Below are 110,950 nucleotides of genomic sequence, written 5' to 3' on the forward strand. Positions count from 1 at the left end.
GGAGCAGGATTGAGGGGGTGCTCCGCCTCGTCGGCGTAGTGTTGTAGCGGGTCTTTGCACTCTCACGTGCGATGACCTGGAAGGGACGGCCCCGGTGTGAATGCGCCGGGGTCGTTTCACGTCGGACTTCAGTCCGGTTCGGCGCGTTCCCCGTCGGTGTTCCGCTCCGCCGGGCGACTCGTACGCGCGGGATTGATGCTGGTGTCGATCAGGATCTGCTCGGCCTGTGTGACGTTGTCGGCCTGTACGGCCCTGGACATCGCCTCCCGTGCCGCCGACGGGGTTGCCTCCGGCGGGACCACGAGCAGCAGGAAATAGTCTTGATCGCCACGGGTGATGAGCACCGTGTCGTCGCCGACCGGGTACCAGTCGATGTGTACGACCCGGTCATCGATGATCAGGCGCACCGGGACCTCATCCCAGGCACTCGCGTCCAGGCCCACGCGGGTGATGGGACCCAAGTGCTCGGTCAGGGCACTGATCAAGCCGGGCAGCTGATCGCCGACGTCACGGGAGCGCGGCCACCAGGCGCCATCGAGAATTCCTTCACGGGTCCGCCTCGTCTCCAGCCTCAACAGAAGCGCGCCGGGCTCCGCGTGCTGGTGGACGGCATCCGGCAGCAGTCTGGGGCGGGATGGGTTCGTGGAGTCTTCGAAGCCGGCCATCATGGTGCGCCGCCCGTCCGCGGAGCCCGGCAGGGCCCGCTCACTGCCGGGAAACGACGTCGGCACGGTTGCCGACATGCATGCGTCCTCGGCACTGCCTCCACGGTACCCGGGGTGAGACCGTCCCGTCCCTGGGCAGATCCGCGAAACAGCAGGCCAATCAGGGCCTGGCCGGGTCTCCGCCGGAGTAGGCTCGAACCACCGGGAGCACTTCGTGCCGCGACTTTCATGTCGGGGTCGTTCGCGGCGAACAACTATGCCGGGCAGACGGAAACGCTCCCGGAGGCAGGTCCGCGCCATGACCGCGACCACCGACCACACTCCTACCACTGGCGAGCGCGTGTCCTCGCCACCGGCCCGCCTGTCCCTGGCCCCGGACGATGCCGGCCCAGCACTTCTGGACGGCGCCTGGTGGCCCTACTCGCGCGATCTCGCACGTGAACTCCCCGCCATGATCGACGTACTGGATCGCCGCTGGGGGCGGATCACCCGGATCGCGGTGAATCCCACCCTCTGGCCCGTGATCCCGCGGAAGGTGCCCGTCGCCGGGCATGTGGTGCACGTGGGATGGTTCGCGGCTGCGCAGGACCCGCACAAGCTGCTGCTGCTCTCCTCCACCGCAGGCCGCTGGGACCTGCTGGTGATCCCGCCGGTGACCGGAGAGGCCGCCGCCGCCCGGCTGATGGCAGCCGCAACCGAGCCACAGGGCCACCTCACCGCCACCGCTCTGATGGCGAACGAGGAGGCCCTCAGCGCCACGGAGGCCGACCGTGGCGGGGAGGCGGAGTGGGAGTCGGAAGGCGGCACCGTGCCCGGTCCCGGGAATCCGGCCAGGCTTCCCGGCTCCGCCCAAGGGATGTGAGAACGATGACGACCGCCATCACCGTGGCCGTGATCCTCGTGATGATCGCTGCAGGAGTACTTCTGATCCACGCTCTGAACGGCCAGCACAACCAGCGGATCGCAGCCTTCCGGTACGGCGACCTCCTGCCGTACCGCCGCCGGGCCACCGAGCCGCTGGAGAAGACCGGCGACACCGCCGGTCCGCCCGCCGGAAGGGCTCGCGCTCGCCAGAAGCAACCGGTCAGCAGCCGTCGGCGACCGCGGTCGGCGAAGGAGCCGGCGGGAGGCATGACGCGCTCGCGACGGCTGCTCGCTTCCCCAGGACGCAGCCGGGTCACCGCTTCGGACCGAGAGGCCGGCGCCATGAGCTCGGACGAGTCGGCGTCTGCGCCCGGGCTCGCCGAGGTCCGCATCGTCGCCGCGTCGCCCGAAGCGGCCCGGAAAGTAGCCGAAGTGCTCCGTCACCGCTTCGCCGGCACCGAACAGCGCAGCTACCCGGCAGGCCACGACGGCAGCACGCGGCTCCACCTCACCGTGGACACCATGCAGCGCCCCCAGGCCCTGCAGACATTCCAGTCCGGGGTGCTCACCCACCACTCGACCGGCACCGAGCAGCCGCACGCCGACGAGGCCTGAAACAGACGTTGCCAGTCTTCTTGAGCACTCCGACTTCTTGAGCACTCCGACGGTGACCATCATCCCGAGGAGCAGGAAGACGATGTTCCAGTCGATGCCGCTGTGCTCGGGGCGGTTCCTCCGCATTCGGCAAGTGCTCGGGGCGGTTCCCCCGCATTCGGCAAGGGAACCGCCCGCTACTGTGCTGGACGGGCGTCAGACGCCGGCGAGCTCCGGCTCGGCCTTGGTCCCAGGGTGTCCGCCCTCGTCCGCCGTGAGGTCGGCGTGCGGCCGCACGTGCTTGGGGAGCGCGAACATCAGCAGGAACACCGCACCCAGGACCGCGACGACCCACCCCATCGCGTTGCTGAACGCGCCCACGAACTCCGCCCCACCCGCTCGCGGTGCGCGGGACTCGTCCATGGCGCCGAAGAACACCACCGAGGTGAGCCCGAGGCCGAGCGCCATGCCCAGCTGATTGGTGGTGTTGATGAGCCCTGATGCCGAGCCCGCGTGCTGCTGCGGCACCCCGGAGAGCACCGCGTCCGTCAGCGGTGCGAAGACCAGGCCCATGCCGCCGCCCATCGCGATCAGCGGCAGCGCCATCTGCCAAGAGGCGATGGCCGTGCCGTACCGGTCGGCCTCCCACAGGTAGAGCAGCGCACCCAGGGCGAGGAGCACCGCGCCGGTCTGCAGCACCCGGCGACTGCCGAAGCGCGGGGTGAACAGCTGCACGGACACCCCGGCGGCGGCGGAGCATGCCACGGTGAACGGCAGGCCCGTCAGCCCGGCGTGCAGCGGGCTCCAGCCCAGGCCGATCTGCATGTAGAGGGTCCAGACGAGGAAGAAGATGCCCAGCGTGGTGCTGAACGCCACCTGCACGCCGATACCCGCGGCGAAGCTCTTCACCTTGAACAGCGACAGCTCGACCAGCGGCGCCCCGTCCTTGCGCTTCTTGTGCCGCTCGTACGCCACGAACACCGCCAGCATCGGCACGCTCGCCGCCATCGAAACGAAGCCCCACACCGGCCAGTCGTTCTCGTGGCCCATGGTGATCGGGTAGAGCAGCATCAGCAGTCCCGCAGTGGCAAGGACAACGCCGCCCAGGTCGAGTCGCAGCGCGTCCGGGGCGGTGGACTCGGTGATGAACCGGCGGCCGAGGATGAGTCCGGCGATGCCGACCGGGAGGTTGATGAGGAAGATCGGCCGCCACTCCAGGCCGAGGAGGTTCCACTGCGTGAGCAGCGCGCCCAGCAGGGGGCCGGAGACCGCGCCGAGCCCGACGACGGCGCCGAACATCCCGAAGACCTTGCCGCGCTCGTGCGCGGGGAAGGTGACGTGGATGATGCTCAGGACCTGCGGCACCATCAATGCCGCCATCGCGCCCTGCAGCACACGAGAGGCGACCAGCATCCCGGGGTCGGCCGCGATTCCGCACAGCAGCGAGGCGAGGGTGAAGCCTCCGATGCCGAGCAGGAAGACCCGCTTCCGCCCGAAGATGTCGCCAAGCCGCCCGCCGGTGATCAGCCCGACGGCGAAGGCGAGGGCGTACCCAGCGGTGATCCACTGGACGGCGCTGAACGAGGCGCCTATGCCGCGCTGGATGCCGGGGATCGCGATGTTGACGATCGTGGCGTCGACGAGGTCCATGAACGAGGCGGTGAGGAGGACGGCAAGCGCGATCCAGCGGCGCCGGTCGGTGGCGGCGGAAGTGCCGCTGGGCAGGGGATTGTCCTGCGTCTTCGTTTCCATGCGCGCTAAGCTAGAGCCCGTATAGGACAGATCCTGTCCTAAATGTTGAGCAATCTGGGACTCATGACGACAGACACCCCGGCACGACTGCTGAACCTCCTCTCCCTGCTGCAGACACCGCGCGAATGGCCCGGCAGCGAGCTCGCCGAGCGACTCGGCGTCACCACCCGCACCATCCGCCGCGACATCGACCGGCTGCGCGACCTCGGCTATCCCGTGGAGGCCGCCCGGGGCGCAGTCGGGGGCTACCGACTCGTCGCCGGCAAGGCCATGCCCCCGCTGCTGCTCGAGGACGACGAGGCCGTCGCCATCGCCGTCGGACTGCGCAGCGCCGCGGGACACACAGTCGCGGGTCTTCCCGAGGCATCCGTACGCGCCCTCGCCAAGCTCGAGCAGGTGCTGCCCTCACGGCTTCGCCGCCGTGTGACCACCCTCTCCAACGCCACCACCCCGCTCACCCGGTGGCAGGGCCCTCAGGTCGACCCCGACGTACTGACCGTGCTCGCCACCGGAGTCGCCGGCGGCGAAAAGCTGCGCTTCGGCTACCGCGCCGCGGACGGCACCGAGACCAAGCGACTCGTCGAGCCCGCCGGACTCGTCTCGGCGGGCCGCCGCTGGTACTTCGTCGCCTACGACAACGACCGCGACGACTGGCGCATCTTCCGCGTGGACCGCATCACCAAGCCGTTCCTGACCGGCGTCCGTCCAACGCCGCGCAAACTCCCGGCCAAGGACGCCGCGGCCTATCTCGCCGCCCGGATGACCGGGGACCGCTCCACCTACGAGGCGGTGGCCACACTCCACGCCCCGTACAAGGAACTCGCCCCTCGCCTCGGCGACGCCGCCACCGGACTCGAGGCGGCCGGCGAGAACGCCTGCGTGCTGCGCACCGAGGCCGACTCCCTGGAATGGCTGGCCCTCCGACTGGCCGCGCTGGGCTGCGAGTTCGAGGTGCATGAGCCGCCCCAGCTCGCTGACTATCTCCGCGAGCTGGGCGGCCGCGTCACCCGCGCCGCAGGAGGCCGGAGCAGCGCCCCCTCCTGCTGAAGAGGGCCGACTCTCGGTCGAAATCCCAGCTGCTCGCCGAGGCAGCGACCGCGCCGACGAAGGCGGCTTCGGCAGGCACCTGAAAGGCTCCGGCCCCGGCTATCGGAGAGCTGTTCGTCGCGGAAACGTGCCACCCGCCCATCGACTCCGCTCGAACCGCCCGCAGAGCGCGCGGCGGCACTCTACGGAATAGCGCGCCATAGCGCGCCGCGGAATGACGCCTCCCACCAGATCATTCGTCGTGGCACGGGATCGATGGTGACCTGGCGACGACGAGCCCGGGTCTTCCCGGCGTGGACGCAGTGGGTGGACAGGCCTGCTGGCGGGGGTGGTGGCGTTGTCGTCGAGGTGGACCGGTCCACCTTGCAGCCCGGGGTGTGCATGCCGTGCGGGGTTCATGCGGCGTTCCCGATGGCTACGGGCAGGTCGGCGAGGCGCCATTCCAGCATGCCGTCGTTCAGCCGGACGGCGCGGCGGCCATGGGCGTTCAGCAGCCGTACGGCGTCGTGGGCCAGGACGCAGTACGCGCCGCGGCAGTACGCGACCACCTCGGGGCCGTCAGGCAGCTCCGCCAGCCGGTCCGCGAGTTCGTCGACCGGGATGGAGACCGCGCCGGGGATGTGCCCGGCGGCGTACTCCTCGGCCGGGCGCACGTCGAGGACGACGACGTCGCCCGCCTGTGCGCGAGCGAGCAGCTCCTCGCGCCCGACCTCGTCCGGCTGCTCGTCGCCGAGGTAGGCGGTGCGGGCGGCTTCGACGCCGACCTGGTGGGTTTGAGCAACCTGCCGCAGCAATGCGTACAGGGCGACGACATCGTCTCCGGCCAGCCGGTAGTGGATGCGTACGCCGTCCCTGCGGGTGGCGACCAGGCCGGCCTGCTTGAGGGTCTGCAGGTGGGCCGAGGCGGTGGTCAGATTCAGTCCCGCCGCCTTGGCGAGCGCGTCGACACTGCGCTCGCCCTGGGCGAGCAGCTCGAGCAGCTCCAGCCGCTGGCCGAGGTGCGCACGCTGCTCGGCCAGGGCGCGCAGATCGTCGACGTGCGTCCCGTCGCCGATTTCGCCGCTGGGCACATCCCCGGCGCAGTCTCCATCCCGCTCCGCGATCAGTTCGCCACCTGGCTGGGCTGGCTGCTGCCCGACGACACCCCGATCGTCTTCGTCGCCGCCCCAGGCCAGGACCTCGCCGAGATCACGTGGCAGGCCCTGAAGGTCGGATACGAGCGACTGGCCGGGCGCCTCGACGGCGGCATGGCCGCCTGGACCGCCGACGGCGGACAGCAGCAGACCATCGAGCTGCTCACCGCCGACCGCATCGCCGGTCGCCCGGTCCTCGACGTCCGGCAGCGGGCCGAACACACCGCGGGGCACATCGCGGACGCGGTCCATGTCGAACTCGGCGACCTCGCGGCACGTACCGATGAAGCACCTGATGGCGCCGTGGTCCACTGCGGTCACGGCGAGCGCGCCATGACCGCGGCGAGCCTGCTGCAGCGCGCCGGGCACCACGGCCTCTCCGTGCTCGACGGCGGCCCTGCCGACTGGGCGAAGGCCACGGGCCGCACCCTCCAGGAAAGCGTGTGACCACCCGGGCCACGATGCGTACCACCGACGGCATACGGCTCGGACTGCGCGCCAACCTCGCCCAGTTCAGCCTGCTCGTCGCCGTCAACGCCCTGGTCGGCGGAATGCTCGGCCAGGAACGCACCGTCCTGCCGCTGTTGGCCGACGACGTCTTCCACCTGTCCGCCTACACCTCCGCGCTGACCTACATCCTCGCCTTCGGCGCCACCAAGGCCGTCACCAACTTCTTCGCCGGCACCTGGTCCGACCGCTTCGGCCGCAAACCCGTACTGATCGCCGGATGGCTGATCGCGCTGCCCGTGCCCGTCATGCTGGCGTGGGGCCCGTCCTGGGGCTGGATCATCGCCGCCAACATCCTGCTCGGCATCAACCAGGGCCTGACGTGGTCCACCACCGTCATCATGAAGATCGACCTGGTCGGCCCGGAACGCCGCGGGCTGGCGATGGGCTTCAACGAGGCCGCCGGATACGGTGCCGTGGCCGTCACCGCCATGGCCACCGGCGCCATCGCCGAGCACGTCGGCCTGCGCCCCGAGCCGTTCCTGCTCGGCGCCGCCTACGTCGTCCTGGCCCTCGGTCTGTCTACCGTGGCGGTACGCGAGACCCGCGACCACGCCCGCTTCGAAGCCGCCCGGCACGGCGCGCCCACGGGCAGTGAGCCCCATGGGGAACTGACCACTGGCCAGATCGCACGCCTCACCAGCTTCCGTGACAGAGCGCTGTCCGCGGCCAGTCAGGCGGGCATGGTCAACAACCTCAACGACGCCCTCGCCTGGGGCATCTTCCCTCTGCTCTTCGCCGAACACGGCTTGCCCATCGCCCAGATCGGCGTCCTCGCTGCTCTCTACCCGGCCGTGTGGGGCGCCGGGCAGATGCTCACCGGCTGGTGGTCCGACCGCATGGGGCGCAAACACCTGATCACCGCGGGCATGTTGCTCCAGGCCGCCGCCATCGCCCTCGTCGCCGAAGGCTCCGCCTCCGCCGTCTGGGCCACAGCCCAGGTCCTTCTCGGCATCGGCACGGCCCTCGTCTACCCCGCCCTGCTCGCCGTTATCGGCGACGTCGCCCACCCCGCCTGGCGCGCCCGCGCCGTCGGCGTCTACCGGCTGTGGCGTGACGGCGGCTTCGCCGTCGGCGCCCTCCTCGCCGGAGCCCTCGCCGACGCCTACGGCCTGACCACCGCCATCTGGGCGATCGCCGCTCTCACCGCTGCCTCCGGTCTCCTCGTCGCGGTACGGATGTACGAAACCCATCCACGCACCTGACAGGCGACCGCCGCGCCAGGTCCAGCTGATGCGCTGCTCGAGCACGGCGCGCTCAGCGGGGTCGGCGGTCAGGTCAGTACCAAAAAACTGACGATACAGAGCCTGAATTCAGGAAACGGTGTCTCCCGGAGGGTGTCCGCGCGCGGAGGAGAGTCATGCGTCCTCGGGCGCGATGGGGGTGGATTCGATGATCGGGCAGATCACGCCCGGCTCGCCGCGTCCGGCGGCCTGGTCGGCGACGTGGCGTGCGTCCTGGAGGGTCTTCTTCAGGGCTTGGAGGTCGGCGATGCGCTGGTCGACCTGGGCGAGGTGTTCGTCGAGCAGGCCGATGACGAGGTCACAGGGCTGCTGGCCATGGCGTTGCAGGTCGAGGATGCGCTTGATCTCCTTCAGGCTCAGGCCGAGGGCCTGGGCCCGGCGGATGAAGCCGAGGACGGCCACGGCGTCGTCGGTGTAGGTGCGGTAGCCGGCGGCGGTGCGCTCGGGAGGAGCGATCAGGCCATTGGCCTCGTAGAGGCGGACGGCCTTGGGGCTGAGTCCGGTCTGGGCGGCAATGCGGCCGACGGTGAGCATGACGGGGCTCCGTTCGTGGGGCGTCTCTCCAGTGTCGGCTTGACCTTGCCCTAAGGGCAAGGTTCTACCGTGCGGGCATGAGGACGGATCAAGGGGACGGCCGACCGGTGATGACCGTGGAGCCGTTGAGTACCGCATGCGCGGCCGTGGTGGAGCGGGGAGAGGACGCCTGCTTCGGGGCCGGCCCGTTCAACAGTTACTTCTCTGCGACCGGAACCGACCACCAGCCGCCACACGTGCTGCGCCGCCCGTTCATCGGTGAACTGGGCCGGTGGCCCGCCGCCGGACAGGTCTTCGCCGTGGTCACACAGACGGGCCGGAAATGAATCGAGAGGGAACCACCACGATGTCGACGACGACCGGCACCGGCACGGACCGCCCCATAGAGCTGGCGATCACCGGGATGACCTGCGCCTCGTGCGTGGCGAGAGTCGAGCGGAAGCTGGACAAGCTGCCCGGGGTGAGCGCCACGGTGAACCTGGCGACCGCGACCGCGCACGTCACCCGCGAGGACCCGGCAGTCGAGGTGGCGGAGCTGATCGCCGCCGTCGAGGCCATCGGCTACGGCGCCGAGTTGGCCGGGACCGCCGCGCCGGAGACGGAGGAAGGCGAGGCCATCGATGCCGAGCAGGCGCATGTCGCCGGGCTGCGGCGCCGCCTGATCGTCTCGGCGCTGCTCGCACTGCCCGTGGTGGTCATATCGATGATTGCCGCGGTGCATTTCGCCGGGTGGGAATGGGTCGCGCTGGCGCTGGCCACGCCGGTGGTGGCGTGGGGCGCGTGGCCGTTCCACCGGGCGGCGGCGCTGAATCTGCGGCACGGCTCGGCGACCATGGACACCCTGGTCTCGCTGGGCGTACTGGCCGCGTATCTGTGGAGCGCGGGCGCCCTGGCCGTCGGTGGGAAGCACCTGTATCTGGAGGTCGCCGTCGTCCTGACGGCGTTCCTGCTGGCCGGGCGGTTCTTCGAGGCGCGGGCCAAGCGGCGGGCCGGGGAGGCGATCCGGGCGCTGATGGACCTGGGCGCCAAGGACGTCGCGGTGCTGCGTGACGGAGCCGAAGTTCGTATCCCTGTTGAGGAGTTGGTAGTCGGGGATGTGTTCGTCGTGCGGCCCGGGGAGAAGATCGCCACGGACGGGGAGGTCGTCGAGGGCGCCTCGGCGGTCGATGAGTCGCTGCTGACCGGGGAGAGCGTGCCGGTGGAGGTCGAGCCCGACTCGCCAGTCACCGGCGCCACTGTCAACAGCCACGGCCGCCTGGTCGTTCGTGCCACCCGGGTCGGGGCGGACACCAAGCTGGCGCAGATCGCCGCGCTGGTGGAGCGGGCGCAGACCGGCAAGGCCGAGGTGCAGCGCCTGGCGGACCGGATCTCGGCGGTGTTCGTCCCGGTCGTCATCGCCCTCGCCGTAGGCACGTTCGGTGTGTGGCTGCTGACCGGAGCCGCGGCGGCGACCGCGCTTACGGCGGCCATCGCCGTGGTGATCATTGCCTGCCCGTGCGCGCTCGGGCTGGCCACGCCGACCGCGCTGATGGTCGGCACCGGGCGTGGCGCGCAGCTCGGGCTCCTGATCCGCGGGCCGGAAGTCCTTGAGTCGACCCGGCGGATCGACACCGTCGTCCTGGACAAGACCGGCACGGTCACCGAGGGCAAGATGCGCCTGGTCGACGTCGTAACGGCCGACGGTGAGGACGCGGCCGAGGTGTTGCGACTGGCCGGTGCCTTGGAGAACGCCAGCGAGCACCCGATCGCCGTCGCCGTCACGACCACGGCGCGGGAGCGGCTGGGCGCGCTGCCTGGGGCGACCGGCTTCGCCAATACGCAGGGGCGGGGCGTGACCGGGCACGTCCAAGGCCGTACGGTCCGCGCAGGTCGGGCCCGTTGGCTGGAGGAGCAGGAAGGGCTGTCGCTGCCCGAGGAGCTTCGGCGCGCGCAGAAGGAGGCCGAAGCCGAAGGCCGTACGGTCGTCTTCGCCGCCTGGGACGCGCAGGTGCGCGGCGCGCTGGTGGTCGCCGACACCGTCAAGGCGACCAGCACCGAGGCGGTGGCCGACCTCAAGCGGCTCGGCCTCACGCCAGTCCTGCTCACCGGCGACAACACGGCCGCAGCCGGCGCGGTGGCGGCCGAGGTCGGCATCGACCAAGTGATCGCCGAAGTCCATCCAGAAGACAAAGTCGCCGAGGTCGAACGCCTCCAGCAGCAGGGCCGGGTGGTGGCGATGGTCGGCGACGGCGTCAACGACGCGGCCGCCCTCGCCCAGGCCGACCTGGGCCTGGCGATGGGCACCGGGACCGACGCGGCGATCGCCGCCTCCGATCTCACCCTCGTACGCGGGGACCTGCGGGCGGCGGCGGACGCGATCCGGCTGGCCCGGCGCACCCTCCGTACGATCAAGGCCAACCTGTTCTGGGCCTTCGCCTACAACGTCGCGGCGCTGCCGCTGGCCGCTCTCGGCATGCTCAACCCGATGATCGCCGGCGGCGCGATGGCGTTCTCCTCGGTCTTCGTGGTCTCCAACAGCCTGCGGCTCCGCCGCTTCCAGCCCTTGGACCGCTGACGGGCGCTATGGCCCGGTTCCTCCCTCCTTCGGTTTTGCAACACACCCGTCTGTGATCTGCTGGAGGAGTCGGGCCGACTTCTCACCCCGTCGTGGGCTGCGGTCGACATTGCCGGGCACCCGGTGGTGAGGCGCCTGGTGATCACGGCAGGACGGGCCCCTGGGAGGAGTGCCATGCTGCACGTCCGCATCGCCGCCCCAGCACCGACACAGCCCGGATTCCTCCTGCCGCGGCGTGATCTGGCCATGGCGTGGATCTTGATGGCTCTGCTCGCCGCGCTGGCATGGGTGCTCACCGTCGCCCAGTCCCGCGACATGGGCATGGAGCCGGGAACGATGGGTCTGGCGCTGCCGCTCTTCCTGCTGCTGTGGGTGACCATGATGGTGGCGATGATGTTCCCGTCGGTCGCACCGGTGGCCATTACCTGGGCGCGTGCGATCGGCCGTCAGTCGGCCGGTGCGGTCCGCGCCGCTCGGATCGCCGAGTTCGCCGGGGGTTACCTGCTCGCCTGGACGGTATTCGGTCTGCTCGCCTACGGAGTCCTGGCAGCGGCCGCGCGTCTGGTGGACGACGACCCCGAGGCAGGCCGCTGGCTGGGCGCGGCTGCGTTCCTGCTCGCGGGGCTGTACCAATTCGGGCCCCTGAAGCGCGTCTGTCTCCTGCACTGCCGCAATCCGATGTCGCACCTGATGCGGTACGCGCAATTCCGGCCGTGGGCCCGCGACCTGCGTGTGGGCGCGCACCACGGGCTCTACTGCGTGGGCTGCTGCTGGGGCCTGATGATCGTCCTCGTTCCACTCGGGGTGATGAATGTGGCAGCCATGGCCGGCCTGGCAGCGGTGATCTTCCTGGAGAAGCTGTGGCGGCGCGGCCCATGGCTCACCTGGGCGGTTGGTCTGGCCTTTCTCGCCCTGGGCGCCCTGGCCCCGTTCCACGACTGGCTGCTGCCAGGACTGCAGATGTCGGAGCCGTCGATGGACCCAACGATGGTCCGACCGCACTGAGCGTCCGCCGTACGTCAGTCGGGGCCGCTCCAGTCGAAGGGGAAGTGCTTGCTGGACTTGCCGCTGCGGCTCCAGCTGAAGCCGAAGGCGTCGGCTTCGTCCGTGGTGGCCCGGCCCCAGGTGGCGATCTGGCCGGGGCCGACCTCGGCACCTGGGGCGTTGTGAACCTGGACCCGCGCGCCTTCGGGAGTCGTGGGACCGGTGAGGGCCTCGGCGCGGGCGGTAACACGCCCGGGGATCTCGGCGCTCCAAGCCCCCAGTTCGTCGTCGATCTCGACGGTGATGGGAGCGACGTCCATGCCGCGCATCTCGGCGCCCAAGATTTCACTGAACTGCAGCGGCCAGCCGCCGGCCTCACCGCCGAAGATCGCTCCGAGCGCGGCGCGCTGCGGATCGTCGGCGCGTTCGTCGACGAAGACGGCGGCGTACGCGTCCGTGTGGGTTCCCTCCCATGGGTTGCCGGTGAAGGACCCGAGCATCAGGACATTCAGACCGTCGAGTGGGACATCCCCGTATCGGCCCTCGCGTATGTGCCAGGCGAGCACACCCTCGCAATCACCCTCGGTCGGAGGCTGAGCGAACGTGCAGGGGCACGGTATGGCGCACTTGCAGGTGTCGAACCAGTCCCCGACCACATGCCAGGGCGGGCTGCTGGTGGTCTGCTCGGTCATCTCGCTCCTCCTCTCCCACGACCGCCGAAGTCCATGAGAGTGGCGAGGCTGCCCCGACCGAGCCCGCCGGCCGGGATGGCGGAGCGGCCTCACCTCCAGCGTGCGCCTTGCCTTCGCGGAAGCGGAAGGCCGGGTGATGGAGAGCGGTCACCTCCCGCTCCCGGCCAGGCTCGGCCTGCCCCTCACTCGCCGGTCGATGCCAGGTCCGCCGCCTGGACCTGCCGAACGGGCCGGCGAGGGGTTGCTGTGAGCGGGGGATCGCGGCGACACCGGGCCGCCGTCATGCCTCCAGCATCAGTTGCAGCAGCTCGCGCAAAGACTCGCGCTGCTTCGTGCTGAGTCGGCCCAGCGGGGCGCCGGCGAAGGGCATGCGGGCGCGGAGGTCGGCGGTGACGGCGCGACCTGCCGCGGTGGCGGCGACGAGTTTGACGCGGCGGTCGCCGGGGTCGGGGTGGCGCTCGACCAGGCCACGGTGCTCCAGGCGGTCGATGATCGCGGTGACGTTGGAGGGCTCCGCGTGCAGGTGGTCGGCGATGCGGCGCATCGGGGCCGGGTCCTCGGTGGCGAGCAGTGCCTTGGCCTGGAGTGGAGTCAGCTCGTGGGCGGTGGCGGCGGCCTCGGACTCCTGTGCGTAGCGGCGGTTGATGGCCGCGAAGAGGGCGACGATCTCCCGGGTCAGCTCGTCCGATGGCTTGGGCATGAGATCAGTCTACCGATGTGCTTGACAACCTGAAATATCCCGGCCCATAGTTATAGGAGATAGTAGTTATGATTCGTAAGTAAAGGATTGCCGAAAGATGAGCATCAAGACCGTCCTGATCACCGGCACCTCCTCCGGCATCGGCCTCGCCACCGCCGTCGCCGCCGCACAGAGCGGCTGGCGCGTCGTCGCCACCATGCGCGATACCACCAAGGCGGGCGCGCTGCTGGCGGCGGCCGAGGCGGCCGGGGTGAGCGTTGAAGTCCGCGCGCTGGATGTGACCGACCCGGCCTCCGTCACAGCCTGCCTGGCCGGCCTCGACCGTCTGGACGCGCTGGTCAACAACGCCGGCGCCGGCCACCTCGGCACGCTCGAGCAGGAGAGTGTCGAGGACGTGCGCGCCGTCATGGAGGTCAACTTCTTCGGCGTCCTGCACGTCACCAAGGCGGCCTTGCCCATGCTGCGTGCGAGCAAGGGCCGCATGGTGACCGTGACCAGCGTCGGCGGCGTGGTCGGCCAGCCGTTCAACGAGGCGTACTGCGCGGCGAAGTTCGCCGTCGAGGGCTTCATGGAGTCGCTCGCCCCGGTCGCGGCGACGGTCGGCGTGGCGGTCAGCGTGGTCGAGCCGGGTGCGGTGGCCAGCGAGTTCGTCAGCAACGTGGGCGGCCGCGACACCGTGGTGGAGCAGGCCGGCCCGTATGCGCCCGCGCTGGCCGCCTACCTGGCCCGCACCCGCGACGCCTTCGCCGCCGCGCAGACGCCGCAGGGCGCGGCGGCACCGATCGTCGAGCTGCTGGAGGCCGAGCAGCCCGCCTTCCGGGTGCAGACCTCGGATACCGCGCGAGCGTTCACCGCCGTGAAGCTCACGGACGGCGACGGCTCGGCCGTGCAGGCCCTGACGAGCACGTGGATCGCCTAGCCTCGCCCAGCCTTCGTCTGGCCTGGGTGAACCTCCGGCAGTAACCGCCGGGTTACTTGCTCCCGGGTGTCCGAGCGAGGAGCCCGAAGCTGTACCGGTGCCGGAGGCGTCGACGCGCACCGGCGCGCCGGGCGTTGACGTTTGTCCATTCCCGGAACCGGTCTCCGACTCGCCTTGAGAGCCGCCCTCGACGGTGAACGCTTCACTCGCTGCGCTCAGGCTGCGGACCGTCCCGCTGCCGGAAGCTCGTAGTGGCTGGGGAACGGGAAGTAGGACTCCAGGAAGGCGTGGACTTCACCGGTGACGCGGTCCCGCTGGGCGGCCGGGGTGTTGACGTCGTTGAGGCAGAAGAAGTCGAAGCGGCGCGTGGCCAGCAGGCCGGCCATGCGGTCAGCTGCGTCGGGCTGGGCGACGTCGACGTAGCGCAGCTTGTACGTCCCGGGCACGGCGCGGCCGGTCAGGTAGGCGTGGTGGTGGTGCAGCGAAGCGCCCATGGCGATGTCGGTGGTGGCGCGGAAACGGGAGCAGCTGGTGCGCTCGACGTCCTCGGCGAACCGCTCCTCGATATCCCGCATGACGGATCGGATCTGCGGATGCGGGGTGTGCATGAACTTGTTGACGGTGAACCGGCCGTGCTCGTCCAGAAGGAGGCGGCGCATGTTCTTGCCCGCGGCGTTGGGTGCGGGCTCCTCCGGGTGCGGGGCGCCGAGCCCCAACTGGAAGGGAGAGGCTGGTGGAAGAACTCCCGGATCGCCCAGAGATTCCGCGGTTCGTGCAACAGCTTCGTGCCGGGGACCCGTGTGCTGATGGCTGACGGGTCGACCAAGGCCATCGAAGACGTCGACATCGGTGACAAGGTCGTGGCCACCGACCCCGAGACCGGCGAGACCAAGACCGAGACGGTCACCGCAGAGATCAAGGGCAAGGGCCTCAAGCACTTCGTCAAGGTCACCGTCGACATCGACGGGGACGAGGGCTCGAAGACGGCTGCGGTCACCGCGACCGACGGCCACCCCCTTCTGGGTCCCCGAGCTCGGAGAGTGGATCGACGCCACCGATCTGGAGTCGGGCGAGTGGCTCCGCACGAGCGCCGGCACCCACGTCCAGATCACCGCGATCAAGCGCTGGACTTCCCCGTCGGCCGCGGTCCACAACCTGACCGTCAGCGAGCTGCATACGTACTATGTGCTGGCGGGCGCCACGCCGGTCCTCGTCCATAACGCCAATGAGAAGTGCGAACTTCTCGAGATCGGACCGAATGCCCGTGAGGGGGTTGCCCTCGTTGATGGAGACATCGATGCCCCTGGTGTTCGCGAGTTGGTAAATGAAGCCGGAAAGGATTCCTGATCACCAGCCTCCAACGAAGCTAGTGAACAGGGGAACGCCGCAGACTGCCTATCCCCATTGCAAGGTATGTGCAAGAAAACAAGGCGGGGCAGTTAACTCTGTCAAACAGGAATGGGTGAAGTGATGGCTCAGCTGATCCGGTCCTTCATAGCGCCACTGGACCACGGCTGCCTGGTCCTGCGGAGTGTCAACGCGCGACATGATCACAGTAACTGGGATCCTGAGGTAAGCCCTGTCGACGTCGGGGATGAGTCCGTGATGTTTGCGGCGAGATTCATGGTCGAGGGCCCAGTCTGTGTGCAAGTCTGGAAAGGCGAGCCCGATTCCAGGCTGCCGCACACAATCCATGGTGGAAATCTCTCGCGATCTCGTGAAGTGCTAGTACTTCACGATCCAAATGAAGAAGTTCGTATGGAGTTCAGAGGGGAGGGGGCGGTAAGGATCGATGTAGACGATGTTGACTCGGCGGAAAGAGTGGACATTGTGCTGACGAACCCGACGCCCGAACCCTGATGCCGCTCTATGGGTAATTGTCGCTTCCTCGGGCGAAGATGCTGCCGGATCGTTTGACGACAACGCTGACAGCAATGTCAGCGGACGGGTAGAGCTGTGGCGGCGGCCCGTCGGTCGGAACTTCTGGCGGGCTGCCACGTCCTCGCGGCGGTGCGCTTGCGCGCTACGGCGGAGTGGAGTGCATCGGTCCAGCTCGCTCCGCGAATTGGTCGTTAATCCTGACGCCTTGTCGCGGGTCTTGGAGATCGTTAGCTGCCCCGGCCAACCGCGACGGGGGACCGGACAGCCGAGCCGAATGCCGTCCCGCGGCGGGTGGCACGGTTGCGACCGAACTGGGACGGGGGGTTTACCACTTCGGGCCGCTGCCGTTGGGTCCGTACAGGTCCAGCAGCCGCGTACGGGACGCCATCAGGCGCTGCGCGATGGCGTCGGCGACCTCGATGGCGAGTGCCATGCCGAGCACCGGGTCCTTCTCGCACAGGGCCCGCACCGCGGGCCCGTCGAACTCGTAGGCCCACACCTCGCTCTCCGCCTCCGCGCCCAGGTGCCAGTGGCGGGGCGGGAGGAGCCAGGACCAGCCGAGGAGTTCGCCCGCGCCGATCTCCTCCACCGTGGCCGCGCGCCGCCCCGGCACGCGGATGTCGAGGGCGACGCTTCCGGAGCGGATGACCCAGAAGCGGTCGGCCCGGCTGCCTTCCTCGATGATGCGGACACCGGCCGGGAACGAGACCTCCCGGGCGAGGTTCATGAGCGGATCCAGATGGTCCGCGGGCAGAGCGGCCAGCACCCCGCCTCTGGTGATCACGCCGGTCATCTCGCGCTCCCTTCCGGCGTACGTCTCACCCTTCTCGGCTCCGTACGAGCTGTCCACCGCCCGTACGTCTCCAGCGTCCCCCTCGCCTCCGCCTCCGCCGAGGGGCTGACCGGGCACCCTGCCGGGCCGACCGGCCCTGCCCGGCCGCCGCGGGGTGGGCCGGTCGGCCCCTGAGAGGGCCGTGTGCCCCATCGCCGCGGCGCGCCCGCAGCCCGAGGCTGATAGGGGAAGGGACAGAACCCGGAGGTGGCGCGTTGGCCGGACCCATCGCTGCAGGCGTGGACGGTTCTCTGGAGAGCCTGGCCGCGGCGGACTGGGCTGCCCAGGAAGCGCTGCTGCGCGGTACGTCCCTCCGGCTCGTGCAGGCATGGGAGTGGAAGGTCCACCCCGGAGCCGTCGTCCCGTCCGATGAGACCCAACGGGACTGGGCGGCTCGCCTCCTGCACGAGGCGGAAGAGCGCATCACCGGCCTGCACCCGGACCTGGCCGTCACGGCCGAACTGGTTCCCGGTACCCCCGTCGAGGCGCTTCTCTCCGCCGCCGCGCACGCCGAGTTGCTCGCGCTCGGCTCCCGCGGGCTCGGCGGCCTCATCGGCTTCCTGCTCGGTTCGACCGGTCTCGAGATCCTCGCCGGGGCCGAGCGGCCCGTGGTGCTGGTCCGCCCCGGCGAGCAGGGCGAGAGCGAACCGGAGCGTGCCCGAGGGGCGGGAGAGGCGGGCCGTGAGGTGGTGCTCGGGCTGGATGCGCTCCGCCCCTCCGATGAGGTGATCGAGTTCGCCTTCGAAGCCGCCGACCGCCGGCGGGTGCCGCTGCGAGCCTCGTACACCTGGGACGTCCCGCCCGTGCACCGGTACGCGGCGGGCCTTCCCGGCCCCACGATCGACCCTCGGCTCGAGGCGGAGCAGCGCAGCGTGCTGACCGAGGTGCTGAAACCGTGGCGGAGCAAATTCCCCGACGTCGAGGTCGGGGAAGAGGCGGTAACGGGGCGGGCGGGCCATCGCCTGGTGGAAGCGGCGGCCCGGTCCGGCCTTGTGGTCGTCGGCCGCCGGGTGCACGGCCCCGGCCGTCGCGGTACGCACCTCGGGCCCATCGCCCATGCGGTGATCCATCACGCCCGGTGCCCGGTGGCGGTGGTTCCGCACCCATGACCTCGACTCGACCGACAACGACGCATAGATACGTGATGAAGTGCGGTGATGGCCATGCTTGAGGACGGGCGGCAGGACAAGCACGCCGAGTTCGTGGGCCAGCGGATCATGGGCAAGCAGGCCGTCGTGGAACTCCGCGGGGAGCTCGACATCCTGGACACCCCGGGGGTCTCGGACTATCTGGACGTGCTGACGGAGGGTGCGGAACCGCGCCTCGTGCTGGACATGCGCAGGGTGAGCTTCATCGACGCCAGCGGTCTCTCGATGCTGGTACGAGTCCGGCGCCGGACCGCGGAGCGCGACGGGCGCCTCTCGCTCGTGATCGGTGATCCGTCCGTGCCGCGGGTGCTGCGGCTCGCACGGCTGTCCCGCTACTTCGACCTGCACGACACCGTCGAGGGCGCTCTCGCCAAGCTGTGAAGCCACGTGACGGGCGGGGCCTGCGAGGGTGAATCCTGCGATGGGTGAACCTTGCGACGGGTGGACCCTGCCACGGGCGAAGCCCTCCGACGGGCGCCATGGTCCGTCGGACGCGGGCTACTCGGGGCCGTCCCGCTCCTGGAACGCCCGCTCCTGGAACGCCCGCTCCTGGAACTCCCGGCGGTCCTGCGCCTGTGTGGCGATGACCGCCGCCTGGACGCGCCGCTCCACCCCCAGCTTGGCCAGCAGCCGTGAGACGTGGTTCTTGACTGTCTTCTCGGCGAGGTGGAGCCGCAGCCCGATCTCCCGGTTGGTGAGCCCTTCGCCGATCAGGCCGAGGATCTCCCGCTCGCGCTCGGTCAGTTGCGGCATCTCCGCCGGAGCGGGCTCCTCCTCATCCGCTCCGCGCAGCCGCGCCAGGACTTTCGCCGTGGCGCTCGGATCCAGCATCGACTTGCCGGAGGCGACTGTACGGACCGCGGTGATCAGGTCCGACCCCTGGATCTGCTTGAGCACATAGCCGGCGGCACCCGCCATGATCGCGTCGAGCAGCGCCTCCTCGTCGTCGAACGAGGTGAGCATCAGGCAGGCGAGCTCCGGCATCCGCGAGCGCAGCTCCCGGCACACGCTGACCCCGTCCCCGTCCGGCAGCCGCACGTCCAGGATCGCGACATCCGGGCGCAGGGCCTGGATGCGTACCAGCGCGTGCGCGACGGTGCCCGCCTCGCCGATCACCGTGATATCCGGCTCGTCGTCGAGCAGGTCGCGCACCCCGCGCCGTACGACCTCGTGGTCGTCGAGGAGGAAGACCTTCGTGCCCACGTGAACAGCGTGCGCCACCCCGTGCGGGATGGCCAGGCAGCGAAGGACAGGCCGGACCGACGCCGGCTTCGCGAGCCATGCTCCGACGCCGGCTTCGCGAGCCACGCTGCGATACGCCCGGCTTCGCGAGCCATGCTTCCGGCTCCGGCTCCGCAAGCCGTGCTCGGCCGTTGGCGGGAGAATGGAGAGTGGGGTTGCTTTGGCCCCGGTCCGAAGGGCGGTCGTCCACCCGGAGGGATCACTTTGGGCAGCGCGGGACGTTCCGGGGACGCGCACGGCGGGGCGGCGCACGGCCGGGAAGAGTACGGCCGGGAGCCGTTCGGCGGGGAGGAACGCGCGCGTGAGGACCGCGAGAAGCTGCCGCAGCTGAGGCTCGACGAGCTGCTGGACGAGGTGCAGACCCGGCTGGACGTGGTGCGGGGCACGCGCGACCGGATCCACCGGCTGATGGAGGCCGTGCTGTCGGTCGGCCGCGGGCTGGAGCTGGAGCAGGTGCTGCGCCGGATCACCGAGGCCGCGGCGGTGCTGGTCGACGCCGAGTACGCGGCGCTCGGGGTCATCGGCCCCGACGGGCGGAAGCTGTCGCAGTTCCTGACCGTCGGGGTGACCCAGGAGGAGATCAGGGCGATCGGGCCCTACCCGTCCGGGCACGGCATCCTGGGCGAGCTCATCCGTCACCCCGAGCCGCTGCGGCTGCCCCGGATCGCCGACCACCCCGCCTCGTACGGCTTCCCGCCCAACCACCCGCCGATGAGCAGCTTCCTCGGCGTCCCGATCCGCGTCCGCGACCAGGTCTTCGGCAACCTCTACCTGACCGAGAAGCGGGGCGATGCCGAGTTCGACGCCGAGGACGAGGCCGTTCTGTCGACGCTGGCCGTGGCGGCCGGTGTGGCGATCGACAACGCCCGGCTGTACGAGGAGGCCAAGCGCCGTGAGCGCTGGGTGCGCGCCAGCGGGAAGATCACCAGCAGTCTGCTGTCCGGGCGGCCGCGCGACGAGGTGATCGGCCTGGTCGCGGAGCAGGCGAAGGAGATCACCGGTGCCGCTCTCGCGGTGGTGGCCGTGCCGGTCAAGGACACCGGCACCATGGCGGTGGAGCTGGCGATCGGTGAGCATGCGGAGACCCACCGCGGTCTGGTGCTGTCGGTCGAGGGCACGCTCAGGGGCGAGGCGCTCTCCGCCGGCAAGCCGGTGACGAGCACCGATGTCCGCAATGACCCGCGGGTCACACAGGGGCCCGAGCGCTTCGCGGGGCTCGGTCCCGCCGTGGCGGTGCCGATCGGCACGGGCGATGAGATGCGCGGCGTCGTGATGCTGGTGCGCGTGGCCGGAGGGCCGGTGTTCACGGGGGAGGAGATCCAGCCGCTGCTCGGGTTCGCAGGGCAGGCCGCCGTGGCCATGGAGCTGGCCGACCGGCGCAGCGACGCCGAGCAGATCACGCTGCTCGAGGACCGTGACCGCATCGCCCGCGACCTCCACGACCTGGCCATTCAGCGGCTCTTCTCCACGGGCATGACACTGCAGAGCGCCGAGCGGATCATTCAGCACCCCGAGGCTTCGGAGCGGGTGCTGCGCGCGGTCGGCGACCTGGACGAGACCATCAAGATCATCCGCTCGACGATCTTCGGCCTGCGGTCCCGGGAGACGGGCTCGGGCCAGAACCTCCGGGCGCGTGCGGTGCGCACCGTGGGGGAGGCGGTTTCCGTCCTGGGGTTCGCGCCGAGCCTGCGGATGGAGGGCCTGCTGGACACCCAGGTGCCGAGGGAGATCGCCGACCACGCCGTCGCGGTGCTCTCGGAGGCGCTGACCAATGCGGCCAGGCACGCGCACGCCCGCCACGTGGATGTGGCCCTCGAGGCCGGTGCCTCGTACCTCACGATCACGGTCAGCGACGACGGCGCGGGCATCCCCGCCGACGCCCCGCGCAGCGGTCTGCGCAACCTCGCGGAGCGGGCCGAGCAGCTCGGCGGAAAGCTGGAGCTGTCCTCTCCGCCCGGCGGCGGCACGACTCTGGTCTGGCGCGTCCCCACGACGTAACCTTGATTACATGATTACGGCAGAGCAGAGAGACGCACTGCGTGGCTGGTTCGCCGGGCGGCTGCCGGACGGGCTCTTCCTCGAACTGCTGGATGTGACAGTCGACCGGGAAGAGATCACCGTCATCGGCCGGATCCCGGAGCCGGAGCTGCCCGCGGATGCGCCGGAAGCGGAGCGCGAGGCGGCGCTCGACGGGCGGATCGCGGAGTTCCGCGAGCGCACGCGCGACGACCGCATCGCCGTGGCCCGGGAGGCCGAGCGGCGCTACGGGCGCAAGGTGTCGTGGGGTGTGGAATGCGGTGGCCGCCGGGCCGTCTACACCAACGTCTCGGCACCGGTCATGACCCGGCTTCGCCAGCCGGAGCGCCAGGTGCTCGACACGCTGATCGCGGGCGGGGTCGCCCGCAGCCGCAGCGACGCCCTGTCCTGGTGCGTACGGCTGGTCCAGCGCAACGCGGACAGCTGGCTGAAGGATCTGCGCGACTCGCTCGAGCACGTTCATCAGGTCCGTGCGCAAGGGCCGGACGCGCAGGGGCCGGACAGAGAGGAGTGAGTTCCGGGGGCGGGCCGTAGGAGATGGCAGGGTAAGGGTTTTGCTTCGCGCTGCGTGGTCATCCACTGCGTGAGAGTGTCAGGAGGAGCCACGGCCGTCGTGCGTGAGGAGTAGTCCCGTGAAGATCACCGAGCCGGTGCTCGGCGCCCCCTGCTGGGCCGAGTTGGGGACCTCGGACCCCGAAGGCGCTGCCGCCTTCTACAGCCGTCTCTTCGGCTGGCGGGCCGAGACCGACCCCCGCCCCGAGGCCGGTGGCTACACCATGCTGCTGCTGGACGACGAACCCGTGGCCGGGCTCTCGCCGATCCAGCAGGAGGGGCAGCCGGTCGCCTGGACGATGTCCGTCGCCGTGGCGGACGCGGACGAGACGGCCGGGGACATCCGGAAGGCCGGCGGCTCGGTCCTGATGGATCCGGGGGACGTGTTCGATCTGGGGCGGTTCGCGGTGGCCGCCGATCCGGGCGGTGCGGTGTTCACGCTGTGGCAGGCCCGTACGTTCCGGGGGGCGGCGCGGCTGAACGAGCCGGGGACGCTGTGCTGGGTGGAGCTCGCCACGCGGGACACGGCCGCGGCCGAGGCGTTCTACTCGTCCGTCTTCGGCTGGAGCACCGAGGGCGAGGAGTACGTCCACTGGGGCGTGGGCGGGGAGAACTTCGGCGGCATGGTGAAGATGGACGAGCGCTACCCCGAGGGCCTGCCGCCGCACTGGACGCTCTACTTCGCGGTGCTGAACGTCGACGCGGCCGTCAACACGGCTGCGAAGCTCGGCGGGCGCGTGGGCTACCCGGCGATGGACATCCCGGGCACGGGGCGGGTGGCGGGGATCTTCGACCCGCAGGGCGGGGCGTTCGCGGTCTACACGCCGGAGCCGTGACGGCTGCGCCTGGGCGGGCGTGGGCGGTGCGCCGGGTGTGTGCGCGGTCGGGGCCGGGGCGGGGGTGGCCCTCTGGGGCTGCATGATTTACGGGCCGGCACGGTCGCGTGTCGTGTGCGGGCCGCCGGAAAGCCGGCCCACAAATCACGCTTTACGCCCCTGCCGGGACCACCCCCGCCCCGGCCCCTCACGCCGTCGGGCGTCCGCGGCCCTGTCGCCCGACCGCGTGAACAACCGCCAACGCCTCGGCGGCGCCCGGACCCGCGAAACTCAGTCCTTACAGCCGCGGTTCCGTAGCGCCCAGCCCGCGAGGACGGCAGCCGCTGCCACCCCGTACGCCCACGTTCCGACGGCATCGCTGTCCGGGACCGCCCGGTCCGCCACGTACTCGGCCGCCCCCGCCAGCGCGATGCCGAGCCACTCCCACCTGCCGTCGAGCGCGACGAGCGCCACGACCAGCAGCGCGTACCAGGAATAGCCGGGCGTCAGCAGCAGGAAGGCCGCGCCGGTCACCACCAGGGCGCCCTGCCAGGGGCGTTCGGGGTCTCCGCGGCGCAGCACGCCCAGGACGACGATCAGCAGGACGGCGGCGGCCGCGGCCTGCGCCCATGAGTCGGGGAGGACGAGCCGGAGGAGCGCGAAGCGGTTCTTGACGGACGGGTCCTCGTAGCCCTCCTCCTGTGCGTAGCCCGGGAGATAGCCGAGGACGGAGGAGCTGGAGGCCAGGACGTACGGGAGGTAGCCGAGCGCGAGGACGGCGGCCGCGGGCAGCAGGACGGCGGCTGCGGTCCGGAGCCGTTCCCGCACTGACGCCGGGCCTCTGCCGAGGACGCCGGACAGGGCGCCGGGGAGGACGACGACGGGCAGCAGCTTCACGGCCGTCGCCGCGCCGAGCAGCGCGCCGCCGACGGCCTCTGCTCTGTAGCGGGGAGTGGCTCGCGCTCCAAGACCGGCGACCCCGAGACCGGCGACCGCGAGGAAGGCGCCCAGGACATCGGCGTGCGCGTTGTTCACCGCCTCCAGGGGGACGGCCGGACACCACGCCCAGTACGCCGCGAGCTGCGGGCTCCGGCCGCGGCGCCGCAGGATGATCAACAGGGCGGCGGTCGTCCCGGTCGACAGCAGTGCGCCCCCTGCCTGGAGCGGCTTCAACCGGGCGTCCGCGGGCGAGACTTCGTGGACGAGGAGGAAGTAGCCCTCGGCCACCGGCGGGTAAATGGTGTGCGCGGTCGGGCGGTTGAGGCGTGTGCAGCGGATCTCGCCCTGGGAGGCCGGGATGCGGGCGCGGTCCGGGCCGCTGCACGCGTCGCCCGCCGGGAACAGCCAGCCGTCCCGCAGCCGCGCGAGCGCCGGGTCGGCGGGCGCGTGGTCGTACGGCGAGATGCCGGCGGCCTGCACCCGGCCGTCCCAGGCGTAGCGGTACGCGTCCGTGCTCGTGCGCGGCGGCGCGAGCAGGCCCGTGGCGGCGACGGCCACGCCCCCGGCCAGTACCAGCAGCGCCGCGCGCCGCGCGGGCACCTTCCATACGGCCCAGGCGGCCGCGGCGAACAGCGCCCAGGCCGCCGCGTACCACGCCGTCAGCTTCGCCGGGTCGCTGTGGAAGGTGTCGCTGCGGGCGGTCAGAGCCAGGACGGTGGTGAGGGCCGCGAGCAGGGTGGCGCTGAGCACGGTGCGGAGGGTGGTGGCGGGGTGGGGTGGGGCGGCGGTGGCAGGGGGCGGGACGGCGCTGGTGATCACGTGGTTCAGCGTCGCACCGGGACGGTGCCGGGTCGCTCGTCGCGGCTCCGATGTCCGCATTCCGTAAGGTGCCGGGCCGACCTGCAGGGCCCCGTCCCGGGTTCTGATGGAGGGCATGACCCTCCACGTCCGGCCCACCCATGGGCTCCGCCCGCTGCTGCGCCGTCCGCCGCTGCCGTCCTTCCGCGGGAAGCTGCACGACGCCCGTACGGCGACGGTCATCGGTCGCCTGCTTGCCGTCGCGGTCGCCGTGTGCTTTGCGACGGGCCTGATCAGCCACTATCTGCAGCAGCCGCCCGAGTGGCTGAAGGACGCGCTGCCGAGCCGCCCGGTGTGGGGCTACCGGGTCACCCAGGGCCTGCATGCCGCTGCCGGCACCGCCGCCGTCCCGCTGCTCCTCGCGAAGCTGTGGACGGTCTACCCGCGGCTCTTCGTATGGCCCGCGCTGCGGTCCGTACGGCATGCGCTGGAGCGCCTTTCGGTGGCGGTGCTCGTCGCGGCGGCGGTCTTCGAGCTCTTCAGCGGACTGCTGAATGTCGCGCAGTGGTATCCCTGGCCGTTCTCCTTCGTGCCGGTGCACTTCGCCGTGGGCTGGGTGCTGATCGGCGCGCTGTTGCTGCACGTGGCCGTCAAGGCGCCGGAGATCGCGGCCCATTGGCGCCGCCGCTCGGCCGGAACCCTCGCGCCGGCGGAGGCGGATGGGCTGGAGGTGGGTGGGCCGGAGGCGGATGCGCTGGAGGGGACGGACCGCCGTTCGCTGCTGGCGGCCGTGGGCGCGGCGGTCGGCGCGGTGACGGTCGTGACGGTGGGCCAGTCGTTCACCCCGCTCAGGCACCTGGACCTGCTCGCCCCGCGCCACCCGGACCACGCGCCGCAGGGCCTGCCGGTCAACCGTACGGCCGCGGCGGCGGGGATCGGCACGCGCGCGGTGGTGGACGGGCAGTGGCGGCTGAGGGTGGCGGGCCCGCTGCCGTACGAACTGACGCTGGAGCAGCTGAGGGCGATGCCGCAGCGGGAGGTGACGCTGCCCATCGCGTGCGTGGAGGGGTGGAGCAAGTCGGCGCGCTGGACGGGCGTACGCGTGCGGGATCTGCTGATGCGGGCGGGCGCGCCGCCGGGCGCGCGGATCCGCGTGACCTCGCTGGAGCGGCGCGGCGCGTACCGCGTGATGGAGATGGGCCGCGGCTACGCCCGCGACCCGCTCACCCTCCTCGCCCTCCGGCTGAACGGCGAGGAACTCTCCCTCGACCACGGCTACCCGGCCCGGATCATCGCGCCGAACCGGCCGGGCGTGCTGCAGACCAAGTGGGTCGCGCGGCTGGAGGTTCTGTGATGGGGGCGGTGCGGGCGACGCGGGCTTTGCGGTGGGTGGTGGGGGCGCTTGGGCTCGGCCTGATGGGGGCCGGGGGATGGTTCCTGTTCGCGAGCGGCCGGGTCAGGGATCCGGGGGATGTGGTCGTGTGGCTGGGCGGGGCGATCCTGCTCCACGACGCGGTGATCGCTCCGCTGGTGCTGGGTGTCTGGCTGCTGGTCGCGACGACCGGCAGGGCGCTGATGGCGAGGGGGAGGGGCGGGGCCGCCTCCGGCGGGGTGCGGGGCGGCCGGGTGCGGGGTGCCGTACGGGGCCCGCTCCGGGGCGCGCTGATCGTCGGCGGCTGCCTGACCCTGATCGCGCTCCCGCCGCTCCTCCGGCCGGGCCGCCCGTCGAACGCGACGGCGCTGCCGCTGGACTATCCGCGCAACTGGCTGATCGCGCTGGGTGTCACGGCCGCGTGCGGGCTGGCGGTGGCGGCACTCCGCCTGATACGCGGCCGCCGAGGGGGCGGTCCCTCGCACAAGCCCTGAGGTTGGCGGTCCGCCCGGCCAACTCACGGCTTTCCAGGTGTCTTGGGCTGCCCGACGAATCGAGACGCCTGCGGCGGACCTCTCCCCCAACCCGCGCCTCCCCGAAAACGGGGCTCCGCCCCAGACTCCAGAAGCCCGACCCCGGAGACCCGGAGGGCTCCGGCCCCCGGGTGGTGGATGGGGTCCCGTCAATGGGTGGTCGGGGGAGGCGGGCCAGGGGGGCGGGAGCCGCGAGGCTCGCTGGGGCGTTCCGCCCGGCGGTGGTTGAGGGACGGCCGGGCAGAGACGGAACCCTCGGCCCTCGGGCCTGTTTCGGGGAGGGCGGGGGGCGCGGGGGCCCGCCACGACACCGGCATCCGCTGGGCGGCTGTCGCCGCCGTTGAGGCCCGTGGTCGGCGGCGGTCGCGTTGTCGTACCCCGGTGCGAGACTCCACCCCATGCGGTGTGCCGTGGCCGGGACGGAGGACGGTGGCGCCCGGCTCGTGGGCCTCGACAGCGAGGGCCGGCCGGACGGGCCGGTCGTCGACGTGCCCGCCGACGGCCTCGGCGAGGCCGTCCGCGCGCGGCTGCCGGACGTCGAGCGGTGGGTGTGGCGGTCGACCGCCGCGATCCATCCGCAGCTGCTGGCCGCGGGCGTCCGCGTCGAGCGGTGCTACGACGTGGAGACCGCCGAGGCGCTGCTGACCGGCCACGAGGGCCACTGGGGCCGGCCGCGTTCGCTCGCCGCCGCCTGGGCCCGCCTGCACCGGCTGCCCGTACCCGACGACCTGCCCCCGCGGACAGCGGATTCCCAGCCCTCCCTCTTCGAGCCTGGCCCCGTACCGCTGCCGCCCGGCACCGACCCGCTGACCGCCCTGCTGGAGGTGTACGCCGACCAGCTGCGAAGACACCGGGCGGCCGAGCACCCGGACCGGATGCGGCTGCTCACCGCGGCCGAGTCGGCGGGCATGCTCGTCGCCGCCGAGATGAACCGCGCCGGCGTCCCCTGGCGGGCGGATGTGCACCGCGAGCTGCTCGCCGAGCTGCTCGGCGAGCGCTACCCGGGCGTCCAGGAGCCGCAGCGGCTGGCCGAGCTGGCCGACGAGGTGTCACGGGCCTTCGGTGGCGTACGCGTACGGCCCGACCTGCCCGCCGACATCATCCGCGCCTTCGCCCGCGAGGGCATCAAGCTCACCTCGACCCGGGCCTGGGAGCTGAAGGCGGTCGACCACCCCGCGGTGCCGCACCTGCTCGCGTACAAGAAGCTCTACCGCGTGCACACCGCGCACGGCTGGGCGTGGCTCCAGGCCTGGGTGCGGGAGGGCCGGTTCCGGCCGGAGTACGTGCCGGGCGGCACCGTCTCGGGCCGCTGGACCACCAACGGCGGCGGGGCGCTCCAGATCCCCAAGGTGGTGCGCCGGGCCGTCGTCGCCGACCCCGGCCGGCGGCTCGTCGTCGCCGACGCCGACCAGATGGAGCCGCGCGTGCTGGCCGCGGTCTCCCGTGACCCGGGTCTTATGGAGGTGGCGGGCCACCGCGGCGACCTGTACGCCGCGCTGTCCGACCGTGCCTTCGCGGGCAACCGGGACCAGGCGAAGCTCGCCCTGCTCAGCGCGGTGTACGGGCAGACGTCCGGGGACGCCCTGAAGTTCCTCGCCGATCTGCGACGCCGCTTCCCGGCCGCCGTGGCGTACGTGGACGACGCCGCCCGCGCGGGCGAGGAGGGCCGCCTCGTCAGGACCTGGCTCGGCCGGACCTGCCCGCCCGCGGCCGCTGCCGAGGACGGCGACCCGGAGGAGGCGGGCGAGGCATGGCCGCCGCAGGAGGAGAGCGCGGCTTCCGCAGCCGGGCAGGCGGGGCAGGCCGGCCACGCGTACGGGCCGCAGACGTACGGGTACGCCTCGCGGGACGCGCGCGCCCGCGGCCGCTTCACCCGTAACTTCGTGGTCCAGGGCAGCGCCGCCGACTGGGCCCTGCTGATGCTGGCGGCCCTGCGCCAGTCGCTGAGCGGCATGAACGCCGAGCTGGTGTTCTTCCAGCACGACGAGGTGATCGTGCACTGCCCTGAGGAGGAGGCCGAGGCGGTCACGGAGGCGGTGCGCGCCGCGGGCGAACGCGCGGGCCGCGTCGCCTTCGGCGACACCCCGGTCCGTTTCCCCTTCACCACGGCGGTGGTGCGGTGCTACGCGGACGCGAAATAGCCGGCCGGTTGTGGGCATCGGTTCCGCGGGGCGGAACGGGTGGGCACAACCGGCCACCGGGCTGCATCCGGCAAGGATGCGCCAGCCTCCGCCGGGGGCGGTCCCGTTTCGTACGCGACTGCGAGCCGGTGGCCGGTTGTGCCCACCCTCCCTCATAGCCTGAACGGCATGGGGCCACCCCCATCGCCCGCGGGGAACGACTGCCCACAACCCGGCGAGGTGTAATGGGCACATGTTGCTGGCTGACATCGCGCGGACCTCGCGGGAGGTCGCCGCCACCCCCGCCCGTACGGAGAAGGTCGCCCTGCTGGCCGAGCTGTTCCGCAAGGCGGAGCCCGCCGAGGCGCCGATCGTGATCACGTATCTCGCGGGCAGACTGCCCCAGCGCAAGATCGGCGTGGGCTGGAGCGCCCTGCGCGACCCCGTGGCGCCCGCCGCCGAGCCGAGCCTGTCCGTCCTCCACGTCCATCACGCGCTGGACCGGATCGCCGCCGTGTCCGGCAAGGGCTCGCAGGCCGAACGCAAGCGGCTGCTGCAGCAGCTGCTGTCCGCCGCGACCGGCGACGAGCAGCGCTTCCTGTTCGGGCTGATCAGCGGCGAGCTGCGGCAGGGCGCGCTGGATGCGTTCGCCGTCGAGGGCCTGTCGGCCGCGGTCGGGGCGGCCCCCGGCGACGTACGGCGCGCGGTCATGCTCGGCGGCTCGCTCGGCGCGGTCGCCGAGGCGCTGCTCGCGCGCGGACCCGCCGCGCTCGCCGACTTCCGGCTCGAAGTGGGCCGCCCCGTCCTCCCGATGCTCGCGCAGACCGCCAAGGACGTGGACGAGGCGCTCGACAGGCTCGGCCCCTGCGCGATCGAGGAGAAGCTCGACGGCATCCGGATGCAGGTGCACCGGGACGGCGAGAACGTACGGGTCTTCACCCGCACGCTGGACGAGATCACCGACCGGCTCCCCGAAGTCGTATCTGCGGCACGGAGGTTGGCGGCCGAGCGGGCGGTCCTGGACGGGGAGGTCATCGCGCTGGGCGAGGACGGGCGGCCGCGGCCGTTCCAGGAGACGGCGGGGCGGGTCGGCTCCCGTCTCGACGTCACGAGCGCGCAGGCGTCGCTGCCGCTCTCTCCCGTCTTCTTCGACCTGCTGTCGGTCGACGGCCGCGACCTGCTGGCGCTGCCCGCAGCCGAGCGGCACGCGGAGCTGGCCCGCGTCGTACCGGAGCCGCTGCGCGTACGCCGCCTGGCCGTCGAGGATCCGCGGGACGACGAGAGCCGGGCCGGGGCGCGGGCGTTCGCTCACGAGGTGCTGGCCCGCGGCCACGAGGGTGTCGTGGTCAAGGCGCTGGACTCCGCGTACAGCGCGGGGCGGCGCGGTGCTTCCTGGCTGAAGGTGAAGCCCGTGCACACCCTCGACCTGGTGGTGCTGGCCGCCGAGTGGGGGCACGGGCGGCGCACCGGCAAGCTGTCGAATCTCCACCTGGGCGCGCGCCGCCCCGACGGCTCGTTCGCCATGCTCGGCAAGACCTTCAAGGGGCTGACGGACGTCATGCTGGCCTGGCAGACCGAGCGGCTGCGGGAGCTCGCGGTCGGCGACGACGGGTGGGTGGTGACCGTACGGCCCGAGCTGGTGGTGGAGATCGCCTTCGACGGGGTGCAGCGGTCCACCCGCTACCCGGAGGGCGTGACGCTGCGCTTCGCGCGCGTGCTGCGTTACCGCGAGGACAAGACGGCGGCGGAGGCGGACACGGTCGAGACGGTCCTGGCCTTCCGGGACCGGTAGAGCCGGGCGGCGTGGTCCGGGTCTTGTGGTCCCGGGCGCGTAGCCCGGGGCTACCGCCCGGGGCGGGCCCCGGGGTTCGGGCCTCCTGGGCAGAGTGGCACGGCTCAAGATGGGCACACGTACCGCAGGACTTCGTCGGAAGCCCCTTGCAGCGAAGCCGTGGGAGGACCCCATGGAGATCTCCGGCATCATCAGCGCCATCATCATCGGCATCATCATCGGGGTGCTCGGCCGGCTCGTCCTGCCGGGCCGACAGCGGATCGGCGTCCTGCTGACGGTTCTCGTCGGCATCGTCGCCGCGCTCCTGGGAACGGCCCTCGCCTACGGGCTCGACGTCGCCGACACGGCAGGCGTGGACTGGCTCGAACTGCTCATCCAGGTCGGCCTGGCGGCCGCCGGAGTGGCCGCCCTCGACCGTTCGAGAGCACGCCGCTGACGGCTGGGCCGGGGCCGTGTCCGGGGACCCACCGGCCAGGGACACGGCCCAAGGCCCAGGACCTTACGGACCCGTGACGGCGCGGCGCGTACCCGTACGACCCGCGCCGCCGCGGCCGTAGCGTCGCCGGCATGCGCGTACTCGTCACAGGAGGGGCGGGCTTCATCGGCTCGCACATCGTCACCGCCGTGGCCGGTCTCGGCCACGAGCCGGTCGTCCTCGACGCCCTGCTCCCGTCGGCGCACCCACGCGGCCGCTCCGGAACGCCGCCCGCCCCTGAAGGCGCCGAGTGGTTCCACGGCGACGTACGGGACCGGGTGCTGCTCGACCGGGCGCTGCGGGGCGTGGACGCGGTGTGCCACCAGGCCGCGATGGTCGGCCTCGGCAAGGACTTCGCGGACGCGCCGGACTACGTCGCCTGCAACGACCTCGGCACGGCCGTGCTGCTCGCCGCGATGGCCGCGAGCGGGGTACGGGAGCTGATGCTGGCCGGGTCGATGGTGGTGTACGGGGAGGGGCGCTACGACTGCCCGCGCCACGGCACGCTCCGGCCGGGCCCGCGCGCCGCGGACGACCTGAAGGCGGGCCGCTTCGAGCCCACGTGCCCGGCCTGCGGGGAGCCGCTGCTGCCCGGCCTCGTCACCGAGGACGCCCCGGCCGACCCGCGCAACGTCTACGCGACCACCAAACTCGCCCAGGAGCACCTGGCCGCGGCCTGGGCCCGGGCGACCGGCGGGCACGCGGTATCGCTGCGCTACCACAACGTCTACGGGCCCGGCATGCCGCGCGACACCCCGTACGCGGGCGTGGCCTCCTTCTTCCGCTCGGCGCTGGAACGCGGCGAGGCGCCGCGGGTGTTCGAGGACGGCGGACAGCGGCGGGACTTCGTGCACGTACGGGATGTGGCGGCGGCCAACGCCACGGCGCTGGCGGCCCTCCCGGGGCAGGCCGCTGGGTCCTTTCGCGCCTACAACACCGGCAGCGGAGAGCCGCACACGGTCGGCGAGATGGCGACGGTGCTTTCCGCGGCCCACGGCGGCCGGCCGCCGGTCGTCACCGGCGAGTACCGTCTCGGCGACGTCCGCCACATCACGGCGTCCTCGCACCGCCTGACGACGGAACTGGGCTGGCGCCCGCGGATCGGATTCGCGGAGGGAATGACGGAGTTCGCCCGCGCCCCTCTCCGGGCAGCGGCCTAGCGGCCGGTTGTGGGCAGTCGTTCCGCAAGGCGGAACGGGTGGGCACAACCGGGCCACCGGCCCGCAGTCGCGTACGAGACGGGGCCGCCCGGCGGGGGATGGCGCATCGTGGCCGGGTGCGGCCCGGTTGGTCGGGGTGTGCCCACCCTCCCCCATAGCCTGAACGGCATGGGGGTACCCCCATCGCCCCGCGGAACGACTGCCCACAACCGGGCCGGCCGGGCGGTATCTACCGCCCGGCCGCCGGCAAGGTCACTTCGAAGCAGCAGCCGCCCTCCACGTTGCGGACGCCCGCCCGGCCCGCGTGGGCCTCGACGATGCCGCGGACGATCGCCAGCCCCAGGCCCGCCCCCGCCGGTGGGGGTCCCCCCAGCGGTAGTCCCCCTGGGCCCAGCGGCCCGGGAGGTGCCCCCAGGGGGAGCGTCGGCGTGCGGGCGTGGTTGCCGCGCCAGCCCGTGTCGAACACGCGCGGCAGGTCCTCCTCCGGAATGCCCCCGCAGCCGTCCGTGACCGACAGGACCACCGTGTCGTCGGCCTGGCGCTGCGCGGCCACCGCGACCGTGCCGTCGGCCGGGGTGCGGCGGATGGCGTTGACGAGCAGGTTGCCCAGCACCCGCGTCATCTCCTTGCCGTCCACCTCCACCGGCACCGCCTCCACGCGGTCCCCCACCAGCCGTACGCCCAGCTCGCGCGCCAGCGGGTCGGCGCCCGCGAGCGCGTCGCCCACCAGGTCGTAGACCGACATCCGGCTCGGCGACAGGCACAGCGCGCCCGCGTGGATGCGGGACAGCTCGAAGAGGTCGCCGACCATCGAGTTCAGGCGCTCGACCTCGGTGCGGATCTGGCGGTGGTAGCGCTCGGGGTCCTCCACCATGCCGTCCTCCAGGGCCTCGGACATGGCGCGCAGGCCGGCGAGCGGGGTGCGCAGGTCGTGCGAGATCCAGGCGACCAGCTCGCGGCGCGAGGCGTCGAGCGCGCGCTCGCGCTCCCGCGACTCGGCGAGCCTGGCGCTGGTGGCGGCCAGTTCGCGGCCCAGCTCGGCGAGTTCGGCCGTGGCCTCGCCGTCGGGGGCCGCGAAGCTGCCGCCGTCGCCGAAGGAACGGGCCGCCCGGGTCAGCTCGTTGCTGCGCGCGACCACCCAGCGGCCGAGGAGCAGCGCGGTCGCGAGGGAGACGACCGCGGCCATCGCCACGACCGTCGTGACCACGGTCAGGTCGTGCGGCGACAGGAACATCGCCCAGGCGACGGCCAGGGTTCCGGCCAGCATCGCCGTCACCGCGACCGCCGCGACGACCGTCAGGGAGACGGCCACCGAGCGGTGGCGCAGCAGGCGTACGGCGAGCGCGCCCAGCAGCCCGGCTCCGGCGGCGCCGAGGAAGGCGTAGAGGGCGATGAGCAGCAGATCGTGCATGGTGGTCCCCAGTCCCTCAATCCTCAGTCCCCGGTCCCTGATCCGCTGAGTCCCCCGGCAGGTCGAAGCGGTAGCCGACGCCCCACACGGTCGTGATCAGCTTCGGCGCGGCCGGGTCGTCCTCGATCTTTCCGCGCAGCCGCCGCACGTGGACGGTGACGGTCGACAGATCGCCGAACTCCCAGCCCCACACCTCCCGCATCAGCTCCTCGCGGCCGCACGCCCGGCCGGGGTGGCGGAGGAGGTAGGTGAGGAGGTCGAACTCGCGGAGGGTGAGGGCGAGTTCCCGGCCGTCCTTGGTGGCGCGGCGGGCGGCCGGGTCGAGTTCGAGACCTGCGGCACCGATCCGCTGCGCCGCACCGGCCCCTCCGGCACCTCGGCCGCCTACGCTCCCGCTCCCGGCCCCGGCCCCCCGTACGGCGTCGCTCACGGCGGCACGCGACCTGCGCAGCACGGACTCGACGCGCAGCACCAGCTCGCGCGGGCTGAACGGCTTGGTGACGTAGTCGTCGGCCCCGATCTCCAGGCCCAGGATCCGGTCGTCCTCGTCGCCCCGCGCGGTGAGCATGATGACCGGCACCGGCCCCTTCTCGCGCAGCACCCGGCACACTTCGAGGCCGTCCATGCCGGGCAGCATCAGGTCGAGCACCACCAGATCGGGCCACCGGGTGTCGGCGCTGGCCAGGGCCGCGGGCCCGTCGGCTGCGCGGTCGACGGCGTAGCCCGCGCGGTCGAGGTAGCCCGCGACGATCTCGGCGACGGTCGGGTCGTCGTCCACGACGAGTACGCGGCCGGGCGGCGGCGCGGACGGCGTGGACGTCGTGGACGGTGGCGGTGCCGGATTCTGCATGCTCCCAGCGTGGCACCCGGCGCGGCGTCCGCAGCGGCCCGGGCGACCGCAGCCGCCCGACGTCCGCGTTTCGTAAGGATCCAAGGTCCGAAATGTCCATGCCGGATTCGTACGGTGATGAGGGTGACCAACTCGACTGCAGCCGACGTCGACGTCGTGCTCCCCTGTCTGGACGAAGCCGCTGCCCTCCCGTGGGTGCTGGAGCGCATCCCTGAGGGCTGGCGGGCCGTCGTGGTCGACAACGGCTCGACCGACGGCTCCGCCGAGATCGCGCGTGAGCTGGGCGCCACGGTGGTGCACGAGCCGCGGCGCGGCTTCGGATCCGCGTGCAACGCCGGGCTCCTGGCCTCCGACGCCGGGATCGTCTGCTTCTGCGACTGCGACGCCTCGCTGGACCCCGGGCTGCTGCCCGGTCTCGTACGGCGCGTGGAGGAGGGGTCCGCGGACCTGGTGCTGGGCCGCAGACGGCCGCAGTCCTGGGACGCGTGGCCGCTGCACGCGCGCGTGGGCAACCTGGCCCTCGCACGGATGCTCCGGCGCCGTACGGGTGTGACGCTCCGCGACCTCGGCCCGATGCGCGCCGCCCGGCGCGATGCCCTGCTCGACCTCGACCTGACGGACCGGCGCAGCGGCTACCCGCTCCAGATGGTCGTACGGGCGGCGGACGCGGGCTGGCACATCGAGGAGCGGGACGTGCCGTACCTGCCACGCACCGGGACCTCGAAGGTCACCGGCACCTGGCGCGGCACATGGCACGCCGTCCACGACATGCGCGCCGCCCTCCACCAGCCACCACCCTCCCCAGCCCCCCGCGAACGGACGGCCACCGAATGACCGGCGACGAACCCGCCCCCCGCGCAAAGAGCCGTGTGCCGGACGCGGCCCCGCGGACTGCCCGTGGGGTCGCCGGGTGTGGCGGGGGTACCACGCTCCTTGTCATCGCCAAGGAACCGGTGCCCGGCCGGGTGAAGACGCGGCTCACGCCCGCGTACACCCCGGAGGAGGCCGCGGAGCTCGCTGCCGCCGCGCTCGCCGACACGCTCGACGCCGTGCTCGCCGCGCCCGCGCGGCGGCGCGTGCTCGTGCTCGAGGGGGGCACCGGCCCGTGGCTGCCGCCGGGTATCGAAGTGGTGCCGCAGGGCCGCGGCGGTCTCGACGAGCGGCTCGCGGCGGCATTCGGCGGCTGCGAAGGACCGGCGCTGCTCATCGGGATGGACACCCCGCAGGTCACGCCCGCGCTGCTCGCCCCGGCGCTGGGCGAGCACGCCTGGCGGAGCTGCGACGCCTGGTTCGGACCGGCCGCGGACGGCGGCTTCTGGGCCCTGGGCCTGGCGGCTCCCGACCCCGAACTGCTGCGCGGCATACCGATGTCGGCCGCCGACACCGGCGCCGTACAGCGGCAGCGGCTCACCGGCGCCGGGCTGCTCGTGCGGGATCTGCCGCTGCTGCGCGACGTCGACACGCCCGCCGACGCCGCAGCGGTGGCGGCCGCGGCGCCGGTCAGCCGGTTCGCTGCGGAGGTCGCCCGCATGGCCGGGGCGGGGACGCGGTGACCCCGTACGCGTCCAGGGCGTCGGAAGTGCCGGAAGCGCCCGAAGCCTCGGAGGCGTCGAAGGCGGCGAAGGCCTCGACGACCGCCGCAACCGCCGCAGCATCCGCCGTGACCGCGGCGACCGCCGCGACCGCCGCGGCGGCATCCGCGCCCGCGACCCCCTGGCGCGCCGACCCGTACGCCGCCGCCCTCCGCACCGGCCGCGGCCCGCTCTTCCTCTGCCGCGCCGACGGCTGGCTGCTCCCCCTCGAGGTCGAGCGCTGGTGCGCCGGCGCCGACACCTCCGACATGACCGTGCTGCGCCGCTGCGAAGGGACCGTGCTCGACATCGGCTGCGGCCCCGGCAGGCTGGTCGCGGCCCTGGTGGCGATGGGCCGGCCGACCCTGGGGATCGATGTCAGCCCGGCGGCTGTCGCCCGTACGGTCCGCGAGGGCGGCTCCGCGCTGCGCCGCTCGGTGTTCGACCCGCTGCCGGGGGAGGGCCGCTGGGGTACGGCGCTGCTGATCGACGGCAACATCGGCATCGGCGGCGACCCGCGCGCCCTGCTCGAACGCGTCGCGGGGATCGTCGCCCCGGGCGGCCTGGCCCTGGTCGAGGCGGCCCCGGCGGACGTCGACGAGCGGGTCCGCGTCCGCATAGACGACGGCCGCGCCGCCCGTCCGGCGGCAGGCCCGTGTACGCATAGGGGTGCTGGCCACGGACCGGATGCCCGTACGGGTCCTGGCCCGCGCCGCGACACGGACTTCCCCTGGGCCAGGGTGGGCATGACCGCCCTCCTCCGCGAAGCCGCGGCCGCGGGCTGGACCCCGGTCGAGGAGTGGACCCACACGGACCGCCACTTCGCGGCCCTCAGGCGGGACCGGCGGGACTGGCGCGACTGACGGCCCCCCGGCCGCCCCCGTTCTCGCCCCCCGCTCAAGCCCCTGCTCACACCCTGCCGCTCAAGCCCCCTGGCCAACCCCCCGGCTCACACCGTCCGCACAGACATCCCGCGCCCCCGCCCCGTGCAAGCGGCCAGGTGCGCCAGCTCCGACTCCAGCGCGTCCCTCGGGACCTCCGGGCTCTCCTCGAAGAGCTGGACGTCCACCGTGCCCTCGTCCGTGAGGTCCCACACCCCCGCCACCAGCCCCCGGTGCACCACAACCGGGGCGATCCAGCCCGCCGTGTGGCTGACGGCCTTGCGGCTCCCGGCCGGGATGACGCGCGCGTCGGACGTTCCGGGCCCGAGGACGTACTGATCGAAGGCGGCCAGCAGGCGTACCTCCTTCGACGGCCGGACGCGGGCCACGGCCTCCGCGTCCTCCGCCAGGACGTACGCGGGCTCGCCCTCGCCCTCGACCTCCGCCAGACGGCCGCCGAGCGAGGCGAAGCGGGCCCGGAGGTCGGCCCTTCGCGTCATCCCGCGGATCAGCCAGGCGTCGAACGCCTCGGCAGTCGCCGGGCCGTGGGCCCGCAGGTAGGCGGGGATGGCGACCTGGGCCGCGGCCTCGGGCTCCGGGACGCCCTTCCAGCCGGGCACGTACGAGCGCGGCGAGACGAAGGTCGTACGGCCGCCCTCGCCCGGGCCGTGACACAGGCGACCGGTCCACGCCAGCGGCTTCAGGACCGTCCCCCACCCCGAGGTCAGCTGTCCCGGAGCTCGCCGAAGCCGGGACGCCCGATGAGCGCCTCGGCCAGCTCCGCCCGGCTCAGCGAACGCCCGCCGTCCAGCAGCTCTTCGACGGCGTCGCCGAGCGCCTCCATCTGGGGCGGCGACACCCCGAAGTTGCGCTGCCAGACGGGCTTCTCCCACGTGCGGGCGGCGGCGAGCAGCGACCACGCATCGCCCAGGTCCTGACGACCGTACGGGCCGCCAGGGCCTTGCCCACCGCGCCCGCCTTCGGCCTGCGCTGCCGGGTGGCGACGGCCAGCCCGGCCGACGAGGCGACCTGTGCCTGGATCCCGGCGAGCCGCTCGACGAGCTGCTCGACGGTCGAGGCCGTACGCGGCGCGAGGCTCTGCTGCCGCAGCCGCCACGCCAGCACCTGGTCCTGGGTCACGTTGAGCACGTATCTCCCCGTTCGCCGCCGGTACGCGCGCACGCTCGCGCGTACCGAAGCAGTCTCCCTCCTGGCGGAGAGGCTATGGCAAGGTTGCCGGGGAACATATGAAAAGTCTGGATGATCCGGATCGAGCCGAATCGAGTCGGGCCGAATCGAGCCGAGCCGAGTCGAACGAGAGCCGAGTCGAACGAGGAGTGGAGCGAGCAATGCGGGTGGCGCTGGCACAGACGGACTGCGTGCTGGGCGATGTCGACGCGAATCTCGACGTCGCCCGCGAGCAGATCGAACAGGCCGCCGCCCAGGGCGCCGACCTCGTCGTCTTCCCCGAGCTGAGCCTCAACGGCTACCACCTGGGCGCCCTGAGGCGCGATACGTCCGTCGAGGCGCGCGACCCCCGGCTGCTGGCGCTGAGCGAGCTCGGCGCGGACGTGGTCCTCGGCATCCACGAGTACACCAGCCTGCGTGCGTACAACACGGCCGCCTACTACTCGAACGGCGGGCTGGTGCACGCCCACCGCAAGCTCTTCCTGCCCACCTATCTCGCCTGGGAGGAGCGCAAGCACGTCAGCCCGGGGCAGTCGATGCGCGCGTTCGAGGTGCCGGGCGGGCACGGCCGGGCGGCCATGCTGGTGTGCAACGACGCCTGGCAGCCCGTCGTACCGTGGCTGGCGGTGCAGGACGGGGCGGAGCTCATCGTCGTACCGACCAACAGTGCAGCGAGCCTGGACCCGGAGGCCATGGACACCGGGCTGTACTGGGAGACCCTGATCTCCTACACCGCCAAGATGCTTCAGTGCTGGGTCGTCTTCGTCAACCGGGTCGGGAACGAGAACGGCGCGTCCTTCTGGGGCGGTTCGCGGGTGGTCGACCCGCGCGGCGCGGTCGTCGCCCAGGCCCCGAAGTGGGAGCCGGGCGTCGTCACGGTCGACATCGACCTGCACGAGGCGCGGCGCCAGCGGCGGGCCGTGCCGCTGGTCGCCGAGGCCCGGCTCGGGCTGATCGACCGGGAGGTGCGCCGCCTGATCGACGAGGGCGGCGACCACTGAGGCGCCAACCATTGAGGCGGCGACCACTGAGGCGCCAACCATTGAGGCGGCGACCACTGAGGCGCCAACCATTGAGGCGGCGACCATTGAGGCGCCAACCGCTGAGGCAGCCACTGAGCGCTGCGGCCGCTGAGGGGCGGCGGGCACCGAGAGCGGCGGTCGCCGAGCGCGACGGCGCTGAGGGGTGAGGCCAGTATGTGGCTGCGCGTGCTGAGGGGAACCGTACGTTCCGGGCTGACGGTCGAGCGGGCACGGCTCGAGCCGCTCGTCGCGCTGCGCGGGGCGGCCGGGGTGGCGCTGGTCATCGGCCTCGCCCTGTGGCTGGTCGCGCCCGACTTCGCCGCGTCCTCCGCCTTCGGCGCGTTCGCCGCCGGGGTCGCCACCTTCCAGCGCACCTGGCGCCCGCGCGCATGGCTGGCCCTCGCCGCCGGCGCCGGACTCGCGGTCAGCACCTTCGTCGGCTTTCTCGCCGCCGACGGCCACTGGGGGCTGTTCGTCGTGCTGCTCGCGGTGTGGGCATTCCTCGCAGGACTCGCCTGGGCCATCGGGCCCACCTCGGGGATCGTCGCATCGCTGACGGTCGGCATCATGCTGGTGACCGTCATCATCCCGGCCACCGTGCCGGGCGCGCTCGGGCACGCCGCCGTGATCGCCTTCGGCGCGCTCGTACAGGCCGCGCTGATCGTGCTGTTCCCGGTCCGCAGATGGGGCGCTCAGCGGGACGCGCTCGCCGACGCCTTCGCGGCCGTTGCGGACTACGCGCGGCGGCTGCGGCACGATCCGGAGGCGCTGTTCGACCCGGAGCCGCTGATGACGGCGCGCGCCGCGGCCGCCGTGACGCCGTGGCAGGCGCAGCGGCGCCCGGCCGAACTCCACGGCAGCCGCGCCCTCGCGGAGCGCATCAGGCCCGTGCTCGCTTCGCTCGCCGACCCCGCGGTCGGTGCCGCGGCGGCGGGGCCCGAGCGCGACCGGGCGCGTGAACTGCTCGACGCGGCGGCTTCGGTCCTCGACGCGGCGGCCCGCTCGATCCGGCACGGCGAGCCCGCCCGGGTGCCCGCGGCTGCCGTGGAGGTGTTGCGGGCGAGGGACGCCGCCGGGCTGACGGGCGCGGCGAAGCGTGCGGAGGCGCGGCTCGTCGCGCTGCTGGGCGAGGCGCTGGAGAGCGCGGAGCCCAGCGGCTCCTCGTCGTCCCCCGCCGTCTCGTTCGCCTCCGCCGACCAGCCGGATGCCGCGCCGCTGCTGCGCCCGGCGATGCCTGCCCTCGTGGCGTCCGCGGCCCGCGCCGCGCGGGGCGAACTCCGCCATGACTCCCCGGTCCTGCGCCACGCCGTACGCCTCTCCGCCGTCGCCTCGCTCGGCCAGCTGCTCGGCTCTGCGCTGTCCCTGAGCCATAGCTACTGGGCCCCGATGACCTCGGTCCTGGTGATGCGCCCGGACTTCCACCGGACGTACGCGCGCGTGGTGGCCCGACTCGCGGGAACTCTCGTCGGCGTGGGCGTGGCCACCGGCGTCGTGCAGCTGACCAGCCCCGGCGCCTATCTCTCGGGCGCGCTGGCGGTGACCTTCGTCGCGCTCATGTACCTGCTCATGCGCACCGGATACGTCGTCACGCAGGCGTGCGTGGCGGCGTACGTGGTCTTCCTGCTCGGCATGGGCGGTTCGGACTGGCAGCAGACCGTCCCCGACCGGGTGCTGCTCACCCTGCTCGGCGGCGCGCTCGCGATGATCGCGTACGCCGTCTTCCCGGCCTGGGAGACCCCGCGGCTGCTGGACCGGCTCGCGGACTGGCTGGCCGCGAACGGCCGTTACGCCGCCGCGGTGATGGACGGCTTCGCCGACCCGGCGGACCCGCTACGCGCCCGTGCCGTGCGCGAGGCGCTGCTGGCCGCCCGTACGGCGCGGGCCGCCTGGGAAGAGGCCCTGGCCCGCGCCAAGCGGGAGCCCGTACGCCACCCCGGCCTGACACGTGCGACCGCGGACGCCGCCCATGACGCGGTGGCGGCGCTGGGGCGGGCCGCGATGCTGCTGGAGGCGCATCCTCCGGAGCGGGGCGCCCAACCGGTGCCCGAGGCGGCGCGGTTCGCCGAGGCGCTGCGGGTGGCCACGGAGCAGGGCGCGCGGGAGCTGAGCGAGGGCCGCGCGCCGCGCTGGGACGAGGTGGAGACGGCCTTCGACGCCTGGGAGAAGCGGCCGGGCGGCCAGGACCGGCTCGTACGGCGCGGGGCCGAACTGCTCCTGGAGGCGCTGGAGGATGTGACGGAGACGGCGGGCACCTTCCCGCTGGACCAGGCGAGCGCGGGCCCGGCGGGATGAGCCGGACGCGCGGACGTGCGGACGCGGAATCCGCGGCGCGGCTCCGTGCGCAACTCTTCGCCCACCCACCAAAGGGGGCGGGTGGGCGAAGAGTTGCGCAGGGCCGGAGGTGCGGCGGTGGCGGCGAGGCCCGCCGCACCAGCTCGGCAGGGGCGGCGGGTTACCAGCTCGACTTGCGTACGCCTGGCAGGAATCCGGCGTGTGCCTGCTCGCGCAGCCGGACCCGGGACAGGCCGAACGTACGGAAGTAGCCGCGGGGGCGCCCGTCCACCGAGTCCCGGTTGCGCACCCGCGTCGCGCTGGCGTCGCGCGGCTGGCGGCCGAGCTCCCGCCGGGCGGCGATCCGCTCGTCCTCCGGGGTGCGCGGGTTGCGGATGATCTCCTTCAACTCGGCCCGCCGGGCCGCGTACCGGGCGACGACCGCCCGCCGCCGCTCGTTCTTCGCGATCTTGCTCTTCTTCGCCATCAGACGCGCTCCCCTCGTGCCCGGATACGGGCGACGGCCTTCTCGATGCCGATCGTGTCCACCGTCTTGACGCCCCTTGCGCTCAGCGTGAGCCGGACGTAGCGGCGCTGGCTGGGCAGCCAGTAGCGCTTGGACTGGATGTTGGGGCTGAAGCGCCGCCTGGAGCGGCGGTGCGAGTGGGAGATGTTGTTCCCGAAGCCCGGCTTGGCGCCGGTCAGCTGGCAGTGGGCCGACAAGGCTCAGCACCCCCTAATGAAAATGGAAACCATTTCTGTATAGTAGCGCCCATGGCCCGCAACGAACTACGCCCGATCATCAAGCTCCGGTCCACGGCCGGAACGGGCTACACGTACGTGACCCGTAAGAACCGCCGCAACGACCCCGACCGGCTCCAGCTGCGCAAGTACGACCCGGTCGCCCGCCGCCACGTGACGTTCCGCGAAGAGCGCTGAAGGAGGACCGACAGCCCATGAAGCCCGGAATCCACCCCCCGTACCACCCCGTCGTCTTCCGCGACACCGCGTCCGACTTCGCCATCCTCACCCGCTCGACCGCGACCAGCGACAAGACGATCGAGTGGGAGGACGGCAACACCTACCCGGTGATCGACGTCGAGATCTCCTCGGCGAGCCACCCCTTCTACACCGGCAGGACCCGCGTCCTGGACACCGCGGGGCGCGTCGAGCGCTTCGAGCGCCGCTACGGCAAGCGCGAGGCCCGCTGATGGAGAGCCGAGGTGATCACGGCCGAGACGATCACAGCCGGGGCAGTCACGACAGGGGCAGTCACGATCGGGACCGTCAGGGGCCCGGAGGCCGCGACCGGCTCCCTGTGGCGCTGGTCGCGGGGCTGCACGCCGACGCCCGCAGGGCCGCCGTCGAGGGGCTGCTGCGCACGGTCCCCGGCAGCGTGGCGCTCCACCACGACCTGGCGACGGCGGGCGAGGGAACGGTCCTGCGCACGGTCCGCGACAGCGGCGGCGTATTCGGCACCGGTGAGGCCCCGCTCGTCAACGACTGCGCCTGCTGCGCGCTGCGCGAGGACCTCGTACCCGAGCTGGAGCGGCTCGCGGACGGCGGGCTGTGCCGCCTCGCCGTCGTCGAGCTGTGGGACTCCGTCGAGCCCCAGGCCATGGCGGAGGTGGTGGCCGCGCTCAGCGGCGAGGCGCTGGAGCTGACCGGTGTGATCACCGTCGTCGACCCCTCGCTCCTCGTCCCGTACCTGAGCTGCGGCGACGACCTGGCCGAGGCCGGCCTCGCGGCCGCAGCGAGCGACCGGCGCACCGTCGCCGACACCTGGGCCCGGCAGCTGGAGTACCCGCCGGTGCTCGCCATCGCCCCGCCGGAGGGCGGCGAGGAGCCGGACCCTGCCGACCTCGCGCTGCTGAGCCAGCTCCACCCGACCGCCCGTCAGGTGCCGACCGGCACGGGCGCGCTGGCGGCCGCGGCCCTCGAGGGCTTCGACGTCGAGGCCGCGGCGTCGCGCCGGCATCCCGCCTGCGCGCAGCTGCCCCAGGAGGCCGAGGAGTACGGCGTCACGACGACGGTCTGGCACCGCACCCGGCCGTTCCACCCGGAGCGGCTGTACGCGGCGCTGGAGGACCTGACGTGCGCAGCGGCCCGCAGCCGGGGCCGCTTCTGGCTCGCCGACCGGCCGGACACGCTGCTGTCGTGGGACGCGGCGGGCGGGGCGCTGTGCGTGGAGAACGCCGGGCCCTGGCTGGCCGCGCTGCCGGACGCGGCCTGGGAGATGGTCCCGCCGGTGCGCCGCGCGGCCGCGGCCCTGGACTGGGACCCCGAACACGGCGACCGCGCCCAGCACCTCGTCTTCACCTCGCCGGGCCTGGACCGCAAAGGACTGCTCGAACTCCTCGAATCCTGCCTGCTCACGGACGCCGAATACGAGGCGGGGCGCGAGGCGTGGAAGCAACTGCCGCCCGCCTTCGACTCACTCCTCGACCCCGTTTCCTGAATATCCCGCATACCCCACCCCCGCCCCTCCCAACTCCCCGGAGAAAGGCTCCTCATGGCCCGCCGCAGCGAAGCCCGCAGGAATTCCAGGCCCCGGCCCAACCCATTGGACGCTGCCGGCGTCACTCACATCGACTACAAGGACACCGATCTGCTGAGGAAGTTCATCTCCGACCGGGGCAAGATCCGCAGCAGGCGGGTCACGCGCGTCACGGAGCAGCAGCAGCGCGAGCTGGCCCGTGCCATCAAGAACGCCCGGGAAATGGCGCTCCTGCCGTACTCCTCGAAGGCCAAGTAGCCCGGGGAACAACAGTACGGAGCGATTCCGACACGGCCTGTGCACGTGCATTCGCCCATGCAGCGGCACGTGAACGCGGCTATGATCCCAGGTCAGTTGATGCACACAACTACCTCGGGAGAGTCCTGTGCACCACCCGTACCGGAACGGCATGGCGGCTGCGGATCTCGGGGGTGTCGCATGGCAGAAAAGCCGGCGCAGTAACTCACAAGGTGCTTGCGTGGAGTTGGCCAAGCTGCCGGACGGCGGTGTGGCGGTGCGCAATTCGCGATTCCCCGACGGGCCTGCGCTCATCTACACCACGGCCGAGGTGGAGGCGCTGCTGCTCGCCGTCAAGGACGGGGAGTTCGACCACCTGGTCGACTAGGGCGGGTCACCGACCAGGGCGGGTCAGGGGATCACCGGGGGTTCAGGGGAGAGTACGAGGGGCACGACTGGTGCGTCACAGCGGGAATCTCGTGGGCGGAAGGCGGAAGAGGGCCCAGACGACCTTGCCTCTCAAGGTCCCGGCGAGGGGATGCCACCCCCAACTGTCGCTGACGGCCTCCACCAGGTGGAGCCCGCGGCCGCATTCGGCCGCGAAGTCCGGGTCCCCGGGAGAGGTGTCCCGGGCGACCGGACACTCGTCGCTGGGGTCCCGCACGGCGCAGACCAGGCGCGAGGTCCAGTGCATCAGATGAAGGCGGACCGGGGGGTCCGGTGCGCCGCTGGAGCCCCGGGGGAGCGCGTGGCGGAGTGCATTGGTGACCAGTTCGGAAACGACCAGTGCCACATCGTCGAACTGTTCGTTCAGCTCCCACCGTTGAAGCGCGGACTTGGTGAACTCGCGCGCTCCTTTGACCGATTCGTAGCGAGCGGCGAGCGAGCAGGAGACGGAACTCGACACGCTCGTGGGGTCAACGGGAGGGAGGCCCTGCCTTAACGGCTCGAGCATGGTCGATCCTTCGGTCCCCATGCGTGGCACTCCTGGCCCTATAGGAATCGGTCAAGGCGGCGTGCTGTGCTCGTGGACCATGGTTCCCAATGCGTACGGCAGATGCAAGGGCAGATGCACGTGCACGCGCCGGACTTGGGTATACGCGTGTGGTTTCGGCCCCAATTCTTCCTGCGGCCGGTTTCGTAGCCTCACCCGACTACTTCAGGTCTGTGTAACCGCCCGGGCACGCAACGGAGCCCAGAGGTGGCACACTCGGCACGTCGACGGTCGCAGTGCATCACCAACGGAGACAGGCAGTCGGTCAATGAGCACAGTGCAGCCGGGAAACGGTATGGACGGGGCGGGTGGGTCGAGCGGCTCGATGGTGCGTCGCATCCTGCTCGGCTCCCAGCTCAGGCGCCTCCGTGAGGCCCGCGGTGTTACGCGTGAGGCCGCGGGCTACTCGATCCGCGCCTCCGAATCGAAGATCAGCCGTATGGAGCTGGGCCGGGTGAGCTTCAAGGCGCGGGACGTCGAGGACCTGTTGACGCTCTACGGCGTCACCGACGAGGCCGAGCGGGACGCGCTGCTCAGCCTGGTCCGGGAGGCCAACGTCGCCGGGTGGTGGCACAGCTACGGCGATGTGCTGCCCGGCTGGTTCCAGACATATGTGGGGCTGGAGGGCGCGGCCTCGCTCATCCGCAGCTACGAGGTGCAGTTCGTGCACGGGCTGCTGCAGACCGAGGACTACGTCCACGCCGTCGTGGTCCGCGGCCAGCCCGACGCCTCCGCGAGCGAGGTCGAGCGGCGCGTCGCGCTGCGTCTGGAGCGCCAGAAGCTGCTGGTCGCCGAGCGCGCGCCCGATTTCCACGTGGTGCTCGACGAGGCCGCGCTGCACCGCCCGTACGGTGACGGAACGGTTATGCGCGGGCAGCTCCGCCACCTCATCGAGATCTCGGAACGGCCCAATGTGACCCTGCAGATCATGCCGTTCCGCTTCGGGGGCCACGCGGGCGAGAGCGGCGCCTTCACGCTGCTCCGCTTCCCCGAGTCCGACCTCCCCGACGTCGTCTACCTGGAGCAGCTCAGCAGCGCGCTCTACCTCGACAAGCGCGAGGACGTCAGCCAGTACGAGCAGGCGATGCACCGGCTGCACGAGGACAGCCTGAGCCCGAAGGAGAGCCGCGGCCTCCTGGCCAAGATCCTCCAATGCGCCTGACGCATCAGTACGATGACGTGCCATCAGGAGTACGCACTGTCGGCACACGCGTCCGCGGGCGCCCGCACGGACGCCCCGGCCTCCAGATAGGGATGGCATGTCCTACTTCACAGACCTGGCCCATCAGTACATCGACGGCGAGTGGCGGGCCGGCAGCGGCTCCTGGGACATCATCGACTTCAACCCCTACGACGGCGAGAAGCTGGCCTCGGTCACCGTCGCCACGGTCGGCGAGGTGGACCAGGCGTACCGGGCCGCGGAACGCGCGCAGCGCGCCTGGGCCGACACCAACCCGTACACGCGCCGCCTCGTCTTCGAGCGGGCCCTGCGGATCATCGAGGACCGCGATCAGGAGCTCACCGAGGCGATCATCGCCGAGCTGGGCGGCACCCGGCTGAAGGCGGCCTTCGAGCTGCACCTCGCCAAGGAGTTCCTGCGCGAGGCGATGCAGCTGGCGCTGCGGCCCGAAGGCCGGATCCTCCCCTCACCGGTCGACGGCAAGGAGAACCGCCTCTACCGCGTGCCGGTCGGTGTCGTCGGGGTCATCAGCCCCTTCAACTTCCCCTTCCTGCTGTCCATCAAGTCGATCGCCCCGGCGCTGGCGCTCGGCAACGCGGTGGTCCTCAAGCCGCACCAGAACACGCCGATCTGCGGCGGGACTCTGGTGGCCAAGGTCTTCGAGGACGCGGGCCTGCCCGCAGGCCTGCTCAATGTCGTGATCACCGACATCGCGGAGATCGGCGACGCGCTGCTCGAGCACCCGGTGCCGAAGGTCATCTCCTTTACGGGCTCCGACAAGGTGGGGCGGCACGTCGCCACCGTCTGCGCGGCCAACTTCAAGCGCGTCGTCCTCGAGCTGGGCGGCAACAGCGCGCTCATCGTGCTCGACGACGCCGACGTCGACTACGCGGTGGACGCGGCGGTCTTCAGCCGGTTCGTGCACCAGGGGCAGGTCTGTATGGCGGCGAACCGGGTGCTCGTGGACCGCACGGTCGAGAAGGAGTTCACCGAGAAGTTCGTCGCCAAGGTGAAGGCCCTGAAGGTCGGCGACCCGGCGGACCCGCAGACCCACATCGGTCCGCTCATCAACTCCTCGCAGGCCGAGGCGGTTTCGGCGCTCGTCGAGACGACGGTCGAGGCGGGCGCGACGGCCCTGGTGCGGGGCGGCACCGAGGGGAACCTGGTCGCCCCCACCGTGCTCACGGGGCTTCCGGCCGACTCGCCCGTCCTGTCGCAGGAGATCTTCGGGCCGGTGGCGCTCGTGGTGCCCTTCGACGGGGAGGAGGAGGCGATACGGATCGCCAACGACACCCCGTACGGCCTGAGCGGCGCGGTGCACACGGGCGACATCGAGCGGGGCGTCCGGATCGCCCAGCGGATCCACACCGGCATGATCCACATCAACGACAGTACGGTCCACGACGAGCCGATCGTGCCCTTCGGGGGCGAGAAGCACTCCGGGATCGGGCGGCTGAACGGCGATTCCATGGTGGAGGCGTTCACCACCCAGAAGTGGATCTCCATCCAGCACGGGCGCAGCGGCTTCCCCTTCTGAGGCCGGCCTGGCGAGGCTTCCGAGGCGACGAATTCGTAGCGCAGTTCCTCGTAGCGGTTCTTTCGTCGCGCGGGTGCTCGGCGTACGGAATTTTCGCGCGCGGATTCTTTCCGGCGGGGCCCTTGCGGACAGAACCTGACCGCAAGGGCCCATAGCGTCGCGGGTGTCGAGAAGGACGGACGACACCAACGCGAAGCAGCGCGAGGCTGCGTGACGAAAGGCGGACCCCATGCCCACGCACGTACTCCCCGAGGCCCACGGCGACGAGCGCGGCGCCCTCCTCGCCTTCCTCGAGGCCCAGCGCGGCGGCGTCCGCCGCACGCTCCTCGGCCTCACGGACGAGCAGGCGGCGCAGAAGCCGAGCGCCAGCGAACTCTCCCTGTCCGGGCTCCTCAAGCACGTCGCCGAGACCGAACTCGGCTGGCTCCGCCGCGCCCAGCAGCGGCCCAGCGAGGTCGCGCGGACCGAGGAGACCTGGGCCGACAGCTTCCGCCTCGTCGAGGACGAGAGCGTCGCGGGCATGCTCGCCTTCTGGGACAAGACGGCGCGGGAGACCGAGGAGTGGATCCGCTCGGTGCCCAGCCTCGACGACACCTTCCCGCTGCCAGAGGCGCCCTGGTTCCCGCCGGCTTCCCGGGTCTCGATGCGCTGGCTGGTGCTGCACCTCATCGAGGAGACCGCGCGGCACGCGGGCCACGCCGACATCATCCGCGAGTCGCTGGACGGCAAGGCCGCTTTCGAGCTGGTCGGCGAGGCTAGTCAAGGTTGAATAGCGTGCTGTCCGGACTACTGTGGCGCCATAGGCATAGGCATAGGCAACACGCGGGGCCATCAGGGCCGACAGGCGAGACGGAGAGATACGGGCGATGTCAGCGATCCGGCTGCTGGTGCTGGGGGCGGTCCGCCAGCACGGGCGTGCGCACGGCTATCAGGTGCGCAATGACCTGGAGTACTGGGGCGCCCACGAGTGGTCCAACGCCAAGCCCGGATCGATTTATCACGCCCTCAAGCAGATGGCCAAGCAGGGGCTGCTGCTCGCCCACGAGACCGCGCCGAGCACAGCGGGCGGCCCTCCTCGTACGGAGTACGAGGTTACGGACGCGGGCCGGGAGGAGTACTTCAAGCTGTTGCGCGAGGCGGTGTCCCGGCACGACCAGAAGATCGACATGCTGTCGGCCGGGATCGGCTTCATCGTCGACCTTCCGCGTGAGGAGGCGGTGGCGCTCCTCAAGGAGCGGGTGCAGGGCCTGGAGCAGTGGCGTTCGTCGGTGACCGAGTACTACACGCCCGAGGAAGGGCCCGAATCGATCGGCCACATCGGCGAGATCATGAACATGTGGGTTCACTCGGCCGACAGCGGCGCCGAGTGGACCCGCGGCCTGATCGAGCGGATCGAGGCCGGGGCGTACGCCTTCGCGGGGGAGGGGGAGCCGTTCGTGGGCGTCCTGCCGGAGGGGGTCGAGAACCCGTACGCGACGGGGGCGGGGGCGGGAGTTCCGGGGGCCGGTCGGGCCGGTGGAGCCGGCGGGCGTGCCGTGGCTGAGCGCGACCGCGATTAATCAAGTTTGACTAACGGTCCAGTGGGCAGTAACTTCCAGGCTTGTAGTCAAGTTTGACTACCGCAGGAATCTGGAGGCGAGCGCTTTGACTGACTTCGATCTGCCGATCGTCGTCGAAGGACTACGGAAGACGTACGGGAGCAAGCAGGCCCTCGACGGCCTGGATCTGACCGTCCCCGCCGGCACCGTCCACGGGGTGCTCGGCCCGAACGGCGCCGGCAAGACCACGGCTGTCCGCATCCTCTCCACCCTGCTGCGGCACGACGGCGGCCGCGCCGAGGTGGCCGGTTTCGACGTGCTGCGCCGGCCCGACGAGGTCCGCTCCCGGATCGGGCTGCTCGGTCAACACGCCGCAGTCGACGAGGAGTTGAGCGGTCGGCAGAACCTGGAGATGTTCGGGCGGCTCTACCACCTGGGCGCGCGCCGGGCGGGCACGCGCGCGGACGAGCTGCTGGGGCGGTTCGGTCTCGACGACGCCGGCCGGAAGGCCGTGAAGCAGTACAGCGGTGGCATGCGGCGGCGGCTCGACCTCGCCGCCGCCCTCATCACCGCCCCGCAGATCCTCTTTCTGGACGAGCCGACGACCGGGCTCGACCCGCGTGGCCGCACCGAGGTGTGGAACGCGGTCCGCTCGCTGGTCGGCAGCGGTACGACCGTGCTGCTCACGACCCAGTACCTGGAGGAGGCGGACCAGCTCGCGGACCGTATCTCGGTGATCGACCGGGGGCGGGCCATCGCCGAGGGCACGCCGGACGAGCTCAAGTCCAAGATCGGCGGAGACCGCATCGACGTCGTTCTGCACGACGTGGGTCAACTGGCGCGCGCCGCCGCGCTGATCGGCTCGGCGGCGGGCGGCTCAGTGGCGCGCGGCTCGGCGGTGGGTGGCTCGGCGGCGCGGGCCGGGGCCGTCGAGACGGATGTGGACGGCCGCCGGGTCAGCGCCCCGGTGACCGACCGGATGACCGCACTGACCGAGACCGTACGTGCCTTGGGCACGGCAGGGATCGAGGCGGAGGACATCGCCCTGCGGCGGCCCACGCTCGATGAGGTGTTCCTGCACCTCACCGGCGGCCGCAGCGGCCCCGAGGGCAGTGGCGCGAGTGACGCCCCAGACGCACATGCCGCACATGACGGCCGTGGCGCCCCTGACGCCGGTGACCGTGACGACCAGGAGGCTGTCGTATGACCACCACAACCACTCCCGCGGCCATGGGCGGCTCCACGCTGGGCTGGGCTCTCGCGGACTCCTGGACCATGACCCGGCGCGAACTCGCCCACTGGGCGCGGGAGCCCGTCCAGGTCGTCGTCGGCCTCGTCTTCCCGGTGATGATGCTGCTGATGTTCGCGTACTTCATCGGCGGCGGGATGACCGTCGCGGGCGGCGGCGACTACAAGGAGTTCCTCGTCCCGGGCATGCTCGCCCTCACCATGGCCTTCGGGCTCGAAGCAACGATGATCGCGATCACGCAGGACCTGAACAAGGGGGTCGTGGACCGGTTCCGCTCGATGCCGATGACACCGTCGGCGGTGCTGGTGGGCCGCAGCGTCGCCGACATGCTCCAGTCCGCGGTCAGCCTGCTGATCATGGTCGGGGTGGGGCTCGCGATGGGCTGGCGCTGGCACGGCGGCCTCGGTGAGGCGCTCGCCGCCATGGGGCTGCTGCTTCTGCTGCGGTTCACGATGCTGTGGATCGGCATCTTCCTCGGTCTGGTCGCGGGCAGGCCCGAACTCGTCCAGGCCGTCCAGATCCTCGTCTGGCCGGTCGGGTTCCTGTCCAACACCTTCTCGTCACCGGAGGCGATGCCGGGCTGGCTGGGGGCGATCGCGGAGTGGAACCCGATGTCGGCGACGGCAGCGGCGGTCCGTGAGCTGTTCGCCAACCCGGGCTGGGGCGGCGACTCGTGGATCGCGCAGCACTCCCTGCAGATGGCCGTGGTCTGGCCGCTGGTTCTGCTCGCGGTCTTCTTCCCGCTGGCGGTGGGGCGCTTCCGACGGCTCAGCAGGTGAGGCCGGCCGGGATGGGAACCTCGCGGCGGGCTGCGGTGTACAGAAAGTGACGGCGCCCGTCGGGGGCGTCCGCACTGAGGGGGCATCGTGGCCGGTCGGTTCGATCCGTATGAGCTTGTTGAATCAGCGCGTGTCCGGCGGATTTTGGGCGCCTGCGGGGGGCTGTGGCTCCGTCCCGGACTCCCGTCACCAGGGGCGCTGTGTCCGACGGCGGCTGCGCCGCGGGCCCTGGTGACGGCGAGGGGTGGGGTGGAGGAAGGGCCCGCCGGACATGCCTCAGTGGTGGAAGGCGCTCGCCTCGGACTCGGGACGGTTCAGCGGCGCGGACTGGCTTCGAAGTTCGGGCAGCAGCGTCCGGAGGTCTTCGACGAACAACTCGGCGAGGTCAGCCGTGAAGCCGTTGCGGCAGACCACCCGGAGGGCGCACAGGTCCTCGCGGTTGGGCGGGAAGGAGTATGCGGGCACGAGCCAGCCGTGCTCGCGCAGCCGCCGGGAGACGTCGAAGACGTCGTAGTTGGCGATCTCCGGCGCTGTGGTGAAGGCGAAGACCGGGAGCTCGTCGCCGTAGGTCAGCATGCGGAATTCGCCCAGGGCTTCGATCCGTTCGGCCAGCGAGCGGGCCACGTTCCGGGCCGTCTGCTGGACGGCCCGGAAGCCGTCCCGGCCCAGCCGCAGAAAGGTGTAGTACTGGGCGGCGACCTGCGCGCCCGGACGGGAGAAGTTGAGCGCGAAGGTGGGCATGTCGCCGCCCAGGTAGTTGACCCGGAAGACGAGCTCCTCCGGCAGGGCGGCGACATCGCGCCACAGGGCCCAGCCCACGCCCGGGTACACCAGGCCGTACTTGTGACCGGAGGTGTTGATGGAGGCGACGCGCGGCAGCCGGAAGTCCCAGACCAGGTCCTCGTCGAGGAAGGGGGCGATCATCGCGCCGGACGCGCCGTCCACGTGGACCGGGATGTCGAGGCCGGTGCGCTCCTGAAGCGCGTCCAGGGCTTTGCACACTTCGGCCACCGGCTCGTAGGACCCGTCAAAGGTCGAGCCGAGTACGGCCACGACTCCGATGGTGTTCTCGTCGCAGAGGTCGGCCGCGGCCTGCGGATCGAGGTGGAACCGGTCGCCCTCCATGGGGACTTGGCGGGCCTCGACCTCCCAGAAGTTGCAGAACTTGTCCCAGCAGACCTGGACGTTCGTTCCCATGACGAGGTTCGGCCGCGCGCTCCCGGGATAGCGGCCGCCCTCGTCCCGCGTCGCGGCGCGCTTGGCCCAGCGGCGCTTGAGAGCCATCCCGGCGAGCATGCACGCCTCGCTGGACCCGGTGGTGGAACAGCCCACGGCGGTGGTCGGGTCGGGGGCGTTCCAGAGATCGGCGAGCATGGCCACGCAGCGCCGCTCGAGCTCGGCGGTGCGCGGATACTCGTCCTTGTCGATCATGTTCTTGTCCCGGCAGACGGCCATGAGCCGACCGGCCTGCGGCTCCATCCACGTGGTCACGAAGGTGGCGAGGTTCAGCCGGGAGTTGCCGTCGAGCATGAGCTCGTCGTGGACGAGCTGGAAGGCGGCGTCGGGGGTCATCGGGCCGTCCGGCAGCCGGTGGCGGGGCGGCTCCGAGGCCATGCCGCCGACCGGATCGGCGGGGCCGAAGAAGGGGTTGACCGACAACCCGGCTCGTTCGGCCCCCGCGGGCCCCGGTCCCTTGTGCAGCGACATCGTGCTGGCGCCTCCTCTCGCCGTGACGATACGGGCATATCGCCCGCCCGGCCCGTCCGGTTGCTGCGCATGGCGTCGAGCGTCACCGCACCGACGTGCCGTCCTCGCGCAGCTGCATCAGCGGACGCCCGGTCACCAGCAGCCAGGCGGGGAGTGCGGCCAGGCACAGCAGCGGCAGGATGGTGATCTGGGGTGTCAGGACAGCCGCGGTGAACAGGCTCAGCCAGCCGTGCCGGGTGACCGCCATGAGGACGCCGAGCACCCCGCACACCACGGCGACGGTGGTGTGCGCCTCGGGCACGACCGCGTGGGCGAACAGCCCCAGTGCGACGCCGACGAAGACCGAGGGGAAGATCCGGCCACCCCGGAAGCCGCAGGTGGCGGCGACCACCACCGCGGCGAGCTTGACCCCGGTCATCAGCGCGAGCCTGCCGGCCGACCAGTCGCCCGGATCCTCCGTCAGCTCCAGCATCTGATCGAGACCTTTGAAGAGGGTGAGATGTCCACCGAGCGCACCGAGCAGCCCCAGCACCACACCCCCGGCCGTGATCATCGCCACCGGGTGCCGCAGCACCCTGAAGGCCCGGTGGGCGTAAGGGAACGCGTACACCGCCGCCATGCCGACCACCGCTCCGGCCGCGGAGATCACCATGGCGGCCAGGATGTCCCCGTGCCTCGGGCCGGAATAGTCGGGCAGGTTGACGGTGAACGACGGCTCGGCGATCAGGACCGTCGTGATCGAGCCCGCCCCGGCGGCTACCAGCGGCGCGAACAGCTGGTCCCACAGCGACGCCAGGCGCGGTGTCTGCACCGTGCCGCCGGCGAGTGTCTCGGTGAGCACGAGCGCGGCCGCGACCGGCGTCCCGAAAAGCGCCCCGATCGTGCCCGCGGCCGCGAGGGACACCCACAGCTCGGCCGGGCTGCCGGGCGCCACCCGCCGCCCGAACCAGTACGCGAGCGCGACATTGGCCGCGGTGATGGGGTTCTCGGGACCGAGGCTCACGCCGCCCGCGAGGGCCAGCGCGCTGGCGGCCAGCACGCTCGGCACGACGGAGGCGGGCATGGGGGGCTCCACCAGCCCGGTGGTGGCCGGATCCGGGCCTGCCGCCCCGGGACCTTCCAGGCCACGAGTCCCACGGCGAGACCGGTGGCCGTGAGGACGGCGAGCATCCAGCCGGCCGACCAGCGGCCGATGCCCAGGGTGCCGGGCAGCGTGGTCCACAGGACGTGCTCCAGCTGCCCGGCCAGCTTCTCCACCCCGATGAGCAGCAAGCTTGCCGCGACCCCGATCAGGAGAGCGGGAACGGTCAGCCGGAGCAGCAGCCTCGGACCGCCGACGCTGGAGGGCTGGGGGGAGGCTTCCGTGACCACCGCCACACCATAGACGTACCAATAGGACGAAACTGCAGAGAAACTCGGGGGGTTGCACCTCACGTGGCGTGAGGCCCCAGGCTGAGGAGCGCACGCAGAAAGGAGTGCGGAGACGATGAGCTACTCCGTGGGACAGGTCGCCGGTTTCGCCGGTGTCACCGTGCGCACCCTGCACCACTACGACGAGATCGGGCTGCTCTCCCCGAGCGCCCGCAGCCACGCGGGTCATCGGCGGTACGACGACGCCGACCTCGACCGGCTGCAGCAGATCCTGTTCTACCGGGAGCTCGGCTTTCCGCTCGAAGAGGTCGCGGCCCTGCTCGACGACCCGGACGCGGATCCGCAGGAGCACCTGCGGAGGCAGTACGACGTACTCACCGTCCGGATCGAGAAGCTTCAGAAGATGGCCGCCGCCGTCCAACACGCCATGGAGGCACGGAAGATGGGCATCAACCTCACGCCCGAGGAGAAGTTCGAGGTCTTCGGCGAGTACGACCCGGACCAGTACGCGGAGGAGTCGCTGCAGCGCTGGGGAGACACCGAGCCTTACCGGGAGTCGGTGCGCAGGGCGTCTTCTTACACCAAGGAGGACTGGCTGCGCATCAAGGCCGAAGGCGCGCAGAACACCAGCGCCTTCACCGCCCTGATGGACGCCGGTGCCGCGCCGGACTCCGGGGAGGCGATGGACCTGGCCGAGGAGCACCGGCAGCAGATCAGCCGGAACTTCTACGAGTGCACGTACGAGATACACACCGGGCTCGCCGAGATGTACATGTCGGACAAGCGCTTCTCTGCCACGTTCGAGCAGATCAAGCCGGGGCTCGCCGGCTACCTGCGGGACGCGATCCTCGCCAACGCCGCCCGCCACGCCTGACGGCGCGTGGGGCCATGCCCCCGCTGGGCCCGCTGGGTCCGGTCCGAGGCCGGGGCTCCGTGTCCGTCCGCAGGATGCGGGGCCCCGGTGGATCGGCGGCACCCGTCAGGATTGCGGGGCCAGCACCACGGCCGTGCCGTACGCGCACACCTCGGTGCCCACGTCCGCGGCCTCCGTCACATCGAAGCGCATCATCAGTACGGCGTTCCCGCCGCGCGCCCTGGCCTGCTCCACCAGCCGGTCCATGGCCTGGTTGCGGGTCTCGACCAGCGTCTTGGTCAGCCCCCTCAGCTCGCCGCCGACCATCGACTTCAGACCCGCGCCGATCTGGCTGCCGAGGTGGCGCGAGCGCACCGTCAGGCCGAAGACCTCTCCGATGACCTGCTGGACGTGGTAGCCCGGCACGTCGTTCGTCGTCACCACCAGAACGTCGGCCCCGGTCCCCTGTCCGCCGCCGTACTCGTCGATGCCCATCACATCCACCTCCTTCCGAAAGCGTCGCGTGGTGGCGGTGTGGGCGCACCTCGGGCGCCCGGTCCGGCCTCCGGAACCGGGGAACGCGCGTTCGCGTTGATAGCTTTGGGCGGTACACCCAGCGCCACACCCCCCAGCCCCGAACCTGTGCCCGGGCCCCGCTTGTGCCTGCGCCCTCGACCCAGGAGCCTGTCAACCGTGACCACCCTCGCGCTCGGCCCAAGCTGGCTGGACCCGGACTACCTGATCAACACCTTCGGGCTCATCGGCATCCTCGCGATCGTCTTCGCCGAGTCCGGCCTGCTCATCGGCTTCTTCCTGCCGGGCGACTCGCTGCTGTTCACCACCGGTCTGCTGGTGGTCACGGACAAGCTGGACACCCCGCTCTGGCTGATCTGCACGCTGATCGCATTCGCGGCGATCGCCGGGGACCAGGCGGGCTATCTCTTCGGCCGCAAGGTCGGGCCCGCGCTCTTCAAGCGCCCGGACTCCAGGCTCTTCAAGCAGGAGAACGTCGAGAAGGCTCACGAGTTCTTCGAGAAGTACGGCCCGAAGTCCCTGGTCCTGGCCCGCTTCGTGCCCGTCGTGCGGACCTTCACGCCGATCATCGCGGGCGTGAGCCGGATGAACTACCGGTCCTTCATCACGTTCAACGTCATCGGCGGCGTGCTGTGGGGCGTAGGGGTCACGCTGCTCGGAGCGGCGCTCGGCCGGGTCGACTTCGTCCACAAGAACATCGAGGGGATCCTCGTCGGGATCGTGCTGCTTTCGGTGCTGCCGATTGCGATCGAATACCTCCGCGCCCGCGGCAAGTCGAAGAAGGCCGCCGCGGCGACCCCCGCCGAGCCGGGCGACACCCCATCCCCGTCACCGGCCCAGCGCGGCCGCCACGCCAAGAGGTAATTCCGCCGGGGGACAGCCGTGCCGAGCCGGCACCCCGGGCGGCCTCCCGCAGGCGTAATCCCAGGCACACCCCCGCCCGTAGGCCTTGAGCCAGCGAGCTCAGAAGCCGCGGGTGCGCTTGGAGGCTCGGCGGGCCATGGCCTCGGCCGCGCCCGGGGCCTGGATGAAGAGCCGGGCGATCTCACCGCCCAGGTTCACACCGATCGCGATGGCGAGCGCCAGCGCGGCCGCCTTCGTCAGCGACGACATGCCCGCGTTCATGTTGCCCTGGGCCAGCCCCAGCAGTCCGAAGTACGTCGCGCTACCGGGCAGCAGCGGCCCGATCGCCGCCGTGACGTACGGCAGCGCGGACGCGTACCGGTAGCGCGACAGCAGCTGGCCGAAAAGGCCGACCAGACCCGCCGCCACCGCCGTCGAGGCCACCGGGTTCATCCCGACCGGGTCGAAGTGCAGGGCTCCGAAGATGACCCATGCGACCCCGCCGTTGAGCGTTGCCATCAGCACGGTGTGACGTTCCTGCTGGAGCAGGACCGCGAAGGCCAGCGTCAGCAGCATCGCCGCGAGGATCTGCGTCACCGGCCGCTGGGCGACGCCGCCCAGCGCCTCCTCCGGCCGCAGCGTCGCGCCCAGCCGCACACCCCCGTACAGCACGATCAGCACGCCGCAGACGATGCCGACGATCAGATAGCAGACCTCCAGCAGGCGCGCGGACGCGGTGATGTAGTAGCCCGTCAGCCCGTCCTGGACGGCCGCGACCAGCGCCCGCCCCGGAATCAGGGCGAACAGCCCACCGGTGATCACCGCGGAGGCCTGCACATCCGCATGGGCCAGGCTCACCGCGATCCCCACCGCGGCGGGCGGCATCGCCGCCACCACGAAGTGGTAGAACTCCGGCAGCCCGCGCCTGGACGCCATCCACGCCAGCCGGTCGCCGAGCATCGCGCCGATCGCCGCCGCGAAGAACACCAGCCAGGTGCCCCCCACCAGGGTGCTCGCCGCGCCTGCCAGCGCACCGCTGGCCACCGTGAGCGTCCACTTCGAGTACGGGTGCCGGTTGCGCCGGATCTCCACCAGCCGCCGGTAGGCCTCCTCCAGCGTGACCTCGACGTCTTCCGAGCAGATGTCGTCGACCAGGCGGAAGACCGCGGACAGCCGGTTGTAGTCCGTACCCCGCCGCCGTACGGTCCGGCTGGCCGTCAGCGGGTCGTCGACGAGCGACGGCTGGTACGACACCGACAGCAGGGTGAAGGTGACGGTCGGCTCGACGCGGTCCAGACCGTACGCGTGGGCGACGCCGAACATCGCCGCCTCGACGTCCTCCGCGCCCTCACCGCCCGCCAGCAGCAGCTCGCCAATGCGGAGGGTCAGGTCCAGGACGCGCGGCGCCGCGGGGCCGGTCTCGTCCTCCTGTCGCTGCACTCGCTCCGGCACGGGCCGCTCGGCGATCGGCATGCGCAGCATCGTGCGCATCCGGTCCTGCCACGGCGTTTCCTTGGTCAGCCGGACCATGGGGATGCCACTCGGCGGCGTGAAGGCCACGAAGCCGGAATGCTGCCCGGCCTGCGTCTGTGTCTGCGCCTGTGACTGCGGCTGCGCGATCTGCCCGCTGGGCGGGGCGAAGGCCGAACCCTCCGGCTCCGGCGGGGGCTCCGGCGCGAGCCCGCTCGGCACGGCGAACTCCGAAGTGGGCTGATCGTCCTCCGGCACGGGCGGCAGGGGCACGCCGGACGGAGGAGTGAAGGCGCTGTGCGCCTCGTCCGACTGCGGCTTGCGGTCCTCGGACTGCTCGGCCTCCGGACCGGCGCTGTTCCTCCCCCAGCCGCCGTTGTGCGGGGACCCTCCGGGCGAAGCCAGGGGGCGTGGCCCCTTCGGGTTCGCGACCACGTCGTTTCGTTCCTCCTCTCTCACGCCTTCGGGTGTTTGTGCCACGGGCGTTGAGCCTGTGCTGTTCGGGTGCTTTTGGGCGGCATTTCCGGGACGTCACCGGACACCATGCCGCACGGTCGCCCCGGTCGCCCCCCACAGGGGCGCGGGGGGACCGCGCAACGGGCGGGCGACGCAAACCCTTCCTAGGGTGCGCCGCCCGCCCGCGGGAAAAGAAAACCGCTGCTCAGCGACTCAGCGCCGACGGCAGCGACTCAGTGCTGACCGCCCTGGGCCTCGAGCCGCTTCACGGAGGCCTCGATCTCGGCCTCGGCCTCGGCCCGGCCCACCCAGGTCGCGCCCTCCACGGACTTACCGGGCTCCAGGTCCTTGTAGACCTCGAAGAAGTGCTGGATCTCCAGGCGGTCGAACTCCGACACGTGGTGAATGTCCCTCAGGTGCTCGACGCGCGGGTCGGACGCCGGCACGCACAGCACCTTGTCGTCGCCGCCCGCCTCGTCCGTCATCCGGAACATGCCGATCGCCCGGCACTTGATCAGGCACCCGGGGAACGTCGGTTCGTCGAGAATGACCAGCGCGTCCAGCGGGTCGCCGTCCTCACCCAGCGTGTTCTCCACGAAGCCGTAGTCGGCGGGGTAGCTGGTCGATGTGAAGAGTCGACGGTCCAGGCGGATGCGACCGCTCTCGTGGTCCACCTCGTACTTGTTCCGCGAACCCTTCGGGATCTCGATGGTGACGTCGAACTCCACGGGTGGCTCCTCCATGATCAGCACATACTTCGGGTGATTAAGTGTCCCTCACGCGTGTGTGTGGTGGCGAAAGGGGCTGGTCCGAGGTGCCCGAGGCCAGATCGTGGCAGTTCAGTTGGGCCGTCGAACGGTGGCGGGCGGTACCGGCGTGGCATCTGCCCGTCGTATCCGCCCTGGTCGGACTGGCCGTCGCGGGCGGTGCGGTGACGGCGGCGGGTCCCTGGGACTCAGGCCAGCGTACGGCCGAGCGGGAGCGGGCAGCGGCTTCGGGCCGGACGGGTGGCGAGGATCACGGCGAGGGGCGGGGCGGGCGCTCCGGCAGGGCGGCAGCGGGCGACGCACCGCGCGCGACCGCAGTGCTCGCCGCGCTCGGCGCCGCCGCCCCGGCGCAGTCCCCCGATCCCGTGCCGCCGCCCACCAGGGCCGGGCTCGCCGACGCCCTCGCGCCCCTCCTGAAGGACCCGGCGCTCGGCCCGCTCCGTACGGCGTCCGTCGTCGACGCCACGACCGGCAAGCAGCTCTACGGCTCGGGCGCGGGCACCGCCTCCGTACCGGCCTCCACCATCAAGATCGCCACCGCCGCGGCCGCACTCGACGCGCTCGGTCCCGACCACCGCATCGAGACGACCGTGGTCGAAGGAGGCGGCGACGACGAGATCGTCCTGGTCGGCGGCGGCGACCCGACGCTCACGGCCCGCGAGGGACAGGGCCCGGACGGGCCCGCCGGCCTGCGCACTCTCGCCGACGAGACCGTACGCGCCCTGAAGGACCGTGGCCGGCAGAAGGCCGAGCTCGCGTACGACACCTCCCGCTACGCCGGGCCTGCGATGCACGCCATCGGGCCCAACCCGAACATCGCGCCCGTCAGCCCGCTCATGGCCGACGAGGGCCGCCTCGACGACAGCGACAGCGGCCCCGCCCCGCGCTCCGCCGACCCGGCGGCGGACGCGGCCCGGACGTTCGCCGAGCTGCTGCGCGAGCGGGGCGTCGACACCGAGGGCGACCCGCACCTCACGGCCGCGCCCCCGCGGTCCGAGCGGCTCGCCGCCGTACGGTCGCAGCCCCTGTCGGCGCTGGTCGAGCGCATGCTCACGGTCAGCGACAACGACATCGCCGAGGCCCTGGCCCGGCAGACCGCGATCGCCGAGCGCGAACCGGTGACCTTCGAGGGCGCGGAGCGGGCCGTGACGGCCCGGCTGAAGAAGCTCGACCTGCCGCTCGAGGGCGCACGCTTCGCGGACGGCAGCGGCCTCAGCCGCGACGACAGGGTCTCCGCGGGCCTCCTCGCCCAGCTGCTCGTACGGGCCGCGGACCCGGACCGGCCGGAACTGCGGCCCGTCCTCACGGGGCTGCCGGTGGCGGGCTTCAGCGGCACGCTGCGCAGCCGGTACGCGGACGCGCCGGCGGGCACGGGCATGGTCCGCGCCAAGACCGGCACGCTCACCGGTGTGAACACGCTGGCCGGGACGGTCGTCGACGCGGACGGCCGCCTGCTCGCCTTCGCGTTCATGACGTCGAAGTCCGGCGACGGCAGGGCGGCCCAGTCGGCTCTCGACCGCCTGGCGTCGGCGGTCGCCAACTGCGGCTGCCGCTGACCTCGCCGGCCGGGCCGCTCCGCGGTCCCCCCGCCCCCGGTTGGCATCCCCGCCCACCCGTTCCTTGGGACCCAGACCTCCCGCGGAGAACGGACCACGAGCCCCTCGGCCGTCGTCCGGTGGTCTCCGAGGCCTGCGCTACCGCCGACCTAGCCGACGGGGCCATTCCGCGCCGCGATGCCCCGTCCTCCGGCCGGGATGCCGCCCACCGGCCGCCCGCCCCTCCGGACCCGGACCTCCCGCGGAGGGAGGGGGCCCACAGCCCCTCACCCGCCGTCCTGCCCCGCCCCACGAGCCGCCCCCGGGCCCGCGAACAGGTGGGGCCGCCCCCCGGGCCCCGCGAACAGATGGGCGAGTGGGCACCGAACCCGCCCGTCCGAGGGTGGGGCTCCGGGGCAGGGCTAAGGGCAGGCCTCACCGGAAGGGCGTTTCAGCACGTACCGTGAATTCATGACGAGCATCGGTGGTGCGGAGATGGTCGACTGGAATCTCGCGGTGGCGACCGCGACCCGGCTCGTGCGGCCGGGTCCCGAGGTGAGCCGCGACGAGGCGCGGGCCGTCGTCGCCGAGCTGCGCCGGCACGCCAAGTCGTCCGAAGAGCACGTGCGGTCGTTCACGCGTCTGGCGGAGCCGGGGGCCGTCGGCGGACATGACACGCCGGTCCTGGTCGTCGACAGAACCGGGTGGATCAGGGCCAACGTCGCCGGGTTCCGCGAGGTCCTCAGGCCGCTGCTCGAGAAGATGCAGGAGCGCCGCGGCAACACCCCCGGCGGAGCCGTCCTCGGTGCTGTCGGCGGCAAGGTCACCGGCGTCGAGCTGGGGATGCTGCTGTCCTTCCTCGCCTCCCGGGTCCTGGGCCAGTACGAGACGTTCGCCCCGGCCACCCGCGAGCTCCCCGCAGGCGAGAACGGCGCCGGGCGGCTGCTCCTCGTGGCTCCCAACATCGTCCACGTCGAGCGCGAACTCGACGTCCAGCCGCACGACTTCCGGCTCTGGGTGTGCCTCCACGAGGAGACCCACCGCACCCAGTTCAGCGCCGTCCCCTGGCTGCGCGACCACATCGAGGGCGAGATCCAGTCCTTCCTCGACGAAACCGAGATCGACCCGTCCACCCTCCTCGAGCGGCTGCGCGAGGCCGCCCAGTCGCTCACCGGCAACCGCCCCGACAGCCCGGAGGACGGCGCAGGACGCAGCATCGTCGAGCTGGTCCAGACGCCCGCGCAGCGCGAGATCCTGGCCCGCCTCACCGCCGTGATGTCGCTGCTCGAAGGCCACGCGGACTACGTGATGGACGGCGTCGGCCCCCAGGTCGTACCGTCCGTCGCCGAGATCCGCGAGAAGTTCCAGAGGCGCCGGGCCAGCGGCGCGGGCCGGCTCGACCAGGCGCTGCGCAAGCTGCTCGGCCTCGACGCCAAGCTGCGGCAGTACCGGGACGGCGAGCGGTTCGTACGGGCCGTCGTGGACGAGGTCGGCATGGGCGGCTTCAACCGCGTGTGGACCTCTCCCAACACGCTCCCGACCAAGGCGGAGATCTCCAAACCGGCGGACTGGATCGCGCGGGTGCACCGCAAGACCGACGGGGCACCGTAGGGCAGAGTCGCGAAAGGGGCGCGTTCGAAGGCCGAAGATGGCAGAAGTACGCCCCACCAGTCACCCGTCCGAGGGACCCTGGGGCAAGGATTAGGCGTGCGATGCTCGGGGAACGGCTCGCCTCTGTCACCATCTATCTACTCAGTGTGATGAAAGCCGTGACTGACAAGTCGTCACCGACACGCCGTGGCTGAGCCCTTGCGGCCCGCCACCGGCCTCGAGGAAGTGAACCGGACATGGGTCCCCATCCAGCGGTCGCAGCGATACGCCTGGCAGTCCGCCGCGTCCTGCACGACGTGCTCAACGACGTTCTGAACGGCGTCGACACCCCACGAACTCCGCCCGCCGCCTCCCCGCGCCCGCTCGTCCTCGTCGCCTGCAGCGGTGGCGCCGATTCCATGGCGCTCGCCTCCGCCCTCGCCTTCGAAGCCCCCAAGCTGGACATCCGCGCCGGCGGCATCACCATCGACCACGGTCTTCAGCCCGGCTCCGCCCAGCGCGCGGCCGAGGTCGCCGAGCGCCTGCGCGCCATGAACCTCGACCCCGTGGAGACGACCGCCGTCCGCGTCGGACGTCAGGGCGGCCCCGAGGCCGCCGCCCGCGACGCCCGTTACGCCGCCCTCGACGAGGCCGCGGAGCGGCTCGGCGCCGCCGCCGTGCTGCTCGGCCACACCCGCGACGACCAAGCTGAAACCGTCCTGCTGGGCCTGGCCCGCGGCTCCGGAACCCGCTCCCTGTCCGGGATGGCCGCCGTCTCCGGCACCCGCGGCCGCTACCGCCGCCCCTTCCTCCACCTCGACCGCCAGACCGCCCGCAAGGCCTGCCTCGTCCAGTGCCTCCCGGTCTGGGACGATCCGCACAACTCCGACCCGGCCTACCTCCGCTCCCGGCTGCGCCACGAAGGCCTGCCCGCCCTGGAGAAGTCCCTGGGCAAGGGCGTCATCGAAGCCCTCGCCCGCACCGCCCAGCTCTCCCGCGACGACGCCGACGCGCTCGACGCCTGGGCCGCCGACGCCGAGCAGTTCGTACGGGTGGACGCCGCCGTGGGCGGGGAGAGCGGCAGCGCCGCCCTGGACGCCGCCAAGCTCCACGCCCTCCCGCCCGCCGTCCGGCGCCGCGTGCTGCGCCGTGCCGCCATCGCCGCGGGCTCTCCACCCGGATCCCTCTTCGCCAAGCACATCGAGGAAGTCGACCGGCTGATCACCGGCTGGCGCGGCCAGGGGGTCATCAACCTCCCCGGCCGGGTCGAGGTGCACCGCCGGTGTGGCAGTCTGGTGATTCGGCGACGCGACGAGGCCGCCGCCGAGCACTGAGCCGAGACCTTCGGCCGCACCGGGCCCGTACGGACCTCCGAGCCGTGCGTCCGGCTGCACCGGAACAACCGAGAGTGGCGCGGGTGGACGACAAGGACATGGGCACCGACCTCCAGTCGGTGCTCATCACCAAGGAAGAGATCGACGCGAAACTGGCCGAGCTGGCCGCGAAGATCGACGCGGAGTACGCGGGCAAGGACCTGCTCATCATCGGTGTCCTCAAGGGCGCGGTGATGGTGATGGCGGACCTGGCGCGCGCCCTGTCCAACCCCGTCACGATGGACTGGATGGCGGTGTCCTCGTACGGCGCGGGCACCAAGTCCTCCGGCGTCGTGCGGATCCTCAAGGACCTCGACACCGACATCGCCGGCAAGGACGTGCTGATCGTCGAGGACATCATCGACTCCGGCCTGACGCTGTCCTGGCTGCTGTCGAATCTCAGCTCGCGCGGACCGGCCTCGCTGAACGTCTGCACGCTGCTGCGCAAGCCCGAGGCCGCCAAGGTCGCCATCGATGTGAAATATGTCGGTTTCGACATCCCCAACGAGTTCGTGGTCGGCTACGGCCTCGACTACGCGGAGAAGTACCGGAACCTGCCCTTCGTGGGCACGCTCGCACCACACGTCTACGGCGGCTGACCGGGCGTCCCGCCCCCCACCCCGGCGGCGGTAATGGGCGGGAACGTCTCGCGGTCTTCCGCCGTTGGAGCATGGGAAGACGGTTTTGTTAACCGTGCGGGGCGGCGTCGGGTGACAATGCTGGGGTACGGTCCGAAGGTCGGACTCGCAATAGGTCGGGTAATACACCGCACGCACAGACGGTTCCAGCCGGAGCTGTCGTGCCTCACTGTGGCAGGAGGGACGGGGTGCAAGGCACCCCGTATGGATGGACGTGAAGCGCTACTTCCGTGGGCCGGTCATGTGGATCGTGCTGGCCGTCCTCGCCGTGGTCGTGTTGATGCAGGTCGTCGGCTCGTCCGGCGGCTACAAGACGGTGGACACCGGCCAGGTCGTCAAGGCCATCGCCGACAACAAGGTCCAGTCCGCCGAGCTGACGACCGGCGACGAAAACAAGATCAAGGTCGAACTCAAGGACGGCACCAAGGTCGAGGGCAGCAGCAAGCTGCAGGCCAGCTACATCGGTGACCAGGGCGCCCAGCTCGCCCAGGACCTGCAGGCCAAGACCAACGACGGAGACCGGGACACGCTGCCCGACGGCTACACGGTGTCGCCGTCCAAGCAGAACCCCTTCGTCGGCGTTCTGCTCTCACTGCTGCCGTTCGTCCTCATCGTCGTCGTCTTCCTGTTCCTGATGAACCAGATGCAGGGCGGCGGCTCCCGGGTGATGAACTTCGGGAAGTCCAAGGCCAAGCTCATCACCAAGGACACCCCGAAGACGACCTTCTCCGACGTGGCCGGCTCCGACGAGGCGGTGGAGGAGCTCCAGGAGATCAAGGAGTTCCTGCAGGAACCCGCGAAGTTCCAGGCCGTCGGCGCCAAGATCCCCAAGGGTGTGCTGCTGTACGGCCCGCCCGGCACCGGCAAGACGCTGCTCGCGCGCGCCGTCGCGGGCGAGGCGGGCGTCCCGTTCTACTCGATCTCCGGCTCCGACTTCGTCGAGATGTTCGTCGGTGTCGGTGCGTCCCGGGTCCGCGACCTGTTCGAGCAGGCCAAGGCCAACGCCCCGGCGATCGTCTTCGTCGACGAGATCGACGCCGTCGGCCGGCACCGCGGTGCGGGTCTCGGCGGCGGCCACGACGAGCGAGAGCAGACGCTGAACCAGCTGCTCGTCGAGATGGACGGCTTCGACGTGAAGGGCGGGGTCATCCTGATCGCCGCCACCAACCGGCCCGACATCCTCGACCCCGCCCTGCTGCGCCCCGGCCGCTTCGACCGGCAGATCGCCGTCGACCGCCCGGACATGCAGGGCCGCCTGGAGATCCTCAAGGTCCACCAGAAGGGCAAGCCGGTCGCCCCCGACGTCGACCTCGGTGCGGTCGCCCGCCGTACCCCCGGCTTCACCGGTGCCGACCTCTCCAACGTCCTGAACGAGGCCGCGCTGCTCACGGCCCGCAGCGACAAGAAGCTGATCGACAACCACTTCCTGGACGAGGCGATCGACCGCGTCGTGGCCGGCCCGCAGAAGCGGACCCGGATCATGAGCGACAAGGAGAAGAAGATCACCGCGTATCACGAGGGCGGACACGCCCTGGTCGCGGCGGCCTCTCCGAACAGCGACCCGGTCCACAAGATCACCATCCTGTCCCGCGGCCGAGCGCTCGGTTACACGATGGTCCTGCCGGACGAGGACAAGTACTCCACCACGCGCAACGAGATGCTGGACCAGCTGGCGTACATGCTGGGCGGCCGAGCCGCGGAGGAGCTCGTGTTCCACGATCCGACCACGGGTGCGGCGAACGACATCGAGAAGGCGACCGCGACGGCTCGCGCGATGGTCACGCAGTACGGCATGACCGAGCGGCTCGGCGCGATCAAGTTCGGCTCCGACCAGTCCGAGCCCTTCCTCGGCCGTGAGATGGCTCACCAGCGCGACTACTCGGAGGAGGTCGCCGCGCTGGTCGACGAGGAGGTCAAGAAGCTCATCGAGGCGGCGCACAACGAGGCCTGGGAGATCCTGGTCGAGAACCGCGACGTTCTGGACAACCTGGTCCTCGCGCTGCTGGAGAAGGAGACCCTTGGCAAGGAGGAGATCGCCGAGGTCTTCTCGACGGTCGTGAAGCGCCCGCCGCGCCCGGCGTGGACCGGCTCCTCGCGCCGTACGCCCTCCACCCGCCCGCCGGTGCTCTCCCCGAAAGAGCTGACCATGGCCAACGGCGCCCAGCCGGGCTCGAGCTCGCCACCCGCCACGGTGCCGACCGAGAAGGCGGAGCGCCCGGAGGAGCCCAGCGCCGACAGCTGAGCCTGCTCAGAGCACCTGAGGCCCCACGGGCCCCGGAATGAAAGCCGCGCCCCCTCGGGTTCTAACCTGAGGGGGCGCGGCTTTCGGCCATGAGCGCCTGCACGGACGTACGAGGATCGAGGCACAGATGACCGACCCGGTGACGCTGGACGGCGAGGGCCACATCGGCGATTTCGATGAGAAGCGGGCCGAGAACGCCATTCGCGAGCTGCTCATCGCCGTCGGCGAGGACCCGGACCGGGAGGGGCTCCTCGAGACCCCGGCGCGCGTGGCGCGTGCCTACAAGGAGATGTTCAGCGGCCTCCGCCAGGCTCCGGAGGACGTCCTGACGACCACGTTCGACCTCGGGCACGACGAGATGGTGCTGGTCAAGGACATCGAGGTGTACAGCACCTGCGAGCACCACCTGGTGCCGTTCCACGGGGTCGCTCATGTTGGCTACATCCCGTCCACGGACGGCAAGATCACGGGACTGTCGAAGCTCGCCCGGCTCGTGGACGTCTACGCCCGCCGCCCCCAGGTGCAGGAGCGGATGACGACGCAGATCGCCGACTCGCTCATGCAGATCCTGGAGCCGCGTGGCGTGATCGTGGTGGTCGAGTGCGAGCATCTGTGCATGTCGATGCGCGGCATACGGAAGCCGGGTGCGAAGACCACGACCTCCGCCGTGCGGGGCCAGCTGCGTGACCCCGCCACACGCTCCGAGGCCATGAGCCTCATCATGGCGCGCTGAGGCGCTTCGACAGCCAGTCCAGGGCCGGCGGGACCTCGCGGTTCCAGGTGTTGAGGTTGTGTCCGCCGCTGTCGAGGATGATCGACGAGACGCGCAGCGGGGGTTTCGCCTTGGCGATGAAGGCGCGGGTGTCCCGGTAGTTGGTCTCGCCCTTCTTGCTGCTGGCCAGGAGGACGGACGCCGGAGGCATGGGGCGGTGGTCGAGCCGCCACAGCATGTCGTTCTCCCGTTCGTACTGTGTGCTGCCGCCGAAGAGGTCGCCGGTGGTCGGGTCCTGCGGGGCCTTGTACGTGCCGGAGAGGCCGGCGCCGGCCGAGAACGCCTGGGGGTTGCGCATGGTCAGTTTGACCGCGCAGTAGCCGCCGGTGGAGTTGCCGATCACGCCCCAGCTGCGCGCCTGCTCGCCCACCCGGTAATGGGAGGCGACTGCGGCGCGCATGTCCCTGGTGAAGAAGGACTCGGCCTGCGGGCCGCCGGGAACGTCCACGCACTCCGTGTCGCGCGGCGGCGCGACGGTCGGCCGCATCATGATCAGGATGGTGGGGCGCATGGTTCCCGCGGCGATGTGGCGGGTCGCGGTCTGCGGGTACTTCAGGCGCGTGATCAGGTTCTCGGCCGTGCCGGGGTAGCCGGTGAGGACGAGGGCGGCCGGGAACTGCGTACGGGCGTACTGCTTCTGGAAGTACTGCGGCGGCAGGTAGACGTACGCGGGCGCCGCTATCCCCGTGCGAGCGCCGTTGATCTGGACCTTGTCGATCCGGCCCGCGCGCTTCGGGCTGCCGCCGCCCGGGGTGCCGACGCTCTGCGTCCCGACCACCCTGAGCTGCTTCGAGGGGCCCTCGCCGTGCTCCACGACGACGCCCATGTCCTGGTCGGTGCCGAGCAGATCGGCCCACGAGGCGTAGAAGCCGAAGTAGAAATTGGCCGAAAGACCCCCGGCGGCGAGGATCGAGAGCTGGGTCGCCAGCAGCACGCCGATCCGTCCGAGCACCGCGGGCGCGCTGCGGCGGGCCAGCCGCGGCCACAGCCACACGGTCAGCGCGAACAGTAAAACCGCCGCCACGACGGCGAGCAGCAGGACTTTCTTGCTGGTAAGACCCATGGCCGGCTTCCTGTGCGGGCGACCCGGCGCCGTCCGTGTCGCGGTGGAGGTGGTGCCACCGCTTCCCGGCTCATGGACACATGGAGTCCGGCAGGCGCAACCCGGGCCCGGGAATCGGCGTCCTAGAGGGCGCAAATTTGTCCGGATGGCGCGAGCAGCCGCCGCAATATTTCCCGACGGAGCCACGCGAAGCGATGTCTGTCACGGTAGATGGTGAAAAGTCCGATGCGGTTCCGGTGCGGCAGGGGCGGCTGCGCCGCCCGCTGCGCGCACCGCGTCCCGAGAAGGTGCCGGGCCGGGTCGGCACCGCCTGCACCTTCGTAGGCCTGCTGGACATCGCCGCCGGGGTCTTCCCGCGCTTCCGGCACAGCCGGATGCACGCCTTCGCCGAGGTGCTGCCCGGCGCGCTCGGCCCGTTCGCCGCCGCCCTCGCGATCTCCGCGGGCATGCTGCTCCTGCTCCTCGCGCACGGCCTCAAGCGCCGCAAGCGGCGCGCCTGGACGGCTGCCGTCGTGCTGCTGCCCGCGGGCGCGGTGGCACAGTTCCTCTACCGGCACTCCCTCCTCGGCGCGCTGCTCTCCCTCGCGCTCCTCGCGCTGCTGCTGCGCCACCGCGGCGAGTTCGCCGCCCTCCCCGACCCGCGCAGCCGCTGGAAGGCGCCGGCCAACTTCGTCCTGCTCGGCTCGGCATGCATCGGCCTCGGCATGGTCATCGTCAGCTCGCACCCGCGCAGAGTCGTCGGGGAACCCGGGTTCGCCGACCGGCTGCAGCACGTGCTGTACGGGCTCGTGGGCCTGGAGGGCCCGGTCGGCTACACGGGCCGGGTGTCCTGGACCGTCGGCTACTCGCTCGGCGCGCTCGGTCTGCTGACCGCCATCACCACCATCTACCTCGCGCTGCGCCCCGAGACCCCGGCCGCGCGGCTCACGGACGACGACGAGGCCCGGCTGCGCGAGCTGCTGGCGCGGCACGGCGGGCGCGACTCGCTCGGCCACTTCGCGCTGCGCCGCGACAAGGGCGTCGTCTTCTCGCCGAGCGGCAAGGCCGCCGTCTGCTACCGCGTCGTATCCGGCGTCATGCTCGCCAGCGGCGACCCGATCGGCGACGTCGAGGCGTGGCCCGGGGCGATCGAGCGGTTCATGGAGCAGGCGCGGCTGCACTCGTGGACCCCGGCGGTCATGGGCTGCAGCGAGACCGGTGGCCAGGTATGGACCCGCGAGACCGGTCTGGACGCGCTGGAGCTGGGCGACGAGGCCGTGGTGGACGTACCGGACTTCACGCTGTCCGGGCGCGCCATGCGGAACGTACGGCAGATGGTGAAGCGGATCGAGCGGAACGGCTACGAGACGCGGGTGCGGCGGGTGTCCGACCTGTGCGCCGAGGAGCTGGAGCGGGTCCGGCGGGCGGCGGCGGACTGGCGTGGGACCGACACCGAGCGCGGCTTCTCGATGGCGCTCGGGCGGATCGGGGACCCGGCGGACGGCGACTGCGTGATCGCCACGGCGCACAAGGCGGACGACGGCGGGGAGCAGTCCGGCGGGCTCTCCGGCGAGCACGCGGGCGGGCACGCCGGCGGACACGCGGGCGTGCACTCCCGCGGTCACTCCAGCCCGTACGGCGACGTGAAGGCCGTACTCCACTTCGTGCCGTGGGGGCCGGACGGGATGTCGCTGGACCTGATGCGGCGCGACCGCTCGGCGGATCCCGGCATGAACGAACTGCTGATCGTGGCCGCGCTGCAGGCCGCGCCGAAGCTCGGGGTGCAGCGGGTGTCGCTGAACTTCGCGATGTTCCGCGCTGCGCTGGCGCGCGGCGAGCGGCTCGGCGCGGGGCCGGTGCTGCGCGGGTGGCGCGGGCTGCTGGTCTTTCTCTCGCGCTGGTTCCAGATCGAGTCGCTCTACAAGTTCAACGCGAAGTTCCGGCCCCGGTGGGAGCCGCGGTTCCTGGTCTTCGGGAACACCCGTGACCTGCCGCGCATCGGCTTCGCCGCGATGCAGGCGGAGGGCTTCGTCACGCTGGGCCTGCCGCGCCCGTTCGCCCGCGGTTCGGCCGCCCGCCCCTGCGCTCACGCGCACCTCGGCGCCGTGGCCCCGGCCCACAAGCCGGAACGAGAGCCTCAGGTGGCGTAGATCGCCGTAGACCCGTCCGGCCCGCAACCCACTCGCCGAAGCTGCGTCGTCGCGGCCTAGGCTGGGGGCATGAGCACGTTGCGCGGGCGGGTGACCGGTCTTCCGGAGTGGGACCGCTGTGCGGTGATGGGCGTGGTCAATGTCACGCCCGATTCCTTCTCGGACGGCGGCCGCTGGTTCGACACCGGCGCGGCGGTCAAGCGCGGGCTGGATCTGGCCGCCACCGGGGCCGATCTGGTGGACGTCGGCGGCGAGTCGACGCGCCCGGGGGCCACGCGGGTGGACGAGGACGAGGAGCTGCGCCGGGTGATCCCGGTCGTGCGCGGCCTGGCCGCCGAGGGCGTCGTCGTGTCCGTGGACACCATGCGCGCCTCGGTCGCCGAGCAGGCGGTAGCGGCCGGGGCGGTGCTGGTCAACGATGTGAGCGGAGGGCTCGCGGACCCGGCGATGGTGCCGGTGGTGGCCGCGGCGGGGGTGCCGTTCGTGGTCATGCACTGGCGCGGGTTCAGCGAGGAGATGAACAGCCGGGCCGTCTACGGGGACGTGGTCGCGGAGGTCCTGGACGAGCTGCGGGCCCGTATGGACGCCGTGGTCGAGGGGGGCGTCGACCCGGAGCGGATCGTGGTCGACCCGGGACTCGGCTTCGCCAAGCAGGCCGAGCACGACCTGGCGCTGGTCGCCCACCTGCGGGAACTGCACGGCCTGGGCAGGCCGCTGCTGGTGGCCGCCTCGCGGAAGCGGTTCCTGGGGCGGGTGCTGGCCGGGGGAGACGGCAGCCCCCCGCCGGCCCGCGAGCGGGACGCGGCGACGGCCGCCGTCTCGGCCATCGCGGCGCGCGAGGGCGCCTGGGCGGTACGGGTGCACGAGGTGCGGCCGACGGCGGATGCGGTGCGCGTGGCGCGCGCGGTGGAGGGGGCGCTGTGACAGCTGTTCGCTACGCGTACGAGGGGATGGCGTGAGCGACGCACGCGAGGCCGCCGCCCCGCAGACGACGACGATGGCCGCACCTCTGCGCCGAGCGGGCGGAGAAGCGAACGGGGGGATGCTGTGAGCGCGGCCCGCACGGACCGCGAGCAGGTCGAGCTGGCCAACACGGCCCTCTACGAGGCCATGGAGCAGGGCGACTTCGAGGCCGTGTCCGGGATGTGGCTGGACGGCGACGTCAGCTGTGTGCACCCGGGGTGGCCGGTGCTGCGCGGTCACAGCGAGGTTCTGCGCTCGTACGCCCTGATCATGGCGAACACCGACTACATCCAGTTCTTCCTGACCGATGTCGAGGTCGCGGTCGAGGACGACACGGCGCTGGTGACCTGCACCGAGAACATCCTCAGCGGCGGGCCCGCGGAGGAGGACGGCGCCCTGGGCCCGCTCGTGGGGCAGCTGGTCGTCGCGACGAATGTGTTCCGGCGCACAGCGGATGGCTGGAAGGTGTGGTCTCATCACGGCTCACCCGTACTCGCTGACAACCAGGACGAGGAGGACGGCGAGAGCTGATCGTCAGCGTCGGCGGGGGCGTCAGCGCGGGCGTCAGCGCCGTGCCCGGGCCCACTCGTTCGAGCCGAGGGAGAGCCGGGTAGGGGTGGGAGGCAGGGCGGTGGGGTAAGCGCAGGCCGAGCCGCACGGCGGCCGGGGGAACCCGTGTCCGCAGCCCCCGTACGTGAGCGCCGTCCGTGCTCGCAGGTAGATTCGAAACGAGTGGCACCCGGGCGCTGCCCCGGTGCGCGCCGAAGGCACCCGAAGACAAGACGACCAGCAGGAGTGATTCGCGTGGACCGTGTCGCGCTGCGCGGCCTGAAGGCCCGGGGTCACCACGGGGTGTTCCCGCGGGAGCGCGAGGAGGGCCAGACCTTCATCGTGGACCTGGTGCTGGGCCTGGACACCCGCCCCGCGGCGGCCGACGACGACCTCGCGAAGACCGTGCACTACGGGGTGGTGGCGGAGGAGGTCGTGGACCTCGTGCAGGGGGAGCCGGTGGATCTGATCGAGACGCTGGCGGAGCGGATCGCCCAGCAGTGTCTGAAGCACGAGGCGGTGCGGGAGGTCGAGGTCGTCGTGCACAAGCCGGACGCCCCGATCACCGTGCCGTTCGACGACGTGACCATCACCATCACCCGGAGCCGAGTATGAGCACCAGCAGCGACCCGACCGTGCAGCCCGTGCCCGCCTCGGTGGTCCAGCAGGTGGACGCGGCCGACGTCACGTTGAGCAACCCCAAACGGGCGGTGATCGCGCTGGGCAGCAACCTGGGCAACCGCCTGGAGACGCTGCAGGGTGCGGTCGACGCGCTGGAGGACACCCCGGGGCTGCGGGTCAAGGCGGTCTCGCCGGTCTACGAGACGCAGCCGTCGGGCGTGGAGCCGGGTTCGCAGCCGACGTATTTCAACGCCGTGGTGCTGGTCAAGACGACGCTGCCGCCGTCCGCGCTGCTCGAGCGGGGGCACGCGATCGAGGAGGCCTTCGAGCGGGTGCGGGACGAGCGCTGGGGGCCGCGGACCCTCGACGTCGACATCGTGGCGTACCAGGATGTGGTCTCCCACGACCCGGTGCTGACCCTGCCGCACCCGCGGGCCCATGAGCGGGCCTTCGTGCTGGTGCCGTGGTACGACGTCGACCCGGAGGCCGTGGTTCCGGGGCGCGGCGCGGTCACCGAGCTGCTGGCGGCGGTGGGGCGCACGGGCGTGGAACCGCGCGCGGACCTGGAACTCCGGCTGCCCGAGTAGTCGTTAGGCTCCCGGGTAGGGGCCGCGGGCGGGCGGGCACGGTCGGGCTCTGTCGGGCTCAATTGGGCTCGGGCGCCATCGCGAGGAGAGAGAGCCAGTGAAGCAGCTGCGGGTCAGGGTCCTGTTCGGGCTGTTCGCCGTGGCCGGGGTGCTGTCCTGGGCCGGTGCGCGCCTTTGGGACACCTTCGGCACGCTGCCCAGGGTTCCGGTGGCGGCCCCGATCGTGCTGGGGGCGATCGCGGCCGTGCTGGCCGCGACCGCGCTGTCGCTGCGCGCGCGGCTGAAGGCGCAGCGGGAGCGGCGGCCCGGCGCGAAGGGCGTGGATCCGCTGGTGGCCGCCCGGGCTGTGGTCTTCGGGCAGGCGAGCGCGCTGGTGGCGGCGCTGGTGGCGGGGATGTACGGCGGGGCGTTCGTCTTTCTGCTGCTCGACGGCCTGGACGCCGGGCCGCGGCGCGACCAGGCGATCTACGCGGGCCTGTCGGTGGTTGCGGGGATCGCGGTGGTGATCGCGGCGCTGTTCCTGGAGCGCGTCTGCAAACTCCCGGAGGACGAGGACAAGGACGAGCCGGAGGGCGCCGCGCCGGCATAGCCGTCGCTGGGCGGGCGGCTGCGCGATAGCCGTCGCTGGGCGGGCGGCTGCGCGATGGGCCCTCGCTGGGCGGGCGGCTGCGCGATAGCGTCGCCGGGCGGGCCGCTCCTCGCCTGCTACCTTGCTGCCGCCGCTGCGCGCCTGCGACCCTGCTGCCGCCGCTGTGCGGCGGGCACCTCCCCGCCCGCCTGCCCGCCCTTTGAAGGGGCTCTGCCCCTTCAACCCCCGCTGCCTGTCTCCCCGCGCCGCAGGAAAACGGGCAGCGAGTCGGGCAGAAGACGGGGCGGCCGCGAAGAAATCCCGCCTCAGGCGACGGACGAGTCCCGCAGAGGCGACGCCTGTCCGGCGGGGGGCGAAGTGGGCAGGGCGGGACGATTTTCCTGCGCGTCAGCGGAGTACCCGGCGCTGGGCGGCCAGCCCGGTTAGGGCGGTCCCGTGGTGTCGGCTCCCCGCCTGGTCCGCGGCCTGTCCGGTAGGCGGCGAAATGGGCAGTGGGGCTGGCGTGTCAGTGGAATACGCGGCGCGGGAGCGGCTGCCCGGCAGGGATGGCCTGCCCGACAGGGGGAGTAGCCAGTGGGGGTGGATTTCCGGTGCGTCAACGGAACACGGGCGCGGAGCTGCCTGCCCGGCAGGGCGGATCGCGGCCTTGGTGGTCTGTCCGGGGGGGCGGGCCCGCAGCGTCGGCGGGCTGTCCGATAGGGGTGGAATGGGCAGTTGAGGGTGGTTTTTCTGGCGCGTCGGCGGGATGCGTGGCGCGGAGTTGACCGCCCGGTGGGGGCGGAGGTCGCAGCGCGGAGTGGCCCGCCCGGCGGGGGTTACGCTCCGGCCACCGTCTCGAGGTCGACGTCCTCGCGGGCGATGGCGTTGGCGTCCGCGTCGATGGATCGGCGAAGGGCCTCGTGGAGGCGAGCCGGGGTGAGGACGCCGAGGAAGCGGTCGCCTTCGACGACCGCGATCCAGCCCGCGTCGTGCTGGAGCATCGTGCTGAACGCCTGCTTCAGGGTGGCGCCGAGCGGCAGCCAGGCCTCCATGCGGCGGGCGTGCTCCCGCACCGTGCCCACCGCCCTGCCGGAGCTTCCGGAACTCCCCGAGCTTCCGGAACCCCCCGAGCCTCCGGGACTCCCCGAGCTTCCGGAACCCCCCGAGCCTCCGGAACCCCCCGCGCTTCCCGACGTCGCCGCGTCCAGCGAGATCCAGCCGTGCAGGTTCCCGGAGTCGTCCAGGACGACCGCCCAGCGTGCGCCCTCGTCGGTCAGCCGGGCCGCGGCCTTCGGGAGCGGGTCGTCGAGGTGGACGACCGGCGGCTGTTCGAGGTCGCCCTTCTCGATCGCGGTCACGGACAGCCGCTTGAGGCCGCGGTCCGCTCCGACGAAGTCGGCGACGTACGGCGTGGCGGGCGCGCCCAGGACGGCCGCGGGCGGGTCGAACTGCTCGATGCGCCCGTCCCCGTAGACGGCGATGCGGTCCCCGAGCCGTACCGCCTCCTCGATGTCGTGGGTGACGAAGAGGACGGTCTTGCGGACCTGGGACTGCAACCGCAGGAACTCGCTCTGGAGGCGCTCGCGCACGACCGGGTCGACGGCGCCGAAGGGCTCGTCCATGAGCAGTACGGGCGGGTCGGCGGCGAGCGCGCGGGCGACGCCGACGCGCTGGCGCTGGCCGCCGGAGAGCTGGTCGGGGTAGCGGCCGCCGTATACGGACGGGTCGAGGCCGACCAGGTCGAGCAGTTCGGCCGCGCGGTCGCGGGCCTTCCTGCGGTGCCAGCCGAGGAGGTGCGGCACCGTGGCGGTGTTGTCGAGGACGGTCTTGTGCGGGAAGAGGCCGACCTGCTGGATGACATAGCCGATACGGCGCCGCAGCTCCACCGGGTCGATGGCCGAAATGTCCTCACCCTCCAGGAAAATCCGGCCGGAGGTCGGCTCGATGAGCCGGTTCACCATCTTCATCGTGGTGGTCTTGCCGCAGCCGGAGGGTCCGACGAGCGTGACCAACTCGCCTTCCGCGACCTCGAAGGACAGGTCGTCCACGGCGGTCGTGCCGTCGGCGTAGCGCTTGGTGACGTGGTCGAAGCGGATCATGGCACCCCATTGTGGCTGGTCCCGGGCCGGGATTTATGAAGAGCGTATTGCCGCGGTATGGCGATCTTCACCGATTGTCAGTCCTTGGAGATAGGGTCGCCAGGCATTGGAACGAGCAGGCCGGGGGAGGTGGAGGGGCATGGGTGAGCGGGGCTGCCTGAGGGCGAACGACTGGATCTGCGGCGAGTACGTCAGCAGCCGGAGCCAGGAGTTGGTGGACGCCACGGTCGAGCATGTCGGGATCACGTCCGCCTCGGTCGCCATCGGCCTGCTGGTCGCCTTCCCGCTGGCGCTGCTCGCCCGGCGGCGCGGCGCCTTCGCCGGGCCCGTGCTCGGCCTGACCTCCGTGCTCTACACCGTGCCGTCGCTCGCCATGTTCTCGCTGCTGATGCCCCTGTTCGGGGTCTCGGTCTCCGTGGTGGTCACAGGGCTCGTGCTCTACTCGCTGACGGTCCTGGTGCGGAACATCCTGGCCGGACTCGACGCGGTGCCCGATGAGGCCAGGGAGGCGGCCCGCGGGATGGGTTACGGGCCGATACGCCTGTTGTTCGAGGTCGAACTGCCGCTCTCGCTGCCCGCGCTGCTCGGGGGCGTGCGCATCGCCGCGGTGTCCACGATCGCCCTCACCACGGTCGGCGCGATCGTCGGCTACGGCGGTCTGGGCACGCTCATCCTGGAAGGCCTCGACAGCAACTTCAAGGCGCAGGTGCTCACCGCCTCCGTCATCTGCGTGGTGCTCGCGGTGGCCGCGGACGTGCTGCTGCTCGCCGTACAGCGGGTGCTCACGCCATGGACCCGGGGCCGGGTGCGCGCGGGAAAGGGGGCCTGACGGATGGGCGCGATCGCGGATTCCTGGACATGGCTGACCACGGGCGCCAACTGGGCGGGGGAGAACGGGGTGTGGCACCGGCTGGCCGAGCACCTGTACTTCAGCTCGGTGTGCCTGCTGCTGGCCTGCGCGATCGCGCTGCCGATCGCGCTGTATCTGGGGCACATCGGGCGGGGCGGCGCGCTCGCCGTCAACCTCTCCAACGTGGGGCGGGCGGTTCCGACTCTGGCCGTGCTGGTGCTGCTGACACTCACCCCGCTCGGTAAACAGGGCGACCTGCCGACGATCATCGCGCTGGTGCTGTTCGCCGTGCCGCCGCTGCTGACCAACGCCTACATCGGGATGCGGGAGGTGGACGCGGCGGTGGTGGAGGCGGCCCGCGGGATGGGCATGTCGGGGCGCCAGCTGTTCCTCCGGGTCGAACTCCCCCTCGCCTACCCGCTGATCATGACCGGTCTGCGGTCCGCCGCTGTCCAGGTCGTCGCCACCGCGACGCTCGCCGCGATGGCCGGAGAGGGCGGTCTCGGCCGGATCATCACGAACGGCTTCAACACGTACAACACCCCGCAGGTGGTGGCCGGAGCGGTGCTCGTGGCCGCACTGGCGCTGCTCGTCGAAGCCGTGCTCGTCGCCGCCGGGCGACTCCTGGACCCCATGCGGCGGCGTACTGCCGCGGCAGCCCCTGCCAGGGCAGTGGCCACGGCAGTGTGAGAAACGATCGGTTGGATGGTGATTCCCATGAGCAGGACCCCGCGCGCGAGGCGTGGAGTACGGGCGGCGGGCGCGGCTCTGGCCGCCGTCGCGCTGGCGGCCACGGCTGCCGGGTGCGGTGGCGAGAGCCTGGAGGAGAAGGACAGCAGCTCGGACACGGGCAGCGGTGGGGGCAAGAAGGGCTCCTTGGTGATCGGTTCGGCCGGCTTCACCGAGTCCGCGCTCCTGGCCGAGCTGTACTCCCAACTGCTGGAGGACGACGGCTACGGCACGGAGATCAAGACCCTGAAGAACCGTGAGCTGTACGAACCGGCGCTGGAGAAGGGCCAGATCGACGTCGTACCGGAATACGCCGCCACGCTCGCCGAATTCCTCAACACGAAGAAGAACGGGCCGAAGGCGGAGCCGGTCGCGTCCAGCGATGTGGACAAGACCGTCGAGGCGCTGAAGAAGCTCGCCGAGCCGAAGGGACTGAAGGTCCTCCCCGCCGGTGAGGCCGTCAATCAGAACGCCTTTGCCGTGACCAAGGAATTCGCCACCGAGCACCACCTCAAAACCCTCTCGGACCTGGGGAAGTCGAAGCAGAAGATCAAAATCGCGGCGGGCGACGAGTGCGACCTCCGGCCGTTCTGCCGGCCGGGGCTCGAGAAGACGTACGGCATCGACATCACCGAGATCGACCCCAAGGGCGTCGGCACGCCGCAGGCCAAGCAGGCGGTCAAGGACGGCACCGACCAGCTGGTGCTCACCACCACGACCGACGCGACGCTCGAGGACTTCGGCCTGGTGCTCCTCGAGGACGACAAGGGCCTGCAGAACGCCGACAACGTACTGCCCGTGGTGAACGCGAAGGACGCGGGCGACAAGGGCGTCGAGGCGGCTCTCGGCAAGCTCACGAAGGTCCTGACGACCGACGACCTGATCCAGCTGAACCGGAAGATCGACGCGGAGCGGCAGAAGCCCGCGGATGTGGCGAAGGAGTACTTGGAGTCCAAGCGATTGCTGAAGGGGTAGCGGCAACGCAACCGGCGGAAAACAGATTGGCTGCTGCCTCCCCACGCGTACCGCACGCACGGTAAGTTTCTGGCCATGCCACGTGGACGTCACCGCCATTCGCCGCCCCTGCACAGGCTTCTTCCCCCTTCGGCGGTCGCCGGCGCGTCAGTCGCCTGCGCCTCCGGTGCCTGGCTGCTCGGCGATCCCGTGGCGCTCCGTGTGCTGGTGGCGGCCGCTGCCGCCGCCGCTGTCACCGGCGCGGTCCTGATGCGTTCCTGGGACCGCGCCGCGGGCAAGCGCGTCGCCGAGCTCACCCGGGCCCGCCGCAGCGACGAGTGGCGCGCCGAGGAGCGGATAGCCGAAGTCGAGGGCGACCTCGAGGAGTCGCGCGAGATGCGTGCCGCCCTCGAGGCCAAGCTGCGCGCCAAGCGCACCGAGCTCTCCCGGCTGCGCAACGAGCACGCCGAACTGCTGCGCCGGTACGCGACCGCCGAGACCGAGCGGGCGAGCGCGCTGGAAGGCCGCAGGCTGCTCGCGCTGGAGGCGGCGGCCCCGGCCAAGGAGCTGACCGCGGCGTCCGCCAACGGCCTCCTCGACGCCAACGGCGCCCCGACTCCCGGCGCGTACGCCAAGGCCGACCGGGCGCTCACCGAACTGATCCGCAACGGCGCCCGCCAGCACGCGAAGCGGACGGTCGAAGCCGCCCGCCGCCGCGACCTCGCCGAGCGGGAGCGGGAGCAGGAGCGCGCGGGGGAGGAGCAGGCACAGGGGAAGCACGCGGCGGCCACCGGGGAGGGCACCGGGTTCCGTTCGGCCGCCGACTCCGCCGGCTCAGCCAATTCCCCCCATTCCGCTGACTCCGTCGACACCGCTGACGCCGCTGCCCATTCCGCCGACGCCCCTGCCGGCTCCGCCGGGGCCGAGGCCGATGCCGATGCCGGGACCGAAACCGACGACGCGGCGGGGTCAGACGACGACGGCCGCAAAGTGCCGGTGGCCGCCGCGGTCGTGCCGTACGCGCCGCTGCGCCGCCCGACGTCCCGCGTCGAAGGGGGCTTCGACTTCTTCGGCGCCAAGTCCGGGGGCCGCAAGCGCCCGGAGCGGCCCGCCCTGGCCTCGGCACAGCGGCCCGAGCTGGCGGCGGCCCCGTCGCCATCGCCGGTCCCGGCGGAATCCGACGAGGACTTGGCGGCCGGGGATTTGGCGGCCGGGGACTCGGCGGCCGAGAACGTGGTAGCCGAGGACCTGGCGGGGGAGGACCTGGCGGACGTCGTCGGTGCCGAGGCGCTGGCCGCCGCCCGCGAGGAGGAAGCCGACGGGGGCGAGGTCATCGACCTCACCGAGCACGACGAGACCGAGCAGATCGACGTACGGGAGCTGCGCGCCCACTCGTCCTGAAGGGCGGTGGCTGTCCGGCTGTCCGGCTATCGGGCTGTTCGGTGAACAGCGTGAATGACCCCGCTATTTGGTGAAGAGTCCGGTTACTTGTCGATGTCGCCCACGACGAAGAACATCGAGCCGAGGATCGCGACCATGTCCGCGACCAGCGTCCCCGGCAGCAGCACCGTCAGCGCCTGGATGTTGTTGTACGACGCCGAGCGCAGCTTCAGCCGGTATGGCGTCTTCTCGCCCTTGGACACCAGGTAGTAGCCGTTGAGCCCGAGCGGGTTCTCGGTCCACGCGTACGTGTGCCCCTCCGGCGCCTTCAGCACCTTCGGCAGCCGCTGGTTGACCGGCCCCTGCGGCAGTTCCTCGAGCCGGTCGAGGCACGCGTCCGCCAGCTCGAGTGAGTTGTGCGTCTGGTCCAGCAGGCACTCGAAGCGGGCCAGGCAGTCGCCCTCGGTCCTGGTGACCACCTTCAGGACGTCCCGCAGCTCCCCGTACGCGAGATACGGCTCGTCGCGCCGCAGGTCGAAGTCGACGCCCGAGGCGCGGGCGATCGGCCCGCTCACGCCGTACGCGTGCACCGCCCCGGCCGCCAGTACGCCGACGCCGCGCGTGCGGCCGCGGAAGATCTCGTTGCCGAGCACCAGCCGGTCGTACACGTCCATCCGCGAGCGCACCTCGGCCACCGCGGCCCGCGCCCGGCCGAGCCAGCCCGCGGGGAGGTCCTCCTTCAGCCCGCCGACCCGGTTGAACATGTAGTGCATCCGGCCGCCGGAGATCTCCTCCATGACGTGCTGGAGATCCTCGCGCTCCCGGAACGAGTAGAAGATCGGGGTGATTCCGCCCAGTTCGAGGGGGTACGAGCCGAGGAACATCAGGTGGTTGAGCACCCGGTTCAGCTCGGCGAGCAGCGTCCGCATCCAGACGGCGCGCTCGGGCACCTCCATGCCCAGCATCCGCTCGACGGCGAGCACGACGCCCAGTTCGTTGGAGAAGGCCGACAGCCAGTCGTGGCGGTTGGCGAGCACGATGATCTGGCGGTAGTCGCGGGCCTCGAAGAGCTTCTCCGCGCCCCGGTGCATATAGCCGACCACCGGCTCCGCGTGCTGGATCCGCTCGCCGTCCAGCACGATCCGCAGCCGCAGCACGCCGTGCGTGGACGGGTGCTGGGGCCCGATGTTGAGCACCATGTCCGTGCTCTCCGCCGCACCGCCGATCCCGACTGTCGTCTCCGTCATGAGGACAGTCTCGCAGCTCCTTCTCCCGCTTACGCTGGTGGCATGGACACGGGGATAGGGCAGGGCGCCGGGGCGGGGCGGCAGGACGCCGGGGCGGGACGACGAGAGGCCGCTGAATCGGGGCCGGATGCCGCTGAACCGGACCCGGGAGCGGACGCCGCTACCGTCTGGACGGGCCTGCCGGGGGGACTGCTGCGCATGCGGCGGCTGCTGCTCGTGAGTACGCTGCCACCGCTCGCCGTGGCAGCAGCGGCCGTGCTGTGGCCGCTCGCCGGTCCCGGCTGGGCCGCGGCGGCCGCGCTCCCGCTGCTCGCGCTCACCGGCTGGGGCTGGTGGATGACCGGCCGCAACTGGCGCTCCTGGCGGTACGCCGAGCGCGCCGACGACCTGCTGCTCAGCCGCGGAGTGCTGTGGCAGGAGCTGACGGTGGTGCCGTACGGGCGGATGCAGCTCGTCGAGGTGACCTCGGGGCCGCTCGAGCGGCGCTTCGGCCTCGCGAGCGTCCAGCTGCACACGGCGGCCGCCGCGAGCGACGCCCGTATCCCCGGCCTGCTGCCGGAGGAGGCGGCGCGGCTGCGCGAACGGCTCACCGAGCTCGGCCAGGCGCGATCGGCGGGGCTGTGACGGGGCCGGAGCCGGCGGCCATACCGTCGGACGTACCTTCGGCCGTTCCGGGGGGCGCGCCGGGTGGCGTATCGGGGGAGCCGCCGGACGCGGGGGTGGAGCGGCGGCTGCATCCGGTGACCCCGCTGCGCCGCGCCTGGGCACCGATCGCCGTGGCCGCCGGCGTCATCGTCCACGACCTCGGCCAGGCGCAGAAGTGGATCGCCGAACTGACCGTCGGCCTCGCGCTGCTGGGCCTCGCCGTGCTGATACCCGTCGCGGGCGCGTACGGCTTCCTGTCCTGGTGGTTCACGCACTTCTCGGTCACCGGCACCGAACTGCGGATCCGTACGGGGCTGGTCTTCCGGCGCACCGCGCACATCCGCCTCGACCGGCTCCAGGCCGTGGACGTCACCCAGCCGCTGCTCGCCCGCTTCCTCGGCGTCGCCAAGCTCAAGCTCGACGTCATCGGCACGGAGGACAAGGACGAGCTGGCCTTCCTGAGCGAGAAGGAGGCGCGGACGCTGCGCGCGGAGCTGCTGGCGCGGGCGGCGGGCATCGCGCCCGAGGCGGTACGGGAGGCGGGCGAGGCGCCCGTACGGCGGCTGGTGCGCGTCGAGCCGCGGGTCCTTGCGGTGTCGCTGCTGCTGATGGCGAGCACCTGGACGGCGCTGGCCGCGGCCGTCGTGGGACCGCCGGTGGTGTGGCTGGTGAGCGGCAGTCCGTGGGCCGCGATCGCGACCGCGCTGCCCTTCCTGGGCGGGGTGTGGGCGAGCAGCGGGGGCCGGTTCGTCGCCGAGTACGACTGGACGGTCGGCGAATCCCCGGACGGGCTGCGGCTCGATCACGGGCTGCTCGACCGCGAGCACGAGACCGTGCCGCCGGGGCGCGTGCAGACCGTGCGGATCGTGGAGCCGCTGCTGTGGCGGCGGCGCGGGTGGGTCCGGGTGGAGCTGGACGTTGCGGGCTCCAAGAACGACGTCCTGCTGCCGGTCGCCGAGCGGGCCGTCGCGGAACGGGTCATCGGCCGCGTCCTGCCCGGCGTCGACCTGCGCGCCGTGACGGAGGCGCTGGAGCCGCCGCCGCGGCGGGCGCGGTGGCGGGTGCCGGTGTGGTGGCGCGGGTACGGGTTCGCGGCGGACGGGCTGGTGTTCGCGGCCCGGCATGGGCTGCTGGGACGCTCGCTGTCCCTGGTCCCGCACGCGAAGGTGCAGAGTGTGCGGCGGACGCAGGGGCCGTGGGAGCGGCGGCTCGGGCTGGCGGGGGTCCACGTGGACACGGGCGCGAACAAGACGGTCACGGCGAGGCTGCGCGACGCGCCGGATGCGGCGCGCATCACCGCGTCCCAGGCGGACCACTCGCGCACGGGCCGCCGCAACTCCATCCCGGACCGCTGGCTCACCCCGGACTGACGAACCCGACGGCGGGCCTCGGGCGGGGCGTCTTCCGACCCACCACCGACCCGTGGACGGCACGGGGTCCGGACGGAGTCCGGGGCACGGCTGCTGTTCCGGGCGAGCGGGCCGGGTCAGCCCGGTCGGCCGGTGGCCGCGCGGGCGAGGCCCGCCGCGGTCAGGAACTCAGGTGCCAGGCCCATCGGCTGAATGAGCCAGGTGAAGGCTCCCAGGCCCGCCGGGTCGGTGAGCTCGGCGGCCTCGCCCGCCGAGCTCAGCGCGCGCACGTACGCGGCGGGGTCGCTCGACGCGAGCGCGAGGGGCGGTCGGCCGCCGGCGACGCCCAGCGCGCGCAGCGCGTGGCCCTGGGGCAGCAGGACGGGGTCACGGGCTCCGCCGGGGACGGCTTCCGCACCTGCCGACGCACAGGCGTCCAGCGCCACGTGGGCCGTGATGTCGCACGAGCCGTCCGGCACCGGCTGGACCTCGCGGCCGTCGCGGAAGCCCGTCAGCGATCCGAAGGGCGGGCGGGCGGTGCGGGTGTGCCCGTAGTCGACGGCGACCGCGAGACCGCGGGCCAGACACCGCACGGCCCGCGCCCACGCCGCGTCCCGCGGCCTCCCAACCTCCGCCCGCAGCCCCGCAACCGGGCTCGGCGCGGCGTCGCGTGCCTCGCCGCTCTCCGCGTCCGCCTCTACGGCCAACGCCGCGTCCCGCGGCCCGTTGATCCCAGCCCCGAGCCCCGGATCCCCCGACGACCCCGGCTCACCTGCCAGCGGATCCACCGGCGGCTCCGGCGGCCACCATCGCCGCAGCCAGGCCGCGTCGGCGCCCGTCACCTGAGCGCCCAGCCGCTCCGAGCCGTCCGGGGCGACCAGGACCGTTCGCGGGGTGCCCGACGCGTCCCACTCCGCGACGTCCACCGGTACGTCGTCGAGCCACTCGTTGGCGAAGAGGAGCCCCGTGACGGATTCCGGTTCCGGGAGTTCGCGGAGCCACTCGATGCGCTCGTCGAGGTCTTCCGGCCGCTCCGCCCGTTCCACCGCGCGGAGCCGCAGCCGCGCGCCCAGCTCGCGCGGCACCGCGCCCAGCACACCCGCAAGCAGCTCCCCGCGCCCGGCCCCCACGTCCACCACCGCCAGCTCGTCCGGCCGCCCCAGCGCCTCGTCCACCCGCGCCAGCAGCTCGGCGACGGCACCCGCGAAGAGCGGTGATGCGTGCACGGACGTGCGGAAGTGGCCCGCCGGGTGCTCCCGTACGAAGAAGCCGTCCGGCCCGTACAGCGCCTCCTCGGTCGCCTCGCGCCACCCCCGCCACAGCGCCCTATCGCTCACCACGCCCCCACCGTAAGGGCGAGCGGGCGCGGCGGCCTCGCCCACCTCCCACCCGCTCCCGCCCGCTTCCCATCCGCCACCCGTCCACCTTGGGGAGTACGTGCCCGGCACAGGGATCGGCCCTCCGGTTGACCCCGGCACGTACGCGGTCTGCCTACGCTGGGTTACGTGCAGCGCCTCTATGACTTCCTCCGCAGGCACCCGACAGGGGTCGACAGCTTCTGGGCTGTCATCCTGCTCGGGTTCAGCGGCCTGTGGCTGGTCGAGGACACGCTCCTCGGCAGTGCGGAGCGGCCCGCGGCGGTCTTCGTGGCGCTCGCGCTGTGCACCGTGATCGCGCTGCGCCGCCGCGCGCCGGAGAAGATGCTGGTGCTGGCTGCCGCCATGGGCGTCGTGCAGCTCGTCACGGACGTCCAGGTCAACCCGGCCGACTTCGCGATGCTGGTGATCGTCTACACCAACGCCGCCAACGGCGCCCGCTGGGCCTCCCGGTTCGCCCTGGTCGGCGGCCTGGCCGCGCCCACCATCGCCAACACCCGGTGGTCGAGCGACTACTCGAGCGGCTTCGAGAACGTCGTCGCCACCGTCTTCATGACCGTCCCCTTCGCCCTCGCCTGGGTCCTCGGCGACTCGCTCCGCACCCGCCGCGCGTACTACGCGCAGCTCGAGGAGCGGGCCGCCCGCCTGGAGAAGGAGCGCGAGGCGCAGGCCAAGGTGGCCGTGGCCGCCGAGCGGGCGCGGATCGCGCGCGAGCTGCACGATGTCGTCGCGCACAACGTGTCCGTGATGGTGGTGCAGGCGGACGGCGCCGCGTACGTCCTGGACGCCGCGCCCGATCAGGCCAGGCAGGCGCTGGAGACGATCTCCGGCACAGGGCGTCAGGCGCTCGCCGAGATGCGCCGGCTGCTCGGCGTGCTGCGCACCGGGGAGCCGGGCGAGTCCGGCGACTACGTGCCGCAGCCCGACGTCGGCCAGCTCGACGACCTCATCGAGCAGGTGCGCGGCGCCGGCCTGCCCGTGGACTTCCGGGTCGAGGGCAGACCGCGCCCGCTCCCCAGCGGCGTGGAGCTGACCGCGTACCGCATCGTGCAGGAGGCGCTCACCAACAGCCGCAAGCACGGCGGCCCGGACGTCGGCGCCACCGTCCGCCTCATGTACGGCGACGCCGAGCTGGACCTGCTCGTCGAGGACGACGGGCGCGGCGCGCAGCACGAGCTGTACGAGGACGGCGGGGCGGACGGCCTCGGGCAGGGGCTGATCGGAATGCGGGAGCGGGTCGGGATGGTCGGCGGCCGCCTCGACGCCGGGCCGCGGCCGGGGGGCGGCTTCCGGATCAGCGCGGTGCTGCCCCTGAAGGCGGGCGGCTGAGGGCCAGCGCTTCGTTAGCGGTGCGTTAAGGGAACGGCAGCCGCTGTCGGCAAGCTCAGTGGCACACCGAGCGAAAGCCTCGCCGGGGTCACCTCTCCACTGATGACGAAGAAGGTTTTCCACATGCGTGCCATCCGCTCCCGAGTCCGTACGTTCGCCGGTGCCGGTCTGCTGGTGAGCGCCGCCCTGCTGGCCACCGCCTGCCAGCCGTTCGGCGCCGAGAGCGCGGGCTCCGGTGACTCGTCGTCCGCGTCATCCGCCCCGGTCGTGTCCGGCAAGGACACCAAGTCCGGCTCGTCCGCCACGGACAAGAGCCGGAGCACCGCCGAGACCTCCACCACGAAGGGCAAGGGAACCGAGGACGGCGCCGGCTCCGGCTACGACACCGGCAACGGCGAGAGGGAGCAGGTCGGGCAGACCTGCGGTGCCAACGACATTTCCTGGAGCACCAGGGAGGAGTCGCGGGCCGGCGGCTACATCCTGATCATCGCGAAGGCCAAGCCGGGCATCACCTGCGAACTGCCCGCCGGGCTTCCCACGGTGGCCTTCGGATCCGACGGCACCCAGGCGGGCAACGCTGAGCAGGCCGTAGGCGAGCAGATCACGCTGAGCGAGGGAACCACCGCCTATGCCGGGGTGAACCCGAAGACCACCAAGGGAAACGGTGGCAAGGAACTGGACAGCATCATCGTGGCCGTCGGCAGCGACGACCCGAACCCGGTCTCCCTGCCGGTCGGCACCATGACCGTCGACGAGCCGATCGTCACCAACTGGCACACCTCCGCAGCGGATGCGGTTCCCTTCGACGGCGGAACGGACGAGTAGCCGTCACGGAACGGCTACCAGCCCCGCCCGGACCGCGGGACCCGGGCGGGGCTTTCCGCTGCGTACGCTGGCTGCATGACTGAGCCTGAGCCCAACGCAGAGCAGCAGCCGGTGAGATGTGTACGAGTCATGCTCGTCGACGACCAGGTGCTGCTCCGCACCGGGTTCCGCATGGTGCTGCAGGCGCAGCCCGACATGGAGGTCGTCGCGGAGGCGGGGGACGGCGTGGAGGCCCTGGAGGCGCTGCGCGCGACGGAAGTCGACGTGGTCCTCATGGATGTCCGGATGCCGCGGATGGACGGGGTTGAGGCGACCCGCCGCATCTGTGAGGGAGACGGGGCTCCCCGGGTCCTGATACTGACGACCTTCGACCTCGACGAGTACGCCTTCTCGGCGCTGAAGGCGGGCGCGAGCGGCTTCATGCTCAAGGATGTGCCGCCTGGCGAGCTGCTGGCGGCGATCCGGGCGGTGCACAGCGGCGACGCGGTCGTCGCGCCGAGCACCACCCGGCGGCTGCTCGACCGCTTCGCGCCGATGCTGCCGAGCAGCGCCGCCGACTCCTCGCACGCCGAGCTGAAGCGGCTGACGGACCGCGAGCGCGAGGTGCTGCTGCTGGTCGCGCAGGGCCTGTCGAACGGCGAGATCGCGGCGAGGCTCTTCCTCTCCGAGGCCACGGTCAAGACGCATGTGGGCCGCATCCTCACCAAGCTGGACCTGCGGGACCGGGTCCAGGCGGTGGTGCTGGCGTACGAGACGGGGCTCGTGCGGGCGGGGAGCGGCGGGGGTGGAGCGCAGTAGCGTTCCGCAACGCGGACCCGGCTCAGCCGCGCGGATCCGACTCCGCTACGCGCGCGTGGCAGCCGGATCGAGCTCGTCCTCCTACGGGCCCAGCCCGTCCGACCGGCCCAGCCCGTCCGACCGGCCCAGCCTGGCCGACCGGCCCTGCCGGTCCAGTCAGCCCTGCCCGTCCAGACCGTTCAGCCCGTCCAGTCGGCCCAGCCGGTCGAGGAAGTCCCCCACCGCCGCGGCCACTTCCGTTTCCGTCCACTCCAGCCCCGGCGCCGCCACCGTCACCTCGGTCATCGCGAGGCCCGGCGCCCCCGCGTCCCGCCACGCCCGGAACAGCGTCGTCCGGGTCTCCTCAGCCTGCCGCACCCCCGCCTCGGTGAGCAGCTCCGCCGGATACGGCAGCCACACCTGGAACTGGTGGGTGTGTGGCACCTCCGGGTGGATCCGGTGCCAGGGGAGACCGGCCGCCGCCAGTGCCTCCCGCAGCGCCTTCGCGACGACCTTCGCGTGCGCCACGTACTCCGGCAGGCGCGGCAGTTCCCGGTCGAGGCCGGCCAGGGCCGTGACTGCGGCGGGCCACTGCTGGAAGACCTGCCCGCCGTACCGGTGCCGCCAGGCCTTCGACTCGTCGATCAGGGGCTGCGGTCCGGCAAGCGCGGCGCCGGACAGCCCGCCCAGGGACTTGTAGAAGGAGACGTACACGCTGTCCGCGAGGGCGGCGATCTCCGGGAGCGCGCGCCCGAAGTGAGAGGTGCACTCCCACAGCCGCGCGCCGTCGAGATGCACCACCGCGTCGCGTTCCCGCGCCGCCTCCACCACGGCTGTCAGCTCCTCCCAGGAGGGCAGCACGTAACCCGCCTCGCGCAGCGGCAGTTCCAGCATCAGCGCGCCGAACGGCTCGTCCAGGTCCCGCACTTCCCGCGCCGTCGGCAGCCGCGGCTCGGTGGTCGGGTGCACCGTGCGCAGGCCGCTCAGCGCGCTGAGCGCGTCGCGTTCCCACACCTCCGGGTGCGCCAGCGGGTGGATCGCCACGGCCGGACTGCCCGTACGCCCCGCCCAGCAGCGCAGGGCGACCTGCTGGGCCATGGTCCCGGTGGGGAAGAAGGCCGCGGCCTCCGTTCCGAGCAGCTCCGCGACCCGGCGCTCGACCTCGGCGACGACCCCGTCGCCGTACGCGTCGGTCCAGTCGTCCAGGTCGTACGCGTCGCGGGCGTGGGCCGTCAGCCGTTCGAGCCGTTCGCGGATCGTCTCGCCGCGCGGCCCGCGTGCGAGCGTCCGCTCGGAGCCGCGCCAGGCCGCGAGCCTGCGGGCCCGCGCCCCGTCTTGGTTCCCGTCGGCGTTCTCGTCCGTGATCGACTTCGCACCGCCCCCGGCGTCCGTCTCCGTCATGGCGCCGATGATGTCCTACGCCCCGGCGGGCGGTCGCGGGGTTTTCGCGCGGGGGCGGAGCGCCGGGGAGGCGGGGCGGCGGGGCCGGCTCAGTGTGGTTGTCCGCAGCGTGTGTTCGTCCACAGCCCGTGGACGGCCCGTATACCCCCCGAAACACTCGCGTAGCATGGCGGGGATACGTCCGGTACCCCTGGCGGACTGGAACGGAAGGCCGTCCCGCGTGAACGCACCACATCACCCAGAGCCCAAGGACCGCCCCGCGGACCGCCCGGCCCGGCTCACCGTCGGCGTCGTCGGCGCCGGCCGCGTCGGCCCGGCCCTCGCGGCGGCGCTGCAGCTCGCCGGGCACCGCCCGGTCGCCGTCTCCGGCATCTCCGACGCCTCCGTGCGGCGGGCGGCGGACCTGCTCCCCGACGTGCCGGTCGTGCAGCCCGCCGAAGTGCTGAAGGACGCCGAGCTGGTCCTGCTCACCGTGCCCGACGACGCCCTTCCCGGCCTGGTGGAAGGCCTCGCCGAGACCGGCGCCGTACGCCCCGGCCAGCTGCTGGTGCACACCTCGGGCCGGTACGGAACCGGCGTCCTCGAACCGGCCACGCGCGCGGGGGGCCTGCCGCTCGCCCTGCACCCCGTTATGACCTTCACCGGCACGGCCGTCGACGTGCAGCGCCTCGCAGGCTGCTCGTTCGGGGTCACCGCGCCCGAGGAGCTGCGGCTGGCGGCGGAGGCGCTGGTCATCGAGATGGGCGGGGAGCCGGAGTGGATCGAGGAGTCGGCCCGCCCGCTTTATCACGCGGCGCTCGCGCTCGGCGCCAACCACCTCGTCACGCTGGTCGCGCAGTCCATGGAGCTGCTGCGCTTCGCCGGGGTCGCGTCCCCGGACCGGATGCTCGGCCCGCTGCTGGGCGCCGCGCTGGACAACGCCCTGCGCTCCGGCGACGCGGCGCTCACCGGGCCGGTCGCCCGAGGCGACGCGGGCACGGTCGCGGCCCACGTCGCCGAGCTGCGCGCACACGCGCCGCAGGCCGTCGCCGGTTACCTGGCCATGGCCCGCGCGACGGCGGACCGCGCGCTCGCGCACGGGATGCTGAGGCCGGAGCTTGCGGAGGACCTGCTGGGTGTCCTCGCGGACGGAGGGAACGCATGACGGTCCAGGTGGTGCACACCGCGGACGGGCTCCGGGCGCTCACGCGCGCGGGGGAGCGCGCCGTGGTGATGACGATGGGCGCCCTGCACGAGGGGCACGCGGCGCTGATCCGTACGGCCCGCGATCGGGTGGGCCCTGACGGGCAGGTCGTGGTCACAGTCTTCGTCAACCCGCTGCAGTTCGGTGCGGGCGAGGATCTCGACCGCTACCCGCGCACCCTGGACGCGGACCTCGTGATCGCGGAGAAGGCCGGGGCGGACGCCGTCTTCGCCCCGTCGGCCGACGAGGTATACCCGGGCGGCGAGCCGGAGGTCCGGATCAGCGCGGGACCGATGGGTGAGCGGCTCGAAGGGGCGTACCGGCCGGGCCACTTCGACGGCGTGCTCACGGTCGTGGCCAAGCTGCTCCACCTCACGGCCCCCGACGTGGCCTTCTACGGCCAGAAGGACGCCCAGCAGCTCGCACTGATCACGCGCATGGCGCGGGACCTCAACTTCCCCGCCGAGATCGTCGGCGTCCCGACCGTCCGCGAGGACGACGGCCTGGCGCTGTCCAGCCGCAACCGCTACCTCTCGGCGGACGAGCGCCGAACCGCCCTCGCGCTCTCCCGCGCGCTCTTCGCGGGCCGCGAATCGGGCCGCCGCGCGGCCGGGTCCGCTGCAGCGGAGGGGAGCGGGGGCGCGCCGAGCGGACCTGACGCGCCTGCGGCGGAGGGGCAGGGAGCGGCTGCCGCCGAGGCCGCGGCGCCCGCCGAGGTCGCCGACCCCGAGGCCGTACGGGCCGCCGCGCGGCAGGTCCTCGACGCCGCCGCCGGGCTCGAACCACCCCTCAGCCTCGATTACTTGGCGCTCGTGGACCCCGCCGACTTCACCGGCATCCCCCCGGACTTCCGCGGCGAAGCGATCCTGGCCGTCGCCGCCAGGGTCGGCACGACGCGCCTGATCGACAACATCCGCCTGGAGTTCGGAGCCGCGCGATGATCCCGCTGAGGCAGCACGTCCTCCAGCACGGAGCCCTGGCCGTGGCCGCCGGGGCGAGCGCCCTGCCGTTCGCCGTGAGCGGCGCGCACTCCCGGGCCTGGGCGCCGCTCGCCCTCGGCCTCGCACTCGTTCTCGCGCGCGTGCCGCTCGCCCGCGGATCCAGGAACCGCCCCGTGGCGATACGGGCCGCCCGAACCCCGTATCCGCATCACGCATCCGTGACCCGCCCCGGCCACAGGAGCCCGCGATGACCGACGCCGCCCCCATAACAGACGGCGCCCGCCGAACCGCCCCCACGCCGGAGTCGAACACCCTGCGCGCCCCCGCCCCCGGCTGGGCCGTCGAGGCGGACGTGGTCGTCGTCGGGTCCGGTGTCGCCGGGCTGACCGCCGCGCTGCGCTGCGCCGCCGCAGGCCGGAAGACCGTCGTCGTCACCAAGGCGCGGCTCGACGACGGGTCAACCCGCTGGGCGCAGGGCGGTATAGCCGCCGCGCTCGGCGAGGGCGACACCCCCGAGCAGCACCTCGACGACACGCTCGTCGCCGGCGCCGGACTGTGCGACGAGCAGGCCGTGCGCACGCTCGTCACCGAGGGCCCGGACGCCGTACGCCGGCTCATCGCCACCGGCGCCCAATTCGACACCTCCACCGCGACCGGCGAGATCGAGCTGACCCGCGAGGGCGGCCACCACCGGCGCCGGATCGCGCACGCGGGCGGCGACGCGACCGGCGCGGAGATCTCCCGCGCGCTCGTCGAGGCCGTACGCGACCAGGGCATCGAGACCGTCGAGAACGCCCTCGTCCTCGACCTGCTCACCGACGCCGAAGGCCGCACCGCGGGCGTCACCCTGCACGTCATGGGGGAGGGGCAGCGCGACGGCGTCGGCGCTGTGCACGCCCCCGCCGTCGTCCTCGCCACCGGCGGCATGGGCCAGGTCTTCTCCGCGACGACCAATCCCGCCGTCTCCACCGGCGACGGCGTCGCGCTCGCGCTCCGCGCAGGCGCCGAGGTGAGCGACCTCGAGTTCGTCCAGTTCCACCCCACGGTCCTCTACCTGGGCCGGGACGCGGAGGGCCAGCAGCCGCTCGTCTCCGAGGCCGTACGCGGCGAGGGCGCGTACCTCGTGGACGCCGACGGGGTCCGCTTCATGCAGGGGCAGCACGAACTGGCCGAGCTCGCACCGCGCGACATCGTCGCCAAGGGGATCATGCGGCGCATGCAGGAGCAGGACGCCGAGCACATGTACCTCGACGCCCGCCACTTCGGCGCCGAGATGTGGAGTTCCCGCTTCCCCACGATCCTCGCGGCCTGCCGCGCGCACGGCATCGACCCGGTGACCGAACCGATCCCGGTGGCGCCCGCCGCGCACTACGCGTCCGGTGGCGTACGGACCGACCTGTCGGGCCGTACGACCGTCCCGGGCCTGTACGCGTGCGGCGAGGTCGCCTGCACCGGCGTCCACGGCGCGAACCGGCTCGCCTCCAACTCCCTCCTCGAGGGCCTGGTCTTCGCCGAGCGCATCGCCGCCGACATCGTCGCCGGCGCGGGAGCGGATCGGGCCGCACGGCCCACGCCTGGGCCGGCGCCCGCCACGAGCCGGGAAGACGCCGCCGGCCCGCGGCCGGGCGGCTCAGGGGCGGCGACACCCCTGCTGGCCCCCGAGTCCCGCTTCGTCATCCAGCGCACCATGACCAAGGGGGCCGGCGTGCTGCGCAGCGCGGAGAGCCTCGCGGCTGCGGCGCTCGCGCTGGAGGCTCTGCACACCGAGGCCGTCGCCGCCCTGGCCCGGGACGGAAAGACCGCCGAGCCGTGCGTCGAGACGTGGGAGGCCACGAACCTCCTCCTGGTCTCGCGCGTGCTGGTCGCGATGGCGCGCGAGCGCGAGGAGACCCGCGGCTGCCACTGGCGTGAGGACCGCCCCTCGCGGGACGACGAGCACTGGCGGCGGCACCTTGTGGCGCGGCTCCGGCCCGGGGCCGAGCTGGTGATCAGCGTCACGGACACGGCAGACTTCCCGCCGGTGAGCCCGGTGAGCCCGGTGAGCCCGGTGAGCCCGGTGAGCCCGGTGAGCCCGGTGAGCCCGGCGAACCGCGCCGCCCCCGGCCGCAGTTCCGTAGCCGCAGGCGCGCACGCCGCCGCCGGCCCCGCCGCGCCCTTCCAGGAAGACGCCGACCGAAAAACCCATCCCGAAGGGGACTCACGTGAACACGCCTGACCGTCCACAGCCTGTGGACCTTCCGCTGCTCCAGATCGGAGGCCCCGCCGCGGGGAGCGGTCTCCCCGGCGAGGGGGCCGGCGCCGAAGCAGGAGGGTGCGGCGACGCGTGCGGCTGCGGAGGCGGCGACGACGAGGCGTACGAGCTCGATCCGATGGAGTGCGGTCTCGACCCGGACCTCGCCGAGCTGCTCGCGGCCGCGGGCCTCGACCCGGTCCAGGTCGAGGACATCGCCCACATGGCCATCGAGGAGGACCTCGACCACGGCGTGGACGTGACGACCGTCGCGACCATCCCCGGAAGCGCCGTCGCCACCGGCGACTTCACCGCCCGCGAGTCCGGCGTCGTCGCGGGCCTGCGCATCGCCGAGGCCATCCTCTCCGTCGTCTGTACCGACGACTTCGAGGTCGAGCGGCACGTCGAGGACGGCGACCGCGTCGGGCCGGGCCAGAAGCTGCTGTCCGTCCGCACCCGCACCCGCGACCTCCTCACCGCCGAGCGCAGCGCCCTGAACCTCATGTGCCGCCTGTCCGGCATCGCCACCGCCACGCGCGCGTGGGCCGACACCCTGGAGGGAACGGGCGCCGCGGTCCGCGACACCCGCAAGACGACACCGGGGCTGCGCTCCCTGGAGAAGTACGCGGTGCGCTGCGGCGGCGGGGTCAACCACCGCATGTCGCTGTCCGACGCCGCGCTCATCAAGGACAACCACGTCGTCGCCGCGGGCGGTGTCGCGGCCGCCTTCAAGGCCGTACGGACCGAGTTCCCGGACGTGCCGATCGAGGTCGAGGTGGACCGGCTCGACCAGATCGAGCCGGTGCTCGCCGAGGGCGCGGACCTGATCCTGCTGGACAACTTCACGCCCGGGCAGACCCGCGAGGCCGTCGTCCTCGTCGCGGGCCGGGCCCGGCTGGAGTCCTCCGGCCGCCTCAGCCTGGACAACGCCCGTACGTACGCGGAGACGGGCGTCGACTACCTGGCCGTCGGAGCGCTCACCCACTCCTCCCCGATCCTCGACATCGGCCTCGACCTCCGCGAGAGTTCCGGGGAGGAGCAGAGCTGATGCTGCTCACCATCGACGTCGGCAACACCCACACCGTCCTCGGCCTGTTCGACGGCGCGGACATCGTCGAGCACTGGCGGATCTCCACCGAAGCCCGCCGCACGGCCGACGAACTCGCCGTGCTGCTCCAGGGCCTGATGGGCATGCACCCGCTGCTCGGAGAGGAGCTCGGGGACGGCATCGACGGCATCTCCATCTGCTCGACCGTCCCCTCCGTCCTGCACGAGCTGCGCGAGGTCACCCGCCGCTACTACGGCGACGTGCCCGCCGTCCTGGTCGAACCGGGCGTCAAGACGGGCGTCCCGATCCTCATGGACAACCCGAAGGAGGTCGGCGCCGACCGGATCATCAACGCCCTGGCCGCCGTCGAGCTCTACGGCGGCCCGTGCATCGTCGTCGACTTCGGTACGGCCACGACCTTCGACGCCGTGTCGGCGCGCGGCGAGTACGTGGGCGGCGTGATCGCCCCCGGTATCGAGATCTCCGTGGACGCGCTGGGTGTGCGCGGCGCGCAGCTGCGCAAGATCGAACTGGCCCGCCCGCGCAGCGTGATCGGCAAGAACACCGTCGAGGCGATGCAGTCCGGCATCCTCTACGGCTTCGCGGGCCAGGTCGACGGGGTCGTGGAGCGCATGGCGCGCGAGCTCGCCGACGACCCGGACGACGTCACCGTCATCGCGACCGGCGGCCTGGCCCCGATGGTGCTCGGCGAGTCCTCGGTCATCGACGAGCACGAGCCGTGGCTGACCCTGATCGGCCTCCGCCTGGTCTACGACCGCAACGTCTCGCGGAGTTAACTCCCGCACAACCTTCCGTCGACCCCACGGGTCCTGGCGCTGAAAGGGCTTAGGGCTCCTATGGGGATGGGCGTGGGACGTATGAGGCGCAAAGGGACTCTGGCGAGGGCCGCGGCGGCCGCGGCCGTCCTCGCGGCGGCGACCGGCCTCGGAGCCGGGCAGGCCCAGGCGGCCGACCCCACGCTGCTGATCCAAGTCCCCGCGCGCTACTACGCCTACGCGGCGGACGAGGGCCCCGAAGACGGCGACCTGTTCCTCCTGCACCTGAACCTCGAAGCACCGGAAGGCGAGGAACCGCTCGCCGAGGACGTGAAGCTGACCATCGACGCGTCCTCGCTCAAGGACAAGGCTGTCCTGAAGGCGACGAACGGCAGCTGCGCGGACCCCGAGAAGGACCTGGTCTTCACCTGCGAGTACGCCTCGATCGACGGCAGGACGAGCGTGCAGCCCTTCTCCATCAAGGGCGCGGACGGCGTGAAGCCGGGATACGCGGGCATGATCGACTACACCGCCACAGCCTCCAACACCCCTGCCGCCGAAGCGAAGACGAAGGTCTTCATCGACGGCCCCAAGCTCGCCGAGCGCAGGCACCAGCCGTTGAAGGACGTGGCCCCGGGCTCCACCGTCGAGCTCACCCCGGGCGTCGCCAACCACGGTCAGCTGCCGGCAGACCAGGGCGCCGGCCTCAAGCTCTACGGGGCCGACGGCATCAAGGTCGCCCGCGAGCACAGCAACTGCCACTACAAGAGCTGGTCCGACACCTCCGCGTACTGCACCTTCGACACCCCGCTCGAGCCGGGAGCGGCGTACGAGGTCAGCGCGCCCTTCCGGTTCACGGTCTCGGACGAGCTGATGTACGGGAACATCGGCTACGACACCTGGGCCATCGGCAGCGGTGATCCGTGGGAGTACGAGGAGCCGGAGGACTACGACCAGCAGGGCAGCGGCGCACCCCTCACCCTGAACCTCGTCGACGACATCGGCTTCGAGGACTTCGGCGGCCACACCGAGCTCGTCACGACCCAGCGCGCCGACTTCCGGGCCGTCACCGGCACGGTCGAGGGCAGGGTCGGCGACACCGTCCCCATCACCCTGGGCGCGCAGAACGCGGGCCCCGGCTCGATGGACCTGACCGGCTACAGCGGCCACGGCAGCGGCACGTACGAGGTCACGCCGCCGGAGGGCACCACGGTCACCTCGATCCCCTTCCCGGGCGAGGAGGACGACTGGGCCTGCTCGCCGGCGAAGGCGGGCGCCAGGTCGTACGTGTGCGGTATAGACGAGCGCTTCGCCGGCGGCGAGAAGGACACCCTCGTCTTCAACGTCCGCATCGACAAGAAGGTCGAGGGTGCGGCGGGGAAGATCACGGTCCTCGACCGCGACGACTACCCGGCGCGGGACCCGGAGCCGGAGAACGACACGGCCACGATCCCGCTCAAGATCACCGGCGGGAGCGGAGCGGGCGGCGGCAGCGGCAGCGGGGGCGGGCCCGGCGACTCCGCTTCTCCCGCCGCGGCCGACGGCTCGTCGCCCACGGGCTCCTCCGGTACTCCGGCTGGCTCCATGGCGAGCACGGGGGCACGCGGTATCGCCCTGATCGCGGCCGCTTCGGCAACGGTCCTGGCCGCAGGCACCGCGGCGGTCGTCTTCGCCTCCCGCCGCCGCGACCGCGGATAACCACCCCCGCCACGGCCCGTAGCGCCCGACCGCCGACGCGGGCCGGTGGGGTGTGGGCCCCGGTGGGCCGACACCCCCGGCAGGTCCGGCTCAGCAAAAATTGTCCGCTTAGCACTTAAAGTCGGTTCATGCCCACGCCATACGGTTCCCGCGGCGCCATGGCGTTCAGCGCCGATGAGCTGCGCGTCCTGCGCCGCGCCCTCGCCATCGCCCTGCGGCCATCTCCCGCACCTCCCGCAGCACACCGGGAGGAGGAAGTCCAGGAGCTGTGCCGTCTCACCGAAGCCGTGGAGGAGGCGGTCCGCGAAGGCGGCAGGCTGCGCGCCTTCCTCCTCGCCGACCTCGCCCGGTACCGAGCCGCTCTCCCCGGCGCCGCCCACGGCTATCTGGAGCGCCTCGTGGACGCGCTGTCCGCCGGTTACACCCCCGGCGCCGACGATCTCGCCGCGCTCCGCTCGCTCTGCGCGGCCCCCGCCGCCAAGGCCAAGCCCGAGGCGGAGCGCCGGCGTGTGCTGCTTCGCCGCTGCGAAGCGCTGGCCGAGCAGGCCCTGCGCAACCGCCTCGCGTGCCGCACCCGGCCCGCGGCCCCTACCGCGCCCCGGGCGTCCACGGCCCCCACCGCATCCGCCGTCTCGGCCTCCACGGCCCCCGCCGCATCCACGGAGGCCACCGCGCACCCGGCCGGCCGGCTGGTCGCCCTGCCCGGCGGCCGCGCCGCCGACGAGCCCGCCAAGCCCGCGCCCAAGCCCGCCCCCAAGCCGAAGGCCAAGCCCGGGCCCGAGTCCAAGCCGGAACCGAAGCCCGAGCAGAAGCCCGAGCAGAAGCCCGCGGCCAAGCCCAAGCCGGAGCCGGACCGCAGCCCGCCGCCCCCCTCCGAGCAGCCGGGCCGTCACGTGCCCACCCCGGCCGAGGTCTTCCCGCCGCGCCGGCGCCGTACCCCGCCCCCGGGGGAGCCGTCCCGCCCCGAGCAATTGGTCGCGGTCTGACTGGCTACCCTTGACGCATGGATTACGTCTCCGCGCTGCTGCCCCCCGTGGTGATGGCCGTCGCCTTCATCGCTTTGGTCAGGACCATCGTGAAGAGCCAGGGCGGCGCCAATAAGGCCAAGGAGGACGCCGCGGTCGACGCGGCGCTGTCCCGCGCCGAGGCCGTCGGCAGGCAGGCACAGGACCGGTCCCCGCAGCCGCCGACGACCGGCGAATCACGGGCCTGACCAGCCGGATATCAGCAGCGCGTACGACAGCCCGTACGGCAGAAAGACCACAGGGCCTAGTACGGCAGGAAGACCGCAGGGCGTACGACCGGGAACACCTGTCCCGGCCGTACGCCCTTTTCGTTGCGGGAAATGATCCGATGCGAACCGGCATTCAGGACATCTCCCACTATTATTCCAATGTGGTTCGACGATTGGGTGACCTCGAGGACGCCGTGATGACGCGCGTCTGGGAGTGGAACCGGCCGGTCACCGTTCGAGAAGTCCTGGAAGACCTTCAGCAGGAACGCTCCATCGCGTACACCACGGTCATGACCGTAATGGACAACCTGCATCAGAAGGGCTGGGTGCGCAGGGAAGCCGAAGGCCGCGCCTATCGATATGAGGCGGTCTCCACCCGCGCCGCGTACTCCGCCGCACTCATGCACGAGGCATGGCAGACCAGTGACAACCTCGCGGCCGCACTCGTCGCCTTCTTCGGCATGATGTCCCAGGAACAGCGGGAAGCCCTCCGGGACGCCATGCGCGTCGTACAACTCGGCGATCCCGATGAGAGCCCGGGAGAGGCGGGGCGATAGCGTCCGCCCATGTCCCCAGTATCAAAAGAGGTCACTGTACGCCGGGCCCGGACGAGCGATGTGCCAGTCGTGCGCCGTCTCATCGACGCGTACGTGCGCGACGGCATCCTGCTCGACAAAGCGACGGTGACCCTTTACGAGGACATCCAGGAGTTCTGGGTCGCGGAGCGCGACGAGGACGGACAGGTCGTCGGGTGCGGGGCACTCCATGTGATGTGGGAAGACCTCGCCGAGGTCCGCACGCTGGCCGTTGACCCGCGGTTGAAGGGCACCGGGGTGGGGCACCAGATCCTCACGAAGTTGTTGCAGACGGCACGCTGGCTCGGCGTGCGGCGCATTTTCTGTCTCACCTTCGAACTCGACTTCTTCGCCAAGCACGGCTTCGCGGAGATCGGGGAGACGCCGGTCGACGGCGATGTCTACAGCGAGCTGCTGCGTTCCTATGACGAGGGTGTGGCCGAGTTCCTGGGCCTCGAACGGGTGAAGCCGAACACCCTCGGCAACAGCCGGATGCTTCTGCACCTGTGAGCCCCCGATGCTTCTGCAACCGGATCTGCAACGGGATCTGCAACGAGTGAAGCACGCCCCCTCACAGATGCCTATGCCGCTGCTATGAGGGCGTATGGCGATCCCTATGTCCGAATCGCGCATGTTTACCGTACTGACGGGCTGCTGAACCTCACCCAGGGGTTTGTGTTTTTCCGAGAAAGGCGGTTTCCTTTCCGTCGTACTGCTTTTTCGATGAAAGGGAATCCGGTGGCACAGAAGGTTCAGGTCCTTCTTGTCGACGACCTCGACGGTGGCGAGGCCGACGAGACCGTGACGTTCGCGCTGGACGGCAAGACCTACGAGATCGACCTCACCGCCGCCAACGCGGACAAGCTGCGTGGTCTGCTCGAGCCGTACACGAAGGGCGGCCGCCGCACCGGTGGCCGTTCCGGGGCCGGCCGCAAGGCCCGTGCCGCGGCGTCCGGCGGCACCCAGGACACTGCGAAGATCCGCGCCTGGGCGAAGGAGAACGGTTACAGCGTCAACGACCGCGGCCGCGTCCCCGCGGAGATCCGCGAGGCGTACGAGAAGGCGAACGCCTGAGCGCGCGAGGCGCTCAGTAGCCGGGCCCGGTGGCACTCCGTAGCCGCCGCGCCCACGAGCCGCACGAGATCGGGGGCGCTCTCGCTGTCGCCCCCGCGACCCCCCGGGACACCCCCGAGGGCTGCCGCGGGCAGCGTCGGCTCGACCTCGCATCCCGGCTCGGGAGGCCGCAGCCACACCGGCTGCGGCCCGGAGCCCGCGGCCGCCCGCGAGCCCGCAGGCCGGGGCGCGGGCATCCGGTCGCCCGGTCCGAGTGCGACCAGATCGAGGGCAACGCCGCTCCACTCCAGCCAGTCGAGCAGCTCCGGCAGCTGCTCCGCGCTGCCCGCGGCCACCAGGAACCTCATGCTGAGGCCGTCCAGCGCCACAGGGCCGGTTCGCGGCATGCGCCGCAGCACTGCTGACCCGGCCTCGGCCGGCAGCTCCAGGACGTCGAAGCGCAGCCCGGTGAGCAGTTCCACGGGCGGCCCGTCCGGCCGCCCGCACGCCGTGGCCCAGCCCAGCTCGCGCTCGTACCACTGCCGTACGCGGCGGGTGTCGTCGGTTGCCATGTCCGAAGCAACTGCCAATCCTCCTGAGAGTTACGCACAGTTGGTGAACGGGTACGCACTGTGGTAAGGGCGGGGGCGCGCGGGAGGGTTCCCGGGGCGCAAGGTTGTTCGCCCATAGCGGATGGCAGCGGCCCGCGCCGCATGGAGTGTCCGTGCGAGCGGGTAAGAAATTCCTAGTGGGAGAGGCGACGCGCGCGCTGGCCGGGATGGCGTTCGCCATCGGCGTAGTGGTATCGAGGGTATACGCCTGGCCTGCGGGAACATCGTCTCGCACCATCGGGTTGGAGCTGTTGTCGGCTGTTCGGGGCAGGAGGCCAAGGACGGGTGTCGGCAGTTGGAATGAGCTGTCCCCCATAGCGGGACTAGCATGCGGAAGGACAGGGAGGGGATCGTCCCCGATCTTTCTGACCGCTCTGAGGAGCGATTAACGATGTTCGAGAGGTTCACCGACCGTGCGCGGCGGGTTGTCGTCCTGGCTCAGGAAGAAGCCCGGATGCTCAACCACAACTACATCGGCACCGAGCACATCCTCCTGGGCCTGATCCACGAGGGTGAGGGTGTCGCCGCTAAGGCCCTGGAGAGCCTCGGGATTTCGCTCGAGGCGGTCCGCCAGCAGGTGGAGGAGATCATCGGCCAGGGCCAGCAGGCCCCGTCCGGCCACATCCCCTTCACCCCCCGTGCCAAGAAGGTCCTGGAGCTGTCGCTCCGCGAGGCCCTTCAGCTCGGCCACAACTACATCGGTACGGAGCACATCCTGCTCGGCCTGATCCGCGAGGGCGAGGGCGTCGCCGCCCAGGTCCTCGTGAAGCTGGGCGCCGATCTGAACCGGGTGCGGCAGCAGGTCATCCAGCTGCTCTCCGGCTACCAGGGCAAGGAGGCCGCCACCGCAGGCGGCCCGGCCGAGGGCACGCCCTCGACCTCCCTCGTCCTGGACCAGTTCGGCCGCAACCTCACGCAGGCCGCCCGCGAATCCAAGCTCGACCCGGTCATCGGGCGCGAGAAGGAGATCGAGCGGGTCATGCAGGTGCTGTCGCGCCGTACGAAGAACAACCCGGTGCTCATCGGCGAGCCCGGCGTCGGCAAGACCGCGGTCGTCGAGGGCCTGGCCCAGGCGATCGTCAAGGGCGAGGTGCCCGAGACCCTGAAGGACAAGCACCTCTACACCCTCGACCTGGGTGCCCTGGTCGCCGGCTCCCGCTACCGCGGTGACTTCGAGGAGCGCCTGAAGAAGGTGCTCAAGGAGATCCGCACCCGCGGCGACATCATCCTGTTCATCGACGAGCTCCACACCCTGGTGGGTGCGGGCGCCGCCGAGGGCGCGATCGACGCCGCCAGCATCCTCAAGCCCATGCTGGCGCGCGGTGAGCTGCAGACCATCGGTGCCACGACGCTCGACGAGTACCGCAAGCACCTGGAGAAGGACGCGGCCCTGGAGCGCCGCTTCCAGCCCATCCAGGTCGCGGAGCCGTCGCTGCCGCACACCATCGAGATCCTCAAGGGCCTCCGGGACCGCTACGAGGCGCACCACCGCGTCTCGATCACGGACTCGGCTCTCGTGGCGGCCGCCACCCTGGCCGACCGCTACATCTCCGACCGCTTCCTGCCGGACAAGGCGATCGACCTGATCGACGAGGCCGGCTCCCGGATGCGTATCCGCCGGATGACCGCTCCGCCGGACCTGCGCGAGTTCGACGAGAAGATCGCGGGCGTGCGCCGGGACAAGGAGTCGGCCATCGACTCCCAGGACTTCGAGAAGGCGGCCTCTCTCCGCGACAAGGAGAAGCAGCTGCTGGCGGCGAAGACCAAGCGGGAGAAGGAGTGGAAGGCCGGCGACATGGACGTCGTCGCCGAGGTCGACGAGGAGCTGATCGCCGAGGTCCTGGCCACGGCCACCGGCATCCCGGTCTTCAAGCTCACCGAGGAGGAGTCCTCGAGGCTGCTGCGCATGGAGGACGAGCTCCACAAGCGCGTCATCGGCCAGAAGGACGCCATCAAGGCCCTGTCGCAGGCGATCCGCCGTACGCGTGCGGGCCTGAAGGACCCGAAGCGCCCGGGTGGCTCGTTCATCTTCGCCGGCCCGTCCGGCGTCGGTAAGACCGAGCTGTCCAAGACGCTGGCGGAGTTCCTCTTCGGCGACGAGGACGCGCTGATCCAGCTCGACATGTCCGAGTTCAGCGAGAAGCACACCGTCTCGCGGCTCTTCGGCTCCCCGCCCGGATACGTCGGCTACGAGGAAGGCGGCCAGCTCACCGAGAAGGTGCGCCGCAAGCCGTTCTCCGTGGTCCTCTTCGACGAGGTCGAGAAGGCCCACCCGGATATCTTCAACTCGCTGCTGCAGATCCTGGAGGACGGTCGCCTGACCGACTCCCAGGGACGGGTCGTGGACTTCAAGAACACGGTCATCATCATGACCACCAACCTCGGCACCCGGGACATCTCCAAGGGCTTCAACCTCGGCTTCGCCGCCGGGGGCGACGTCCGGACCGGCTACGAGCGGATGAAGGCCAAGGTCAACGAAGAGCTGAAGCAGCACTTCCGGCCCGAGTTCCTGAACCGTGTCGACGACACCGTGGTCTTCCACCAGCTGTCGCAGGACGACATCATCCAGATCGTCGACCTGATGCTGGCCAAGGTGGACGAGCGGCTGAAGGACCGCGACATGGGCATCGAGCTCAGCGGCGAGGCCAAGAAGCTGCTCGCGAAGAAGGGTTACGACCCGATCCTGGGCGCCCGGCCGCTGCGCCGGACGATCCAGCGGGAGATCGAGGACATGCTCTCGGAGAAGATTCTCTTCGGTGAGCTGCGCCCCGGTCACATCGTGGTCGTCGACACCGAGGGCGAGGGCGAGGACAAGACCTTCTCCTTCCGCGGCGAGGAGAAGTCGGCGCTGCCCGACGTCCCCCCGATCGAGTCCGCGGCGGGCGGCGGTTCGGGTCCGAACCTGACCAAGGACGTCTGATCGGCCTCATCGTCGACGGATCGCTCCTCTGAACCCGGCCTGGCCCGGAACCGTAATGCGGTTCCGGGCCAGGCTTTTCGCTGTGTGGGGCGCTGCCGCGCGGCTCAGGGACGCCGGCGCGGGCGCTGCGGCCGCGGCTGCCGTGTGATCCAAGTCCCGAAAGGGACACCCGAAGGACACCGCAGAATCCCTTTTGATCTTATGCGTCCGTGACTTGCCGCACGTGGCCTACTTCACTTACTAGGTGCAATAGGGGATAGCTGTCCAGGAATGCCCGATATGCACCTCGCGGCTCCGAGGTGGCCGCCTACGTCCCCCGCCGGTCACCCTTTCCCAGGGATCAGCCCCCTCAGCTTGCGGGAACAAGGTGATGCCTTTCCGGAGTGAACGTTTTCAAGGGTTTTCCACCCGTTGTGGGGGCTCGATCAGGGCTGGCGAATAGCCCGACTTCCTACGGTATCGGCTAGTAGAAAGGCCGCTTGGCCCCTCGGAAATCGCGGGTTACCAAGGATGAGCGATCCCGGACGCACCCCGGGATCCATTCACTTCTTGGAGGAAAGCCCGTATGACGAAGCACGCCCAGAAGACCAGCACCCCGAGCAAGAACGTCCTTCGCCGCCGCGCCGGAGTCCTGGCCGTGGGTATGGGGGCTTCGGTCGTGCTGGGGACCGGGGTTGCGCTCGCCGCGGCGGGTGGCTCGGCTCCTCAGGGCGGCGAGGTGTTCGCCCTGAACACCGCCACTTCCCTCTCCCACGTCGTGAAGGCCCAGGCCGAGGGTCAGAAGAAGGCCGCCGACACCAAGGCCGCCGTCGCGAAGAAGGCCGCAGCCGCGAAGGCCGCCGCGGCGAAGCGCGCCGCCGACAAGGCCGCCGCCGACCGCAAGAAGCGCGCCGCGCTCAAGCCGGTCGTCACCCCGGCGTCCTGGGTGAAGCCGGTCGACAAGTACGTCAAGGGCTCGACGTTCGGCCTCGGCGGCAACATGTGGTCCAACAAGCACTCCGGCCAGGACCTGGTCGTGCCGACGGGCACCTCCGTCAAGGCCGTCCACACCGGCACTGTGGTCGACGCCGGCTGGGGCGGGGCGTACGGCAACAACGTCGTGATCAAGCACGCCGACCGTACGTACACCCAGTACGCGCACCTCTCGAAGCTCAATGTGCACGTCGGCCAGGCCGTGACGACCGGCCAGGAGATAGGCAAGTCCGGCAGCACCGGCAACTCGACCGGTCCGCACCTGCACTTCGAGACCCGTACCGCCCCGGTCTACGGCCACGCGATCGAGCCCCTGAAGTTCATGCGGGACAAGGGCGTCGCGCTCTGACCGGTCGCGAGCACGCCCGCGCCCAGAACGCCCTTGGAGATCAACGTCTTCATGGCCTCGGCGGACTCCCGGTCGAGTCCGGGCGGTCCCGGCACCATCAGCGTGATCTCGACGTCCGGCTGGTCCTTGGCGCCGACCGTGAGCCAGCGCATACCGCCCTCGCCCATGGTCATGTCGGTGCGGACCTCGAAGCCCAGCTTCTCGGTGTAGAACTCCTTGGCCCGGTCCTGGTCGAGGACCCAGACCGTGGTGATGGCGATTCCCTTGATCATGGCGCGCTCCACGTGCTGTCGAGGTGTCCGTCGGGGCTGTCCCGCCGTGCTGCGCGGCTTTCCCGCCCCGCGTCCCGCCAACGTAGGCAGTACGGGCCTCAGGGCGCTTCTCCAGAATTGCGGTCCTGCCCGCCACGCTTTCCGGAGCCCCCGCCGCCCGTCGAGCCCCCGCCGCTCCCTGAGCCCCTGCGGCCCCCGGGGTCCTCGAGCCCTTTGAAGCCGCCGGACCACAGCAGTGCGTAGCACCCCGGTATGAGCGCCGCCCCGCGCCCCACATGCTTGGCGCGGTACTCGCTCGGGGTCAGGCCGGTCTGCTTCTTGAAGCTCGCCGAGAACGTGCCGAGGCTGGTGAAGCCGACCAGCGTGCAGACCTCCGTGACCGACAGGTCGGCGGTGCGCAGCAGCTCCTCGGCGCGCTCTATCCGGCGACGGCTGAGGTACTGCCCCGGCGTCTGCCCGTACACCGCCTTGAAGGCGCGGACGAAGTGATAGCGCGAGTACCCAGCGTGCGCGGCGACCGCGTCCAGGTCGAGCGGCTCGGCCCAGTCGCGGTCCATGGCGTCCTTGGCACGGCGCAGCTGCCGCAGATGGGCGAGGTGCGCCGTGCCCGGAGGCGTACTGCCTGAAGGCGTGGTCACGTAGCGATGCTGGCACGCCCCACTGACACGAGGCCCCTCCGGTGCACACACCGGAGGGGCCTCACGTCAGCGCATCACCCGTGAGCGCCGGGCGCCTGGGCCTGTTAGGACCCGGTCGGGATCCGCTCAGGCCCCGGCCGCTTCGGTCGGGCGGGGCTCGGTGATGATCGGGATGCTGCCGGTGTCGGTCGGTGCGGACTCCGGCAGCCACAGCACGGCGATGGCGCCCGCACCTGCCTGGCCCGTGTCCGCGCCCGAGCCCGCCGTGCCCGCATCCGCACCCGCCTGGCCCGAGCCCGCCTGGCCCGAGCCCGCCTGGCCCGGGCCCGCACCCGCCTGGCCCGAGCCCGCCTCGCCCGCACCTGCCGGTCCCGCCTCCGTCTGGCCCGCACCCGCCGGTCCCGCCTCCGTCTGGCCCGTGCCTGCCGCACCCGTATCCGTACGGGAACCAGGCTCCTCGGCTCCGGTGTCCCCTTCGCCCTCCGCCGTTCCGTTGTGGAAGGTCAGCCGCGCCCCCAGCACCCGCGCCTGCCCCGCGGCGATGGTCAGCCCCAGGCCGTGGCCGATCCCGGCCCGGTCGTCGCTGCCCGTGCGGAACCTGCTCGGCCCGTCGGCCAGCAGATCGGCCGGGAAGCCGGGCCCGTGGTCGCGGACGCGCAGTACGCGCCCGTCGACCGTGACCTCCACCGGCGGCCTGCCGTGCCGGGCGGCGTTCGCGAGCAGGTTGCCGAGTATCCGCTCGAGCCGCCGCGGGTCGGTGTGCGCGTGCGCGTCCCGTACGACCCGCACGGCGGCGTCCGGCGCCAGGACCTTCACCCGGCGGGCGACGAACTCGCCGAGCGCGATTTCCTGCAGCTCCGCCCGCTCGGCCGCGCTGTCGAGCCGGGCCACCTCCAGCACGTCTTCGACGAGCGTGCGCATGGCCTGTGCCCGGTCCCGTACGAGTTCGGTCGGGCGGCCGGGCGGCAGCAGCTCGGCCGCCGTGAGCAGCCCGGTCACCGGGGTGCGGAGCTCGTGGGCGATGTCGGCCGTCACTCGCCGCTCCGCCTCGAGCCGCCGCTGCAGCGCGTCGGCCATGGCGTCCACGGCCCGCGCCAGGTCGTCCGTCTCGTCCCGGACCCGTCCGCCGATCGCGTCCCGGATGCGGACGCCCGTGTCGCCCTCGGTGATCTTGCCGGCCGCGGTGGCCGCCTTCCGCAGCCGGCGCGACAGCTGCACGCCGATGAGCACGCCCAGGGCGCAGCCCCCGAAGACGACCGAGGCCGAGCCCATGACCAGCGTCCGGTCGAGGTCGGTGAGGACGGCGTACCGGTCCTCGAAGCGGGAGTGCAGCGACAGCACCTTGCCGTTCGAGAGCGGGACGGCGGCCCAGACCTCGGGCGCGCCGTCGCCGTCGTCATCGAGGTAGGTGGCCCGCTGCCCGCTCAGCACCACGGCCTTGAGCGACGGCGGCAGACCCGGGTCGTCGATCTTGGAGTCGAAGGGCGGCCGCCCGGTGGACTCGTAGATCCGCTGCGCGTACTTGATCCGCTCGTCCTGGACGTCCCGGCTGCTGTCGAGCATCGAGACGCGGGCGGCGTTGTGCACCACCAGGCTGAGCACGATCGCGACGAACGTGCTCACGGCGGCGATGGCGATGCTCAGCTTCCACCGGATGCCGGTGCGCAGCACGAGTTTTCTCAACGAAGGTCCCGGATCCGTTCAGCTCTTGAGCTTGTAGCCGAAGCCGCGGACCGTCTCGAGCCGGTCCTGGCCGATCTTCGCGCGCAGCCGCTGCACATGGACGTCCACGACCCGGGTGTCGCCGCCCCAGCCGTAGTCCCACACCCGCTCCAGCAGCCGGTCCCTGGACAGTACGGTGCCGGGCGCGGCCGAGAACTCCAGCAGCAGCCGCATCTCCGTCGGGGTCAGCGCGACCGGTTCGCCGCCCTTGCGGACCTCCATCCCCTCCGTGTCGACCTCGAGGTCGCCGAAGCGCAGCGGCTCGCCGTCGCCGCGCGCGTCGCCCCCGTCGCCGGGATGCGCCCCGTACGCCCCGCCCGTGTTCCCGAAGCGGCGCAGCACGGCCCGGATCCGGGCCATCAGCACGGCCCCGTCGAAGGGCTTGGTCACGTAGTCGTCCGCGCCGGCCTCCAGGCCCAGCACGACGTCGATCGAGTCGGCGCGCGCCGACAGCATGATCACGGGCACGGTCGACTCGTCACGGATCCTGCGGCACAGGCTCACGCCGTCCATGCCGGGCACCATGACGTCCAGCAGGGCGATGTCCGGCGGGTCGGTGCGGAACCTCTCGAGCCCGGTCAGCCCGTCCGGCACGGCCGTGACGGCGAACCCGTCCCGCTCCAGGGCCAGTTGGGTCGCCTCGCGGATGACATCGTCGTCCTCGACGAAGAGCACATGGGTGTCGGCCATCTGCCTCTCTCAGCCCCCCTCCGGTGCCGGCGACGGGTCGGCGCCCTCCACAGTCTTGCTGTAGTCGCTGTGCGTCCGCTCGTGCTCGGTGAACTTGCCGCCGGCCCAGCGGTACGTGATGACGTCCTCGCCGGACGGGAAGCTCACCGGGTCCCCGGGGCCGTAGACCTGCCGGGTGACCTCCAGGTCGCCTCTGGATATCTCGGCGTAGACGGGCGGCTGTTCGTTCACGAACACATTCTCGTATCGCTTGGCGGCCGCCTCCTCCCGGTAGACATACGTCCCGATGCCGATGGCGTCACCGCAGGTCAGGACGTTGACGACGACGTCGGGCGCGGTGCTGCCGGTGAGGTTGCCGTACGAGACGTCGACCGGGTACTCGTCGCCCACACACGGCTTGAGGTCCCTGCGGATCGCGGCGCTGACGTTCCGGTCCTTCTTCAGGAGGGCGACCGCGTCGACCTTGGTCGGCGCGGCCGGGGAGGAGGGGACGGAGGTGGCTGTTCCGGCCGCCGTGCCCGTCCGGGCGGGACCCTCGGTCCGCACGCCCTCGGCGCCTGCGGCGCACCCGGAGAGAAACAGGCCGGCGGCGGCCGCGCCCGCGGCCGCCGTACCGGCTCGTGTGAGGGCCGGGCACCGCATGAGCGCCCGGCCGGTCTTGGTGAGGGGCGAACCTGCCCCCCGGAAATCAGCCCGTCTCAGGCCGCGCACTGCTGAGGCCCCCGTTCCTCGTCGCGTTCCAGCTCCCGGGCGTCCAGCTCACGCCTCTCCAGCTCATGGCGCAGCCGGGCGAGCGCCCGGTGCAGCGTGCTCTTCACGGTGCCGGTGGACATGCCCAGGGCCGCCGCCGTCTCCTCCGTGCTCATCTGCTCCCAGTGTCGCAGGATGACGACGCTTCGCTGCTTGGGGGCGAGAACACCGAGTATGTCGATCAGCAGGGCGCGGTCGGCGCGCTGCTCCGTGCCGTCGTCGACGGCGGCTTCGGGCAGTTGCTCGGTGGGTACCTCGTCCAGCTTCCTGGCCCGCCACCACTCGGTGCGGGTGTTGATCATGACCCGCCGGAGGTAGGCGTCCGCGAGGGACTTGTCGGCGATGCCGTCCCAGCGGCCGTAGGTCCTGGCGAGAGCGGTCTGGAGCAGATCCTGGGCCTCGACCGGGTCCGGGACGAGCCGCCGGGCGCTCCGCAGCAGGGCCTCCTGCCGGGTCCTCACGTACTCCTCGAACTCCAGGACCTCGCCGACCTCGCTGCTCGCCATCTCGACCGCCTCCGTTCCGCTCTTCCGCCCCGTGGGTCGCCGGGGACCCCGTTGGTCGCCGGTGTCCCCGGCACGGACATGAAGCTACGGAGGAGCTGTAACGGAGCGGTCCGCTCCGATGCTCGGGCGGCGCACGGCTATCCGTCGGTTGTGTAACAGCGGTGGGGTGGTGGGCTGGTTCGGTGGGGCGAATCGGGATGTATGGGGGCGTAGAGCCGCGTGGAGTGTGTGACGAACGGCGGCTGGTGTGACGGTTGTTGGTGGGTGGCGCGGGAGGCTGGTAGGTCGATCGATGGGGTGCGTCGTGTGGGCGTCGTCAGGTCAGCGGGAGCCGGTACACACCGCCGTCGAGCGGCTCGACGAGGCCGTCGGCCACCAGGCCGTCCAGCGCGCGGGCCCGCTGCACCGGCTCGTCCCACACCGCGTCCAGAACCGCCTGCGGCACCGGCTCGACCGCCTCGCGCAGCACGGCCAGCAGCTTGCCGCGCACCTGGCGGTCCGTACCCGCGTACGTCTGGCCGCGGCGCGGCGGCCCGTCGTGCGCGGGCGAGCCCGCGAGCCGCCAGGCGCACTGCGTGGCGATCGGGCAGCGCCCGCAGCCGGGCGTGCGCGCGGTGCACACCAGCGCGCCGAGCTCCATCGTGGCCGCGGCCCAGACGGCGGCCGTCGGCTCGTCCTCCGGGAGGAGGGCGCGGGCGAGGCGGCGCTCGGCCGCGGTGGTCGCGGTCGGCGGGTACTGGGTGCCCGTGACCGCGCGGGCGAGGACCCGGCGGACGTTGGTGTCCAGTACGGCGTGGCGCCGGCCGTACGCGAAGGAGGCGACGGCCGCCGCGGTGTACTCGCCGATGCCGGGGAGCGCGAGGAGCTTCGCGTGGTCGCGCGGAACCTCGCCGCCGTGCCGCTCCGTTATCGCGGCCGCGGCGGCGTGCAGGCGCAGCGCGCGGCGGGGGTAGCCCAGCCGGCCCCAGGCGCGGACCGCCTCGCCCGGCGCCTCGGCGGCGAGATCGGCGGGCCGCGGCCAGCGCGCGAGCCACTGCTCGTAGACGGGCAGGACGCGGCTGACCGGCGTCTGCTGAAGCATGAACTCGCTGACCATCACGCCCCAGGCGCCGGCCTCGGGGCGGCGCCAGGGGAGGTCGCGGGCGTGCGTCCGGAACCAGTCGATGACCGGGGTGTGGAGCGCGGCGGGGGCGGACTCGGGCAGGGCCTCGTCCGGTGTGCGAGTTGTGGTCGTCGTAGTCATGGCAGAACCGATCCTGGCACGAGTCCGCTCGCCGCGGGGGCCGCTGCCGCGATGGGGCGGATTGGTGTCGGCCCGGGGGGCGGCTGTCTGCTCGGCCTTCGGCCGGGTTGGTTTGCCCACCCCGTTTGTGGTGTCGGCTGTTTGTGTGGGGCCGCTGACGTAGTGGGCGCGTGTGTGGGCCGGCCCGGTGGGTGGTTGTCTCCCGGCCTTCGGCCTGGGTTGGTTGTGCCCACCCACCCACCCGCCCGTTGCTGGAGGTGCCCAGGGCTGGGCACATGCAGCGGGTTCGGCGCTTGCGGCGTGGGCTGATTGTGCGGGCCGCTGCGGTGGTGGGCGTGTGGGTCGGGCTGTGGGGTCGCCGGCTGCCCGGCCTCAGGCAGGGCTCGGGGTGGGAGCGTCTGCCCGGCCGCGAGCGTCCCATCCGCACGCCGCGAAGACCCGGCCGGAGGCATGACTTTCGGCAGGGGTATGGGGGGACGGGCGCTTGTAGCGTCGGGCGGGTGAGACATCGGGAAGTTCTGGCCGACGCCGTGTTGTGGGTAGCCCTCGCCGTGCCCGTCGCGTTCGGCGACTCGCTCGGGCGGAACCAGCCCCTCCCGTGGTGGCAGACCATCATGGGCGTCCTCCTGCTCGCGGTGGCCGTAGCCCTCGCCCGTACGCGGCCCGCCCTCGCCCTGCTCGTCGTCGCGGCCCTCGGACTCGCCGCCACGCCCGGCCTGTTCACGGTCAGCTACGGTCCCGCGCTCTCGGCCGTCGCCTATCTCCTCGGCCGCCGGGCCGACGCGGCGCGCCCCGCGCTGTCCGTCTTCGCCGCCGTGGGCGTGACGGCCACCGCCCTGATCGTCGTGGAGGCGCCG

The 110,950-nt window shown here is 72.0% G+C and carries 104 protein-coding genes and 6 pseudogenes (2 of these 110 running past the window's edge); 76 read left to right on the plus strand and 34 right to left on the minus strand.

All coding sequences use genetic code 11. From position 1 onward, the window contains the following. A protein-coding gene (locus ACTWQC_RS12230; RefSeq protein ID WP_443315645.1) for a hypothetical protein crosses the window boundary here: on the plus strand, positions 1-13 show its 3' portion. The gene continues 260 nt to the left of window position 1, outside the view; the window shows 13 of its 273 coding nt (coding positions 261-273); the start codon falls outside the window, past its left edge; its stop codon occupies positions 11-13. Between the two features lie 115 nt (positions 14-128). On the opposite strand, the gene ACTWQC_RS12235 is transcribed toward ACTWQC_RS12230, so the two are convergent. Beyond that, positions 129-665 carry a DUF5994 family protein gene (locus tag ACTWQC_RS12235; protein ID WP_443315763.1) on the minus strand — a complete coding sequence of 179 codons (537 nt, stop codon included), beginning with the start codon at positions 663-665 and terminating at the stop codon, positions 129-131. A gap of 298 nt (positions 666-963) precedes the next feature. Between ACTWQC_RS12235 and ACTWQC_RS12240 the strand changes: the two genes are divergently transcribed. Beyond that, complete coding sequence (locus tag ACTWQC_RS12240; RefSeq protein WP_443315646.1) at positions 964-1,527, plus strand: DUF5994 family protein; 564 nt, start codon at positions 964-966, stop codon at positions 1,525-1,527. A 344-nt stretch (positions 1,528-1,871) separates the two neighbouring features. After that, positions 1,872-2,144, plus strand: a complete 273-nt coding sequence (locus ACTWQC_RS12245; RefSeq protein WP_443315764.1) for a hypothetical protein — start codon at positions 1,872-1,874, stop codon at positions 2,142-2,144. Between the two features lie 195 nt (positions 2,145-2,339). On the opposite strand, the gene ACTWQC_RS12250 is transcribed toward ACTWQC_RS12245, so the two are convergent. Then, entirely contained in the window at positions 2,340-3,875 is a 1,536-nt protein-coding gene (locus ACTWQC_RS12250) for an MFS transporter (protein WP_443315647.1), read from the minus strand. 63 nt (positions 3,876-3,938) lie between these two features. Between ACTWQC_RS12250 and ACTWQC_RS12255 the strand changes: the two genes are divergently transcribed. Beyond that, positions 3,939-4,922 (plus strand): helix-turn-helix transcriptional regulator, encoded by a 984-nt coding sequence (locus ACTWQC_RS12255; RefSeq protein WP_443315648.1) that lies wholly within the window; start codon positions 3,939-3,941, stop codon positions 4,920-4,922. Positions 4,923-5,317: 395 nt separating this feature from the next. On the opposite strand, the gene ACTWQC_RS12260 is transcribed toward ACTWQC_RS12255, so the two are convergent. Beyond that, complete coding sequence (locus ACTWQC_RS12260) at positions 5,318-5,992, minus strand: ArsR/SmtB family transcription factor (RefSeq protein ID WP_443315649.1); 675 nt, start codon at positions 5,990-5,992, stop codon at positions 5,318-5,320. On the opposite strand from ACTWQC_RS12260, the gene ACTWQC_RS12265 reads away from it, so the two are divergent. Next, entirely contained in the window at positions 5,960-6,502 is a 543-nt protein-coding gene (locus ACTWQC_RS12265) for a rhodanese-like domain-containing protein (protein ID WP_443315650.1), read from the plus strand. The two genes, ACTWQC_RS12260 and ACTWQC_RS12265, sit on opposite strands and share 33 nt — an antisense overlap. Next, positions 6,499-7,767 (plus strand): MFS transporter, encoded by a 1,269-nt coding sequence (locus ACTWQC_RS12270; protein ID WP_443315651.1) that lies wholly within the window; start codon positions 6,499-6,501, stop codon positions 7,765-7,767. Before ACTWQC_RS12265 ends, ACTWQC_RS12270 begins: the two co-directional genes overlap by 4 nt. Positions 7,768-7,920: 153 nt before the next feature. Here the strand turns inward: ACTWQC_RS12270 and ACTWQC_RS12275 are convergent, their stop codons facing one another. Further along, positions 7,921-8,340, minus strand: a complete 420-nt coding sequence (locus ACTWQC_RS12275; protein ID WP_443315652.1) for a heavy metal-responsive transcriptional regulator — start codon at positions 8,338-8,340, stop codon at positions 7,921-7,923. A 77-nt stretch (positions 8,341-8,417) separates the two neighbouring features. Here ACTWQC_RS12275 and ACTWQC_RS12280 point away from each other — a divergent pair, with 77 nt between their 5' ends. The 3 genes from ACTWQC_RS12280 to ACTWQC_RS12290 all read left to right on the plus strand — a co-directional run bounded on the left by ACTWQC_RS12280 (position 8,418) and on the right by ACTWQC_RS12290 (position 11,899). Then, on the plus strand, positions 8,418-8,666 hold the full coding sequence (locus tag ACTWQC_RS12280; RefSeq protein ID WP_443315653.1) for a tRNA-dependent cyclodipeptide synthase: 249 nt from the start codon (positions 8,418-8,420) through the stop codon (positions 8,664-8,666). A gap of 20 nt (positions 8,667-8,686) precedes the next feature. Continuing rightward, complete coding sequence (locus ACTWQC_RS12285) at positions 8,687-10,894, plus strand: heavy metal translocating P-type ATPase (protein ID WP_443315654.1); 2,208 nt, start codon at positions 8,687-8,689, stop codon at positions 10,892-10,894. 174 nt (positions 10,895-11,068) lie between these two features. After that, positions 11,069-11,899: a DUF2182 domain-containing protein gene (locus ACTWQC_RS12290; RefSeq protein ID WP_443315655.1), complete on the plus strand. Its 831-nt coding sequence runs from the start codon at positions 11,069-11,071 to the stop codon at positions 11,897-11,899. A gap of 14 nt (positions 11,900-11,913) precedes the next feature. Here the strand turns inward: ACTWQC_RS12290 and ACTWQC_RS12295 are convergent, their stop codons facing one another. Continuing rightward, entirely contained in the window at positions 11,914-12,570 is a 657-nt protein-coding gene (locus tag ACTWQC_RS12295) for a DUF1326 domain-containing protein (protein ID WP_443315656.1), read from the minus strand. A 280-nt stretch (positions 12,571-12,850) separates the two neighbouring features. Continuing rightward, on the minus strand, positions 12,851-13,270 hold the full coding sequence (locus ACTWQC_RS12300; RefSeq protein WP_443315657.1) for a MarR family winged helix-turn-helix transcriptional regulator: 420 nt from the start codon (positions 13,268-13,270) through the stop codon (positions 12,851-12,853). A 97-nt stretch (positions 13,271-13,367) separates the two neighbouring features. On the opposite strand from ACTWQC_RS12300, the gene ACTWQC_RS12305 reads away from it, so the two are divergent. Next, positions 13,368-14,189, plus strand: coding sequence for an SDR family NAD(P)-dependent oxidoreductase (locus ACTWQC_RS12305; RefSeq protein WP_443315658.1), 822 nt, complete (start codon positions 13,368-13,370; stop codon positions 14,187-14,189). A 215-nt stretch (positions 14,190-14,404) separates the two neighbouring features. On the opposite strand, the pseudogene ACTWQC_RS12310 reads toward ACTWQC_RS12305, so the two are convergent. After that, a pseudogene (locus ACTWQC_RS12310) lies at positions 14,405-14,923 on the minus strand (stealth conserved region 3 domain-containing protein); the annotation flags it as partial. Between the two features lie 33 nt (positions 14,924-14,956). On the opposite strand from ACTWQC_RS12310, the pseudogene ACTWQC_RS12315 reads away from it, so the two are divergent. After that, a pseudogene (locus ACTWQC_RS12315) lies at positions 14,957-15,416 on the plus strand (polymorphic toxin-type HINT domain-containing protein); the annotation flags it as partial. Between the two features lie 979 nt (positions 15,417-16,395). On the opposite strand, the gene ACTWQC_RS12320 reads toward ACTWQC_RS12315, so the two are convergent. Beyond that, complete coding sequence (locus tag ACTWQC_RS12320) at positions 16,396-16,980, minus strand: cyclic nucleotide-binding domain-containing protein (protein WP_443315659.1); 585 nt, start codon at positions 16,978-16,980, stop codon at positions 16,396-16,398. Between the two features lie 137 nt (positions 16,981-17,117). On the opposite strand from ACTWQC_RS12320, the gene ACTWQC_RS12325 reads away from it, so the two are divergent. After that, complete coding sequence (locus ACTWQC_RS12325) at positions 17,118-18,011, plus strand: universal stress protein (RefSeq protein WP_443315660.1); 894 nt, start codon at positions 17,118-17,120, stop codon at positions 18,009-18,011. A 48-nt stretch (positions 18,012-18,059) separates the two neighbouring features. Then, a complete protein-coding gene (locus tag ACTWQC_RS12330; protein WP_443315661.1) occupies positions 18,060-18,431 on the plus strand; it encodes an STAS domain-containing protein in 372 nt (123 codons plus the stop codon). Between the two features lie 117 nt (positions 18,432-18,548). On the opposite strand, the gene ACTWQC_RS12335 is transcribed toward ACTWQC_RS12330, so the two are convergent. Next, the gene (locus ACTWQC_RS12335) at positions 18,549-19,253 is read right to left on the minus strand and encodes a response regulator (RefSeq protein ID WP_443315662.1); all 705 of its coding nucleotides are present in this window, start codon (positions 19,251-19,253) and stop codon (positions 18,549-18,551) included. Between the two features lie 357 nt (positions 19,254-19,610). Between ACTWQC_RS12335 and ACTWQC_RS12340 the strand changes: the two genes are divergently transcribed. The 3 genes from ACTWQC_RS12340 (at position 19,611) to ACTWQC_RS12350 (ending at position 22,717) form a co-directional block, all read left to right on the plus strand. Beyond that, positions 19,611-21,290 (plus strand): sensor histidine kinase, encoded by a 1,680-nt coding sequence (locus ACTWQC_RS12340; protein ID WP_443315765.1) that lies wholly within the window; start codon positions 19,611-19,613, stop codon positions 21,288-21,290. A 10-nt stretch (positions 21,291-21,300) separates the two neighbouring features. Beyond that, complete coding sequence (locus ACTWQC_RS12345; protein ID WP_443315663.1) at positions 21,301-21,843, plus strand: hypothetical protein; 543 nt, start codon at positions 21,301-21,303, stop codon at positions 21,841-21,843. A 118-nt stretch (positions 21,844-21,961) separates the two neighbouring features. Continuing rightward, complete coding sequence (locus tag ACTWQC_RS12350) at positions 21,962-22,717, plus strand: VOC family protein (RefSeq protein ID WP_443315664.1); 756 nt, start codon at positions 21,962-21,964, stop codon at positions 22,715-22,717. A gap of 270 nt (positions 22,718-22,987) precedes the next feature. On the opposite strand, the gene ACTWQC_RS12355 is transcribed toward ACTWQC_RS12350, so the two are convergent. After that, complete coding sequence (locus ACTWQC_RS12355) at positions 22,988-24,454, minus strand: glycosyltransferase 87 family protein (RefSeq protein WP_443315665.1); 1,467 nt, start codon at positions 24,452-24,454, stop codon at positions 22,988-22,990. Positions 24,455-24,569: 115 nt separating this feature from the next. Between ACTWQC_RS12355 and ACTWQC_RS12360 the strand changes: the two genes are divergently transcribed. From ACTWQC_RS12360 to ACTWQC_RS12385, 6 genes are all read left to right on the plus strand, one after another. Beyond that, a complete protein-coding gene (locus ACTWQC_RS12360) occupies positions 24,570-25,787 on the plus strand; it encodes a molybdopterin-dependent oxidoreductase (protein ID WP_443315666.1) in 1,218 nt (405 codons plus the stop codon). Between the two features lie 62 nt (positions 25,788-25,849). Then, positions 25,850-26,299, plus strand: coding sequence for a hypothetical protein (locus ACTWQC_RS12365; RefSeq protein WP_443315667.1), 450 nt, complete (start codon positions 25,850-25,852; stop codon positions 26,297-26,299). A 437-nt stretch (positions 26,300-26,736) separates the two neighbouring features. Then, positions 26,737-28,479, plus strand: coding sequence for a bifunctional 3'-5' exonuclease/DNA polymerase (locus ACTWQC_RS12370; RefSeq protein ID WP_443315668.1), 1,743 nt, complete (start codon positions 26,737-26,739; stop codon positions 28,477-28,479). A gap of 232 nt (positions 28,480-28,711) precedes the next feature. Continuing rightward, a complete protein-coding gene (locus tag ACTWQC_RS12375; RefSeq protein ID WP_443315669.1) occupies positions 28,712-30,250 on the plus strand; it encodes an ATP-dependent DNA ligase in 1,539 nt (512 codons plus the stop codon). Between the two features lie 172 nt (positions 30,251-30,422). Further along, on the plus strand, positions 30,423-30,686 hold the full coding sequence (locus ACTWQC_RS12380; RefSeq protein ID WP_443315670.1) for a GlsB/YeaQ/YmgE family stress response membrane protein: 264 nt from the start codon (positions 30,423-30,425) through the stop codon (positions 30,684-30,686). Positions 30,687-30,817: 131 nt separating this feature from the next. Then, the gene (locus tag ACTWQC_RS12385) at positions 30,818-31,885 is read left to right on the plus strand and encodes an NAD-dependent epimerase/dehydratase family protein (protein WP_443315671.1); all 1,068 of its coding nucleotides are present in this window, start codon (positions 30,818-30,820) and stop codon (positions 31,883-31,885) included. Positions 31,886-32,114: 229 nt separating this feature from the next. On the opposite strand, the gene ACTWQC_RS12390 is transcribed toward ACTWQC_RS12385, so the two are convergent. Both ACTWQC_RS12390 and ACTWQC_RS12395 read right to left on the minus strand, forming a co-directional pair. Then, the gene (locus ACTWQC_RS12390; protein ID WP_443315672.1) at positions 32,115-33,296 is read right to left on the minus strand and encodes a sensor histidine kinase; all 1,182 of its coding nucleotides are present in this window, start codon (positions 33,294-33,296) and stop codon (positions 32,115-32,117) included. Positions 33,297-33,312: 16 nt separating this feature from the next. Next, positions 33,313-34,146 (minus strand): response regulator transcription factor, encoded by an 834-nt coding sequence (locus ACTWQC_RS12395; RefSeq protein WP_443315673.1) that lies wholly within the window; start codon positions 34,144-34,146, stop codon positions 33,313-33,315. 117 nt (positions 34,147-34,263) lie between these two features. On the opposite strand from ACTWQC_RS12395, the gene ACTWQC_RS12400 reads away from it, so the two are divergent. The 3 genes from ACTWQC_RS12400 to ACTWQC_RS12410 are packed head-to-tail and all read left to right on the plus strand — an operon-like array spanning position 34,264 to position 36,580. Continuing rightward, positions 34,264-34,980 carry a glycosyltransferase family 2 protein gene (locus tag ACTWQC_RS12400; protein WP_443315674.1) on the plus strand — a complete coding sequence of 239 codons (717 nt, stop codon included), beginning with the start codon at positions 34,264-34,266 and terminating at the stop codon, positions 34,978-34,980. Then, positions 34,977-35,699, plus strand: a complete 723-nt coding sequence (locus tag ACTWQC_RS12405) for a TIGR04282 family arsenosugar biosynthesis glycosyltransferase (RefSeq protein ID WP_443315675.1) — start codon at positions 34,977-34,979, stop codon at positions 35,697-35,699. Before ACTWQC_RS12400 ends, ACTWQC_RS12405 begins: the two co-directional genes overlap by 4 nt. Before the next feature lie 26 nt (positions 35,700-35,725). Continuing rightward, entirely contained in the window at positions 35,726-36,580 is an 855-nt protein-coding gene (locus ACTWQC_RS12410; RefSeq protein WP_443315676.1) for a methyltransferase domain-containing protein, read from the plus strand. Positions 36,581-36,666: 86 nt separating this feature from the next. Here the strand turns inward: ACTWQC_RS12410 and ACTWQC_RS12415 are convergent. After that, positions 36,667-37,966: pseudogene (locus ACTWQC_RS12415) on the minus strand (DNA glycosylase AlkZ-like family protein). Between ACTWQC_RS12415 and ACTWQC_RS12420 the strand changes: the two are divergent. Together ACTWQC_RS12420 and ACTWQC_RS12425 are read left to right on the plus strand one after the other, a co-directional pair. Beyond that, a complete protein-coding gene (locus tag ACTWQC_RS12420) occupies positions 37,948-38,787 on the plus strand; it encodes a nitrilase-related carbon-nitrogen hydrolase (protein ID WP_443315677.1) in 840 nt (279 codons plus the stop codon). The pseudogene ACTWQC_RS12415 and the gene ACTWQC_RS12420 overlap by 19 nt on opposite strands. Positions 38,788-38,982: 195 nt before the next feature. After that, on the plus strand, positions 38,983-41,100 hold the full coding sequence (locus ACTWQC_RS12425; RefSeq protein WP_443315678.1) for an FUSC family protein: 2,118 nt from the start codon (positions 38,983-38,985) through the stop codon (positions 41,098-41,100). A gap of 160 nt (positions 41,101-41,260) precedes the next feature. Here the strand turns inward: ACTWQC_RS12425 and rpsN are convergent, their stop codons facing one another. Together rpsN and rpmB are read right to left on the minus strand one after the other, a co-directional pair. After that, on the minus strand, positions 41,261-41,566 hold the full coding sequence (rpsN, locus tag ACTWQC_RS12430) for a 30S ribosomal protein S14 (protein ID WP_443315679.1): 306 nt from the start codon (positions 41,564-41,566) through the stop codon (positions 41,261-41,263). After that, positions 41,566-41,802: a 50S ribosomal protein L28 gene (gene rpmB / locus ACTWQC_RS12435; RefSeq protein ID WP_443315680.1), complete on the minus strand. Its 237-nt coding sequence runs from the start codon at positions 41,800-41,802 to the stop codon at positions 41,566-41,568. Before rpmB ends, rpsN begins: the two co-directional genes overlap by 1 nt. 51 nt (positions 41,803-41,853) lie before the next feature. Between rpmB and rpmG the strand changes: the two genes are divergently transcribed. The 5 genes from rpmG (at position 41,854) to ACTWQC_RS12460 (ending at position 44,201) form a co-directional block, all read left to right on the plus strand. After that, positions 41,854-42,018: a 50S ribosomal protein L33 gene (rpmG, locus tag ACTWQC_RS12440; protein ID WP_443315681.1), complete on the plus strand. Its 165-nt coding sequence runs from the start codon at positions 41,854-41,856 to the stop codon at positions 42,016-42,018. A gap of 17 nt (positions 42,019-42,035) precedes the next feature. Further along, complete coding sequence (locus ACTWQC_RS12445; RefSeq protein ID WP_443315682.1) at positions 42,036-42,290, plus strand: type B 50S ribosomal protein L31; 255 nt, start codon at positions 42,036-42,038, stop codon at positions 42,288-42,290. Between the two features lie 107 nt (positions 42,291-42,397). Beyond that, complete coding sequence (locus ACTWQC_RS12450) at positions 42,398-43,537, plus strand: GTP-binding protein (protein WP_443315683.1); 1,140 nt, start codon at positions 42,398-42,400, stop codon at positions 43,535-43,537. 54 nt (positions 43,538-43,591) lie between these two features. Beyond that, positions 43,592-43,834 (plus strand): 30S ribosomal protein S18, encoded by a 243-nt coding sequence (rpsR, locus tag ACTWQC_RS12455; RefSeq protein WP_443315684.1) that lies wholly within the window; start codon positions 43,592-43,594, stop codon positions 43,832-43,834. A 127-nt stretch (positions 43,835-43,961) separates the two neighbouring features. Further along, a complete protein-coding gene (locus ACTWQC_RS12460) occupies positions 43,962-44,201 on the plus strand; it encodes a DUF397 domain-containing protein (protein WP_443315685.1) in 240 nt (79 codons plus the stop codon). Positions 44,202-44,276: 75 nt separating this feature from the next. Here the strand turns inward: ACTWQC_RS12460 and ACTWQC_RS12465 are convergent, their stop codons facing one another. Continuing rightward, complete coding sequence (locus tag ACTWQC_RS12465) at positions 44,277-44,789, minus strand: ATP-binding protein (RefSeq protein ID WP_443315686.1); 513 nt, start codon at positions 44,787-44,789, stop codon at positions 44,277-44,279. A gap of 286 nt (positions 44,790-45,075) precedes the next feature. On the opposite strand from ACTWQC_RS12465, the gene ACTWQC_RS12470 reads away from it, so the two are divergent. From ACTWQC_RS12470 to ACTWQC_RS12495, 6 genes are all read left to right on the plus strand, one after another. Beyond that, complete coding sequence (locus tag ACTWQC_RS12470) at positions 45,076-45,969, plus strand: helix-turn-helix domain-containing protein (RefSeq protein WP_443315687.1); 894 nt, start codon at positions 45,076-45,078, stop codon at positions 45,967-45,969. 97 nt (positions 45,970-46,066) lie between these two features. Next, a complete protein-coding gene (locus ACTWQC_RS12475) occupies positions 46,067-47,524 on the plus strand; it encodes an aldehyde dehydrogenase family protein (protein WP_443315688.1) in 1,458 nt (485 codons plus the stop codon). A gap of 229 nt (positions 47,525-47,753) precedes the next feature. After that, complete coding sequence (locus tag ACTWQC_RS12480; RefSeq protein ID WP_443315689.1) at positions 47,754-48,293, plus strand: DinB family protein; 540 nt, start codon at positions 47,754-47,756, stop codon at positions 48,291-48,293. 97 nt (positions 48,294-48,390) lie between these two features. Beyond that, positions 48,391-49,083, plus strand: a complete 693-nt coding sequence (locus ACTWQC_RS12485) for a PadR family transcriptional regulator (RefSeq protein WP_443315690.1) — start codon at positions 48,391-48,393, stop codon at positions 49,081-49,083. A gap of 85 nt (positions 49,084-49,168) precedes the next feature. Next, positions 49,169-50,269 (plus strand): ATP-binding cassette domain-containing protein, encoded by a 1,101-nt coding sequence (locus ACTWQC_RS12490; protein WP_443315691.1) that lies wholly within the window; start codon positions 49,169-49,171, stop codon positions 50,267-50,269. After that, positions 50,266-51,090, plus strand: coding sequence for an ABC transporter permease (locus ACTWQC_RS12495; RefSeq protein WP_443315692.1), 825 nt, complete (start codon positions 50,266-50,268; stop codon positions 51,088-51,090). Before ACTWQC_RS12490 ends, ACTWQC_RS12495 begins: the two co-directional genes overlap by 4 nt. A gap of 276 nt (positions 51,091-51,366) precedes the next feature. Here ACTWQC_RS12495 and ACTWQC_RS12500 read toward each other — a convergent pair whose 3' ends face one another. Together ACTWQC_RS12500 and ACTWQC_RS12505 are read right to left on the minus strand one after the other, a co-directional pair. Next, positions 51,367-52,797 carry a glutamate decarboxylase gene (locus tag ACTWQC_RS12500; RefSeq protein ID WP_443315693.1) on the minus strand — a complete coding sequence of 477 codons (1,431 nt, stop codon included), beginning with the start codon at positions 52,795-52,797 and terminating at the stop codon, positions 51,367-51,369. Positions 52,798-52,879: 82 nt separating this feature from the next. Then, positions 52,880-54,120, minus strand: a pseudogene (locus ACTWQC_RS12505) (ion channel protein). A gap of 163 nt (positions 54,121-54,283) precedes the next feature. Here ACTWQC_RS12505 and ACTWQC_RS12510 point away from each other — a divergent pair. Then, positions 54,284-55,042, plus strand: coding sequence for a MerR family transcriptional regulator (locus ACTWQC_RS12510; RefSeq protein WP_443315694.1), 759 nt, complete (start codon positions 54,284-54,286; stop codon positions 55,040-55,042). Between the two features lie 105 nt (positions 55,043-55,147). Here ACTWQC_RS12510 and ACTWQC_RS12515 read toward each other — a convergent pair whose 3' ends face one another. Continuing rightward, a complete protein-coding gene (locus ACTWQC_RS12515) occupies positions 55,148-55,516 on the minus strand; it encodes a YbjQ family protein (RefSeq protein ID WP_443315695.1) in 369 nt (122 codons plus the stop codon). Positions 55,517-55,714: 198 nt separating this feature from the next. On the opposite strand from ACTWQC_RS12515, the gene ACTWQC_RS12520 reads away from it, so the two are divergent. Then, positions 55,715-56,419, plus strand: coding sequence for a DedA family protein (locus ACTWQC_RS12520; RefSeq protein WP_443315696.1), 705 nt, complete (start codon positions 55,715-55,717; stop codon positions 56,417-56,419). Positions 56,420-56,518: 99 nt separating this feature from the next. Here ACTWQC_RS12520 and ACTWQC_RS12525 read toward each other — a convergent pair whose 3' ends face one another. Together ACTWQC_RS12525 and ACTWQC_RS12530 are read right to left on the minus strand one after the other, a co-directional pair. After that, positions 56,519-58,273 carry a threonine/serine ThrE exporter family protein gene (locus ACTWQC_RS12525; RefSeq protein ID WP_443315766.1) on the minus strand — a complete coding sequence of 585 codons (1,755 nt, stop codon included), beginning with the start codon at positions 58,271-58,273 and terminating at the stop codon, positions 56,519-56,521. Between the two features lie 284 nt (positions 58,274-58,557). Next, positions 58,558-59,052 (minus strand): inorganic diphosphatase, encoded by a 495-nt coding sequence (locus tag ACTWQC_RS12530; protein ID WP_443315767.1) that lies wholly within the window; start codon positions 59,050-59,052, stop codon positions 58,558-58,560. Between the two features lie 86 nt (positions 59,053-59,138). Here ACTWQC_RS12530 and dacB point away from each other — a divergent pair, with 86 nt between their 5' ends. The 6 genes from dacB (at position 59,139) to folE (ending at position 67,202) form a co-directional block, all read left to right on the plus strand. Next, positions 59,139-60,647 carry a D-alanyl-D-alanine carboxypeptidase/D-alanyl-D-alanine endopeptidase gene (gene dacB / locus ACTWQC_RS12535; RefSeq protein ID WP_443315697.1) on the plus strand — a complete coding sequence of 503 codons (1,509 nt, stop codon included), beginning with the start codon at positions 59,139-59,141 and terminating at the stop codon, positions 60,645-60,647. 450 nt (positions 60,648-61,097) lie between these two features. After that, complete coding sequence (locus ACTWQC_RS12540; RefSeq protein WP_443315698.1) at positions 61,098-62,237, plus strand: zinc-dependent metalloprotease; 1,140 nt, start codon at positions 61,098-61,100, stop codon at positions 62,235-62,237. Between the two features lie 236 nt (positions 62,238-62,473). Further along, positions 62,474-63,550, plus strand: a complete 1,077-nt coding sequence (gene tilS / locus ACTWQC_RS12545; protein ID WP_443315699.1) for a tRNA lysidine(34) synthetase TilS — start codon at positions 62,474-62,476, stop codon at positions 63,548-63,550. Positions 63,551-63,648: 98 nt separating this feature from the next. Further along, the gene (hpt, locus tag ACTWQC_RS12550) at positions 63,649-64,188 is read left to right on the plus strand and encodes a hypoxanthine phosphoribosyltransferase (protein ID WP_443315768.1); all 540 of its coding nucleotides are present in this window, start codon (positions 63,649-63,651) and stop codon (positions 64,186-64,188) included. Positions 64,189-64,435: 247 nt separating this feature from the next. Next, entirely contained in the window at positions 64,436-66,469 is a 2,034-nt protein-coding gene (gene ftsH / locus ACTWQC_RS12555) for an ATP-dependent zinc metalloprotease FtsH (RefSeq protein ID WP_443315700.1), read from the plus strand. Positions 66,470-66,596: 127 nt separating this feature from the next. Next, a complete protein-coding gene (gene folE / locus ACTWQC_RS12560) occupies positions 66,597-67,202 on the plus strand; it encodes a GTP cyclohydrolase I FolE (RefSeq protein ID WP_443315701.1) in 606 nt (201 codons plus the stop codon). On the opposite strand, the gene ACTWQC_RS12565 is transcribed toward folE, so the two are convergent. After that, on the minus strand, positions 67,189-68,304 hold the full coding sequence (locus ACTWQC_RS12565) for an alpha/beta hydrolase (RefSeq protein ID WP_443315702.1): 1,116 nt from the start codon (positions 68,302-68,304) through the stop codon (positions 67,189-67,191). The two genes, folE and ACTWQC_RS12565, sit on opposite strands and share 14 nt — an antisense overlap. A 194-nt stretch (positions 68,305-68,498) precedes the next feature. Here ACTWQC_RS12565 and ACTWQC_RS12570 point away from each other — a divergent pair, with 194 nt between their 5' ends. The 6 genes from ACTWQC_RS12570 (at position 68,499) to ACTWQC_RS12595 (ending at position 73,742) form a co-directional block, all read left to right on the plus strand. After that, positions 68,499-70,433 (plus strand): phosphatidylglycerol lysyltransferase domain-containing protein, encoded by a 1,935-nt coding sequence (locus tag ACTWQC_RS12570; protein ID WP_443315703.1) that lies wholly within the window; start codon positions 68,499-68,501, stop codon positions 70,431-70,433. A 69-nt stretch (positions 70,434-70,502) separates the two neighbouring features. Next, positions 70,503-71,357, plus strand: a complete 855-nt coding sequence (gene folP / locus ACTWQC_RS12575) for a dihydropteroate synthase (protein ID WP_443315704.1) — start codon at positions 70,503-70,505, stop codon at positions 71,355-71,357. A gap of 123 nt (positions 71,358-71,480) precedes the next feature. Then, a complete protein-coding gene (locus ACTWQC_RS12580; protein WP_443315705.1) occupies positions 71,481-71,927 on the plus strand; it encodes a nuclear transport factor 2 family protein in 447 nt (148 codons plus the stop codon). 273 nt (positions 71,928-72,200) lie between these two features. Beyond that, positions 72,201-72,560 (plus strand): dihydroneopterin aldolase, encoded by a 360-nt coding sequence (gene folB / locus ACTWQC_RS12585; protein ID WP_443315706.1) that lies wholly within the window; start codon positions 72,201-72,203, stop codon positions 72,558-72,560. Beyond that, complete coding sequence (gene folK / locus ACTWQC_RS12590; RefSeq protein ID WP_443315707.1) at positions 72,557-73,153, plus strand: 2-amino-4-hydroxy-6-hydroxymethyldihydropteridine diphosphokinase; 597 nt, start codon at positions 72,557-72,559, stop codon at positions 73,151-73,153. The genes folB and folK overlap by 4 nt, the downstream gene beginning before the upstream one ends. 97 nt (positions 73,154-73,250) lie before the next feature. After that, positions 73,251-73,742: a DUF3180 domain-containing protein gene (locus ACTWQC_RS12595; protein WP_443315708.1), complete on the plus strand. Its 492-nt coding sequence runs from the start codon at positions 73,251-73,253 to the stop codon at positions 73,740-73,742. An 815-nt stretch (positions 73,743-74,557) separates the two neighbouring features. Here ACTWQC_RS12595 and ACTWQC_RS12600 read toward each other — a convergent pair. Then, positions 74,558-75,820: an ABC transporter ATP-binding protein gene (locus ACTWQC_RS12600; protein ID WP_443315709.1), complete on the minus strand. Its 1,263-nt coding sequence runs from the start codon at positions 75,818-75,820 to the stop codon at positions 74,558-74,560. 139 nt (positions 75,821-75,959) lie between these two features. On the opposite strand from ACTWQC_RS12600, the gene ACTWQC_RS12605 reads away from it, so the two are divergent. The 4 genes from ACTWQC_RS12605 (at position 75,960) to ACTWQC_RS12620 (ending at position 79,754) form a co-directional block, all read left to right on the plus strand. After that, positions 75,960-76,649 (plus strand): ABC transporter permease, encoded by a 690-nt coding sequence (locus ACTWQC_RS12605; RefSeq protein ID WP_443315710.1) that lies wholly within the window; start codon positions 75,960-75,962, stop codon positions 76,647-76,649. 3 nt (positions 76,650-76,652) lie between these two features. Beyond that, on the plus strand, positions 76,653-77,360 hold the full coding sequence (locus ACTWQC_RS12610; RefSeq protein WP_443315711.1) for an ABC transporter permease: 708 nt from the start codon (positions 76,653-76,655) through the stop codon (positions 77,358-77,360). Between the two features lie 27 nt (positions 77,361-77,387). Then, the gene (locus tag ACTWQC_RS12615; protein WP_443315712.1) at positions 77,388-78,374 is read left to right on the plus strand and encodes an ABC transporter substrate-binding protein; all 987 of its coding nucleotides are present in this window, start codon (positions 77,388-77,390) and stop codon (positions 78,372-78,374) included. A 75-nt stretch (positions 78,375-78,449) separates the two neighbouring features. Next, positions 78,450-79,754 carry a hypothetical protein gene (locus ACTWQC_RS12620; protein ID WP_443315713.1) on the plus strand — a complete coding sequence of 435 codons (1,305 nt, stop codon included), beginning with the start codon at positions 78,450-78,452 and terminating at the stop codon, positions 79,752-79,754. Between the two features lie 83 nt (positions 79,755-79,837). Here the strand turns inward: ACTWQC_RS12620 and ACTWQC_RS12625 are convergent, their stop codons facing one another. Next, positions 79,838-80,980 carry an NADH-quinone oxidoreductase subunit D gene (locus ACTWQC_RS12625; protein WP_443315714.1) on the minus strand — a complete coding sequence of 381 codons (1,143 nt, stop codon included), beginning with the start codon at positions 80,978-80,980 and terminating at the stop codon, positions 79,838-79,840. A 42-nt stretch (positions 80,981-81,022) separates the two neighbouring features. Here ACTWQC_RS12625 and ACTWQC_RS12630 point away from each other — a divergent pair, with 42 nt between their 5' ends. After that, a complete protein-coding gene (locus ACTWQC_RS12630) occupies positions 81,023-81,604 on the plus strand; it encodes a PH domain-containing protein (protein ID WP_443315715.1) in 582 nt (193 codons plus the stop codon). Further along, positions 81,601-82,995: a PH domain-containing protein gene (locus tag ACTWQC_RS12635; protein ID WP_443315716.1), complete on the plus strand. Its 1,395-nt coding sequence runs from the start codon at positions 81,601-81,603 to the stop codon at positions 82,993-82,995. The genes ACTWQC_RS12630 and ACTWQC_RS12635 overlap by 4 nt, the downstream gene beginning before the upstream one ends. Positions 82,996-83,111: 116 nt before the next feature. On the opposite strand, the gene ACTWQC_RS12640 is transcribed toward ACTWQC_RS12635, so the two are convergent. Further along, positions 83,112-84,314 carry an SAM-dependent methyltransferase gene (locus tag ACTWQC_RS12640; protein WP_443315717.1) on the minus strand — a complete coding sequence of 401 codons (1,203 nt, stop codon included), beginning with the start codon at positions 84,312-84,314 and terminating at the stop codon, positions 83,112-83,114. Between the two features lie 165 nt (positions 84,315-84,479). Between ACTWQC_RS12640 and ACTWQC_RS12645 the strand changes: the two genes are divergently transcribed. From ACTWQC_RS12645 to ACTWQC_RS12655, 3 genes are all read left to right on the plus strand, one after another. Then, entirely contained in the window at positions 84,480-85,679 is a 1,200-nt protein-coding gene (locus tag ACTWQC_RS12645; RefSeq protein ID WP_443315718.1) for a sensor histidine kinase, read from the plus strand. A 102-nt stretch (positions 85,680-85,781) separates the two neighbouring features. Next, positions 85,782-86,504, plus strand: coding sequence for a DUF4232 domain-containing protein (locus ACTWQC_RS12650; protein ID WP_443315719.1), 723 nt, complete (start codon positions 85,782-85,784; stop codon positions 86,502-86,504). Between the two features lie 75 nt (positions 86,505-86,579). Beyond that, positions 86,580-87,302 (plus strand): response regulator, encoded by a 723-nt coding sequence (locus ACTWQC_RS12655; protein ID WP_443315720.1) that lies wholly within the window; start codon positions 86,580-86,582, stop codon positions 87,300-87,302. Positions 87,303-87,458: 156 nt separating this feature from the next. Here ACTWQC_RS12655 and ACTWQC_RS12660 read toward each other — a convergent pair whose 3' ends face one another. Then, on the minus strand, positions 87,459-88,682 hold the full coding sequence (locus ACTWQC_RS12660; RefSeq protein WP_443315721.1) for a threonine aldolase family protein: 1,224 nt from the start codon (positions 88,680-88,682) through the stop codon (positions 87,459-87,461). A gap of 220 nt (positions 88,683-88,902) precedes the next feature. Here ACTWQC_RS12660 and ACTWQC_RS12665 point away from each other — a divergent pair, with 220 nt between their 5' ends. From ACTWQC_RS12665 to ACTWQC_RS12720, 12 genes and pseudogenes are all read left to right on the plus strand, one after another. Continuing rightward, positions 88,903-89,826, plus strand: coding sequence for a Rossmann-like and DUF2520 domain-containing protein (locus ACTWQC_RS12665; protein ID WP_443315722.1), 924 nt, complete (start codon positions 88,903-88,905; stop codon positions 89,824-89,826). Further along, entirely contained in the window at positions 89,823-90,806 is a 984-nt protein-coding gene (gene panC, locus ACTWQC_RS12670) for a pantoate--beta-alanine ligase (protein WP_443315723.1), read from the plus strand. Before ACTWQC_RS12665 ends, panC begins: the two co-directional genes overlap by 4 nt. Then, positions 90,803-91,057: a hypothetical protein gene (locus ACTWQC_RS12675; protein WP_443315724.1), complete on the plus strand. Its 255-nt coding sequence runs from the start codon at positions 90,803-90,805 to the stop codon at positions 91,055-91,057. The genes panC and ACTWQC_RS12675 overlap by 4 nt, the downstream gene beginning before the upstream one ends. After that, positions 91,054-92,835: pseudogene (locus ACTWQC_RS12680) on the plus strand (L-aspartate oxidase); the annotation flags it as partial. The gene ACTWQC_RS12675 and the pseudogene ACTWQC_RS12680, both read left to right, overlap by 4 nt. Positions 92,836-93,007: 172 nt before the next feature. Beyond that, complete coding sequence (gene nadC / locus ACTWQC_RS12685) at positions 93,008-94,084, plus strand: carboxylating nicotinate-nucleotide diphosphorylase (RefSeq protein ID WP_443315725.1); 1,077 nt, start codon at positions 93,008-93,010, stop codon at positions 94,082-94,084. Next, positions 94,084-94,881, plus strand: coding sequence for a type III pantothenate kinase (locus ACTWQC_RS12690; protein WP_443315726.1), 798 nt, complete (start codon positions 94,084-94,086; stop codon positions 94,879-94,881). The genes nadC and ACTWQC_RS12690 overlap by 1 nt, the downstream gene beginning before the upstream one ends. 72 nt (positions 94,882-94,953) lie before the next feature. Continuing rightward, positions 94,954-96,558 (plus strand): hypothetical protein, encoded by a 1,605-nt coding sequence (locus tag ACTWQC_RS12695; RefSeq protein ID WP_443315727.1) that lies wholly within the window; start codon positions 94,954-94,956, stop codon positions 96,556-96,558. Positions 96,559-96,686: 128 nt separating this feature from the next. Further along, a complete protein-coding gene (locus ACTWQC_RS12700) occupies positions 96,687-97,544 on the plus strand; it encodes a hypothetical protein (protein WP_443315728.1) in 858 nt (285 codons plus the stop codon). A gap of 17 nt (positions 97,545-97,561) precedes the next feature. Beyond that, positions 97,562-97,771: a hypothetical protein gene (locus ACTWQC_RS12705; RefSeq protein WP_443315729.1), complete on the plus strand. Its 210-nt coding sequence runs from the start codon at positions 97,562-97,564 to the stop codon at positions 97,769-97,771. Between the two features lie 182 nt (positions 97,772-97,953). Next, positions 97,954-98,349, plus strand: a complete 396-nt coding sequence (locus tag ACTWQC_RS12710) for a BlaI/MecI/CopY family transcriptional regulator (RefSeq protein ID WP_443315769.1) — start codon at positions 97,954-97,956, stop codon at positions 98,347-98,349. Positions 98,350-98,358: 9 nt separating this feature from the next. Further along, on the plus strand, positions 98,359-98,877 hold the full coding sequence (locus tag ACTWQC_RS12715; protein WP_443315730.1) for an amino-acid N-acetyltransferase: 519 nt from the start codon (positions 98,359-98,361) through the stop codon (positions 98,875-98,877). A gap of 228 nt (positions 98,878-99,105) precedes the next feature. Beyond that, complete coding sequence (locus tag ACTWQC_RS12720) at positions 99,106-99,441, plus strand: histone-like nucleoid-structuring protein Lsr2 (protein WP_443315731.1); 336 nt, start codon at positions 99,106-99,108, stop codon at positions 99,439-99,441. On the opposite strand, the gene ACTWQC_RS12725 is transcribed toward ACTWQC_RS12720, so the two are convergent. Continuing rightward, the gene (locus tag ACTWQC_RS12725) at positions 99,372-99,992 is read right to left on the minus strand and encodes an SCO3374 family protein (RefSeq protein WP_443315732.1); all 621 of its coding nucleotides are present in this window, start codon (positions 99,990-99,992) and stop codon (positions 99,372-99,374) included. The genes ACTWQC_RS12720 and ACTWQC_RS12725 overlap by 70 nt on opposite strands. Before the next feature lie 430 nt (positions 99,993-100,422). On the opposite strand from ACTWQC_RS12725, the gene ACTWQC_RS12730 reads away from it, so the two are divergent. Both ACTWQC_RS12730 and ACTWQC_RS12735 read left to right on the plus strand, forming a co-directional pair. Further along, complete coding sequence (locus tag ACTWQC_RS12730; RefSeq protein ID WP_443315733.1) at positions 100,423-102,951, plus strand: ATP-dependent Clp protease ATP-binding subunit; 2,529 nt, start codon at positions 100,423-100,425, stop codon at positions 102,949-102,951. 565 nt (positions 102,952-103,516) lie between these two features. Beyond that, positions 103,517-104,272, plus strand: coding sequence for a M23 family metallopeptidase (locus tag ACTWQC_RS12735; RefSeq protein ID WP_443315734.1), 756 nt, complete (start codon positions 103,517-103,519; stop codon positions 104,270-104,272). Here the strand turns inward: ACTWQC_RS12735 and ACTWQC_RS12740 are convergent. The 7 genes and pseudogenes from ACTWQC_RS12740 to ACTWQC_RS12770 all read right to left on the minus strand — a co-directional run. Continuing rightward, positions 104,233-104,544 (minus strand): annotated as a pseudogene (locus ACTWQC_RS12740) (VOC family protein); the annotation flags it as partial. The gene ACTWQC_RS12735 and the pseudogene ACTWQC_RS12740 sit on opposite strands and share 40 nt — an antisense overlap. Before the next feature lie 98 nt (positions 104,545-104,642). Next, positions 104,643-105,101 carry a helix-turn-helix transcriptional regulator gene (locus tag ACTWQC_RS12745; RefSeq protein ID WP_443315770.1) on the minus strand — a complete coding sequence of 153 codons (459 nt, stop codon included), beginning with the start codon at positions 105,099-105,101 and terminating at the stop codon, positions 104,643-104,645. 207 nt (positions 105,102-105,308) lie between these two features. Beyond that, positions 105,309-106,865 (minus strand): two-component system sensor histidine kinase CseC, encoded by a 1,557-nt coding sequence (cseC, locus tag ACTWQC_RS12750; protein WP_443315735.1) that lies wholly within the window; start codon positions 106,863-106,865, stop codon positions 105,309-105,311. An 18-nt stretch (positions 106,866-106,883) separates the two neighbouring features. After that, positions 106,884-107,594, minus strand: coding sequence for a two-component system response regulator CseB (gene cseB / locus ACTWQC_RS12755; protein ID WP_443315736.1), 711 nt, complete (start codon positions 107,592-107,594; stop codon positions 106,884-106,886). A 9-nt stretch (positions 107,595-107,603) separates the two neighbouring features. Continuing rightward, entirely contained in the window at positions 107,604-108,236 is a 633-nt protein-coding gene (locus tag ACTWQC_RS12760; RefSeq protein WP_443315771.1) for a hypothetical protein, read from the minus strand. A 56-nt stretch (positions 108,237-108,292) separates the two neighbouring features. Continuing rightward, positions 108,293-108,850 carry a SigE family RNA polymerase sigma factor gene (locus tag ACTWQC_RS12765; RefSeq protein ID WP_443315737.1) on the minus strand — a complete coding sequence of 186 codons (558 nt, stop codon included), beginning with the start codon at positions 108,848-108,850 and terminating at the stop codon, positions 108,293-108,295. Between the two features lie 316 nt (positions 108,851-109,166). Beyond that, positions 109,167-110,093, minus strand: a complete 927-nt coding sequence (locus tag ACTWQC_RS12770) for an A/G-specific adenine glycosylase (RefSeq protein WP_443315738.1) — start codon at positions 110,091-110,093, stop codon at positions 109,167-109,169. 500 nt (positions 110,094-110,593) lie between these two features. Between ACTWQC_RS12770 and ACTWQC_RS12775 the strand changes: the two genes are divergently transcribed. After that, positions 110,594-110,950 carry the beginning of a sensor histidine kinase gene (locus ACTWQC_RS12775; protein WP_443315739.1) on the plus strand. 1,512 nt of this gene lie beyond the right edge of the window, so only the first 357 of its 1,869 coding nucleotides appear in the window; the start codon lies at positions 110,594-110,596; its stop codon lies beyond the right edge, outside the window.

The organism is Streptomyces sp. 8N616, from assembly GCF_052246385.1.
Taxonomy (GTDB): Bacteria; Actinomycetota; Actinomycetes; order Streptomycetales; family Streptomycetaceae; genus Streptomyces.

What these genes read in the sequence shown, in the direction of transcription:
- ACTWQC_RS12235 (WP_443315763.1), bottom strand. Translation starts at nt 665, where the DNA reads ATGGCCGGCTTCGAAGACTCCACGAACCCATCCCGCCCCAGACTGCTG.
- ACTWQC_RS12240 (WP_443315646.1), top strand. Translation starts at nt 964, where the DNA reads ATGACCGCGACCACCGACCACACTCCTACCACTGGCGAGCGCGTGTCC.
- ACTWQC_RS12245 (WP_443315764.1), top strand. Translation starts at nt 1,872, where the DNA reads ATGAGCTCGGACGAGTCGGCGTCTGCGCCCGGGCTCGCCGAGGTCCGC.
- ACTWQC_RS12250 (WP_443315647.1), bottom strand. Translation starts at nt 3,875, where the DNA reads ATGGAAACGAAGACGCAGGACAATCCCCTGCCCAGCGGCACTTCCGCC.
- ACTWQC_RS12255 (WP_443315648.1), top strand. Translation starts at nt 3,939, where the DNA reads ATGACGACAGACACCCCGGCACGACTGCTGAACCTCCTCTCCCTGCTG.
- ACTWQC_RS12275 (WP_443315652.1), bottom strand. Translation starts at nt 8,340, where the DNA reads ATGCTCACCGTCGGCCGCATTGCCGCCCAGACCGGACTCAGCCCCAAG.
- ACTWQC_RS12280 (WP_443315653.1), top strand. Translation starts at nt 8,418, where the DNA reads ATGAGGACGGATCAAGGGGACGGCCGACCGGTGATGACCGTGGAGCCG.
- ACTWQC_RS12285 (WP_443315654.1), top strand. Translation starts at nt 8,687, where the DNA reads ATGTCGACGACGACCGGCACCGGCACGGACCGCCCCATAGAGCTGGCG.
- ACTWQC_RS12290 (WP_443315655.1), top strand. Translation starts at nt 11,069, where the DNA reads ATGCTGCACGTCCGCATCGCCGCCCCAGCACCGACACAGCCCGGATTC.
- ACTWQC_RS12295 (WP_443315656.1), bottom strand. Translation starts at nt 12,570, where the DNA reads ATGACCGAGCAGACCACCAGCAGCCCGCCCTGGCATGTGGTCGGGGAC.
- ACTWQC_RS12300 (WP_443315657.1), bottom strand. Translation starts at nt 13,270, where the DNA reads ATGCCCAAGCCATCGGACGAGCTGACCCGGGAGATCGTCGCCCTCTTC.
- ACTWQC_RS12305 (WP_443315658.1), top strand. Translation starts at nt 13,368, where the DNA reads ATGAGCATCAAGACCGTCCTGATCACCGGCACCTCCTCCGGCATCGGC.
- ACTWQC_RS12330 (WP_443315661.1), top strand. Translation starts at nt 18,060, where the DNA reads ATGGCCATGCTTGAGGACGGGCGGCAGGACAAGCACGCCGAGTTCGTG.
- ACTWQC_RS12345 (WP_443315663.1), top strand. Translation starts at nt 21,301, where the DNA reads ATGATTACGGCAGAGCAGAGAGACGCACTGCGTGGCTGGTTCGCCGGG.
- ACTWQC_RS12360 (WP_443315666.1), top strand. Translation starts at nt 24,570, where the DNA reads ATGACCCTCCACGTCCGGCCCACCCATGGGCTCCGCCCGCTGCTGCGC.
- ACTWQC_RS12365 (WP_443315667.1), top strand. Translation starts at nt 25,850, where the DNA reads ATGGGGGCCGGGGGATGGTTCCTGTTCGCGAGCGGCCGGGTCAGGGAT.
- ACTWQC_RS12370 (WP_443315668.1), top strand. Translation starts at nt 26,737, where the DNA reads ATGCGGTGTGCCGTGGCCGGGACGGAGGACGGTGGCGCCCGGCTCGTG.
- ACTWQC_RS12375 (WP_443315669.1), top strand. Translation starts at nt 28,712, where the DNA reads ATGTTGCTGGCTGACATCGCGCGGACCTCGCGGGAGGTCGCCGCCACC.
- ACTWQC_RS12380 (WP_443315670.1), top strand. Translation starts at nt 30,423, where the DNA reads ATGGAGATCTCCGGCATCATCAGCGCCATCATCATCGGCATCATCATC.
- ACTWQC_RS12385 (WP_443315671.1), top strand. Translation starts at nt 30,818, where the DNA reads ATGCGCGTACTCGTCACAGGAGGGGCGGGCTTCATCGGCTCGCACATC.
- ACTWQC_RS12390 (WP_443315672.1), bottom strand. Translation starts at nt 33,296, where the DNA reads ATGCACGATCTGCTGCTCATCGCCCTCTACGCCTTCCTCGGCGCCGCC.
- ACTWQC_RS12395 (WP_443315673.1), bottom strand. Translation starts at nt 34,146, where the DNA reads ATGCAGAATCCGGCACCGCCACCGTCCACGACGTCCACGCCGTCCGCG.
- ACTWQC_RS12400 (WP_443315674.1), top strand. Translation starts at nt 34,264, where the DNA reads ATGAGGGTGACCAACTCGACTGCAGCCGACGTCGACGTCGTGCTCCCC.
- ACTWQC_RS12405 (WP_443315675.1), top strand. Translation starts at nt 34,977, where the DNA reads ATGACCGGCGACGAACCCGCCCCCCGCGCAAAGAGCCGTGTGCCGGAC.
- ACTWQC_RS12420 (WP_443315677.1), top strand. Translation starts at nt 37,948, where the DNA reads ATGCGGGTGGCGCTGGCACAGACGGACTGCGTGCTGGGCGATGTCGAC.
- ACTWQC_RS12425 (WP_443315678.1), top strand. Translation starts at nt 38,983, where the DNA reads ATGTGGCTGCGCGTGCTGAGGGGAACCGTACGTTCCGGGCTGACGGTC.
- rpsN (WP_443315679.1), bottom strand. Translation starts at nt 41,566, where the DNA reads ATGGCGAAGAAGAGCAAGATCGCGAAGAACGAGCGGCGGCGGGCGGTC.
- rpmG (WP_443315681.1), top strand. Translation starts at nt 41,854, where the DNA reads ATGGCCCGCAACGAACTACGCCCGATCATCAAGCTCCGGTCCACGGCC.
- ACTWQC_RS12445 (WP_443315682.1), top strand. Translation starts at nt 42,036, where the DNA reads ATGAAGCCCGGAATCCACCCCCCGTACCACCCCGTCGTCTTCCGCGAC.
- rpsR (WP_443315684.1), top strand. Translation starts at nt 43,592, where the DNA reads ATGGCCCGCCGCAGCGAAGCCCGCAGGAATTCCAGGCCCCGGCCCAAC.
- ACTWQC_RS12465 (WP_443315686.1), bottom strand. Translation starts at nt 44,789, where the DNA reads ATGGGGACCGAAGGATCGACCATGCTCGAGCCGTTAAGGCAGGGCCTC.
- ACTWQC_RS12470 (WP_443315687.1), top strand. Translation starts at nt 45,076, where the DNA reads ATGAGCACAGTGCAGCCGGGAAACGGTATGGACGGGGCGGGTGGGTCG.
- ACTWQC_RS12475 (WP_443315688.1), top strand. Translation starts at nt 46,067, where the DNA reads ATGTCCTACTTCACAGACCTGGCCCATCAGTACATCGACGGCGAGTGG.
- ACTWQC_RS12480 (WP_443315689.1), top strand. Translation starts at nt 47,754, where the DNA reads ATGCCCACGCACGTACTCCCCGAGGCCCACGGCGACGAGCGCGGCGCC.
- ACTWQC_RS12485 (WP_443315690.1), top strand. Translation starts at nt 48,391, where the DNA reads ATGTCAGCGATCCGGCTGCTGGTGCTGGGGGCGGTCCGCCAGCACGGG.
- ACTWQC_RS12495 (WP_443315692.1), top strand. Translation starts at nt 50,266, where the DNA reads ATGACCACCACAACCACTCCCGCGGCCATGGGCGGCTCCACGCTGGGC.
- ACTWQC_RS12500 (WP_443315693.1), bottom strand. Translation starts at nt 52,797, where the DNA reads ATGTCGCTGCACAAGGGACCGGGGCCCGCGGGGGCCGAACGAGCCGGG.
- ACTWQC_RS12510 (WP_443315694.1), top strand. Translation starts at nt 54,284, where the DNA reads ATGAGCTACTCCGTGGGACAGGTCGCCGGTTTCGCCGGTGTCACCGTG.
- ACTWQC_RS12515 (WP_443315695.1), bottom strand. Translation starts at nt 55,516, where the DNA reads ATGGGCATCGACGAGTACGGCGGCGGACAGGGGACCGGGGCCGACGTT.
- ACTWQC_RS12540 (WP_443315698.1), top strand. Translation starts at nt 61,098, where the DNA reads ATGACGAGCATCGGTGGTGCGGAGATGGTCGACTGGAATCTCGCGGTG.
- tilS (WP_443315699.1), top strand. Translation starts at nt 62,474, where the DNA reads ATGGGTCCCCATCCAGCGGTCGCAGCGATACGCCTGGCAGTCCGCCGC.
- hpt (WP_443315768.1), top strand. Translation starts at nt 63,649, where the DNA reads ATGGGCACCGACCTCCAGTCGGTGCTCATCACCAAGGAAGAGATCGAC.
- ftsH (WP_443315700.1), top strand. Translation starts at nt 64,436, where the DNA reads ATGGACGTGAAGCGCTACTTCCGTGGGCCGGTCATGTGGATCGTGCTG.
- folE (WP_443315701.1), top strand. Translation starts at nt 66,597, where the DNA reads ATGACCGACCCGGTGACGCTGGACGGCGAGGGCCACATCGGCGATTTC.
- ACTWQC_RS12565 (WP_443315702.1), bottom strand. Translation starts at nt 68,304, where the DNA reads ATGGGTCTTACCAGCAAGAAAGTCCTGCTGCTCGCCGTCGTGGCGGCG.
- ACTWQC_RS12570 (WP_443315703.1), top strand. Translation starts at nt 68,499, where the DNA reads ATGTCTGTCACGGTAGATGGTGAAAAGTCCGATGCGGTTCCGGTGCGG.
- folP (WP_443315704.1), top strand. Translation starts at nt 70,503, where the DNA reads ATGAGCACGTTGCGCGGGCGGGTGACCGGTCTTCCGGAGTGGGACCGC.
- folK (WP_443315707.1), top strand. Translation starts at nt 72,557, where the DNA reads ATGAGCACCAGCAGCGACCCGACCGTGCAGCCCGTGCCCGCCTCGGTG.
- ACTWQC_RS12600 (WP_443315709.1), bottom strand. Translation starts at nt 75,820, where the DNA reads ATGATCCGCTTCGACCACGTCACCAAGCGCTACGCCGACGGCACGACC.
- ACTWQC_RS12605 (WP_443315710.1), top strand. Translation starts at nt 75,960, where the DNA reads ATGGGTGAGCGGGGCTGCCTGAGGGCGAACGACTGGATCTGCGGCGAG.
- ACTWQC_RS12610 (WP_443315711.1), top strand. Translation starts at nt 76,653, where the DNA reads ATGGGCGCGATCGCGGATTCCTGGACATGGCTGACCACGGGCGCCAAC.
- ACTWQC_RS12615 (WP_443315712.1), top strand. Translation starts at nt 77,388, where the DNA reads ATGAGCAGGACCCCGCGCGCGAGGCGTGGAGTACGGGCGGCGGGCGCG.
- ACTWQC_RS12620 (WP_443315713.1), top strand. Translation starts at nt 78,450, where the DNA reads ATGCCACGTGGACGTCACCGCCATTCGCCGCCCCTGCACAGGCTTCTT.
- ACTWQC_RS12625 (WP_443315714.1), bottom strand. Translation starts at nt 80,980, where the DNA reads ATGACGGAGACGACAGTCGGGATCGGCGGTGCGGCGGAGAGCACGGAC.
- ACTWQC_RS12630 (WP_443315715.1), top strand. Translation starts at nt 81,023, where the DNA reads ATGGACACGGGGATAGGGCAGGGCGCCGGGGCGGGGCGGCAGGACGCC.
- ACTWQC_RS12650 (WP_443315719.1), top strand. Translation starts at nt 85,782, where the DNA reads ATGACGAAGAAGGTTTTCCACATGCGTGCCATCCGCTCCCGAGTCCGT.
- ACTWQC_RS12655 (WP_443315720.1), top strand. Translation starts at nt 86,580, where the DNA reads ATGACTGAGCCTGAGCCCAACGCAGAGCAGCAGCCGGTGAGATGTGTA.
- ACTWQC_RS12660 (WP_443315721.1), bottom strand. Translation starts at nt 88,682, where the DNA reads ATGACGGAGACGGACGCCGGGGGCGGTGCGAAGTCGATCACGGACGAG.
- panC (WP_443315723.1), top strand. Translation starts at nt 89,823, where the DNA reads ATGACGGTCCAGGTGGTGCACACCGCGGACGGGCTCCGGGCGCTCACG.
- ACTWQC_RS12675 (WP_443315724.1), top strand. Translation starts at nt 90,803, where the DNA reads ATGATCCCGCTGAGGCAGCACGTCCTCCAGCACGGAGCCCTGGCCGTG.
- ACTWQC_RS12690 (WP_443315726.1), top strand. Translation starts at nt 94,084, where the DNA reads ATGCTGCTCACCATCGACGTCGGCAACACCCACACCGTCCTCGGCCTG.
- ACTWQC_RS12700 (WP_443315728.1), top strand. Translation starts at nt 96,687, where the DNA reads ATGCCCACGCCATACGGTTCCCGCGGCGCCATGGCGTTCAGCGCCGAT.
- ACTWQC_RS12705 (WP_443315729.1), top strand. Translation starts at nt 97,562, where the DNA reads ATGGATTACGTCTCCGCGCTGCTGCCCCCCGTGGTGATGGCCGTCGCC.
- ACTWQC_RS12715 (WP_443315730.1), top strand. Translation starts at nt 98,359, where the DNA reads ATGTCCCCAGTATCAAAAGAGGTCACTGTACGCCGGGCCCGGACGAGC.
- ACTWQC_RS12725 (WP_443315732.1), bottom strand. Translation starts at nt 99,992, where the DNA reads ATGGCAACCGACGACACCCGCCGCGTACGGCAGTGGTACGAGCGCGAG.
- ACTWQC_RS12730 (WP_443315733.1), top strand. Translation starts at nt 100,423, where the DNA reads ATGTTCGAGAGGTTCACCGACCGTGCGCGGCGGGTTGTCGTCCTGGCT.
- ACTWQC_RS12735 (WP_443315734.1), top strand. Translation starts at nt 103,517, where the DNA reads ATGACGAAGCACGCCCAGAAGACCAGCACCCCGAGCAAGAACGTCCTT.
- ACTWQC_RS12745 (WP_443315770.1), bottom strand. Translation starts at nt 105,101, where the DNA reads ATGGACCGCGACTGGGCCGAGCCGCTCGACCTGGACGCGGTCGCCGCG.
- cseB (WP_443315736.1), bottom strand. Translation starts at nt 107,594, where the DNA reads ATGGCCGACACCCATGTGCTCTTCGTCGAGGACGACGATGTCATCCGC.
- ACTWQC_RS12760 (WP_443315771.1), bottom strand. Translation starts at nt 108,236, where the DNA reads ATGCGGTGCCCGGCCCTCACACGAGCCGGTACGGCGGCCGCGGGCGCG.
- ACTWQC_RS12765 (WP_443315737.1), bottom strand. Translation starts at nt 108,850, where the DNA reads ATGGCGAGCAGCGAGGTCGGCGAGGTCCTGGAGTTCGAGGAGTACGTG.
- ACTWQC_RS12770 (WP_443315738.1), bottom strand. Translation starts at nt 110,093, where the DNA reads ATGACTACGACGACCACAACTCGCACACCGGACGAGGCCCTGCCCGAG.